This is a genomic window from Nonomuraea endophytica, assembly GCF_014203235.1.
Classification (GTDB): domain Bacteria; phylum Actinomycetota; class Actinomycetes; order Streptosporangiales; family Streptosporangiaceae; genus Nonomuraea; species Nonomuraea endophytica.
On record NZ_JACHIN010000015.1, the window covers coordinates 98,097 to 212,618 of the forward strand.

Here is a 114,522-nt window from a genome sequence, read left to right on the forward strand (position 1 = left end):
GCTCTGACGGCGCTGGCGGAAGCGTTGGTCGGCGCTGGCGAGTTCGACCACGCTCGCCGCATCGCGCACACCGCCGAGACCCTTGCCCGCTCCATCACCAGCCCGCACTACCAAGCGTGGGCCCTGACGGCGCTGGCGGAAGCGTTGGTCGGCGCTGGCGAGTTCGACCACGCTCGCCGCATCGCGCACACCGCCGAGACCCTTGCCCGCTCCATCACCGACCCGGACTCCCAAGCTCAGGCGCTGACGGCGCTGGCGGAAGCGTTGGTCGGCGCTGGCGAGTTCGACCATGCCGAGACCCTTGCCCGCTCCATCACCAGCCCGCACTCCCAAGCCTGGGCTCTGACGGCGCTGGCGGAAGCGTTGGTCGGCGCTGGCGAGTTCGACCACGCTCGCCGCATCGCGCACACCGCCGAGACCCTCGCCCGCTCCATCACCAACTCGCGCTCCCAAGCTCAGGCTCTGACGGCGCTGGTAAAAGCGTTGGTCGGCGCTGGCGAGTTCGACCATGCCGAGACCCTTGCCCGCTCCATCACCGACCCGCGCTCCCAAGCTCGGGCTCTGACGGCGCTGGTGAAAGTGTTGGTCGGCGCTGGCGAGTTCGACCATGCCGAGACCCTTGCCCGCTCCATCACCAGCCCGCACTCCCAAGCCTGGGCTCTGACGGCGCTGGCGGAAGCGTTGGTCGGCGCTGGCGAGTTCGACCACGCCGAGACCCTTGCCCGCTCCATCACCAGCCCGCACTCCCAAGCTCGGGCTCTGACGGCGCTGGTGAAAGTGTTGGTCGGCGCTGGCGAGTTCGACCACGCTCGCCGTATCGCGCACACCGCCGAGGCCGTCGCCCGCTCCATCACCGGCCCGGGCTCCCAAGTTGAGGCGCTGACGGCGCTGGCGGTAGCGTTGGTCGGCGCTGGCGAGTTCGACCACGCTCGCCGTATCGCGCACACCGCCGAGACCGTCGCCCGCTCCATCACCGGCCCGGGCTCCCAAGCTCGGGCTCTGACGGCGCTGGTGAAAGCGTTGGTCGGCGCTGGCGAGTTCGACCACGCTCGCCGTATCGCGCACACCGCCGAGACCCTTGCCCGCTCCATCACCGACCCGGACTCCCAAGTTGAGGCGCTGACGGCGCTGGCGGAAGCGTTGGTCGGCGCTGGCGAGTTCGACCATGCCGAGACCCTTGCCCGCTCCATCACCAGCCCGGACTCCCAAGCTCGGGGCCTGGCGGCGCTGGCGGAAGCGTTGGTCGGCGCTGGCGAGTTCGACCATGCCGAGACCCTTGCCCGCTCCATCACCAGCCCGCACTACCAAGCGTGGGCTCTGACGGCGCTGGCGGAAGCGTTGGTCGGCGCTGGCGAGTTCGACCATGCCGAGACCCTTGCCCGCTCCATCACCAGCCCGCAGTACCAAGCGTGGGCCCTGGCGGCGCTGGCGGAAGCGTTGGTCGGCGCTGGCGAGTTCGACCACGCTCGCCGCATCGCGCACACCGCCGAGACCCTCGCCCGCTCCATCACCAACTCGCACTTCCAAGCTCGGGCTCTGACGGCGCTGGTGAAAGTGTTGGTCGGCGCTGGCGAGTTCGACCATGCCGAGACCCTTGCCCGCTCCATCACCAGCCCGCAGTACCAAGCTCAATCCATAATCATGATCGTGAGCCACTGTGACGTATCACTAAGTCGTCGAGTGCTCACCTGGGGCCTAACCATGGCCCCGTCAATCCATTTGCTCGAAACAATCACGAAAGTCGAGCCGTCCGCCATCTGTAGCCTTGCCGGGGCGATTGACTGAGCCTGTGCAGGGTGCGCCGATGGTCACCGCTGATCGGGTGGCCGTTCCTCGCAGCCTCGGCCACCAACGGCACCCTGCTTAGGGGTGGGTCCATCTCCCGCTATGACTCGTCGCGGGAAACCTCGCCCTGATCGGCCACAAACGACCCCAATCCCGGTTCGGTGTAGATCAAGCCGTCTTCGCGCAGTTGGGCGACGGCCTTCTGCGTCGTCGCGACGGCTAGGCCGAACTCGTTCATCAACGCCGTGATCGACGGCATGCGCTCCCCGGGCGAGTACTCGCCGGTCTTGATGCGCTCAGCGAGGATCTCATAGAGCTGCTTCCACCTGGGGATACTTGGCTTCCATACGATCACCTCAGCACGATAGGTGTGCTAGGCATTCCAGCGCATCGTTCGTGCTCTAGGTGCACTAGGTATTTCAGGTCTACTATACGAGACATGGAAGTACCCGAGTTCGACGTATGGAGAGACCAGGTCGGGGAGCTACGTGCCAGACATCGGGCGTCAGGTGTCGAGGTTCATGCCGACCATCCGCGCCGCCTCCAGTTCCTCGCTGCACGCGTTCTCTATGCATGGTTGGCGGGAGGGCGAGTGTGATCCCACCGACAACCCAGGCCGGCGAAGCACCAGCCCTACTCGCGCCCTACACCGCTACGTGGTCAGGCGAAGCAGTATCGAATCCCCTCATTTACGCCCATACCCCTGGATCTCAACCACTGTGCGCAACGACCACTGGGGGTGGGGTATGGCGATAACTCTGGGTGCTCTACTCCAGGCATTTCCTGGATGGCTGATCGAGGATGGCGCAGGCGGCGGATGGTATGCGGTGCGAACCGTTTCTGTCCCTCAAGGGAGACGGCTCTCGAACGTGCGCTGTGGCGCGACTCTGGAAGAGCTAGCCAAGCACTTGCAGCAAGAGATGCGGCTTCAGGAACAGCTTTTCCCGACCTCGCGTGGACGAGGGGTTGCGTGACCCTCCCTGTGGGTCGCGTGATCCTGGACGAGTACAACATATTCGTTCAATTCGACGAATTTCGCCGATTGACATATGTGCTCACATAGCAACTTATTGCCTTGCTTAGATTGGCGGCATCGATGGACGCGCAACCTGTGGGCTACGCATCAATCGCTAACTACCTGCGTACTTACATAAATGACGGATCGTACGAGCCGGGCAGCATGCTTCCGTCAGAATGGACATTATGCCGAAAGTTCGGCGTTAAACGCACAGCCGTGAGGCGCGCATTTATCGTTCTTGAGTGCGAAGGGCTGATCATTACGGTCCCAGCGAAGGGTCGTATGGTTAGGAGTGACTTCAGTGTCACGCCACTTCTCTACAGACGAATCGCGCGCGACCTTCGCGAGAAAATCCGCCGTGGTGACTTTGTTCCTGAATGTCCAATGCCAAGCGAGGCGACTTTGTGTCGTCATTACTCTGTGTCTCGCAATACTGTGAGACGAGCAATGAGCGAACTAGAGCGCGAAGGTATAGTTGTTGTCAGGCATGGATTTGGAAGGTTTATCCGCAGTGACTGAGGCATGATTAGGAAGTTGATGGCCAACGCACGCTGACCACTATTGAGTCAGTTTCCGCCCGCCAGCGATGATCGATACCGGGGCCATAGACTACATAATCGCCTTGTCGCGTGAGGGCAGCGACGCCTACAGACATATCAACGTAGAACTTCCCCTCGACTAAAATTACGAGGCATGTGTGTTCGCTGCCTGTAGTCCATTCGCGCTGTTGGCCGGCGGGATGAATTCCCCATTTAACTTCCAGGTCTTCAGTACGGCGGACGCCGCCTGCTGCCGAGTCCATGAAGTGTCCGAGTATCCAGCCTCTGTTGGTTTCAGAATCGTCGTGAGCATTGCCGATGTACCAGTTGTCAGCCATTCTCGCCACCCATCCTCGGTTCTATATTCGGGACATTTACCCGATATCCGCCAATCTCAGATAGCCGCCGCAAACCCTGCGTGAGTGCAAAGAGCCCCTCATTGCTCCACGCTGGATCAGCGATTAGGCCGTTAAGGGCGGCCCGATCCAGCGTCGAATAACGTCGTAGACCGTGCGACTCCCAATTGGCCTTGATGTGTCCACCGAAGTTCGCCCACCAATCCTCGTTTTCGATGACGATTAGGCTTGCGAACTCGCAATTACCGCTCACTAGATTGAAACCGAACCCGGTGCCTTCCACGCGCCAGTCCCCACCGCTGGAACGCTCATGAAGCCAGCGCATCGGTTCCGAGAGGCGGCTTGGATGCATCGGGTCCGCATCCATGAATTCCCCTAGCGTCGAATCGACGTCGTCGCGCCCGAAGAGCTCCTCCTCCATTTCTCGTTCTATTGTCGCGAGAAGACAGGCATCGCTGCTGTAATCAACTAGCGGCTCATGGAAAGCCTTAGGGATGACCGCGAGACGACGCGCAGCATTTAATACGTGGCCTGATCGCTCCTGAATCAGCAGTAGGTAGTCCGGTGAATCGTGACGCAATCTACGTCCCGGCCTGGCCACAGCGAATACTGTCGGTGTCCCTCCCGCACAAAGCCTTGCTCCCACGTTCACAGCAGAACGGACGTCCGGGAGATACCGATCACGCAACGGCAGTTGGCCGGCAGTGATATCAATACCCGCTACCAATGCGTCAAGGAGCTCGGCCTCCATTAGATCCATGGTCAGCGCATAGTTTACGAAGCGCGTTATCCCTAAGGAGCCTTCGATCCTTCCCGACTCAACGTTCACCTGATGAAGTCGATAGAGTGGAGCGTTGATAAGTCGGGCATTGGTTTGTATCGCAACTGCCAGACGATTGACTGCGGATTCCGCACCAAGAGCGTCCAAGTCAAATACTGGTTCATCGGTAATGCCCGTGAACTGTAGATAGTCGTCAGTGGATAGCGTGACTCTGATATCAAGCCAAGATGTCTTCGTTAAAACACTGGTCTCGATCACATCGCCATCAATGCGCGCCTGATATAGGCGGTACTCGCCGACATCTCGATAATAGTGCGCGAGCCCACGGGCTATTTGACCCTGCGAGATCCTTGCCCTAGCAAGCCCCTTGTCGTGGATGTCAATGGCGTTCAGCGACGACAATCTCTCCGCAACCAGGCGACGCGCTACGCCATGCTCCCACCCTGCCCCCTGATCCAACCATTCGAGTGCGGCAGCGATGTTGGCATCATCTGCTAGGCGTATCGCAGCCTCGTTTGCTTCCTCGGAATTGGTAACGACGCCCGAGAGAAGTTCGAAGCGGCGCTGTGCGCCTTGCGAGGCCCTTTCCAAAGAGATATCGAGTACCTGTTGCATCTCCGGGCGGGGGCTGAGGCTCGGGTTTTCATGCCACGAGGCAACAGTTCGGACACCAACACCAAGATGTGCGGCGAAGGTTTCATTACTCATACGTAGTGCGGCCTGTAGTGCGCATGCACGCCGACCCGTCCAGACGTCTACAACGGACATGAACCCCCCTCTAGAGAGGGTCGCCGCCGCAAAGAAGCCTGGTTAATGCACTGCTCCTGCACTGCTCCTGCACTGCTCCCGCATCGAATCTCTCGCGAATCTTCCGTTGAATTAGAGATGCGAGGAGATGAGCAAGAAGAAGCCGAAGCAGAGAGGTTATAGCGCGGCCAATTCTTCCAAGTACCCAACGAGTTGAAGAGAAGAATTCGCGCCCATTCGCTCACCATCCGACCTAGCCCGGCTGAGTAGGTGTCAGGAACTTGCACAGCGTAGCCCGATCGCACTCAACATGTCCGGTCCTGTCGGGATCTGGCCACAGCCTCGGAAGGAAGTGATCCACATGAGCCCTGCACCCCGCATAGGTCGCCGCGAAGGGATCGATGGCTTGCGTGCTCTCGCTGACCTGCTGGATTACTGCCCCGACACGTGGATGCCCAGTGAGTTGGTCGCCACGGTGCTGCTGCTGACCGCTGTGACGCTCCACCTGGTTGCCGAAGTCCTCCAGAACTGCTCTGCCGAAGGGAAGTGATCTCCATGAGTCCAACTGATGCCACCCGCCGACAGCAATTCATCGGTGATCTGCGCAGCCTGGCGACCTACCTCGAAGATCATGGCCAGGTTCCGATCCCCCGCCACGTCGGCATGTACCTCCAGGTCAACCCGCTCCTCGATTCCGAGGTCACCGACGAGAGTGGGGCGATCGCCGAGGTAGGGCGCATCGCGGAGATTCTCGGGGTTCCGGTGACGGTCCGTTCTGGCCATCACGTGGCCAAGCTCCTGTTCGGTCGTGTCGCGTACAAGGTCGTGGCGATTGAGGCGAGCGAACGGCAGGTCAGGCGATGACCGTGGACATCCCCGTCTTAGTCGTCCTGGTAGCCCTGCTGCTGGCTGTCACCACGGTGATCGTGTTCGCGGTCGTGGCGGTCTCCATTCGGTCCGAGGACAACCGCCGACGTCTGGACGGCACCGCTCCGAGTCACGCCGAGTGGATGACGCGCCGGCTGGTCGGTGCCTACTCCCGCCGCCACGACGACACCGCCGCGACGCGAAAGAAGGGAGGTGAACGCCCTTGAAGAACATCACTGTCCCCCGGAGCGTGCTTGGCGCGTGTCTGTGCGGCGCGGCCGTACTGCCTGACTGCCGTAGGTGTGTGAAGTGCCGTGCCCGCCACCGCTGGCACCGCCGCAAGGCCCTGCACGACGGCATCTGACACCCCTACGCCGAGTCCCTGAGAGGAGGTGAGCATGACTGTCTCGATTCCCCTGGTCGCCCTGCTGGGCGTGGCTCTGGTCATCGCCCTGCGGTTTCTCGGGCTGCGCCTCTGGCAGGCCATCGTCTGCACCCTGTTCGGATTCCTGCTGGCCGCTACCGCGCTGGCACCGGACATCCGGCACGTACTGACCGGTCTCATGGACCTGATCACCGGTCGCTGAACCAACAGCAAGCCAGGCTCGCCGACAACCAACACCAAGATCATTTATAGGTTAGCCGCGGGATGGGCCAGAACGCCTTTGACCTGCGAAAACGTGCCCGCGAGCCTCTCGCGAGAACACCCCGTTATGCCAGCGCCGCAGCACGCTGGCACCCCCCTTCCACAGGAGCCGCCCTTGACCCCGTACCACCGACCAAAGGAGGCGATCGCCGTTGACCCATCGACACCCGTACCCGGACGCTGATCTACAGGAGGTTCTCTCCCGCAACCACACCGCCGCCCACCTGCTGACCGCCCTCGCGCGTGCCACCCCCGCGCACTCGCCCATCTGGGACCACCTACACGTTGCGCTCGTGGACACGCGCACCCTGCTGGACGAGGTCGCAGGTTTGCGCGCCGAGCGCGCCGCCGACCGCCGCCGCCGTGCCGACCTGATCGCGGCCATGCGCGCCACGCTGGCCGCGCACGCGGAGGGCGAACGTGATCCGCTGTTCTACGTCCGTGACGAGCTGCACGCCCAACAGCGCGCCGACGCACGCCGGACACCCGGGGGTGCCGGATGAGTCCCGACCGCGAGCCCCGCCCGTCCGTCACCGCCCCGATCGGGGGGTTCACCTGGACGGAGCAAGGCCCGGCATCTGACCAGCCGGATGCCGCCGATGTCGTCGCAGACATCCCGGATCGCGACGACGACCAGCACGGGCACGACGACGAGTTTTTCGACCGGGAATCGGTGCCCGCTGGCCAGCAGGCGATCGGACCGCCGGTTGACCGACGCGATGACGACGCGCCGCCCGACCAGGTGGCGACCGGTCGCCACCGTGCCCCGATCCTGCCCCCGTGGATGCGCACGACGGCCGGTAGGCGCGCGATGCTGGCCTGGTGGGTCAAGGACGCCGCCTACGTCATCGGGTATCACGCGGTCAGAGTGCCCAAGTACGCGGGCAAGACCCTGTTGTATGCGCCCGTGGGGTTCTTCTCCGGCATAGCCGGGGTGCTGCGCTGGGCCAGCGCGGAAGAGGGCAACTGGGCGTTGCGGCAAGCCGCCGCCGACCGCGACGACGCGGCCACCTGGCTTCGGCTGGACAAGCAACGCGAGCGGCAATCACGCTGGCGCTGGTCGGTGCTGCTGCTCGGCATCATCCTCGCGGGCGTTTCGGTGCCCATCGTGCTGGCGCTGGACGTGACCGTGCCCGAACGGGTGTGGCTGGTGCTGCTGGCCGTGCTGGTACCCGTGCTGGCGCACGCCGGACGTCCGGCCGACAAGCCGATCACCGACCGAGTCAGCCAGGGTCCGCGCTACCGCAAGCTGACAGCTGAGCTGGTACGGCGTGCCCTGCTCAGCGTCGGTATCGCGGCGATCAATCAAGCCGTGTCCAAGGACCAGCACGCGATCAGCTTCCCGACCGACATCCACCGCGACGGACCGGGGCACCTGGCCATCGTGGACTTGCCGCACGGGGTCGAAGCCGCCGATGTCGTCGCGCGGCGCGGCCGGCTCGCGTCGGCCATGCGGCTGCCACTCGACCAGGTATGGCCGGACGTCGGCACAGACCACCCTGGACGGCTGGCGCTGTGGGTCGGCTACCAACCGGCCAGTAAGACGGAAACGCCGCCCTGGCCGCTCCTGAAGGGCGGCACCGTGGATGTGTTCCAGTCCTTCCCTCTGTTCACCACTCCGCGCTTGGAGATCATCAAAGCCGTTCTGATCTTCCGGAACTGGCTGATCGGCGGGCAGCCGGGCTCTGGCAAGACGAACCTGCTCCGGCTGCTGGTGCTGGCCGCGACGCTGGACCCGCGCGCCGAGCTACGCGGGTATGAGTTCAAGGGCGTTGGCGACTTCACCGTGGTTGAGCCGGTCTGCGCCGAGTACGGCAACGGCCAGGATGACGAGACGATCGGGCGGGCCGCAGCGCTGATCAAGTGGCTCTACCACACCGAATGCCAGCAACGCGCGGCGAAGATCGCCCACTATCACGCGCTGGGCATGGCCCCCGAGAACAAGGTCACGCCCGAACTGGCCTCCCGAAAGGACTCGGGACTTCACCCGCTGGTGGTGTTCCTCAACGAGGCCCAAGAGCTGTTCCAGCACAAAGATCACGGTGCCGAAGCCGGGGAACTGGCCGAAAAGGTGATCAAGCTCGGGCGTGCGCTCGGCGTGATCCTGCTGCTGGACACCCAGATTCCGGACAAAGACAGCCTGCCCACGGGAATCACCCGCAACATCAACACCCGCGTGTGCATGTCGGTACGTGACCAGGTCGCCAACGACATGATCTTGGGCACCGGGATGTACAAGGCGGGGTACCGCGCGACCGTGTTTGAGCCTGGCGACGATGCCGGGTGGGGGTGGTCGTCGGGGTCGGCAGGCCGGGTACCCGCCGCAGTTTCGAGGTCAACGCCGATCAAGCCAAACAGGTCGTCCAACGGGCGATCAATGCGCGCGTCGCCATGGGCACCATGCCCGCACCCGCCACCCAGACCCGACCCGAACCCCCCGCCTACGATCTGCTATCCGATCTCGCGAACGTCTGGCCAGCGGGGGAGGAAGCCGCCTGGAACATGAACCTGTGCGAACGACTGGCCGGCCTTCGGCCGCACATCTACGGCGGCTGGCGCTCCGAACAGCTCACCAGCGCACTCAAGCCACTCGGGGTCAAGGTCGGAGCGATCGGCCGACGCATCGACGGCAAGAAGCACACCAGACGGGGAATCTACCGCTCCGATCTTGCCGAAGCCATCGCGGAACGTAGCCAGAACCGCCCTGGCAACTGATCAGAATGGGTGCTTCCGGAAGCACCTGACCCTGCTTCCGGAAGCACCCCCGCTAGCACCCGCAAACATGCTCTGACCAGGCTGGTAGCAGATAGCAGCCAATCCGTCGACCAGTCCCGCAACCCCCACAGGAGGTGGTTTCTTGACCCCAGACACGTTCCTCGCTTCCACCGTGATCATCCTTCTCAGTCTCGTCATGCTTCTCGCGCTGCGTTACGCCTACCTGTGCTACGCCCGCCCTTTCCGCGAGCACACCCGATGCAAGGGCGCCGGCCGCATCCCCTATCTGTTCGGTCGTGGCTGGCGCTTCTGCCCCCGCTGCAACGGCATTGGATACCGGCTCAGGATCGGACGCCGCCTCTGGAACCACGTCCGCAGGCTCCAACGGGAATCCGCCGCGAAAGATGCACCGACCACCGACACGCCCAAGGAGGTAGGCCGCGCAACGAACAACACCGCTGAAAGACCAGAACCGGGGGGAGTGACCCCGGCGACACGCAGCCCCCGTACCGATCAGACCGAAAGGAGGTGAGGCCCCATCACAACCCAACCCGCAGACAACCCGGAACCGGAAGAGGTGAACGCCGCTAGCACACACGACCAAGACGACGACGTGGTGATCCTGTCGCCCGAGGACTTCAGGCTTCCCGTAGTACTGCGTCACCTTGAAGCCGGAAAGCACGTCCGCATCCGGCCCGACCCCGAGCCCCCGGCATCGTCCCGCACCTGACAACAGTAATGCGCCGCCCTGGAGTCCCCCAGGGCGGCGCTTTCGTCTAACGCCGGAAACACAAGCCGTCGCCTAGATCGACAATCCTCGTGTCTTCTCCGCTCTCTGTGGTGACCGGTGCGAGGTCGATTTCCCATCGTCCCTCGTGATGGGCCAGAGTCAGCCCCCATGCCTGTTTCGCCGCTAGTACCATGCCCCGCTTGACGGTGTCGTCACCGTCACTCCACATCTGGGCTACCGTCTGCCCGGTGGGGGCGTAGTCGAAGGAGTCCGGCACGACGACGAACCCCCTGATACGCGCCTTGATCTCTTTGCGTTCGGCGATCATCGCGTCTAGCTCGTCGTCATCGTCGGTGACGCTCAGCCGTGCCTGGACTTTGCTGAGTGAGGCGTTGAGCGCGTCAAGCTCGTGCGCGTTACCGGCTACGCGCTGGAAAGCGAGAATCTCGGTCGTGTCGCTTGCGAACATGGCTTCAACGAGACTGGTGATCGGTTGAGCCTCGCACCCCTTGAATCTCCCGCACGCCAGACGTTGCTTCCTCTTGCCGTTGCAGCGCAGCTTGGGCGTGCGCCTGTTGCCCGAAGGCAACTTGCCCGCGTTGATGTAGAGCTTCCCGTCACACTCGGGGCAGTCGAGAACGCCAGAGATCCAGTCAGCGGGACGCGCCACCGGGCGACCGCCGACGTTGACGCGCGCTTGGGTCTTGTTCGCGTCGAGAACCTTGTTGGCCCGCCACCACAGGGCGGAATCCACCACCGGAGTCACCGTGTGCTGCCACGTCTCCGTAACCCCCCGGTGCCTGTAGGAGCACTCGATAACGCCCGTGTGGGCAGCGGCGAACCGGAGCACGGCCTTGATCGTTTCTGCCCAAATCCCATACGCCCGCCCAACAGAGGCGATGGATTCACCGTCCGCCACCCGCCGCAAGATGTCGTTGACGGCTTCCGGATCTTTGCAGTACGCCTGCCGGGAGTAGCGCTTTCCTTTGGTGGCCCAGAACATCGGCAACGGGCCATGATGGGCACGGTTGTCCCGCACCATCATGATCCCCCGGTAGGTCGTGTCCTTGACCTCGCGGGACTTCTCCGCATTCGCGTGCTGCGCGACCAAGGTCACGATGCGGCCAGCGAAATCCGTCCGCCCGAACTCCGGCTCTGCGATCGCAACCACATCGCCACCCGCCGCACGGATCGCCAGCAGGATCTCTGCCTGCACATCCAGATCTTCGCGCCGATCGAGCCTGGACGATTCCGTGACGATGAGAGTGGTGTACTCCCCGCGCTGGATATCCGCGATCGCGTCACGGAGGGCGGGCTCTTGAGTGCCCGCCGACGCGCTATAGCCCCGCAGCCGGAAGGTCTTGACGATGGTGATGCCGTGCTCTTGAGCGTGGGCCTCAATGGCCTGGATCTGCGACGCTTCATCCTGGCTGCCCGTGCTGACTCGGGTGAACGCGGCGGCGAGGGTCACGGCTGGGGTCCTTCCCGGTGGCTTGTCTCCCTACACCGTGCACACTACCCGGCAACCTATGGTCGCTTCTCACGTCGCACGTGGTCCCCGCCGTTACGGCCCCTGATTGGTGTACCGATGCACCAACAGAGACCTAACATCCACCCGTCCTCCCGGTGAACTCGCTGTTGACCACGGCAAGAGGCGTCCCTATGGTTGGTGCATCGATTCATCGGCGCCCTTCCCCCCAGAACTGAGAGGCATCCCATGGACCTGACGAGGCCATCGACAGCCCGTGGAGCAGCCAGCCGGCGTCCAGGTCGTGGTCGGGCAGGTGCGCCTTGCCCCAGTGCGGATAGGAGATCGCGGTCGAGATCCAGCGCCATGCCTCCTCCAGGTACGCGCGGTTGCCGGTCAGCCGGTAGGCCAGGGCCAGGTTGGCGGCGGCGGGGCCGAAGTAGGTGATGCTGGCGCGCGGGTGCTCGGCGGGCGGCTTCTGGCGGCGGTACCAGTCACACTGTTCGTGCAACCGGCGCCACTGCGCGGCGTGCGTCGTGGTGAGCAGGTCCCTCAGGCCGTCGACGGGAAACACACGACCTCCTTGTGCAACGTTTTACCAAGGCTTCACCCTAGACCATGGGCAGCAGGGACCTCCACCAGGGCGCTACAATGACCGCCATGAGCGGTGCAACGATCCACCAGGTAGCGAAGGCCGCGGGCGTCTCGCCCAGCACCGTGTCCAACTTCCTCAACGGCCGCCCCGGCCGCATGCTGCCGGAGACCAGGGCCAGGGTCGAGGAGGCCATCAGGCACCTCGGCTACCGGCCCAACCGCGCCGCGCGGCAGTTGCGCACCGGGCGGGTCCAGGTGGTCGGGCTGGTCGTGCCGTCGGTGGCGAACCCGTTCTGGGGCGCGTTCGCGCTCCACCTGGAAGGGGCCGCGCTGGCCGCCGGCTACCACGTGCTGCTCTGCAACAGCGCCCGTGACCCCGAGCGCGAGCGCGCGTACATCGACGAGCTGTGGGCCGACGGCATCCGCGGCGTCGTGCTCTGCTCCTCGCTGCCCTCGCTCGACCACGTGCTGCCCCTCGTCGAGCAGGGGCTCAACCTGGTGGCCTTCGACCGCACCGCCCAGGCTGGCGACCCGTCCCGCATGGTCAACATCAGCGTCGACAACGTCATCGGCGCCCAGCTCGCCACCCGCCACCTGCTGGAGCTCGGCCACCGCCGGATCGCGTTCGTCTCCGGCGCGCTGCGCAGCGTCAACCGGCGCGAGCGCTTCCGCGGCTTCCGCGACGCGCTGGAGAACGCCGGGCTCTCCCCCGACGACGCCATCGTGTGGTCGGGAGCCGCCGACGAGCCCTACGGCGACCTCGACGTGGCCGGGCTCGGCAGGCGCGCCGCCGCCGACCTCATGCGCGGGGACGACCCGCCCACCGCGATCGTCGCCATCAACGACATGTGCGCGCTGGGCGTCAGCGCGGGCGTGCGCGACGCGGGGCTGCGCGTCGGCCAGGACGTCTCCGTCGTCGGCTTCGACGACATCGTCCTCGCCGACCTGGCCGCGCCGCCCCTCACCACCGTCCGCCAGCCCATGGCCGACATGGCCGCCGCCGCGTTCACCCACCTGCGCGAGTGCGTCGAGTCCGACGAGCCGGCCACCGGCCGCTCGCTGCTGATGCGGCCCGAGCTGGTGGTCAGGGGCTCTACTGGCCCCGTGCCACCGCCGCGGTGAGCAGCACCAGCACGAACGTCGCCACCCCCGCCACCCCGTGCAGCAGCACCGCCAGCACGGGCAGCCGCCGTTCCGCGCCCCTGGCGTGCCGTCCCGCGCCGAGCCAGCGCGTGAACAGCGTGAACCCCAGCAGCGCCGCTCCCGCCAGCACCCCGAACGCCGCCCAGGCCAGCACCCGGTTCCCGGTGAGCAGGAACGCGACCCAGCAGGCCAGCGCGCAGATCGCGAGAGCCGGATGGGAGAAGATCAGCGCCACCGGGAAGCGGGTGACCTTCGTCGCCTGTTGTCGCAGGCCGCCGCCCGACAGCCAGAGGTAGAGCAGGTAGATGCCGACGATCGCAGTGAACAGCCATGTCACGACAGTGACCAGACCCACCGGGCCTCCTTGTAGTCCCCACGCCCTATCGCCACGTTAAGCACAAGTCATCACGTACGTCTTTCAGATCCACCAAAGCGCTATATCCCCCACCAACCACCTGCCCGCCCCGTCCTGCGCCCTTCCACCCCCCAAACCACCACATTCCCCACCACACCCTTTTCCCGCGCCCACCTCACCCGCCCGCCCACGCACACCCTTCCCGGCCCGAACGCACACCCTTCCCGCCCCCACACCCTTCCCGGCCCGCTCACGCACACCCATGCCCACGCACCTCGGCACACCACCACCTGGCACACCGGCTCTTCCAAGCGCACTGAGCACATCCCGGGCAAGCGCCCCATCCCGCACACGCCCTCCTCCCCACCGCTCTGGCGCACCCACCGCTCTGCGCACGCCCGGTCCCCAGACCCGCCTCGCCGCATGGGCCCCTGACCGGGCACGTGCCCTGCCTCCGGGAGCGCACCACCCCTCTCCCGCGCAATCCGGCACCCAGGACCAGGGGCCGTGTCCTCGGCGATCACACGGCCCCTGGTTCTGGGTGCCGGGCGCTCCGGGTTCCGGGTCGCCAGGCGTCTCGTCGGGGTGGGATGTGGGGTTGGTTGTCGGGGGCGTGTGCCAAGGTAGAGGGGTGCGTCGCATACACCCGGACACCCATGACAACCCCGACCTCGCCCAGGCCTATGCCTACCCCGAGGGCCGCCCGTGGCTGCGGGTCAACATGGTGGCCAGCGCCGACGGCGCCGCCTGGCTCAAGGGCCTGTCCGGGGGACTGTCGAGCAAGGGCGACCGGAGGTTGTTCGGGGTCCTGCGCGGCCTGGCCGACGTGATCCTGGCGGGCGCCGCGACCGTCCGCACCGAGGGCTACGGCCCCGCCAAACGCCGACCGGGCAGGCAGGTCCCCCCGCCGATCGCCGTCATCACCCGCCGCCTCGACCTCGACCTGGGCAGCCCGCTGTTCACCGAGGCCGAGTCGCCCACGATCGTCATCACCTGCGAGGCGGCCCCGGCCGACCGGCGGGCCGCGGCGGGCAGGCAGGCCGAGGTGATTCTGGCGGGAGCCGATCGGGTCGAGATGCCGCTGGCCGTACAGGCGCTGCGTGAGCGTGGCCTTGACCGGATCCTGTGCGAGGGCGGGCCGCGGCTCAACGCGCAGCTCGCGGCGGCCGACCTGATCGACGAGCTGTGCCTGTCGGTGAGCCCGCTGCTGGTGGGCGGCACGGCGGCGCGCATACTCAACGGCGAGAGCGCGAACGTCGGCCTGACGCTGGCCCAGGTGCTCGAGGAAGACGGCGTGCTGTTCAACCGCTACGTGAGGGAGTGAGCCCGATGGAGGAGCCCACCGAGATCCAGCTCGACCTGCCGGTGCTGCCGCCGGTGCCGCCGATGCTGGCCAAGGCGGTCAAGGCGATGCCGAAGCAGGACGGCGGCCTTTTCTACGAGCCGAAGTGGGACGGCTTCCGCTGCATCATCTTCCGCGACGGCGACGAGGTGTTCCTGGGCAGCCGCAACGAGCGGCCGTTCACCCGATACTTTCCCGAGCTGGTCGAGGCGGTGAAGCGCGAGCTTCCCGACAAGTGTGTGGTCGACGGCGAGATCGTGCTGATCCATGACACGCATCTCAACTTCGAGCAGCTCCAGCAGCGCATCCATCCGGCGGCCTCGCGGGTGAAGATGTTGTCGGAGACGACTCCGGCGTCGTTCATCGCCTTCGATCTGCTGGCGCTGGGCGAGGAGTCGCTGATGGAGACGCCGTTCGCGGAGCGCCGCGCCCGCCTTGAGGGGATATTTCCTGAAACGGGGGAGGAAAAGGGCTCCATCCGCCTCACCCCCGTCACCAGGAACGACGAGCAGGCCGCCGAGTGGTTCGAGATGTTCGAGGGCGCCGGACTCGACGGCATCATCGTCAAACCCGGCGACCAGCCGTACATCCCCGACAAGCGCACCATGTTCAAGGTCAAGCACGAACGCACCGCCGACGTCGTCGTGGCCGGATACCGCGAGCACAAGACGGGCCCGATCGTCGGCTCGATCCTGCTCGGCCTCTACGGCCCCGACGGCAAGCTGCACCACGTGGGCGTGGCGGCCTCCTTCCCGATGGCGCGCCGGGCGGAGCTGGTGGAGGAGCTCAAGCCGTACCTCGCCCAGCTCGGCGAGCACCCGTGGGGCGCGTGGGCCGACCAGGCGATCCTGCAGGCGCAGGAGGGCGGCCCGGCCGCGACGCCCGCGCGCGGCGGCCAGCGCATGCCCGGCGCGGTCTCGCGGTGGAACGCCAAGAAGGACCTGTCGTTCATCCCGCTGCGGCCGGATCTGGTGATGGAGGTGGCCTACGACGCGATGGAGGGCGACCGGTTCCGCCACACGGCTCAGTTCCGGCGCTGGCGACCCGATCGGACACCCGAATCCTGCAATTACGAGCAGCTTGAAAGGCCTGTTGCCTATAACCTCGACGACATCCTTGCCCGCTGACCCCCAAAGCCGTTATATCTCGACATATGAGCACCGGCGATGACGTACGCGCGGCGGTCTCGGCCCGTCGCGACCTCGGCCCCGAGTACGAGGACGCGGTGGTCGAGTCCTTCATCGACAAGATGAGCGCCGAGATCGACCGCAGGGTCGACGAGCGCGTGGCCAGGATGCCCAGCGCCAAGCAGGTGGCCCGCCAGAGCAGCGTGTCCGACGCCATGCGGCTGGCGCTGGCGATCGTCTCGCTGGTTCTGGGCACCGCCGCCACGATCGTCCTGCTGGCCCTGGACTCCAGCACCAGCGGCCTGGTGCCGATCTGGGGCGGCCTCGCGCTGGTCAACTGGGCCTTCGCCCGGTCAAACCGCGACAACAAGAGCTGACCGGGACTCACTCCAGCCAGACGAGCCCGGCGAACCGTCCGCCGACCTGCTCGCGGCGGTGAGAGTAGAGGTCGCCGGTCTCGATCGTGCAGCGCGCGTCGTGGCGCACCTCGCCCACGCCCGCCGCCAGCAGTTGCGCCTCGATGCCCGCGCGCAGGTCGAGCGCGGGTGTGCCCCAGGAGGTCGTGGAGTGGGTCTCGGGTACGCGGCCCGCCACCCGCGTGCGCAGGTCATCGGGCACCTCGTAGCAACGTCCGCACGCCCCCGGCCCGATCAGCGCCACCATCCGCTCGGCCAGCGCCCCCTTGCCGATCATGGCCCGCACCAGCGCGTCCGCGATCCCGGCCTCGGTGCCGGGCCGTCCGGAGTGGGCCGCGCCGACCATCCGCGCCACCGGATCGGCCACCAGCACGGCCGGGCAGTCGGCCCCGAGCGCGGCCAGCGCCAGGCCGGGCTCGCTGGTGAACACGGCGTCCACCGGCGGCGCATCGTCCCCGAAGGGCTCGCTGACGTGGACGACGTCGGCGCCGTGCACCTGCTTCATGAAGACGATCCCGCGCACGCCCAGCTCGGCCGCGACGGCCGCCCGGTTGGCCCGCACGGCCTCCGGGTCGTCGCCGACCAGCCCGCCGAGGTTGCAAGAGGTGTACGGCGGTGCGCTCACGCCGCCATGGCGGTCGGTGACGGCGGCACGGACGCCGGGAGCCAGCTGCATGGCGACCATCCTATGGTCACTGATCCCAACCAAGCATATGCTTGGTCCCGTGATTGACTACCGCAACCTCATTGGCGGAATGCTCGTCCCCGCGGCCGACGGCAGGACCCTCGACTCGGTCAATCCGGCCACCGGAGAGGTGTGGGCCCGCATCCCCGCCGGCGGGAAGGCCGACGCGGAAGCCGCCGTCGCCGCCGCCAGGAAGGCGCAGCCCAGATGGTCCGCCCTGCCCGCCCTGGGCCGCGCGCACTTCCTGCGGCAGGTGGCCGAGATCTTCATCCGGCACACCGAGGAACTGGCCACGCTGGAGACCACCGACAACGGCCGCATCCTGCGCGACACCCTGAAGCGAGACCTGCCCGGCATGGCCTACCTGTGGCAGATCGCCGCCGGCCAGTGCCTGGACGCGGTCAAGGGCGACACGGTCATCCTCGGTCCCGACGCGCTGGGCATGACGCGGCGCGAGCCGTACGGCGTGGCGGTCTGCATCATCCCCTGGAACAGCCCGATCTCGACGTTCTCCGCCAAGGCCGCCTTCGCCCTCGCCGCCGGCAACACCGTGATCGTGAAACCGGCCGAGCAGGCCAGCGTCTCGGTGCTGCGGCTGGGCGAGCTGCTGGCCGAGGTCTTCCCGCCCGGCGTGCTCAACATCGTCAGCGGCATGGGCGAGGACGTCGGCGACGCGCTGGTCCGCCACCCCGGCGTCAACAAGATCAGCCTCACCGGCTCTACCGAGACCGGCCTGGCGATCACCAGGGCGGCCGGGATCAAGCCGATGACGTTCGAGCTCGGCGGCAAGTCCCCGAACATCGTCTTCCCGGACGCCGACCTCGACAAGGCGGCCGAGGGCGTGACGGTCAACTCGATCTATACGGGCAACGCGGGACAGGTCTGCGTCGCCGGCTCGCGTATCCTCATCCACCGCTCGATCTGGGACGAGATGCTCGCCCGCATCACCGCGGCCGCCACGGGCATCATCCTCGGCGACCCGCTCGACCTGGCCACCACGATGGGCCCGATCGTCTCAGCCGGCCAGTACGAGCGCGTGGCCTCCTACCTGGAGATCGCCGAGAAGGAGGGCGCCGGACTGGTCTTCGGCGGGCTGACCGGCGCCGACGTGGTCCCCGGGCTGCCCGGCGGCTACTGGGTCTCCCCCACGCTCTACACCGCGGGCGACAACGCGCTGCGCGTCTGCCAGGAGGAGATCTTCGGGCCGGTGGCGGTGGCCATGCCGTTCGACACCGACGACGAGGCCCTGGCCATCGCCAACGACTCCGCGTACGGCCTGGCCGCCGGCGTCTGGACCCGGGACCTGGCCCGCGCCCACCGGTTCGTCCGCGACCTGCAGAGCGGCACCGTCTGGGTGAACACCTTCCGCCAGATGCCGCCCGGCCTGCCGTTCGGCGGGGTGAAGGACTCGGGCTACGGCCACGACGCCGTCCTGGAGTACACCCGCGAGAAGGCGGCCATCATCCAGACCTAGGAGTGACGCATTTCACTTCGGTCACACTACTTGACTCCAGGTCCAATAGTTCGCGAGGCTCGGCCCATGGCATTAGCGCGACGACTCGCAGCCGCCGGAGCCCTGGTGGCGTTCGTGATCGGCGGGGTGAGCCTCGCCGCCGGCATCGGCACGGCCGCCGCTGAGACCGGTGCCGAAGCCGCCACCGTGGTCTCCACCTGCCTGCCGCTCCCGCTGATCCCCTGCGACGAGCCTTCCAGCGAGGGCGAGCCCGAGGACCCTTGGTCGTCGGCCCCGAACCCGATGGACAGCTGGTCGGAGAACCCGAAGCCGGAAGATCCCTGGACCGAGGGCCCGCCCCCGCGCGAGGAGGAGCCGAAGGACCCGTGGAAGCCCGTCGACGAGGACGAGCGCAGGGTCCCCGACGGCCACCCCGAGACGGGCGCCGGCGGGCTGGCGCGCGAGGGCGCCGTCTGGCCGTTCGCCGTCGGCGGAGCAGCCCTGCTCACCGGCGCGGGTCTCACCGGTTTCGCGGTACGGCGGCGCAAGGGCGGCGCGTAGTTGGCCCAGAAGCTCATCCTGGCCGGGGCGGGCGCCGTCTCCCTGGCCGGGATCGCGCTGATCGCCCTGGGCCTGAACGGCCTGTTCACCCCGCCTCCGGCCCCGGCCGCCGCCACACCCGCCACGCCACGCGACATCAAGATCCCGAAGGGCGGCCGGATCGCCGCCCCGATGGAGCCGGCCCGCCCCACCGCCGTCTACATCCCCGCCATCGGCGTCTCAGCCCCGCTGATGGAGCTGGGCCTGGACACCAAGGGCGCCATCGAGAACCCGCCGCTCAACCCCCCGAACCTGGCCGGCTGGTACCGCTACGGCCCGGTCCCCGGCCAGCGCGGCGCCGCCGTCATCACCGGCCACCTCGACACCAGGACGGGGCCGGCCGTGTTCGCGTACCTGCGCAACGTCAAGAAGGGCGACCAGGTGCAGGTGCTGCGCGCCGACCGGTCGGTGGCGGTGTTCCTGGTGGACAAGGTCGAGCACACCCCCAAGACCCGCTTCCCCACCCGCAAGGTGTACGGCAAGCTCGCCTACCCCGGCCTGCGCCTGGTCACCTGCGGCGGCGCCTTCGACGCCGGGGCGGGCAGCTACAAGGAGAACACGATCGTCTACGCCCACCTGGCCGCCCCGTACTACCCCCGGTCTAGCCGGCCGGAAGGGTGAGGGTCGGGCCCGGCGGCAGGGACAGGGCCAGCTCGCGGGTGGTGCCGTGGTGGTCGAGGGTGAGGTTGACCTGGCCGCCGGCGCCGAAGGGGCAGGCCGCGGACAGGGCGGACGGGCCGCGTACCTGCACCAGGATCGGGCGGTCCGTGGTGATGGAGCCGCCGGGCAGCGCGAGGGTGCCGGGGCGGTGGAAGACGATCTGGGTGAGGTCGAGGGTGCTGTGCCGTACGGCCTGGATGTCGGGGGTGTTGGCGAGGACGGTCAGCGGGCGCGGGGCGGTCAGCGTGTCGGCGGGCGGGCCGGGCACGGCGATGTAGGCGTAGGAGGCGTCCGAGGGGGCGCGGCCGTGGTCGAGCCAGATCTCCAGGACGTCCGCCGACAGCTCGCGCGCCGACTGCGAGCGGTTGACCGTTGCCCAGCTGCCGGAACGCGCGCCGGAGCGGACCGTCAGCGGGGCCGGGTGCGGGAAGAAGTAGGTGACGCCGTTGTGGTGGAGTGTGCCATCGGACAGGCGTACCTCGCCGGTCAGCGTGGTCTGGTCGATGGTCGTGTGCACGGGGACGTCCGGGTCGGCGCAGGTGATGCCGGCGCCGAGCGCCACGTACTCGTCCAGGAAGAAGAACCACGACTTGCGCGCCCGGACGCCGTCGCGGTCGAGGTGCATGGCGGCCATCGCGTAGGGGCCGTCGGTGAGGCCGCCGGCGAAGTCGGAGCCGCCGGTGTCCTGGCCGAAGTCGGCGGCGGGCAGCGGCCCGCCGCGGTAGGCGACGGTGGTGCCCGGCAGGTGACGCCAGTCCTGCACGGGCCAGAGCGCGTGGTATTCCTCGCCGGTGCGCCACAGGTGGGTCACGCCGTCGCACAGGTGCCGCCCGCTCAGGCCCTCGCCGTTGCCCGCCTCGGACAGCACCGTGCGGGTCGAGGACGTCTTGACCGCCGCCGACCAGCTCGGACGGTAAACGGCCAGGTAGTCGGAGCGCCAGAAGTAGCGGGCGCCGGTGCCGGGGCCCTGCCCGAAGTGGAGCAGTTCCTCCGCGCGGGGCCCGCCGCCCGCGGCCAGGGATCTGGCGGCCGTCTCCAGGGCGGGGCCGCGGGCGGCGTTGCCCTCGCGGGTGCTCTCCCTGCCCATGCAGGCGATGTCGTAGCGGCCGGCGTGGATCATCCAACGCTGGCCGTCGAGAAGGTAGGCGGCCAGGACGTCCATCGCCTCCTCCGGCGGCGCCATCGGGGTGCCGGCGGCCAGCGCGGCCAGGGCGGCCATGTCCACGGCGAAGCTGTGGCCGTAGCCGCCGGAGTAGAGCTGCGGGCCGTGCTGGTGGAAGCTGTGGTCGGGCTGGATGCCCTCGCCGTCGCCCGGGACCAGCAGCGTCGCGGCCTGGCGGAACGCCTCGGCGAGCCCCTCGTCGTCGCCGTCGAGCAGGCAGCGGCGGATGACGACCTCGGCCGCCCACAGCAGGTTCTGGCCGGTCATCCCGGCCACGGCGGCGCGCCCGAGTATCCGGGTGAGCCGCGGGTCGTGCGAGATCCCGAGCAGCAGCGCGGCGTCACCGAGGACGCGCGGGGCGCCGAGCTGGTCGTACCACCAGTTGGGGCAGCGCAGGTCCATCCGCAGCCAGGCGTCCAGGGCGCGCCCGGCCGCTTCGGGCTCGGCCGGGGCCAGCGCCCTGAGCCTGACCAGGTGCTCGAACGGTCCCCAGACGGTCACGTCCAGGTCGGCGTAGTCGATGTCGGCCCAGAGCCCGTCGGAGCCCGGCGCGGCGGGCGGCGGCCCGGCCTCGCGGCGCAGCGCGGCCAGCAGCCGCGCCCGGATCGTGTCGGCTGCCTCACTCACGACGATCACTCTAAGGGTCGCGGGGCAGCCCGAGCGCGCGCTCGGCGATGATGTTGAGCTGCACCTCCGTGGTTCCGCCGCCGATCGTGAAGGCGCGGGTGGTGAGGATCATGCGGTTCCAGTAGCGGCTGGACGGGTCCACCGACCAGCAGAACTCCGAGATCGCCTGCGCGTGTCGCATGCCGAGCAGCTTGCGCACGCTCGCCGCGGTGCCGGCGCCGCCGCCCTCCAGCTGGGACAGCGTGACCCGCAGGCCGAGCGCGGAGATCGCCTGGCCTTCCGCCCACAACCGCCCGGCCTGCTCCCACTGCGCCGGGCGCAGGCCGTCGCGGGCGGTGACCAGCCGCATCATGTCGGTGTGCTGCGAGCCGGGCCCCCAGGAGTCGCCGAGGGCGACGCGCTCGTGCGAGAGGGTGTCGCGGGCCACCTTCCAGCCGTTGTCCACCTCGCCGACCACCAGGTCGTCGGGGACGAAGACGTCGTCGAGGAAGACCTCGTTGAAGATCTCCTCGCCGTTGATCTCCTTGAGCGGCCGTACGGTGACGCCCGGCGTGGCCATGTCGACCAGGAAGTACGTGATGCCCTTGTGCTTGTCCGGGGAGGTTCTGGCCAGGCAGATGCCCCAGTGCGCGTACTGGGCCAGCGACGTCCAGATCTTCTGCCCGCTCAGCGACCAGCCGCCCTCCACCCGGGTGGCCTTGGTCGACAGGCCCGCCAGGTCGGATCCGGCGCCGGGCTCGCTGAACAGCTGGCACCACACGATCTCGCCGGTGAACGTCCTGGGCAGGAAACGTTCCTGCTGCTCGCGGGTGCCGTGGGCGACGATGGAGGGCACCGCCCAGGCCGCGATGCCCAGGTTGGGGCGCTTCAGCTCGCGGAACTCCTGGTGGATGACGACCTGCTCCAGCGGGCCGGCGGCCCTTCCCCACGGCTTGGGCAGATAGGGCATGATCCAGCCCTCCCGCGCGAAACGGCCGAGCCGGGCGAGAGGCTCCTCCCCGGCCAGCTCCCGCGCCCGCGCCCGGATCTCCGCCCGCAGCGCCGCCGCCTCCTCGGGCAGGTCGGGCTCCATCGTGCGCCGCGTGCCCGCCGCGGCCAGGCGGGCCACGCGCTCGCTCCACTCGCCCGGGTCTCCGGCCAGCATCCGGCCGGACAGGGCGCGGCGGTAGTAGCGGTGCGCGTCGTGCTCGAAGGTGTAGCCGATGCCGCCGAGCACCTGGATCGCATCCGCGGCGCAGCGCACGGCCGCGTCGGGCGCGAGCACCGCCGCCACCCCCACCGCGAGCCACACCTCATCCTCGTCCGCGGGCCCTGCCGCTTCTGCGCGGTCTGATGCTGTACGGCCTGCCGCTTCTGCACGGTCTGATGCTGTACGGCCTGCCGCTTCTGCACGGTCTGATGCTGTACGGCCTGCTTCTTCTGCGCGGTCTGATGTTGTACGGCCTGCCGTGTCCAGGGCACGGGCGGCGTCCCAGACGGCGGCCCGAGCCTGCTCCAAGGCCACCAGCGCGGCGGCCACACGGTGCTTGACGCCCTGGAACTGCCCGATCGGCCGCCCGAACTGCTCGCGGACCTTGGCGTAGGAGGCGGCGGTGTCCACGGCCCAGGCGGCCAGCCCGCACGCCTCGGCCCCGATCAGCACGGCCGCCAGCTCCCTGACCGGCACCGGCCCCAGCTCGCGCCCCGCGGGCACCTCGGTCACGGTCACCGTGCAGAGCGGGCGGTCGAGGTCCACGCCCTCCAGGGGCTCGGCGGTGACGGACGATCCGTCGAGCAGTGCCCAGCCGCCGTCCACAGGCACGAGGAAGAGGTCGGCGTCGGCGGGGCCGAGGGCGGTAGCCGTACCGGAAAGGACGACCGCGGCGGTGAGGGTGCCGTCGGCGAGGCCTTCGAGCAGGGGGTTGTCGGCGGCGAGGGTGGCGGCGGCGAGGACGGTGGGCAGGAAGGCGCCACCGGCGCGGGCCCGGCCCAGCTCCTCCAGCACGACGCAGAGCTCCGGCAGCCCGTAGCCCTGGCCGCCGCGCGACTCCGGCACGTGGACGCCGAACAGGCCCTGCCGCGCCAGCACGGCCCGGTCGATCCCGCGTCCGGCCAGCCCGCGTACGGAGTCGGCCAGCGCCCGGTGTTCCTCGGTCAGTCCGATGCTCATGGGCCCGACTCTAGAACCTTGTTCGGTTCCGTTCAAGGCTGGATGAATCTGCCGGTAACCCTGGCCAACCACGCAGAAACACGCATACGATCTCGGCTTTCCGATGAAGCAAGGGGCGAGCATGGTGCTGGATGTCGGGTTCGGCGGATCGTTCACGACCAGGACCGGCTACACCCCGGCCACCGGCGAGGTAGCCGCCGGGCAGCTGACCAGGAGCACCGGCGACGAGGTACACGAGATCGGCGCCGGAATACGCCTGAGGGGCGGCCCGGAAGGCCTGACCTTCCACCCGACCCACCCGCTCGGCGCGGCCACCGTGGACCACCCGATCACCGTAGAAGCCGCATACACCCCAGAACCGGCCCAGAACCCGTCGGCCACCATCCTGTCCATCGGCGGCGGCATCTGGTTCCGCCACCGCACGCCCACCGAGCTGGAGTACGGCTTCGCCGAGTGCAAGGCCACCGTGCAGGCCCCCGAGCCAGGCACGCGACACACCGTGGCCCTCGCCTACCGGCCGACCCCGAGCGGCGCGACCTTGCACGCCTACCTGAACGGCGTCGAGCTCCCCCCGATCACCTCGACGAAGGGCAGGGCCCCGAAACACGCCGACACCATCGGCGTAGGCAACGACGTGCACCCCTCTGACAAGGGCATAAAAGCCCTGATCAGCCGTGCGGTAGCCACCCCGTTCACCGCCGCCTTCACTCCCCACCTCTCCCCCGAGCAGATCGGAACCCCATCCTCGGACGAAGGACCGCTCCCCATCGCCGGTCTGGAACCAAGCTGGCGGCTGCCCGTGAGCGCGACCGACGACCCCGCCTCACTGGTGGCCAAGGCCGCGATGCTCCGGCCCACCCAGCGCCAGTACGACTGGCAACGCCTGGAACAGACCGCCTTCCTGCACTTCGGCGTCAACACCTTCACCGGCCAGGAGTGGGGCCACGGCGACGAGGACCCCGACCTGTTCCAGCCGACCGGCCTGGACACCGACCAGTGGGCCCGCGAGCTGAAGGCGGCCGGGTTCGCGCTGGCCATCCTCACCGTCAAGCACCACGACGGCTTCGTCCTCTACCCCTCGCGCTACACCGGCCACACCGTGGCCGCGAGCAGCTGGCGCGGCGGCAAGGGCGACGTCCTGCGCGCCTTCACCGACTCCGCCCGCGAGCACGGCCTGAAGGTCGGCGTGTACATCTCCCCCGCCGACGAGAACTCCTACGCCCAGGGCGTCTACGCCAATGGCAGCCCCCGCTCCCCCCGCCAAATCCCCACCCCGGTGGAAGACGACCCCCGCCCCCCAACAAGTACAAAAACCTACGAGGCCACCGACTACGGCGCGTACATGCTCAACCAGCTCCACGAGGTCCTCACCGAATACGGCCAGGTGGACGAGGTCTGGTTCGACGGCTCACTGGGCCGCATCCCACCCGGCAAGACCGAGAACTACGACTTCGACAGCTGGTACGCCCTCATCCGCGACCTGGCCCCGAACGCCACCATCGCCGTGGCGGGACCCGACGTGCGCTGGGTCGGCAACGAGGGCGGCCTGGCCCGCGAGAACGAGTGGAGCCCCATCCCCATCCGCCTAACCGGCGAGGCCCACATCGACTACGCCGCACCCCCCAACACCCCCGACACCGGCAGCCGCACCGCCATAGCCAACGCCGCCGCCACCCACCTCCAGTGGTGGCCCGCCGAGGTGGACGTCAGCATCCGCCCAGGCTGGTTCTACCACCCCGACCAGCAGCCCAAGACGGTCGACCAGCTCATGGACATCTACCTCACGTCCGTAGGCCGCAACGCCGTACTGCTGCTCAACATCCCCCCGGACAAAGAGGGCAAGCTCCCCACCACAGACGTGGCCAGACTGCGCGAATGGCAAGCCAGACTGACCCGCGAATTCCCCGCAAACCTGGCCACCGACGCAAGCCCCACCAACCCCACCGCCCACCACGCCATAGACGGCAACCCAGACACCTCCTGGAAAGTCACCGGCCCCCTCCAGCTCACGCTCCCCACCCCACGCGAGATCGACAAGCTCGTCCTCGCGGAGGACATCCGCCACGGCCAGCAGGTCGAGTCAGCCGTGGTGGAGGTACGGCAGGCCGACGGCACCTGGCACCAGATCGCCACGACAGGCACGATCGGCTACAAACGCATCCTCACCCTCGCCAACCCGGTAACCGCCCAGGAGTTCCGGCTCCACATCACCGCCCACCGCGCCCAGCCATACCTGACCCACTTCGCCCTCTACAGAACAGCCCCCAGCCACAAGCCGACCTGATCAGCCAGGCAACGTGAGCATCTCTTCGACCGCGGCAAGGCCGGAGCGACTCACCGCATGGCCGGACTCGCGCTGCCAGGCAAGCGTGTCGCGAGCCATACCGGCGGCCGGGCGGACGCGCGGACCGGCGGCCAGCATGGCGAAGGTGTCGCGAGCCATGAACCCGGCGATGATCACGATCCGGCGGACGCGGGAGTCTCAGCGCGGCGAGCTAGTCCTTGTCCTTGTTGGCTCTGGCTTTGCTGGGCTGGACGCGCATGGGCTCGCCGGGCATTTTCGGGTAGTTGGGGGGGTAGGGCATGTCGCCGCGGTCGTCCTTGGCGTACCACTCCAGGAGCTGGTCCAGGGGGTAGGACTGGTCGTCTATGGTGGCGTGGACGTCGCCTTTGTCGGCGAAGCGGGCGGGCATCGTGCGCAGGTCGAAGTCGGCGGGTTCGGCGTCGGCCAGTTCGTCCCAGGTGACGGGGGCGGAGACGAGCGCCTCGGGGCGGGCGCGGACGGAGTAGGCGCTGACGACGGTACGGTCGCGGGCGTTCTGGTTGAAGTCGATGAACACCCGGTCGCCCCGCTCTTCCTTCCACCAGGCGGTGGTGACCAGGTCGGGGGCGCGATCGGCCACGGCTCTGGCCAGGGCGATCCCGGCGTGCCGCACCTCGATGAAGTCCCAGTTCGGCTGAATACGAACGGCGACGTGGACGCCCCGGTTGCCGGACGTCTTCGCGAAGCCGGTCATGCCCAGTTCGTCCAGCACTTCGCGGGTGAGGAAGGCTGCTTTCCTCACCGCGTCGAAGGGGAGGCCGGGCTGCGGGTCGAGGTCGATGCGGAGTTCGTCGGGGTGCTCGACGTCCTGGGCCCGCACCTGCCAGGGGTGGAAGTCGATGGTGCCGAGGTTGGCGCAGTAGGCGATGGCGGCGACCTCGGTCACCCGCAACGAGTCGGCCTTGCGCCCGCTCGGGAACGTGACCGTGGCCGTCTGCAGCCAGTCGGGATGCTTGGGCGGCATGCGCTTCTGGTAGATGGCGTCGGTCTGGATGCCGTCGGGATGACGCTTGAGGTTGGTGGGGCGATCCTTCATGGCCCGCAGGGCGCCTTCGCCCACGCTGATGTAGTACTCCACCAGCTCACGCTTGGTGATGCCAATGTCAGGAAAGTACACCTTGTCGGGGTTGGTGACCTTGACGATCCGCTCTCCGACTTCAAGCTCTATGTACGGCGATGCCATGCCCACGACCATACTCGCCACCCCCGTCAATAAACCCGCACCAACCACCCGGCACCGAAAGGCGGTTCCCGGTCGGGTGGTCAAGGAAGGGCCGTGACGGCGAGGTATCTGTCCGACGTGAGAAGCGACCCCCACGATCGGCGCCGGCCCGCGTCGGCGGGTGGCGGTGGGGCGGCTTGCCGTAACGGAAACGCGCTGTGAGAACAGCTCGCGGCGGCAAAGCGCCGCGACAACAGCTCGCCGCGACAAAAGAGACCATAGAGAAGCAGCAGAAGATGAAAATAGGGGCGCCGTCCGGAGCCCGGCCGGTGGCGGGACCGGGGGCTCGACGGACGGACAGAAGATCACTCGACACCGTTCCGGGCGCTGGCGCGTCGCCCGGCCGGCCTTACGGTCGTCGGCGGCGCCAGCACGGGCGTGGGCTGTGCCGCTCGTACGACCTGACGGGTGATCTCACCCCAGTACAGGAGGCGATGACGCCCCCCATACTGATAAAGACGCAGATTCGCCCCAGAAAGGATGCTTCCCCCTGCGGAGATCTCTTTTTTGCCGGATCTCGTACGCTGGACTCATGGACAAGGTGGTCAAGAGCGAGGCCGAGTGGCGAGTGAAGCTCTCGCCCGAGGAGTTCCACGTGCTGCGCGAGGCCGGCACCGAGCGGCCCTTCACCGGCGAGTACGTCGACACCAAGGCCGAAGGCGTCTACTCCTGCCGCGCGTGCGGGGCGGAGCTGTTCCGGTCGCAGGCCAAGTTCGAAACGCACTGCGGGTGGCCGAGCTTCTTCGAGCCGTCGGAGTCGGATGCCGTCACGCTGATCGAGGACCATACGCACGGCATGGTCCGCACCGAGGTGCGCTGCGCGCGCTGCGACTCCCACCTCGGGCACGTCTTCCACGGCGAGGGGTACGCCACGCCCACCGACGACCGGTACTGCATCAACTCCGTTTCGCTCAGACTCGAACCCACCGAGTGATCAGCTGGCGACAGCGCGTACCGACCGCCCGGCGCGGGTAGGGAAATCTATGTGAGCCTTGTCCATTTTCGTCATCGCTGGGTGACGATTGAGGCGATCGGCCGCGTCGTCACGCAGCGGTGCGAGGTTTGCCTCAAAACCCGCGTCCGTATCCGCTGAGCTCCAGGGCAGCACCCCCGGGTTCAGCGGTCAGTCGGTGTCGGGATGGGTGACACGGCAGGTCGTGTCGGCGGGGCCGAGGATGTTGGCGAGGATCGGGTTGCCGTTCTCCCCGAACTCCGCCTGGACGAAGACCACCGGGTCGGTGACGCCCTGCTCGCGAAGGTAGTCGAGGCCGCGTTCGCACAGGGTGAGGGCGTTCTTGGAATTGTCCGCCTCTTCCGGCAGGTCGGTGTAGATGCGCAGATATCCGCCGACGGTGCGGATGTCCTTGAGGTGCTTGACGGCCGGGTCGCCGGGTCCCCAGCGGGTCCGGAAGTGCTCGGCCGCCTTCTTGTCGGTGTGCGGCCCCTCGCCCTTGATCGCAGAGGGCTCCGGCGCGCTCGCCTGGCTCGCGGCGCCGGTCTCCGTCACGAGCGGCGGGCCCGTCACGGCTGGCGCGCCCGTCACGACCGGCGTATCCGTCACGGCGGGCATGTCCGTCACGACCGCGCCTGCCCCCGACCTGCTCATCGAGCGCTCAACAGCTTTCCGGTCGCCAGCCGCGGCCCACGGCAGTGAACCTCCGCCACCCGCGTCCGGGCGATCCAGCATGAACCACCCCGCCAGCACCCCGAGCACCAGCGCCACCCCACCGGCACCCGCCCGCCACGGCCACCGCGGCTTCGCCCGCCGCCGTCCGTGTCTTCCGGGAGTTCTGGAACGTGCCACCCGTACACCCCCGCTCCCAAGGGATTTCCCTCCCGATTGTGGCAAGAACCAGGAGATCAGATATGGGAGACGGAGGTTTTGCCCGGCCAGTCAGAAAACACCCGCCTACGGCAGCGCGTTGACCAGCTCGCCCACCGGCTTGCGGACGCCGGTGTAGAAGGGGATCTCGATCCGGGTGTGCTCACGCGCCTTCGCGCCCCGCAGGTGCCGCATCAGGTCGACGATCCGGTGCAGCTCGTCGGCCTCGAACGCCAGCATCCACTCGTAGTCGTTCAGAGCGAAGCAGGCAACGGTGTTGGCCCGCACGTCCGGGTAGTCGCGGGCCATCAGCCCGTGCTCGGCCAGCATCGTCCGCCGCTCGGCGTCGTCCAGGAGGTACCACTCCAGCGAGCGCACGAACGGATACACGCTCACGTAGGCACGCGGATCCTCCTCGGCCAGGAAAGCCGGGATGTGCGACTTGTTGAACTCCGCCGGCCGGTGCAGCGCCATCGCCGACCACACCGGCTCGCTGCCCCGGCCCAGGCCGGTACGGCGGAAGCGCGAGTACACGTCCTGCAGGTCCTCCGGCGAGGCGGCGTGCCACCAGAACATGTAGTCGGCGTCGGCCCTGAACCCGGCCACGTCGTAGAGGCCGCGGGTGACGACGCCCTTGCGCGCCTCCTGCTCCAGCAACTCGGTGACCTCGTCGGCCAGACCCTCGCGGTTGCCGGGACACGGCTCGGTGACCTTGAACACCGACCACATGGTGTAGCGGATCACCTGGTTAAGATCGCGGGCCTTCGGCCGCTGCGCACCCTCAGTCATGAGTCAATTCTCCCAGTATCCGGGCGGCCGCCGTGCGAGCCGTGGCGACGCACGCGGGGATCCCGAGCCCGTCGTAGGCCGCGCCGCAGACGGCGAGCCCCGGCTGCACGGCCACCGCCGCGCGAACCCTGGCCACCCGATCCAGGTGGCCCACGTTGTACTGCGGCAGCGCGCCGCCCCATCGGGTGACGCGGGTGTCCACGGGCAGCCCGCGCACCCCCATCACCTCGGCCATCTCCGCCGTGGCCAGCGAGACCAGTTCGGAGTCCGCGCGCTGCAGAAGGTGCTCCTCGCCGATCCGGCCCACCGAGCAGCGCACGATGAGCAGGTCGTCGGACAGGTGCGGCCACTTGACGGAGCTGAACGTGGCCGCCTTGACCGGCCGCCCCTCGACCGGGGGCACCAGGTAGCCGCTGCCTGTGGGCAGTTCGGGGAAGGCGTCGGGGGTGTAGGCGAGGGTGACGATGGCCATGCTGGCGTACTCGATCCTGGCCAGCTCGGCGGCGGCCTTCGGGACCTCATCGCGCAGCAGCCGCGCGGCGGGCGCGGCCGGGACGGCGAGGATCACCGCGTCGGCCTCGATCACCTCGGGCCGCGGCACCGGGCCGGTCACCAGCTGCCAGCCCGACTCGGTACGGCGCAGCTCCCTGACCGTCACCCCGGTCCTGATGTCGGCGCCGCAGGCCTTGGCCACGGCCTCGGGCAGGCTGCCCAGCCCGCCGCGCAGGGAGTTGAAGACCGGTCCCGCCGCCTTGGGCGCGTCCTCGACGATCTCGCGCGCCGCGCCGAGCAGGGAACGTTCGGTGCGGGCGGCGATCGCGATGCTCGGCATCGTGGCTTCCAGGGAGAGCATGTCGGAGCGCCCGGCGTAGACGCCGCCGAGCAGCGGCTCCACGAGCCGGTCGAGCACCTCCGCGCCCATGCGGGCCCGGATGTAGGCGGCGACGGAGACGTCGGTGCGCACGAGTGTGGCGGGGAGCACCTGGTCGAGCGGGACCCGCAGGAGCCCGGCCGGCGAGATGATGCCCGACTTGGCGAGTTCGGTGAGGTCGGCGGGGACGCCCATCACCTGGCCCTTGGGCATCGTGCGCAGCGCTCCACGCGAGTAGACGGCGGCCGAGGTGGTGCCGGGGGTGACCAGGTCGTCGCCGAGCCCCACGGCCTTGGCCAGGTCCTTGCCCTCGGGCCGCCTGGCCAGCATCGCCTCGGCGCCCTCGTCGACCCGGACCCCCGCGACCTCGGAGGCGTGCAGTTTGCCCCCGATGCGCGGGCTGCCTTCGAGCACGGTCACCTTGAGGCGTTCGCCGCCGTTGTGCCGCAGATACCACGCCGCGGCCAGCCCTGAGATCCCGCCTCCGACGATGACGACGTGCGCCCGGTTCCCTTCCACGCCTCCTGACGCTACCGCCTGGCGGCGCCGGTCGGACGCGTGACCCTATCGAGACGCCCCCGTTAGAACCGGCGCCGGGCACGACCCGTCCTTATGGTCATGAAGACAATGGCGTTGGCGGCGGCGCTGGCCGTCGTACTGCTGTCCGGTTGCGGCGGCAGCGGCAGCGGCGGTGTCGCCCAAATCGGCAACGCGTCCGCGCCCGAGAGCGCGGCGGTCGGGCCGGCCCGCGCGGATGCCGACTCCACGGCGAAGGACGCCACGGGCGGCAAGACGATCACCTCGGACGTCAAGGTGACCGCCGAGGAACGTCAGATCATCTACATCGCCAGCCTGACCGTGCGGGCCAAGGACGTCACGGCCGCCGCCGAGCGGGCCAAGACGATCGTCACCGGCGCCGGCGGGCACCTGTCGAAGGAGGAGTCCAGCGCCGCCGAGCAGCAGGAGGCGAGCGCGACCCTCGAGTTCAAGATCCCGCCCGCCCGCTACCAGGAGGTCCTGACCGTACTCGGCCGCGACCTCGGCAAGCGGCTGTCCATGACCCAGGGCACGCAGGACGTGACCATGGAGATCGCCGACGTCAACAGCCGGCTGAAGTCGGCCGAGGGCGCGCTCGCCTCGCTCCGCTCGCTGCTGGGCAAGGCCAAGACGATCGGCGAGGTGCTGCAGGTCGAGCGGGAGATCCAGAACCGCGAGGCCGAGCTGGAGTCTCTCCAGGCCCGCCAGAAGGAGCTCGCCGCCCAGGTCGGCATGGCCACGGTGACGCTGCGCCTCATGGGCCCGGCCGCCGAGGTGCTGCCGCCCGACGACGACCCGCCCGGCTTCCTGGGCGGCCTCGCCGCGGGGTGGCGGGCGCTCGTGGACTTCCTCAAGGTCGTGGTGACCGTCGTGGGCGTGGTGCTGCCCTGGCTGCTGATCGTCGCGCCCGTGGTGCTGCTCGTGATCTTCCTGGTACGGCGCGGCCGTACCGCCAGACCGGCTGCCCCCGCCGCGCCGGAGGAGACGCCCGCCGCCTAGCTCACACCACGCAGAGCTTGGAGGAGATGGTCCGGCGGCGGCCCATCGGGGAGGCCATGGCTCGGGCGACGGCCTGCTCGCCCAGGCGGGCGGGCACGTCGGCGGCGGCCCGCTCGGCCGCGAACAGCCGGACCAGGTGCCGCATCCGGTAGCGCTCCCAGCCCTGCTCGTCGGCGCGCTCGTGCTGCAGGAGCTGTTCGTCGGCGAGGCGGTCGAGCAGCCCGCCGGCCTCCTCGATGCCCGTGCCGAGCATGATGGTGGCCAGCCACGGGGTGCACTCGACGGCCGCGGGCAGCAGGCCGAGCAGGCAGAAGAGCAGGCGCTCGCGCTCGCCGACGGCGTGGTAGCCGGAGGCGATGGCGGCGCGGACGTCCAGGTCGCCGGCGCGCAGTTCGTCGAGGCGGCTGTGCTCGGCGCGCATCCGGCAGGCCAGGAGTTCGGCGGTCCAGCCGGGGCGGGTGGCGAGCCGGGCGGCGGCGATGCGCAGCGCCAGCGGCAGCCCGTCGCAGAGCTGGGCGAGCTGTGAGAGGCCCGCGTCCTCTCCTGCCATCTGGGTGGGGATGAGGCGGCGCAGGAGGTTCACCGCCTGGTCGCGGGGCAGCTCGTCCAGCCGGGTGGACGATGCGCCCTCCCCCACCAGGCCCTCGAACCGGCCGCGCCCGGTGACCAGCACCCGGCAGCCGGGCGCGCCGGGCAGCAGCGGGCGTACCTGGGCGGCGCAGGCGGCGTCGTCCAGGACCAGCAGCACGCGGCGGCGGCGCAGCAGCGTGCGGTAGAGGGCGGCGCGCTCGTCGAGGCCGTCGGGGACGCGGGTGACGCCGAGCGCGCGCAGGAACCTGGCCAATACTTCGGCGGGCGGCAGCGGGCCGGTCCTGGCGCGCAGGTCGGCGGCGAGCTGGCCGTCGGGGAAGCGGGCCGCGCGCGAGTGCGCCCAGCGCAGTGCCAGGCCGGTCTTGCCGATGCCGGCCGGACCGGTGATGACGGCGGTGGCGCCCGTTTCGAGCGAGCGGTCGAGGGCGGCGAGCTCCGGGCGGCGGCCGGTGAAGGCGGCGACGTCCTGGGGCAGCTGGGCGGGGTGCGGCGGCGGCTGGTCGCCATCGAGGGCTTGGGCGTGGGCGGCGCGCAGGTGTCCGCCGGGTTCGACGCCCAGCTCGGCCACCAGGCGTGAACGGCCCTCCCGGTAGGAGCTCAGGGCCTCGGCCCGGCGGCCGGAGCGGTGCAGGGCCAGGAGGTGGGCGGCGCGCAGGCGTTCGCGCAGCGGATGGGCGGCCACCAGCGGCGCCAGCTCGGCCGCGGCCTCCGCCGGACGGTCGAGGACGAGCAGTCGCTCCGCGCGTTCCTCGGCCGCCGCCAGGCGCAGCTCCTCCAGGCGAGCCGCCTCACAGCTCACCGCGTGCAGGCCGGCGTAGGCGTCGCCGCGCCACAGGGCGAGCGCCTCGCCGTACGCGGCGGCCGCCGAATCGGGGGAACATTCAGCACGGGCCTGCGTGAGCAGGTGCTCGAAGCGGGCGGCGTCGAGCTCGGCGGGGTCGAGGAGCAGCGTGTAGGCCTCGCCGCGCCGGGTGACGCGGTCGTCGCCGATCGCCTGCCGTACGTGGTGGACGTGCCAGCGGACCGTGGCGGGGGACGGCGGCGCCTGCCCCCACACCGCCTCGGCGAGCATGCCGTCGGTGGTGGCCCGGTTGGCCCTGCTCAGCAGCACGGCCAGGATGTTGCGTTGCTTGGCCGAGGTCAGCGCGACAGCGCCGCCCTCACGGACGATCGCCAATTCCCCCAGAACGCCGAACTCCACGCCGGTTCCCCCCGGTTGCCTCGCACCCGACGTCCCCGACCATACTAAGTCGCCCGAAGTATGTCAGGGGGTTACAGCCGGGAGGTATCGGGGTCAAAGGAATGGACCAAATCTGTCAACCGCTTGAGCTGGTCCGGATCGGTGCTGGGCAGGACGCCGTGGCCGAGGTTGAAGACGTGGCCCTCGGCCGCGCGGCCTCTGCGCAGGATGTCGAGCGCGCGCTCCTCGACGACCTCCCACGGGGCCAGCAGGATGGCCGGGTCGAGGTTGCCCTGCAGCGCCTTGCCGGGGCCGACGCGGCGGGCGGCCTCGTCGAGCGGCACCCGCCAGTCGACGCCCACCACGTCGGGACCCACCTCGCCGAGCACGCCGAGCAGCTCTCCGGTGCCGACGCCGAAGTGGATGCGCGGCACTTCGGCCACCCCGGCGAAGATGCGGCTGGTGTGGGGCGCGATGAACTCCCGGTAGTCGGCGGGCGCGATCGCGCCGACCCAGGAGTCGAACAGCTGGATGGCCGAGGCCCCGGCCCTGACCTGGATGCGCAGGTGCTCCAGCACGATGCCGGTCAGGCGGTCCATGAGCGCGTGCCAGAGGTGCGGCTCGCCGTACATCATGGCTTTGGTTCGGTCGTGGTTCTTGGAGGGGCCGCCCTCGATCAGGTACGACGCCAGCGTGAACGGCGCGCCCGCGAAGCCGATGAGCGGCGTGGACCCGAGCTCGCCCACCAGTGACCCGATGGCCTCGGTGACGTAGGGGACGTCGCCGGGCTCCAGGGGGCGCAGCGCCTCCAGGCCCTTGGCGTCGCGGATCGGATTGGCGATGACCGGGCCGACGCCCGGCTTGATGTCGAGGTCGACGCCGATGGCCTTGAGCGGGACCACGATGTCGCTGAAGAAGATGGCGGCGTCGACGCCGTAGCGGCGGATCGGCTGCAGGGTGATCTCGACGATCAGGTCGGGGTCGGCGCACGCGGCCAGCATCGCCGTGCCCTCGCGCACCTTCAGGTATTCGGGCAGCGAACGGCCGGCCTGCCGCATGTACCACACGGGGGTGTGCGGGACGGGCTGACGGCGGCAGGCGCGCAGAAAGGCGGAGTCGTCGAGATTCACGCTCCAAGCCTGCCACGGCACCCGTGTGGTCGGTGCATCGGAGCAAGGCGGGAAATTCTGGATCAAGAGTTCGCCAAGCCGCCGCGCGGCATCGATTCGGCAACCACTTTCGGGACACGCCGAGCGCGTTGCGGGGAATTGTCAGCGAGCCGTGTCACCGTCAGACCCACGATCACAAGAAAGGCCCCGTGCGATGACCGCGTTGTGGAGCTCCCTCCGCAGTGAACATTGCCCCGACTGCGCCGGCGAGCGGATGTTCGAGCAGCCGCTCTGCGTTGACGGGCACGAGCCTGACACGTGCCCCGACTGGGCGTGCACGGACTGCGGGCTGGCCGTGTTCCTCGGGGCGCCACAAGTGCCCGCGCGGACTCGGACGCTGGTGACGGCCGCGGCTTGAGCACATCGTATGAGCACCCCCGTGGTCCCCTTCCGTCCGTCAGCGACCTACGCTTCGACTATGACCGTCGGTGACCGGCCGCCGCCTCCCCCGGCGTTCCTGCGCGCCGCGGAGAGCCTGCGGCCGATCGACGTGCGGCCCGAGATCGAACTCGAGGACCTGCCGGCCCCCCAGCGGCTCGCGCCGTACTCGGCCGCCATCGGCGCGTCCGTCTACCGCGACGACGACGAGCTGGCGGTGGGGCGGCTGATCCTGCTGTTCGACCCCGACGGCCAGCGCGGCTGGGACGGCCCCTTCCGCCTCGTCGCCTACGTGCGGGCCGACATGGAGCCGGAGATCACCTCCGATCCGCTGCTCGGCCCGGTCGCGTGGAGCTGGCTGACCGAGGCGTTGGAGTCCCACCACGCCGCTTACTCCGCCGCTGGCGGTACTGTGACAAGGGCCGTGTCCGAGGGGTTCGGCAACAAAGCGGAAGACCCGGTCACCACCGAGCTGGAACTGAGGGCGTCCTGGTCCCCGACGGAGGAGGACCTCTCGGGTCACGTCGCCGCCTGGTGCGACCTCATGTGCCTGGCGGCGGGGATCCCACCCCTCCCGCCCGACGTGGCCACGCTGCCGCGCCATCGTGAAGATCCGGAGTCCTTTCGGCAGTGACAGAAGAACAGACCGTCGTCCCGCTGCTAGAGCCGCGCGAGGGCATCCCGCGGGTGATCGCCGACGCCGCGGGGCTGGCCCGCACGATCGAGGCGTTCGCCGCCGGCAGCGGGCCTGTCGCGGTCGACGCCGAGCGGGCCTCCGGCTACCGCTATGGCAACCGCGCCTATCTCGTCCAGCTGCGCCGTACCGGCGCGGGAAGCGCGCTCATCGACCCCATGGGCTGCCCCGACCTGAGCGCGCTCGACGCGGCCGTGTCCGACGCCGAGGTCGTCCTGCACGCCGCCTCGCAGGACCTTCCGTGTCTCGCCGAGATCGGCTTCCGGCCGCGCCGGATGTTCGACACCGAGCTGGCCGGGCGACTGCTCGGGTACGAGCGGGTGGGCCTGGGCACCATGGTCGAGACCGTCCTCGGCCTGCGGCTCGAGAAGGGCCATTCGGCGGCCGACTGGTCGACCAGGCCGCTGCCCGAAGACTGGCTGCGTTACGCGGCGCTCGACGTCGAGGTGCTGGTGGAGCTCCGTGACGCGCTCCACGCGCAGCTGGTGGAGAGCGGCAAGCTGGAGTGGGCCCAGGAGGAGTTCGCCGCCGTGCTGGCCACGCCGCCGCCGTCGCCGCGTTCCGACCCCTGGCGGCGCACTTCCGGCATCCACAAGGTCCGCAACGTACGTGCGCTGGCCATCGTGCGCGAGCTGTGGACGATGCGCGACACGATCGCGAGGGAGAAGGACCTGGCCCCCGGCCGCGTCCTGCCCGACGCCGCGATCGTGACCGCCGCGCTGGAGGTGCCGCGCACCAAGAAGGCGCTCACCGAGATCTCCGCGTTCACCGGCCGCAGCGCGCGGCGCTACATGTCCGACTGGCTGTCGGCGGTCAGCCGCGCGCGGGCGCTGCCCGACGGCCAGTTGCCCGCGCCGAGCTCGCCCGGTGACGGCCCGCCTCCGGCCAACCGCTGGGCCGATCGCGACCCGGCCGCCGCCAAGCGCCTGGCCGCGGCGCGCGCGGTGGTGGCGGCACTGGCCGACGAGCACCGGATGCCCACCGAGAACCTCCTGCAGCCCGACGCCGTCCGCCGCCTCACCTGGGAGCCGCCTGAGGTGCTCGACGACGAGACGGTGGCCGAGCGGCTGCGTTCGCTGGGGGCCCGCGAGTGGCAGGTCGGCCTCACGGCGCATCCGCTCACCAAGGCCCTGGACCGGCTGGAGACCAAGGGCGAGGTCTGACGCCGCCTCCGCGGAGGCGGCGCCGCGCTTCTATCCCTCGGTCCAGTGCATGTCCGGGCGTGTCGTCGTGATGTCCCCGTCGATCATGGCGACCTTTCTGCGGTTCTCCTTCAGCCAGTCGTCGAGCCACGCTAGGCCGCTCCCGTTGGACCGCCGTTGGCCCCTTGTTGGGTCGCGGCCTCAGGCCCGGCCGGTCAGGGCGATCCTGGTGATCCGGTCGAGGGTGGGGCCGGGGCGGAGGTAGTCGGTGTGGCGGCCGTCGCCGCCGTCGACGATCCGGGCGCCGAAGGCGGCGACGTTCGGGTCGGCGCCGAATCCGACGGGGCCGAGCGTGACCCCCGGGCGGAAGACGTCGTCGCGGCCGGACAGCGCCGTCCACACGCGGGCGGGCGTGCGGAGGGCGGCGGCGTCGGCGACGCCCATGCCGGGGCTGCCCAGGGCGACGATGTCGGTGACGGGCAGGGCGGGCGCGGCCTCGCCGCAGACGACCGTGCCGTAGCTGTGGCAGACCAGGGCCACCCTCTTGGGCAGAAGGGCGGTCACCAGGGTCCGCAGGGCCTTGGCGCCCTTCGCGGCGGGCAGCGTGGTGATGACGCCCGGGTCGGTCATCTCGGGCGCGTCGTAGCCGAGCCAGCCGATGACCGCGACGTTCGTGCCGGGGGCGAGGGCCTGGGCGCGGGCGTGCAGGGCACGGGCGGCGCCGCCCGGCGCGGCGGTGCTGTCGTTGAACTGCGCCAGGCCATAACCGGTGCCCGGCACGAAGATGATCACCGAGTCGGCGGCGGCCAGGTCGCCCACCACCTCGACGGCCCGCCCGTCGCCGGCCCGGTCGAGGGCCAGGAACTGCCGCCCGGAACCGTCTCCCGCGTTGGCGGCGTAGCGTGCGGCCAGGGCGGGCGCGGTGATCGCGGGCAGGTCGAGCGGTTGTGTGCCCGGCTGGGAGGAGGCACCCGCCACGGTCAGGGCGAGCAGGGCACCCAGCAGGAAACGACGCATGGTTCACGACCGTATGCGACGGCGCGCCCCGCTGGCGTCAGCCTCAGGTACCAGCCGTCCCCTGCCTCTTGGGTACGTGCTTTCCCGGAGCCCCTCTCAGGGTCGCGAGCGCCTCGTCGAGCCGTGCCCAGTCACGGCCGAGGACCGCGGCGAGCTCCGCTCCGGCCTCGCTCGTACGGTAGAACCGGCGCGGCCTCGACTCTTTCGTGCTCCATTCGCTGACCAGGAGCCCCTGCCGCTCCAGTCGCCGCAGCAGCGGGTAGAGCGTGTTGGCCTCGACCGCGAAGCCGCTGCTCGCGAGCTCGTCGAGCAGGGCGTAGCCGTAGTTGGGCCGCTCCAGCGCGAGCAGGCAGGCCAGCACGGCGGTGCCCCGCCGGAGCTCCTGAAGATGGGTGGCGATCGGCGCGTCGTCGGGCATGGCCGCACGTTATTGTGTGGCACACAGTATTGCAACGGCACCCGCGCCCGCCGTACGGTCCTGGAAAGCGCTTTCCGAAGAAGGGGTCTCGATGCGCAGAATCGGCGTGGTGATGAACGGCGTCACCGGCAGGATGGGCTACCGGCAGCATCTGGTCCGGTCCGTCCTGGCCATCAACGAGCAGGGCGGGCTGGCCCTCTCCGACGGCACCCGGGTCAGGCTCGATCCCATCCTCGTCGGCCGCAGCGAGGCCAAACTGGCCGAGATCGCCGCCAGGCACGGGCTCACCGACTACACCACCGACCTCGACGCCGCACTGGAGCGCGCCGAGATCTACTTCGACGCCCAGGTCACCCAGGCCAGGGTCAAGTCGGTGCTCAAGGCCATCGAGGCCGGAAAGCACATCTACGCCGAGAAGCCCACCGCGGAGTCCGTCGAGGAGGCCGTCGCGCTCGCCGAGGCCGCCGCCGCCCGCGGCGTCAAGAACGGCGTCGTCCAGGACAAGCTGTTCCTCCCCGGCCTGCTCAAGCTCAAGCGGCTGATCGACGGCGGCTTCTTCGGGCGGATCCTGTCGGTACGCGGGGAGTTCGGCTACTGGGTGTTCGAAGGCGACTGGCAGGAGGCGCAGCGTCCTTCCTGGAACTACCGGGCCGAGGACGGCGGCGGCATCATCCTCGACATGTTCCCGCACTGGCACTACGTGCTGGAGAACCTGTTCGGCCGCGTCCAGACCGTCTACGCCAAGGCCGTCACCCACATCCCGGCCCGGGTCGACGAGCAGGGGGTGACCTATGACGCTACGGCCGACGACGCCGCGTACGGGATCTTCGAGCTTGAAGGCGGCATCGTCGCGCAGATCAACTCCTCCTGGGCCGTGCGGGTGAACCGGGACGAACTGGTGGAGTTCCAGGTGGACGGCACGCACGGCAGCGCCGTCGCCGGGCTGCGCAACTGCCGGATCCAGCACCGCGCCGGAACCCCCAAGCCCGTCTGGAACCCGGACCTTCCGGTCACCGCCCGCTTCCGCGACGACTGGCAGGAGGTGCCGGACAACGCGGAGTTCGACAACGGGTTCAAGATCCAGTGGGAGCTGTTCCTGCGCCACGTGCTGGAGGACGCCCCGTTCCCCTACGACTTCGCGGCGGGCGCCCGTGGCGTGCAACTGGCCGAGCTGGGGCTGCGCTCGTCGGCCGAGGGCCGCAGGATCGAGGTGGCGGGCCTGTGAGGATCCGGCTGCCCGGCGGCGCGTACACGCTGCGCGACCCCGTCACCTGGCCCGAGCGCGGCGCCTCCCCTTCCGGCGCGCGGGTGGTCTACGCGGCCGCGCACGTGGTGGCCGACCCGCTCGGCGACAACACGCCCGGCGCGCCCGCCGCGGTCGACTGGGCGGCCACCCTGCGCTTCCGCCGCCACCTCTGGTCGTACGGCCTGCGCGTCGCCGACGCCATGGACACCGCCCAGCGCAACATGGGCCTGGACTGGGCGGCGACCCGCGAGCTGATCACCCGCAGCGCCGCGGCGGCGCGGGAGTTCGGCGACCCGGCCGAGCTGGTCGCCTGCGGCGCCGGGACCGACCACGCGCCCGGAGCTGACACCGTCCAGGCGATCACCGACGCCTACGCCGAGCAGATCGACACCGTCCAGGAAACCGGCGCCGGGGTGATCATCATGGCCTCGCGCCAGCTCGCCAGGACCGCCACCGGCCCCGAGGACTACCACCGCGTCTACGGCAAGCTGTTCGGCCTCGCCGACCGGCCGGTGATCCTGCACTGGCTGGGCGAGATGTTCGACCCCCAGCTCGCCGGATACTGGGGCTCCCGCGACGTCGACGCGGCCACCGAGTCGTTCCTGGAGCTGATCCACGCCAACGCCGCGATGGTCGACGGCGTGAAGGTCTCGCTCCTCGACGAGGATCACGAGGTACGGCTGCGCGCCGCCCTCCCCCAGGGTGTCAGGCTCTACACCGGCGACGACTTCAACTACCCGTCGCTCATCAAGTCCGGCAGCCACGCCCTCCTCGGCATCTTCGACGCGATCGCCCCCGCGGCTGCGGCCGCCCTGCAGGCGCTGGCCGCCGCGGAGTCGGCGCCCGACGAGCAAATCCGCGCCCGGAATCTCGCGCTTTACGATGAGATCTTCGAGCCTACGGTGGCGTTGTCCCGAAAGATCTTTGAGACGCCGACGTTCCACTACAAGACCGGCATCGTCTTCCTCGCGTGGCTCAACGGTCATCAGGAGGCGTTCAGCATGGTCAACGGGGCGCAGTCGTCCCGGTCGATCAGCCACCTGGCTGAGGTGTTCCGGCTGGCCGACCAGGCCGGACTGCTGTCTGACCAGGAGCTCGCGGTCCGCCGGATGACGGCGCTGCTGGCGGTGAACGGCCTGTGAACCCGCTGTCGCTCAACCAGCGCACCACCAAGAGCTGGACCGTCGCCCAGGCCGTGGACGGCTGTGTGCGGCACGGGCTTGAGTCCGTCGGGTTGTGGCGGGAGGAGGTGGCCGAGCAGGGGCTGGCGGCCAGTGCCAAGCTCGTTCGTACCGCGGGGCTGCGGGTGTCGTCGCTGTGCCGGGGCGGCTTCCTGACCGCGGCCGCCTCCCTGGACGCCTCCTTGGAGGACAACCGGCTGGCCATCGACGAGGCCGCCGAGCTGGGGGCCGCCTGTCTTGTGCTGGTTGTGGGTGGGTTGCCGGGGGTGGTGCCTGGGCGTCCCTTGGAGGGTGTGGTTTCTCGGGATCTGGCTGGGGCGCGGGAGCGGGTGGCCGAGGCGCTGGCGGAGCTGGCGCCCTATGCCGGGGAGCGGAACGTGCGGCTGGCCTTGGAACCCCTGCATCCGATCTACTGCCCGGATCGGGCTGTCGTGTCCACGCTGGGGCAGGCGCTGGATCTGGCCATGATGTACCCCAGTGAGCAGGTTGGGGTGGTGGTGGACACCTTCCACGTGTGGTGGGATCCGCAGGTGTTCGAGCAGATCGCGCGGGCGGGTGAGCGGATCGCTTCCTACCAGGTGTGCGACTATCTGCATCCGCTGCCCGCCGACGTGCTGCTGGGGCGGGGGATGATGGGCGACGGGGTGATCGACTTTCCGCCGATCACCCGTGCCGTGCTCGCCGCCGGATACACCGGTGACATCGAGGTGGAGATCTTCAACGCCGACATCTGGGCCGCCGATCCGGACGAGGTGGTGGCTTCGATGAAGCGGCGTTATGCCGAGGTGGTCGTTTAGGCGGGGCCCTGGGCAGGCGCCTGGTCGTGCTCCTGCGTGATCGTGCCTGCGGCTTCCTGGTTGACCGTGCCTGCGGCTTCCTGCGTGGTCGTGGCCGCGGGTTCTTGGGTGGTCGTTTGGGCGGGTTCTTGGGTGATCGTGCCTGCGGCGCCGTCCACGGTGACGGTTTCGCCGGTCGTGACGCGTTCGGTGGCGCGGGCGACGCCGACCACGGCGGGGATGCCGTACTCCCTGGCCACGACCGCGCCGTGTGACATGGCGCCGCCCATCTCCATCACCAGACCGCCGGCCGTCAGGAACAGCGGCGTCCAGCCCGGGTCCGTGGACGGGCAGACCAGGATCTCGCCCGGCTCCAGGTGCGCGCCGGCCGGGTCCATGACCACGCGGGCCGGGCCGGTCGCGATGCCCGCCGAGGCCGGGGTGCCGGTGATGGCGCCGTCGGCGGCGGCGATCGAGAGCGCCTCCGGTTCGGTGCCGTCCGACAGCAGCAGGCGCGGGACGTGCCTGCGCCGCGTCTCCTGCTCGTAGGCCGTCTTGCGCTCGGCCACCAGCCCGCCGAGCGGGGAGCCGTTCGTGAGGGCGGTTCTGGTCTCGCGGAAGGTGAGGAAGTAGACGTCGTCCGGGGTGCCGAGGACGCCCTGCGCCACCAGGTGCTCGCCGACGACGCGCATGCTCCGCCGTACCCCCGCGAAGATCAGCACCGCGTAGTACTTGGGCAGCTCGCGCAGCCCGCCGAGACGGCGGGTGCGGTCCAGGGCGCGGCGGACGATCGCGGCGCGCAACCGGCCCTTGCGCGCGGCGGCGGCCACGATGTGCTCGACGGCGGCCTGCGCGTCGGCGGCGCCGCGCTCGAACAGGGCGTCGGGCGCGAGGCGGTCGTCCATGCGCAGGTAGTTGGCCAGGACGCCGATGATGTGGGATGGATCGTCCGACCAGCGCTTGACACCGAGGTCGATCTCGGCGACGCCGCGGTGGCCGTAGGTGGCGAGGAAACCGGAGATGGCGTCCTGGGTCACCTTGGGGAGCTGTCCTGCCTGGTAGAGGCGGGTGATCTCGTCGACCGACCGGTCGCCGAACGGTTCGATGCGCGTGGCCAGCCGCCACAACTCCATGTCCATCTCGGTGGTCGGGTTGTTGGGCATGCTCCGTAGTACGTCCTGCATGTCGGAGATCGGCACACCCGACAGCTTCGACGCCAGCCCGAACATCCCGTAGCCCGCGACCACGATCGGCATGATCGAGAAGATCATCGGGAAGGTCGCGCCGAGCAGGCGTTCCGCGTGATCGATCCGGGCCTGCGGGGAAACGTCCGGCGGGAGTTCCAGGCGCCGCGTGAGGTCGTCGCCGATGCGCCGCGAGTAGGCCAGCGCGCGTTCCGGCCGCGTGAGCGCCCATCGCACCCGCCTCGGCGCGCCCGCCGCCCGCGCGATCCGCCGCGCCGCGCGCAGGAACGGCCGCCGCGACGGGTAGATCATCGACAGTCTCGGGTCGTCCATCAGCGCGTTGAACAGCACCGCCGTACGCGCCTCCGCGACAGAGAACATTCTCGGCAGTACGGCGCGGCCGACGCGGCTGCGTGCCGCCTTGGTCAGGTCGATCCAGAGGCGCTGCCCCGCCTCGACCACCGGACCGGCGCCGTCGTGGGGGTCGGCCGGCGGATACCCCGCGATCCTGGCCGCGCCCGCGCTCATCAGCTTGATGCCCGCGCTCCCCATCGGCGTGAACGGCCCCATCACCCCCTGCGCCACGTTGACCGAGAAGAACAGGCGCAGCCCGTCGTGTCCGGTCTCGGGCGTCTCGGGCAGCGGGTAGAGCGTGGTGATCGGCCGCGCCTGCGTCAGCCAGAGCCGCCCGCCGGCGTCGATCGCCCACTCGGTGTCCTGCGGCGCGCCGTAATGCCCCTCGACCTTGGCCCCGAGCTCGGCCAGCGCCCGCACCTGCGCGTCGGTGAGGCAGAAGCCGTCGACGTCGGTCTCCACCCGTTCGGTGCCGCCGCCGGGCAACGACCTGATGGCGATCTTCTTGTCACCGGCGTGGCGTTCGCGGATCTCGGCCGTGGCCACGTCGACCACGAACCGGTCGGGATTCACCGCCCCCGACACCACCGCCTCGCCGAGTCCCGGGCTGGCGTCGATCACCGCCTCCCGCCTGCGGCCGGTGACCGGGTTCGCGGTGAACATCACCCCCGCCACCTGCGCGTCCACCATCGTCTGGACCACCACCGCGATGCGAACCGCCGCGTGGTCGATCCCGTTCGCCTCGCGGTAGGCGACCGCCCGGTCCGTCCAGAGAGAAGCCCAGCACTTCCTTACCGCCAGCAGCACCTCCTCCGGCCCCACCACGTTGAGGAACGTGTCCTGCTGACCGGCGAAGCTCGCGAACGGCAGATCCTCCGCCGTGGCCGACGACCGCACCGCCACCGGGGCCGCCTCCCCCAGCCCCGCGTAGGCCTTCCTGACCTCCTCGGCCACTTCGGCCGGGATCTTGGTTTCCAGGAGGCGTTGTCGTGCCTTCGTCGCCAGGTCACCGCCTTGGGCGATGATCTCCTGGAGGCCGGCGGCTTCGGCTGCCTGGTGGTAGGCGTCCGTGGTCAGCACCCATCCTGGGGGGACCGGGAGGGCCGCCCGGGTCAGCTCGCCCAGGTTGGCCGCCTTACCGCCTACTTCGGCGAGCATGCCGGCGTGGATCTCGGAAAACTCCAGTGCGGTTTTCATGCGCCGTCCTCCTGAGAGACACCCTTCGTTCACAGTGTGGCGCGTGGGCGGCCAGAATTCAACAAGTGATGAAAAACTTTGACAGAAGGCACCGCCCCTCACAGCACGTGCCCCCACGCGGCGCACGTCCCCTCGCGGCGCGCATGCCCGCGCCCGTGCACTTCCCCACGCCATGCGACCTTCATGACCCGCGTCTTCCCGCATCACACGCACGCGTCGCGGCCCTCACGGCACGTGCCTCCTGGCGGCGCACGCGCCCTCTAACGCGCCGCGCCCCTAACGCGGCACGCCCTCTCGCGGCGCGCATGCACTTCCTCACGCCACGTGACCTTCATGGCTCGCGTCTCCTCGCGTCTCTTCGCGGCACGCGAACACCCTCGTGGTCCGAGGGCCCTCCTTGGCACGCGGTAACTCCGGCGGGCGCGACACCGGGACGGGTGAAGCTGGGGCTCTTGGGTCGAGGGGTTAGAGGGGGAGGGGGTGGCCGTCCAGGTTCCAGGCGGGGGTGGGGGTGATGCCCAGTTGGGTCAGGGCGGTGGGGGCGATGTCCACCAGGCGGGCCTCGGGGAGGCGGCGGCCGCCGAGGTTCTCGCCGAGGCGGGCGGCGATCACGAAGGTGGTGCGTTCCTCGGGAGAGACCCCTCCGTGGCCGCCTTCGTCCAGGTGGCCGTGGTCGGTGGTGACCAGGATGGTCCAGCGTTCGGCTGGGTAGGAGGGGCGGTTCTTGATCGAGGTGAGGACGCGGCCCAGGTAGTTGTCCTGGGTGTGGAGGGCGTCCGTGTACTCCGGGCAGTGGGGGCCCAGGCGGTGGGCCACCTCGTCGGTGTCGCCGAAGTAGACGAAGGACAGGTCGGGATCCTGCTCGGCGAAGTGGCGTTCGGCGGCGTCGGCTATCTGCCTGTCGCCCTCGGTGAAGGTGATGGCGAAGCCGTCCAGGACCACGCGGGTGTCGATCTTCGGCCCGAACGCCCCGTGCTCGGCCAGCGCGGCCCACGAGAACAGTGCTGAGGTGGTCAGGGAGGGGTCGGCCCGCTTGGCCCGCGTCAGGAAGTCCGGATATTTCGCGAAATCGGGAGCGGTGAAGCTGTTATCCACTACCCCGTGCTTGTCCGGCCAGACACCGGTGGCGATCGACGACCACCCCGGCCCCGAGTCGGTCCTGGACGCGATCGCCCGCTCCCCCAGCCGCACGACCTCCCCCTTGGTCCCCGTGGAGACAGCCTCGGCCTCCCCGTACGGCAACAGGCTCGTCCCATGCACACCGGTATCGAGCAGTTCCCCAAGCACCTTGGGACGCAGCGCCAGCAACCGGTCGAACCGCAGGCCGTCCATCCCGACGACAAGCACCTTGTCCTTCACGCGACTCCCATCTCCCACCATCCCAACGACACACCGCGGCCACCCTACGCGCGCCCCACCCACCCCCCAAGCCCACCCCACCGACCACCTCCCGGCCACAGATCACCGGACGCCCCACCCGGCCTCGGGCCGCCGCCCGCCATGCCACCCAACCCCGCCGTGCTGACATCCCCGACGGGAGGCGCGACCGAGCGGCTTCGCATCCCCAACCTGCCGCATGCCACCGGTGCCCACCGGCGGACGGAGAGCCTCAGGGACCCCGTGACGGCACGCCGCGGGCAGGCGGGCTTGTGGGCGCCGACTGGGCAGGTGGGCATGACCTGGGGGCTGGAGGGTCAGTCGACTGAGCAGGTAAGGGGAGGGATAGAGGGGCTGGGCAGGTAGGGGGAGCCGAAGGGATAGAGGGCCGGGCGGGCAGGTAGGCGGGTGCCGGGAGCGCTTGAGGCATCGAGGGGCGGGCAGGCGGCCCGGCCGTTGGTGGAGGCGCTTGGAGCGTGTCGGGTCAGGGCTGGTAGCGGCGGACCCATTCGGCGGCGCCGGGGAGGATGTCCTCTACCGGGGCGACCTGGGGATACCAGGTGCGTTCCCACTCCAGCGACACCCACCCGTCGAACCCGGCAGACCGGAGCAGTTCCCCGCACTCGTCCAGCGGCACGGAACCCGACCACATCGGCACCGGCGTACTGTCGTTGGCCGACACCGCATCCTTGACCTGCACATACGCCAGATGCGAGCCCAGGGCGGAGAGGGTGTCGGCTGGGGCTTCGCCGTGGCGCCACGGGTGGAGGAGGTCCCAGAGGGCGCCGGTGGTGTCCGGGGAGTCGGCGGCGTCCAGGAGTTCGGCGAGCTTGGCGCCGGTGGCCATCAGGTCGTGGGTTTCGACGAGGACACGCAGGCCCAGTTCGCGTGCCGTACCGGAGACTGCCTGGAGGCGGCGGGCGCCCACGGCCGGGTCGTCGCCGCGCGGGAACACCCGCACGCCCGGGGCCCCCAGGTCGGCGGCGAGCTTGAGGTCGGCGGTGAGGGCCTCGATGAGGGGTTCGTCGGGACCTGGCTCACATACGCGCACATAGCCAGCCAGGGCGGAGATTTCCAGACCTGCGCTCTCCACCGCCTTCCGCGCCGCCGCACGCTCGTCACGGCTCAGTCCCGCGTGTACGCCCGTGTCGGGGTGCAGCCGCAGCTCCAACCCCTGGCAGCCATGTCCCACGGCTATCTCGATCGCCCGGTCGAGCTTGTCGCCCGGCATTCCCAGCGTGCTGACGGACAGTTTCACAGTGTTCTCCCAAGGGGGTGGTGGCACGCGCGCCGCCGGTCAAGCGACACGCGGGAGTACGGCGGGGCCGCCGCCGTACCAGCACAAAGACACAGACGTCCCCGCCGCACACCCGGGGTGGGGACGCGGTGGGCACGGGTGGGGGTTGGGTGCAGACAACGGCAGGTGAGTGAACTTGAGCGCGGGCATCCAGCAGGTGCGGGGGCTGGATGCCCGCATCCCGGAGGCGCGAGGGCTGGATGCCCGCATCCCCGAGGCGCGAGGGCTGGATGCCCGCATCCCGGAGGTGCGGGGGGTGGGTGCGCGCATCCGGCAGGCAAGACGGCTGGGCGCGGGCGTGCGGCGGGGGTGGGGTGGGGCATCAGAGGGGGCGGACGCTTTCGCGCAGGACCACCTCGCCGCGGACCGGCTCCACCACGGGCTTGTCGGCCGAGGTGAGGGCCAGTTCCAGGGCCCGCGAACCCATGTCCGCCAGCGGCAACCGCACCGTCGTCAGCGCTGGCGCGTGGTCGCGCAGGGTCGCGATGTCGTCGAACCCCGCCACCGACACGTCCTCCGGCACCCGCACGCCCCGCTCCCTATACGCGGCCAGCGCGCCCACGGCCATGACGTCGTTCACCGCGAACACGCAGGTCGCGTCGCCCGTCTCCTGCGCCGCCTGGTAGCCGCCGTCGCGGTCGAACGGGCCGTGGATGACGCGGGGGCGCGGGAGTCCCAGTTGTTCCAGGGCGGTGACGAATCCGGCGCAACGGTCCGCGGCGGTCATGAGCCGCGGCGGGCCCGCGAGCACCGCGAACCGCCGGTGCCCCAGCTCCGCCAGCGAACGCGCCAGCGCCGCCGCCCCCTCCCCGTTGGCCGGGGCGACGGTGTCGACGCCGAGCAGGTCCTGGCCGACGCAGGCGACGCGGCCGCCGCTGGACAGGTAGCGGTCGAGTTCGGCGCGCAGCCGTCCGGTGACCTCGGGGTCGTCGAGCCGCGAACCCACCAGCAGCACCGCCCGCACGCGCTGCGCGTTGAGCGTGGCGACGTAGGCGATCTCCTGTTCGGGGTCGCGGTGGGTGGTGCCGACCATCACCAGCAGCCCTTCCCCCGCCGCGGCCCGCATGACCCCGTCGGCCAGCGCCGCGAAGTAGGGGTCGGTGAGATCGTGCACCACGATGCCGATCACGTTGCTGGCACCGCGGGCAAGGGTCTGGGCTGCGATGTTGGCCCGATAGCCGAGCTCGTCGGCGGCCTGCTCAACGCGGGCACGCAGGCCTGCGCCCACCTGGCGGGTACTGCCGTTCAGCACACGCGAGGCGGTCGCCAGCGAAACACCCGCCTGCCTCGCCACATCTTCGAGGGTGACCACGACACCTCCTGGAAAGCGATTTCCCAGTCTGCCAGACTCCCCCCTCCCCCCGCCTCACACATCTCGACGCCGAGGGCCAAAACCCACACCATCCACACCTCGGCGCTGCGGTCAAACCGTCCCCATCCACACCTCGGCGCTGAGAGGTCAAACCCTCCCATCCATGCCTCGGCACTGAGGGTCAAAACCCTCCCCATCCATGCCTCGGCACTGAGGGTCAAAACCCTCCCCATCCATGCCTCGGCACTGAGGGTCAAAACCCTCCCCATCCATTACGGCCAGCCACACCCCCACCACCCACCGACGCCCGCTGGCGCCGATCGGGGGGATCGCTTCTCACGTCGGACGTGGTACTCGCCGCAACGGCGATCCGTCAGCCAGCCAAGTGGCAACCCGCCACCCAGCCACGCCATGTCCGAGGGAAATCAGCCCCATGTCCGAGGGGAATCAACCCCGTAGGGCCAACAAGGCAACGTCGCCATCCGGGTCGCCAAGGTCACCGATCGCCCGGTCACCGCATCGCCGTTGCGGTGGGGACCCGTCCGACGTGAGAAGCGATCCCCACGACACGCAAGCTCACGTCGGCGGGTGGCGGTGGGGCGGCTGTGCCGTAGCGGATGGCGGGCTGAGCGAGCGCCGCGCAGAACAGCCGGGCTGAGCAAGCACCGCGCAGAACAGCCGGGCTGAGCGAGCACCGCGCAGAACAGCCGGGCTGAGCGAGCACCGCGCAGAACAGCCGGGCTGAGCAAGCACCGCGGAAGACAACCGGGCTGCGAGCGCCGCGCAGAACAGCCGGGCTGAGCAAGCACCGCGGAAAACAACCGGGCTGCGAGCGCCGCGTGGAACAGTCCGGGCTGCGCAAGAGCCGCGTAGGACAGCATGATGGCGCGGGCGGCTGGGCCGCCCGCGCTATCTCTCCGCGGCTCGTCCTGCCAAGCGAGCCCCGGGAGTACGTCAGCCGAACAGCCAGTCCAGGAGGCCGCCGGGCTTCTTGCTCTCCGTTGGCGCGGGGGCCGGGGCGGAGGTGGTGGGGGCCTCGGTGGGCGCCTGGGTGGTCTGCTTGGCCGAGGGGGCTTGGGTGGCGCGCGGCGGATTGGGGTCGTCGGCGTTGTCGGTGACCGGGTCGTTGGGCTCCGGGGCACGGGTGCCCTTGGAGGTTGCCTTGGGGGTGGGGTCGCTGTCGCGGGTCGGGGTCACGCGGGGAGCCGGGGTGCGGGTGGCTCGGGCGCGGCTCACCGTGGGCGTTGGGGTGACCGACTCGGACATGTCGGGTTCGGGGGTGGCCTCGATGGGCTGGTCGGCCGGGTCTTCCGTCTCTTCGGCGGGCGGGGCCACGGGGGTGCTCACCTGGCCGGCGCTTGAGCACTGGGCGCCGGTGCAGGCCTCGGAGCCGGAGCCGGTCAGCATCCAGCCCGCGCCCACGCCGATCACGACGATGGCGGCCGCCGCCACTACCAGCATCTTGGTGCGGCGGCGTACCTCACTCTGTCCGGAATCCGGCTCGTCGGTACCGCTCCAGCCCGAACCGAGGAAGCCCCGGCGCGGCTCGTCGTCATCGTCGCCGAACGGGCGTTCGTAGGACTTGTCCAGTGGCAGGTATCCGGGCTCGTTCTCGTCACGGTCTCCGTCGTGCCCTGCTACGGCGTCGTAACCGGCTCCCGCGGCTCCGGCGTCGTATCCAGGTCCCGTCGTGCCCGACTCATAGCCCGTTGTTCCGGGCTCATAGCCTGCTGTTCCCGCTTCATAGCCTGTGCCGGCCTCGTAGCCCGCTGTTCCGGCCTCGTAACTCGTGCCGGGGTCGTGTCCTGCCGTGGGGTCGTAGCCCGTGATGGACTCGTAGCCGGGCGTGCCGAGGTCGGCGCCGGAGTTCAGGTCCAGGGGGTCGGCCGGGTCGGTGTGGCTCTTGAGGGCGCTCTGGTCCAGGAGGATGTCCTGGTGGACCAGGGCGTCCGGCTCGGGCAGGTGGTAGGTCTCCGAACGCTCCCCAGGCGTGCCGGCGTCGCCCGGCAGGTGGTAGGTCTCGCTGAGCACGACGGCCGGCTGCTCGTCGGTGTCCGCGGCGTCCGTCTCCCACCGGTCGGAGAGCACGTCACCGGTCATGTCCGGGTTTAACGACCTGCCCTGCTCGTCCTCGAATGGTCTGTCCTTCTCGTCGCGCGACACGGTGTACCTCTCTAGCTACCGGGTGTGGATCGCGACCTTCCTAACAGACTCCACCACCTCTTGTCCGGAAATTTCACTCGATCACCACAAATAGTCGTCCGTAACAGGTTTGAACCAGCGCCCCAGTGCTTCACCCAGCGTGTCCGCCCCGGCCCGCGAGGTCCACGCCACGTAACCGTCGGGACGGATCAACAGGGCCTCCGCCTCGTCTTCCGCCCTGCCTCTGACCACCTCCACCGGCCATCCGGACACCGCCTCGACAAGATCGTCCCGCCCGGCCAGGTCCAGGAGAAACGGTCGCCCGCCGCGCAGCAACTCTGTCAGCCGTATGTCGCCGTCGTCGGTCTTGATCGCCAGATCGGGGGCCATCCGCCCGGCCCCTGGTACGCCGACGTCGTAGGCGGTGTCGACGCCGCTGATCATCCCACTCAGATAGGTGTTCACCTCGTCGAAGCCCATCAGCTCCGCGAACAGCTCCCGCAGCGGATCCACCGACGGATCCGGGTTGGCCAGCGCCGTCTGGGCCCTGACGTTCCAGAGCACCCGCGCCGCCACCGGGTGCCGCTCGGCGTGGTAGCTGTCGAGCAGTCCGTCCGGCGCCTGCCCCCGAACCTCCGCCGCCAGCTTCCAGCCCAGGTTGACCGCGTCCTCCAGCCCGGTGTTGAGGCCCTGCCCGCCCCACGGGAAGTGCACGTGCGCCGCGTCCCCGGCCAGCAGGACCCGGCCGGTCCGGTATCGCTCGGCCTGCAGGGCGGCGTCGCCGTACCGGGAAAGGGCGCGCGGATCGCGCATGGGCACGGGAACGCCCGCGATGTGCTCGGCCGCCTCCCGCAGCTCCTCCAGCGTGACCGGCGCCTCCCGGTCGGCGTGCGGCGCCCGGAAGTCATAGGTGGTGATGCGGCTGTGCCCGGCGGGATTCACCCATGCGATCAGCCAGCCACGGGGCGTGCGGTGGTAGCCGCCGGGAAGCCCGTAAGGATCCTCCAGCCGCACGTCTCCCATCAAAGCGGCCACCCGGGCCCCCGTCCCCGTGAACGGGATCCCGGCCGCCTTCCGCACCACACTCCGCGCCCCGTCGGTCCCCACCACGAACCGGGCCGCCACCTCCCGCCCGTTGGCCGTCACCACCACGCGGTCCTCATGCTGAACCAGCTCCGTCACCTCCTGCCCCCGCCGGATCTCCGCCCCCAGCCCCGCCGCCCGGCGCGCGAACACCTGCTCCGCCCACGCCTGCGGACTCCCCACCAGGCTCGGCCCGTCCCCGGCCACCGCCCCGAGATCGAGCTCGAACATCCCGGAGAAGTGAAACCGCAGACTCCCATAGCTCGCCCTGCCCTCCGCCTCCAGCAGTCCGCGCCGGTCGAGGCTCTGCGCCGTGCGCGCGTGCAGCGTCCCCGCCTTGGACTCCCCAGTCGGTACGGCCAGCCGTTCCAGCACCAGAGCCCGCACCCCCTGCAAGCCCAGCTCCCCCGCCAGCAACATCCCGACCGGCCCGCCGCCCACGATCACCACGTCATACATCCGACCCTCCAAAGCCGACTCCCCCACCCGAACACCACAACCCCCAGACCGGTTCCACCGCCCCGACCCCACCCGCACAGGGCCCGTTCGTTAGTTCGGAATCCTCGTACGGACGTACCGTGGCTGTCAAATCACTGTTCGGGAGATGCGTACAATGGGCCCTATGTTGCATCCGACCCGCGACCAGATCGACCTGGTGGATGTGATGGCCGCCATCGGGCACCCGGTCCGCGTCGCGATCGTGCGGAAACTGGCCGCCTCGGAAGAGGAAGAGTTCTGCGGCTCGATCCTGCCGGATGTGCCCAAATCCACCCTGACCGCCCACTGGCGGGTGCTGCGCGAGAGCGGCGTCATCTGTCAGCGCCCCGAGGGCCGCAAGCTGTTCATCAGGCTCCGCCGTGCGGACCTCGACGACCGCTTCCCCGGCCTCCTCGACCTGATCGTCTACGAAGGATCTAGGGCTCCATCCGAGTAGCCCATTCACCGGCACGAACACGCTCGGTGACGCCATCATGACGTCATGCTTTCGACCGAGATTTCCCCCCTCCCCGGCGCACGGGTGGTGACCGGGCTGCGCACGCACGCCCGGGCCGCGCGCCGGCTCGCGCTCATCGCGCTCTCCGGTTCGATCGCGCTGCCCGCCTCCGTCCAGATGCTCGCCGAACGGGCCGCGACCAGGGAGGAGACACTGCCGTACGCCATCGCGGCGCTCCTGCTCTCCCTGGCCTCCGTGCCCGCGCTCGCGGCGACACAGGCGGTGTGGGGCGTGCGCATGCGCCGGGTGCGGCGGCGCGAGCTGGAGCTCTACGCCGTCACCGCCGCCCCGCTCACCCGCGCGCTGAGCCGTCTCGGGGTGGCCGCGTGCTGGGTCGTGACGCTGCTGCTCGGCTACACGGTGCCGCGCCTGTTCCGCGATTCCGGCCTGTACGGCGCCGCCGACGCCCTGACCCGCGCCGTCGAACTCCTCACACTGGCGGGTTACGTGGCCGCCGTCTTCTTCGCCACCTGGTGGGCCCGAGGCGCCCTGTCCACCTTGAGCGGCATCGCCCGTTCCGGCCGCTCCCCAGGCGACCCCTGGGACCCGGCCCACACCCACACCAAACCAGATCAAACCAGCCAAAGCGCCGCCCCGGCCCACACGGCACATCACAGCGCCCACGCCGCCCCCGACACCCCAACCCTGCCCTTCACGACACAGACACCGGCACAGACACCGGCACAGACAGCGGCACAGACAGCGGCACCGGCAGCGACGCGGACAACGACAGAAACGGCGACAGCGACCGCCACAGAACCGGCCACAACAACGGTGGCAACGGCAACGGCAACGGCAACGGCAACGGCAACGACAGGGGCAGGGGCAGGGGCAGGGGCAGGGGCAGGGGCAGGGGCAGGGGCAGCGGCGAAGCCGTACCGGATCAAGAGGACCTACCGGATGAGAGCGGCGATCAGCGCCACAAGACGCCCGGCCGTCACCTGGACCGCAACCGCCCTGGCCGTGATCGCCCTGCTCGGCGGCCGGGCCCATCTATGGGAGCCGGCCACCCTGACAGTAGGCGCACTCCTGCTCACCGCCCTAGTCAGCGGAGTAGTTACTGGCGAGTAGCATAGGCACGGAAGCTGTCCAGCAACGAGGAGCGAATCCGTGCCTTCCTCTCGTGACGTCGTGTTCGTCGACGGCGTGCGCACGCCTTTCGGCAGGTCAGGGCCGAAGGGACTGTACGCGGAGACCCGCGCGGACGACATGGTCGTCCGCGTCATCCGCGAGCTGATCCGCCGTAACCCCAATCTTCCGCCCGAGCGAGTGGACGAGGTGGCGATCGCGGCCACCACCCAGATCGGCGACCAGGGCCTCACCATCGGGCGTTCCGCCGCCGTGCTGGCCGGGCTGCCCAAGAGCGTGCCGGGCTACGCCATCGACCGCATGTGCGCGGGCGCGATGACCGCGGTGACCTCGGTCGCGGGCGGCATCGCGTTCGGCGCCTACGACGTGGCCATCGCCGGCGGCGTCGAGCACATGGGCCGCCACCCGATGGGCGAGGGCGTGGATCCCAACCCGCGCTTCCTGTCGGAGAAGCTCGTCGACGGCAGCGCCCTGGTCATGGGCATGACCGCCGAGAACCTCCACGACCGCTACCCGGAGATCTCCAAGGAGCGGGCCGACGCCTACGCGGCGCTGTCGCAGGAGAAGGCGGCCAAGGCCTACGCCGACGGCAAGATCCAGCCGGACCTGGTGCCGACCGCGATCCGGACGGCGGAGAAGGGCTGGGGGCTGGCCGTACAGGATGAGGCTCCGCGGCCCGGCACGACGGTCGAGGCGCTCGCGGCGCTGAAGACGCCGTTCCGCTCGCACGGCCGGGTCACGGCGGGCAACTCCTCGGGCATCAACGACGGCGCGACCGGCTGCGTCGTGGCCGCCGCCGACGTCGCCGAGGAGCTCGGCCTCGACGCGAAGATGCGCCTGGTCTCCTACGCCTTCGCCGGCGTGGACCCCGAGGTGATGGGCGTGGGCCCGATCCCGTCGACCGAGCGCGCCCTGCGCCTGGCCGGTCTGAACATCTCCGACATCGGGCTGTTCGAGATCAACGAGGCCTTCGCCGTGCAGGTGCTGGCCTTCCTCGACCATTTCGGGATCGACGAGGACAAGGTCAACCCGTACGGCGGCGCCATCGCCTTCGGCCACCCGCTGGCCTCCTCGGGCGTTCGGCTGATGACGCAGCTCGCCCGCCAGTTCGCCGAGCGGCCCGACGTCCGCTACGGCATCACCACCATGTGCGTCGGCATGGGCATGGGCGGCACCGTGATCTGGGAGAACCTGGCATGAGCGACATCACCGGCCTGTTCGAGGACGAGGTCGTCACCAAGGCGCTGGTACGCGACGTCGAGCTGCCCGGCGGCGCAGGGACGATGGCGCTGATCACCCTGGACAACGGGTTCGACCACACCAAGCCGAACACGTTCGGGCCCGGCGGGCTGACGTCGCTCGGCGCGGCGCTGGACGGGATCGCGGCGCGTACCGATCTGGCCGCGGTGGGGGTGACCGGCAAGCCGTTCATCTTCGGGGTGGGCGCGGACCTCAAGGGCGCGGCGCTGGTCCGCGCGCGCGAGGAGGCCCTGGAGATCGGCCGGCTGGGGCACCAGGTGTTCCGGCGGCTGGGCGAGCTGCCCGTGCCGTCGTTCGCGTTCGTGAACGGCGCGGCCATGGGCGGCGGCCTGGAGATCGCGCTCCACTGTACGTACCGGACGATTTCCTCCGGGGTGCCCGCGCTGGCCCTGCCGGAGTGTTTCCTCGGCCTGGTGCCCGGCTGGGGCGGTACACAGTTGCTCCCCCGCCTGATCGGCCCGGCCGCGGCGCTGAAGCTCATCATCGAGAACCCGCTGTCGCAGAACCGCATGCTCAAGGGCCGCGACGCGTTCAAGCTCGGGGTGGGCGACGCGATGTTCGAGCCGGCCGACTTCCTGGAGGAGTCGCTCCGCTGGGCCGCGAAGGTCCTGACGGGCGACATTTCCATCGAACGCGCGACATATCCGGATGCCGACTGGGAGAAGGCCGTCAACGACGCCCGCTTCCTCCTCGACATGAAGCTGCGCGGCGCCTCCCCCGCCCCCTACCGGGCCCTCGACCTCGTCGCCCTGGCCCGCACCGCCACCCGCGACGAGGGCTTCGCCGCCGAGGACGAGGCCCTGGCCGACCTCCTCATGGGCGACGAGCTGCGGGCCGGGCTCTACGCCTTCGACCTCGTCCAGCGCCGCGCCAAGAAGCCCGCCGGCGCGCCGGACAAGTCGCTGGCCCGCAAGGTCACCAAGGTCGGCGTCGTCGGCGCCGGGCTGATGGCCTCGCAGATGGCGCTGCTGTTCGCCCGCCGCCTGGAGGTCCCGGTCGTGCTGACCGACCTCGACCAGGCCAGGCTCGACAAGGGCGTCGGCTACGTGCACGCCGAGGTCGGCAAGCTCCTGTCGAAGGGCCGGATCTCCGGCGACCAGGCCAACCGCCTCAAGGCCCTGGTCACCGGCTCCCTCACCAAGGACGCCTTCGCCGACGCCGACTTCGTCATCGAGGCCGTCTTCGAGGACATGGCGGTCAAGAAGAAGGTGTTCGCCGAGGTCGAGGCGCACGTCTCCGCCGAGTGCGTGCTGGCCACCAACACCTCCTCGCTGTCGCTGAGCGAGATGGGCGCCGATCTCGCGCACCCCGAGCGGCTGGTCGGCTTCCACTTCTTCAACCCGGTCGCGGTCATGCCGCTGCTGGAGATCATCCGCGGCGCCGCCACCTCGGACGCGACCCTGGCCACCGCCTTCGCGGTCGGCAAGTCGCTGCGCAAGTCGTCGGTGCTGGTCAAGGACGCGCCCGCGTTCGTGGTCAACCGGCTGCTGACCCGCTTCATGGGCGAGGTCATCGCCGCCGTGGACGAGGGGACGCCGCTGGAGGTCGCCGAGCACTCCCTGGACGACCTGGGCCTGCCGATGTCGCCGTTCGCGCTGCTGCAGCTCGTCGGTCCCGCCGTCGGCCACCACGTGTCGGAGACGCTGCACGCCGCCTTCCCCGGGCGGTTCGGCGTCAGCGACAACATGGCCAAGCTCGTCGCCTCGGGCAAGCCGGGCGTCTACGCGCCCGACTTCTCCCTCGACCCCGAGGCCGTGGCGCTGTTCGCGGGCGGCGCCCGTCCCTCCACCGCGCAGGAGGTACGGCAGCGCGTACTGTCGGCCCTGTCCGAGGAGATCCGGTTCATGCTGGACGAGGGCGTGGTGGCCGCGGCCCAGGACATCGACCTGTGCATGATCCTGGGCGCGGGCTGGCCGTTCCATCTGGGTGGCGTCACGCCGTACCTGGACAGGGCGGGCATCTCCCGGCCCCGCTTCCTGGAGCCTGGCGTCGCCTCCGTGCCGTAGGCGGCGGAAGGGCCTCGTGTCACGGGGCCCTTCCACGCCGGAAGAAAGTAGCGTGTGTGACCTCGCCGTCCGAGGAAGGGAACACATGTGAAGACGCTCGCGCTCGTCGTGCTGGCCGGTGCCGTGGTCTTGGGGAACGCCGCCCCGGCAGCCGCCTCGCAACGGCCCCGCGCGACGTTGAAGATCAGCGTCATTACGGGGGAAAACACCAAGACCGTCCGGCTGACCTGCGACCGGGACGGCGGCGACCATCCGTCGCCGCGGGCGGCCTGCCGGCTGCTGCGCTCGGTCAAGGGCGACCCGGCCAAGCTCAGGAACGAGCGGGCCATGTGCACCAAGGAATATCTGCCGCACCGGGTCCGGGTCACGGGCGTGTGGCGGGGCAAGAGGATCGCCTTCACCGGCAGGTTCAGCAACGGCTGCCTGATGAAGGCCGCGGGCCGCGCCGTCTACACGCTCTGAGCGTCGCGGGCCGTGCCGGGAAGGGCTTCCCGGCACGGCTCCGGGCGGTTAGTCGGGCTTGATTCCCGGTACGAGGCGCTGCGCGCGGCTGTGGCGGTAGCCGTACAGGAAATAGAGGGCGGCGCCGATCACCATCCAGATGAAAAAGCGCAGCCACGTCTCCACCGGCAGGTTGAGCATCAGGTAGAGGCAGGCCAGCACCGACAGGATCGGCAGCAGCGGGACCAGCGGCGTGCGGAAGGCGCGGTGCAGGTCCGGGCGGGTCCTGCGCAGGATGATCACGCCGATCGAGACGACGACGAACGCGAAGAGCGTGCCGATGTTCACCAGTTCGGCCAGCGCGCCGAGGGAGATGAACCCGGCCAGCAGGGCCGTCACCACGCCGATGATGATCGTGAGGCGGGCGGGCGTGCCGTACTTCGGATGGACCTTTGCCAGGCCGCGCGGCAGCAGGCCGTCACGGCACATCGCGAACAGCACCCGGCTCTGCCCCAGCATGAGGATCATCACCACGGTGGTGAGTCCGGCGATGGCGCCGATGCTGATCAGCGCGGCGGCCCAGTTCTGGCCCACGGCGGTGAACGCGTCGGCGAGCGGCGCCCGCGTGCTGAGCTCGCTGTACGGCTGCATGCCGACCACGACCAGCGAGACCACCACGTAAAGCACCGTGCAGACGACCAGCGAGCCGATGATGCCGCGCGGCAGGTCGCGCTGCGGCTCGATGGTCTCCTCCGCGGCCGTGGCCACGATGTCGAAGCCGATGAACGCGAAGAACACGATCGCTGCGGCGGAGAAGATGCCGATCACGCCGAAGGCCACCGGCGTGATGCCGAACAGCACCTGGATGAGCGGCGCCTTCAGTCCCTCGACGGCCGGTGTGGAGATCGGGTCGGGGATGAACGGCGTGTAGTTGGCCGCGTTCACGAAGAACAGCCCCGCCACGATGACCAGCAGGATCACCGCCACCTTGATGATCACGATGATCAGGTTGACCCGCGAGGACAGCTTGATGCCGGCCACCAGGATCGCGGTCAGGATCAGCACGATCACCATCGCCGGGATGTTGACCACCGGGTCGTCGCCCGCCATCCAGTCCGGCAGCGTGAGCCCGATCGACTGCAGCAGCGAGGCGAAGTACCCCGACCAGCCGACCGCCACCACGGCGGCGGCCAGCGCCATCTCCAGCATCAGGTCCCAGCCGATCACCCAGGCGGGGAACTCGCCCAGCGTGGCGAAGGAGAACGTGTACGCGGAACCCGCCACGGGCAGTGTGGAGGCGAACTCGGCGTAGCAGAGCGCGGCCAGCCCGCACACGACGGCGGCCACGATGAAGGACAGGGCCACCGCGGGTCCCGCGGTCTGCTTGGCCACCTGGCCCGTGAGCACGAAGATGCCGGTGCCGACGATCACGCCGATGCCGAAGACCGTGAGGTCCGTGGCGGTCAGGCGCTTTCTCAGCCGGTGCTCCGGCGCCTCCGTGTCCTGGACCGACTGCTCGACGCTCTTGGTGCGAAAGATATCCACGATCAGTCAGTGCCCGTTTACCCCGCTGTCATGCCTTCCCCGCCCATCACGAACAGCCCCCGATCCCCCGCCGACCAGGGACTTTCCGGACAACACACGCCGCCGTGCGGGGTGGGCACGGCGGCGCTTGGGGTTAGTTGCGGGCGCTCGGGCTTTCCATGGGGGCGCCGCGCTTGGCGATCGCCTCGGTGATCTCGCGGGCCAGGTCCTGCCCGGTCAGCCCGATCTGGCCGAGGATCTTGGCGCGCTTGGCGTGGTCGAGGAAGCGCTGCGGGATGCCGTAGGAGCGGACGGGCACGTCCACGTCGGCCTCGCGCAGCAGCCGCGACACCGCGTCGCCCACGCCGCCGACCTTACCGTTGTCCTCGACCACGGCCACCAGCTTGTGGGCCGCGGCCGCCACCACCAGGGCGTCGTCGAGCGGCTTGACCCAGCGCGGGTCGACGACGGTGGCGTTGATGCCCTGGGCGTCGAGCAGCTTGGCCGCGTCCATGCAGATGTGCGCCATCGGGCCCACGCCGACCAGCAGCACGTCGGGCTCGTCCGACTCGGCCACCCGCAGCAGGTCCATCTCGCCCAGCTTGCCGGCCGGTTCGATCGTCTCGGCCAGCGCGCCCTTCGGGTAGCGCAGCACGGTCGGGCCGTCCGTGGTGGCGACGGCCTCTCGCAGCAGTTCGACGATGCGCTCGCCGTCGCGCGGCACCGCGATTCGCAGGCCGGGCACGACCTGCAGGATGGACAGGTCCCACATGCCGTTGTGGCTGGCCCCGTCGTCGCCGGTGACGCCGGCGCGGTCGAGCACCATGGTGACCGGCAGCTTGTGCAGGGCGACGTCCATCAGCAACTGGTCGAAGCCGCGGTTGAGGAAGGTGGCGTACACGGCGAACACGGGGTGCATGCCGCCGAGCGCCAGTCCGGCGGCGCTGGTCAGGGCGTGCTGCTCGGCGATGCCGACGTCGTAGATGCGCTCGGGGTAGGCCTCGGCGAAGGCGGCCAGGCCGACCGGGTGGAGCATGGCGGCGGTGATGCCGACGATGTCGGAGCGCTCGCGGCCGAGCTTGACCATCTCCTCGCTGAACACGTCGGTCCAGATGCGGGGCTTCGGCTTCTCCAGCCCGGTCGACTTGTCGAAGGCGCCGGGGCCGTGCATCTGGTCCTCGTCGTGGTTCTCCGCCGGGGAGTAGCCGCGGCCCTTCTGGGTGAGGGCGTGGACGATGACCGGGCCGCCGAAGTCGCGGGCCTTGCGCAGCGCGGCCTCCATGGCCTGCTCGTCGTGGCCGTCGATGGGGCCGAGGTATTTCAGGCCGAGGTCCTCGAACATCACCTGCGGGGCGATGACGTCCTTGACGCCCTTCTTGATCCCGTGGAGGGCGTCGTAGAGGACGGGAACGTTCCCGATCTTGTCTTTGACGAACTCCAGCATGTCCTCGTAGCGGCGGTTGACGCGCAGCGAGGACAGATGGGAGGCCAGCCCGCCGATGGTCGGCGAGTAGGAGCGGCCGTTGTCGTTGACCACGATGACGACCGGGAGGTCCTTGATCGCGGCGATGTTGTTGAGCGCCTCCCAGGCCATGCCGCCGGTCAGGGCGCCGTCGCCGATGATCGCCACGACCCTGCGCTCGCGCTCGCCGCGCAGCTTGAACGCCTTGCCGAGGCCGTCGGCGTAGGACAGCGCGGTGGAGGCGTGGGAGTTCTCGACGAAGTCGTGCTCGGACTCGGCCTGGCTCGGGTAGCCGGACAGGCCGCCCTCCTGCTTGAGCGCGTCGAAGCCCGCGAGGCGGCCGGTGAGCAGTTTGTGGACATACGCCTGGTGGCCGGTGTCCCAGATGATCGGGTCGCGCGGGGAGTCGAAGACCCGGTGCAAAGCGATCGTGAGTTCCACGACACCGAGGTTGGGCCCCAGGTGTCCGCCGAAGCGCGCGCACGAGTCGACGAGCGTGTCGCGGATCTCCCCCGCGAGCCTCGGCAACTGCGCCGCTCCGAGCCTTCTGACGTCCTCCGGACCCTTGATTGAGCTCAGCAGCCCGCTCACGGAATCAGCCCCTCCTGCTCGTGCTCGCCACTGCGCACGAGTCTAGTTCGTGCCCCCGGCGCTGACTGCATCGAGTCAAATCAGCCCACATTTGTCCGATCTTGACCTAGTCTTTCCCTCACTATGAACACTCTCCCCATGAGGAAACTCTCGTCACTCGTGGCCGCTGGGCTGGTGCTTGCTCTGGCGGGCGTGGGTACGGCGACCGCCGAAGCGCAGCCCGCGAACCAGGGGGCGCAGCTGCAGCAGGCAGCGCCGCCCCGTGGCAAAGCAGCCGCGACGGCGAACCCGCTCTACCGCACCGGCCGGCTCGCCGACTCCAACTGTTCGCCCGGCAGCCTGCCCCGTGGCAGCACCGCCGCCTACAAGCGCTTCCTGCAGCGCGTCACCAACTGCCTGAACGCCTCCTGGAGCAGCCAGTTCCGCAAGGCGGGCCTGTCGTTCAGCAAGCCGCGCCTGCGGATCATCACCAAGAAGGTCCGGACCGCCTGCGGCCCGTGGAGCGCGGGGGCCGACGGCATCTACTGCTCGGGCGACCGCACGATGTACATGCTGATCACCAAGACGCAGCTGCGCAACCCGTACGCCCTGGGCATCACCCGCCTGATGGCGCACGAGTACGGTCACCACGTCCAGCAGATCTCCGGCATCTGGAACTACTACTGGGCGGCCCGCAACAGCTCGGGCAAGTCGATGCAGCTCCAGTTGTCGCGCCGCTCCGAGCTTCAGGCCGAGTGCTTCTCCTCGGTCTTCATGAACACCGTGGCCGACTCCCTGCCGGTCAACCAGGACGAGTGGGACCAGACGGTCGACTGGTTCCGCAAGAACGGTCACAAGGCCTGGGCCCAGAACGACCACGGCAAGGGCTCCTCGCAGGCCTTCTGGATGAACCGGGGCTTCAACTCCGGCCAGGTGGGCTCGTGCAACACGTGGAAGGTCTCCGCCCGCTACGTCGCATAGCCCCTTAGTCCTCCTACAGCCCGAAATATCATCACATTGCGGTCCGTGCCCCCCGCGGCACGGGCCGCAATGTGCTTTACCTACGGCATATGCGCCAAATAAGGTGCCTTCTCATGCGTACCCCCTTTTTGGCGCTGATTTCCGGCGCCCTGGCGAGCGTGCTGTTCACCGGTGTCGCCTACGCCGCTCCGCCCTCCTACTCACCGGTGCTGACCAAGAACCCGGTCTACAAGACAGGTGCGCTGGAGCTCAAGGAATGTGACGAGCAGCCGGTCCAGAGCGGGGACCTGGACGACGCCCGTGTCTACCTCGAGTTCCTCATGGACTGCCTGAACGAGTCCTGGAGCAGGCAGCTGGCCAAGAAGAACATCCCCTTCAGCAAGCCGGGCTTCGAGGTCATCGCCAAGCCGGGCGCGCGGACCTCGTGTGGCAGGTTCCCGGCGGGCGCGCAGGCCATCTACTGCCCGAAGAACAAGAAGATCACCTTCCTGCTCGACGAGGCGATCCTGGCCGAGCCGTTCGAGCTGTTCCTGATGGAGGTCCTGGCCCACGAGTACGGTCACCACATCCAGCAGCTCACCGGCATGCTGAGGATCGTCGACAACGTCAAGGGCAAGAGCAAGGCCCGCCTGTTCGACGAGAGCCGCCGGGTCGAGCTGCAGGCCGAGTGCATGTCGGGCGCGTTCATCGGCTCGGTCTGGCACTCGCTGGGCCGGCGTGAGTTCGACTTCCGCTACATCGTGAAGGTCGCCGAGAACGGCTACGACTTCCGTTCGCACGGCAAGGCCAAGAACATCGCCTGGTGGCTCAAGCGCGGCTTCGACGCCGAGTCCCCCAGCGCGTGCAACACCTGGGCGGCGCCGAAATCCCGGGTCTCCTAACCGGAGCACCCCGAACTGGTCTAGGATCCGCGATCGTGCGACTTCCCCTTATTGCGGCATCTATGTGCATGATCGCGGGTCTGACCATTTCCGGTACGGCCAGCGCCTCGACAGAACCGGCGGCCGCCGTGCCGCCCGCCGTACTGACCCAGAACAAGATCTACCGCTCCGGCACCACGTCGGCGCTCTCGTGCGCCATTCCGGAGATCCGCCGGGGAAGCGCCGCCTCGCTCAGAGCCTTCCACATCGGGATGGCCCGGTGCGCCAACCGCTTCTGGACGGCCAGGTTCAAGGCCGCGGGGCTGCGGTACACGCCGCCGAAGGTGCAGGTGACGACGGGCAGCCGGTCGGTCTGCGGGAAGATCACCAGCAACGGCGCGCAGTACTGCCCGCAGCAGCGCACGGTCGCCATCCGGATCATGAAGCGGGATCTGACCGACCCGTTCAAGATGAACATCGCGCACTCGGTCGCCCACGAGTGGGGACACCACGTCCAGCACCTCACCGGCATCCTGACCGCGCAGAACGCCATGTACTGGCGCTCGTCGAGCAGCGCGCGCACGATCCTCAGCCACCGCCTGGAGATGCAGGCCGAGTGCTTCGCGGGCGCCTTCTACAGCTCCACCCTCGAATCCATCAATCCCGGCATCACCTGGGACCAGTGGATGGAGTCGGTCAGCAGGGCCGGGGAGAGCAAGACCCACGGACGGCCGGCCAATCTCGCCTATTGGCAGAACCGCGGTTACGGCGGCCGTTCGGCGCAGTACTGCAACACGTGGAAGGCGGGAAAGTCACGCGTTCTCTGAATGGCAATTGATTGTCAAGCTGGACGTATCACACTTTCTCTATGAGGTTCCCCCTTTATGCCGTGGTGTCGGTCCTCCTGGCCGGGGTAGTCCTGGCCGGTGCGACGGGCGCCGCGGCCGCGTCCGCGTACCCGATCAAGAGTGCGGTCCTGACCAAGAACACGCTGTACAGGACCGGCGCGCTGGCGCCGGGGGCCTGTGTGGAGAAGCCGGTCGCGGCGGGGAGCGTGGCGCGGGCCAAGGCCTACGTCCGCACCGTCTACACGTGCCTCAACAAGGCCTGGCGCGCGCACTTCACCGGCGCGGGGCTGGAGTTCGGGCAGCCGTCGCTGACGTTCGTCACCAAGAAGAGCGCCCGCTTCTGCGGCGAGAAGTGGGCCGACCAGGCGGGCAGCTACTGCGTCGAGTCGCGGCGCTTCGCCATCAGCCTTGACCGCAAGATGCTGGAGGACCCCTCCGACCTGTTCCTCATGGACGTGGTCGCGCACGAGTACGGGCACCACCTCCAGAACATCGCCGGCATGCACCGCGCCTACGTCTACGAGCCATACCGGAGCAAGAAGGAGGAACTGGAGCAGACACGCCGGTTCGAGCTCCAGGCCGAGTGCCTGGCCGGGGTCTTCATGGGCAGCGTGTGGGAGTCGCTGGACCGTACCGAGGACGACTGGGACTACCTGCTGGACATCGTCAAGAGCTCCGGCGACGAGACCACGAAGATCAAGGACCACGGCAAGGGCAGGAACCAGCGCTACTGGCTCGACCGGGGCTTCACCGCCGCCGCCCCGTCGGCCTGCAACACCTGGACCGCCCCTGCCTCGCGGGTCGCCTAGGACGCGCAGAGCGCGCGGTCGATCAGGTCGCCGGCCGCCTTCTCCTGCTTCAGCGACCGCTCGTCACCGATCTGCGTGGACATGAAGACCACGACGCTGCGCCGGCCGTCGGCGCTGACGCCGGTGCGCGTCTTGTAGCCGTAGTCGTCGCCGCCGTGGTGCCAGTAGAGGCCGCCGCACGACAGCGGGCGGGAGCTGAGGCCGAGCCCGTAGCGCGCGCCCGGCCAGACGGCCTCGTGGGCGGGCGCGCGCACGGTCTTCTTCATCTGCGCGAGCTGCGCGGCCGGCAGCAGCTTGCCGCCCAGCAGCGCGCGGAGGAACCGGCCGGTGTCGGCTGTCGTCGAGATCAGCCCGCCGGCCGCGTCGCCGTCGAACTTCGAGGTGAGGTCCACGGGCTTGGCCGGCGGCATGACGAGGTAGCCCCTGGCGTGCGGCTTGGGCACCTCGTTCGACCTGCCCGACCACAAGGTACGGCTCAGCCCCAGCGGCTTGCTCACCCGGGCCGCCACCTCCTTGTGCCACGGCCTGCCGGTCGCCTTCTCGATGATCAGGCTGATGAGGAGGTAGCCCGTGTTGTTGTAGCGCCACTCGGCGCCCGGCCGGAACTCCGGCTTGTGCCTGACCGCCTTCGCCACGATCTCCGCCTCGGTGAAGCGGTCGTAGCGGTGCTCCAGGATCTCCTCGATCGAGCCGTAGCCCGGGTAGGCGTCGTAGAGGCCGCTGGTGTGCTGGAGCAGCATGCGTAGCGTGATCTTGTCGCCGTCGTTGCCGTTGCCCCGGACGACGCCGGGCAGGAGCTTCTCCACGGTGTCGTCGAGCGACATCCTGCCCTCGGCGACCAGTTGCAGCGCCACGGTGGCCACGAACGTCTTGGTGGTGCTGGCGATCCTGCTGTAGCCGTTGGCGGGGACCGGGCGACGGGTGCCGTGGACGGCCGTGCCGGCGGTGGCCACCAGATCCTCGCCCCGGTCGGTGACCCTCGCCTGGACGCCGATCGTGCCCACCTCCTTGATGGCGTCGACGTCACGTTGCAGGTCGGCCCTGCCGTAGCCGGGGCGGGCGGTCGCGCCGGCCCCGGCGGGCAGCGCGACGGACAGGACGGCCGCGGTGACCGCGGTGAACAAGGCTGCTCGATAGGTGGGGCGCATGAACTCTTCTCCGTGTCGGAATGCCGCTGTATCCGACACTAGGAACACGATCATGCTTGGGGATCGGCCGTACGCCCGGTCTCGCCCTCGGTCAGCCGGACGATCCACCCCGGGTCCGGGCAACTTTGGATGCGCTCAGCCGCCCGCGCGGGCCAGGACCTCGAGCGGGTCGGCCAGCACGTGGGCGAAGGCCAGTTCGGCGGCGCCCACGAGGGTCGCGTCGTCGGCCAGCGCGGAGGTGCGCAGGCGCAGCTTCTCCCGCTGGGGCGCCAGGGCGCTGACCGCCATCCGACTGCGCACCTGCGCGGCCGAGCCGAGATAGACCTCGCGCAGCATGCCGCCGAAGATCACCATCTCCGGGTTGAACAGGTTGACCAGGTTCGCCACGCCCAGCCCCAGCCAGTCGCCGACCTGGCGCAGCGCCTCCTGGGCGACGATGTCCCCCCGGTCGGCGGCGTCGACCACGTTGCGTACCGCGTCGCGGCCCTGGTGGCCCTCCTCCGGGCTCCGGCCCGCCGCCTCCAGCAGGGCCCGCTCGCCCACCTCGGCCTCCAGGCAGCCGCGCGAGCCGCAGGCGCACTGCCCGCCGCCCGGGTTGATCACCATGTGGCCGATCTCACCGCCGTAGCCGTCGTGGCCGCCGAGCAGGTGGCCGCCGGCGATGATCCCGCCGCCCACGCCGACGTCCCCGTGCAGGTAGACCAGGTCGCGCACGCCCACGCCCACGCCTCGGCTGTGCTCGGCGAGCGCGGCCAGGTTCGCGTCGTTGCCCACGCTCACCGGCAGCCCGAAGGCCAGCCTCCTGCCCAGGGCCTCGCCGAAGGGCGCCTCGTCGGCGTGCAGGTTCGGGCCGAACCTGATCACGCCGTCGCTTCTGCGCACGCCGCCTGACACGGCGGCGCCCGCCCCGACGCAGACGGCGTCGTGGCGGGCCTTGCGCCGCATCTGCCGGGCCGCGGCGGCCAGTTCCCCGGTCAGCTCCGTCAGGTCGAACGGGCCGCGCCGCCGTACCGACTCCCTGCGGTCGAGGATCACTCCGCCCAGCCCGACGCGCGCGACGGCCAGGCGGTCGGGACCCACGTCGAAGGCGAAGACGTAGACGCGCGCCGACTCCGGGCGCACCACCAGCGACGGGCGGCCGGCGCGGCCGGTCTCGCGCGGCAGTTCCTCGCGCACCAGGCCCGCCGCGGTCAGGTCGGAGGTGAGCGCCATGATGGTGCTGCGGTTCAGGCCCATCCGCGAGGTCAGCTCGGCACGTGAGATCGGCCCGCCCAGATGGACATGGCGCAGCAGCGTGCCGAGGTTGTGCCGCCTGATGTCCTCCTGGGATGGCCCCGCCCGCATCACCTCAGACCCGCTGCGGCCGCCCGCCTGCGCGCCAGCGCGTCGACGCCCGCGGCCAGCAAGAGGACAGATCCGGTGACCAGGTATTTCACGCTGGAACCGTACTGCATCAGGCCCATGCCGTTTTCGATGACCGCCACCACGGCCCCGCCCAGCACGGCGTCGAGGACCCTCCCCTTGCCGCCGAACAGGCTCGTCCCGCCGATCACCGCAGCTCCGACGGCATACAGCAGGACCGTGCTGCCTCCGGTGTTCGGGTCGACGGAGTTGGCGCGGGAGGCGGCGATGATCCCGCCGATCGCGGCCATCGACGAGCAGATCACGAACGCGCCGATCTTGATGCGGTCGACGTCGATGCCGGCCCTGCGGGCCGCCTCCGCGTTCCCGCCGACCGCGTAGATGTGCCGTCCGAAGGGCATACGGCGCAGCACGAACGTCCACAGGACCAGCAGCGCCAGGATGACCGGCACCACGATGGGCACGCCGGTGAGCGAGATCGTCAGCGGGTTGCGGCTGCGCTCCAGGTTCAGGACGTAGACGGCGAGCCCGGCGATGACCGCCAGGCTGCCCACCCGCGCGGCGATCAGCGAGAACGGGTCGGCCACCAGCCCGCGGGCGGCCCGGCGGCGGGCCCGGGTGAGCTGGACCGCCGCGTAGATCACCACGCTGACGGCGTAGAGCGCCCAGCCGAGCGCGGGCGTCATGTTCTTGGTCGCGATGGCGACGACGACCGGGTCGACGATGGAGATGTTGGTGCCCTCGTCCAGCATGATCAGCACCACGCCCTGGAAGGCGAGGAAGGCGGCCAGCGTGACGACGAAGGACGGGATGCCGACCTTGGCCACCAGTGAGCCCAGGACCACCCCGATCACCGAGCCGGTGAGGATGGCCGCGACCACGGCCACGTACCAGGGTTGGCCGAGGTCGGTGAGGGTCACGGCGAGCACCGCCGCGCAGACGCCGCTGGCGAAGCCGGCCGACAGGTCGATCTCGCCCAGCAGCAGGACGAAGACCAGGCCCATCGCGATGACGGTCACCGCGGCGCCCTGGGTGAACAGGTTGGCGAAGTTGATGGCGGTCAGGAACGAGGGCCGGGCGATCGCGAAGACCGTGCAGAGCACGACCAGGCCGATGACGGCGGGCAGCGCGCCCATGTCGCCGCCGCGGACCCGCTCCCCGTAGGCGCGGGCGCTGTGCCCGATCGACGGCGCCTGCACCGCCGCGATGATGGCCTCTTTGTCCTGCACGAGCTTGCTCATGGCGCGATCCCCAGTTCTCCGCTGCGACCGGAGGTGATCAGTTCGACGACCTGCGCGTGCGTCACGTCGGCGGTGCGGACCTGGGCCGCCATCCTGCCGAGGTAGAGCGCCGCGATCCGGTCGGAGACGGCGAACACGTCGTTCATGTTGTGCGAGATGAGCACCACGGCCAGGCCCTGGTCGGCCAGCCTGCGCACCAGTTCGAGCACCTGGGCGGTCTGGGCGACGCCGAGCGCCGCGGTGGGCTCGTCGAGGATGACCACCCGGGAGTTCCAGAGCACCGCCTTGGCGATGGCCACAGTCTGGCGCTGGCCGCCGGACAGGCTGGCGACCTGCTGCCGGATGGATTTGACCGAGCGTACCGAGAGGCCGGACAGCGTGCGTTCGGCCATCTCCTCCATCGTCGCCTCGTCCAGGACCAGGCCGCTGCGGCGCTCGCGGCCGAGGAACATGTTCTGGACGATGTCGAGGTTGTCGCAGAGCGCGAGGTCCTGGTAGACGATCTCGATGCCGAGCGCTCCGGCGTCGCGCGGGGTGCTCACCTGGACGTCGTCGCCGTCGAAGAGGATCCGGCCGGCGTCGACGGGGTGGATGCCGCCCACGCACTTCACGAGCGTCGACTTGCCGGCGCCGTTGTCGCCCACCAGGGCGGTGACCTCGCCGGCGTAGGCGGAGAAGGCGACGTCGTGGAGCACTTGGACGGGGCCGAAGCTCTTGTCGAGGCCGCGTACTTCGAGAAGTGGGGTCGTCATGGGGCTCCCTCGGAGGAGGGTACGGCAGGCCGCCTTGTGGGCCGCTTGCCGTACCTTAAGCCGAAATTTCGGGATCTAGAGGGGGTTGGATTAGCTGATTCCGGCTTCTGTGCACTTGGCGGCGAAGTCGCCGGTGCACAGTTCGTCCTTGGTCACGTAGCCGTCGGCCACGACGTCCTTGACGGTGTCGAAGGTGATGGGCTGGGGGTCGAGGAGTTCGGCGGGGACGTCGGCGCCGGTCTGGGAGTCCTTGACGGTGCCGCTCGCCGTCGGCTTCTCACCCTTGGCCAGCGCGACCGCGAGCTTGGCCGCGGCGTCGGCCTCCTTCTTGACGGCTTTGTAGACGGTCATGCACTGGTCGCCCGCCAGGATGTTCTGCAGGCCCTGGACGGTCGCGTCCTGGCCGGTGACCGGGACCTTCCCGTTGAGGTTGTTCTTCTTCAGCACGGTGATGGCGGCGTTGCCGAGCCCGTCGTTGGCCGCCAGCACGCCGGCGATCTTCGGCTGACTGGTGAGCATCTGCTCGAACAGCGTGCCCGCCTTGGTGTTGTCCCACTCGGGCACCGACTCCTCGGGGCCCTTCACGAACTCTCCGGCGTCGAACTTGGGCTTCAGGACGCCGTCGTAGCCTTCCTTGAACAGCGTCGCGTTGTTGTCGGTGGGCGAGCCGTTCAGGTAGGCGACGATGGGCTTGTCGGCCTTCTTCTCGGCCAGGCACTTGCTCAGGCCCTCGCCCTGCAGGGTGCCGACCTTGGTGTTGTCGAAGCTGACGTAGTAGGCGGCGTTGCCGCCGAGCGTGAGCCGGTCGTAGTCGATGGTGGGCACGCCCTGCGCCTTGGCCTTGTCGATGACGGTCTTGCCGGTGCCGCTGTCGAGGTTGACGATCATCAGCACGGTCGCGCCGTTGGTGATCATCTGGTCGGCGATGGTCTGGAACGCGGACTTGTCGTTCTGGGCGTTCTGGATGTCGAAGGCGACCCCGGCGGCCGTGAAGGCCTCTCCCAGGAACTTGCGGTCCGCCGTTTCCCAGCGGGCCGAGGACTTGCTGTCGGGCAGGATGACGCCGACCTTGCCGGGCTTGGCGGCAGCGGTTCCCGTCGTGGCGGTGGCACCGGTGGTGCCGGTGGTCGTGCCGCTCTCGCCCCCGCAGGCGGCCAGACCCAGGATGAGCGCGGCGGCGCCCAGGATCCCCTTGCGCATGGCAGACCTCCCTGAATGTTGTTTGCGGCAACGTATTCCGCCTGGGACCTCTTGGGAAGGGGCTCCGAGGGCGGAGTTTGTTGTTGCGCATAACAATCGTGAAACGTGGGTCTTGCTCGGGTACGCGCTGTCGCGTTGTCTGGGCCCATGAACGATCACCTGGCCATCACCGACCGCCTGGCCACCTACGCCTACGCGCTGGACAGCGGCGCCTGGGACCTGCTCGACGAGGTGTTCACCCCCGACGCCGTGCTCGACTACACCTCGGCCGGAGGGATCAAGGGGCCGTTTCCCGAGGTCAAGGCCTGGCTCGCGGACGTGCTGCCGAACTGGCCGGGACGGCTCCATCTGATCGGCGCCACCCGGGTCGCGGTGCGGGGTGACGCCGCGGAGGTCTCGGCCTCGTTCACCGACACGCTGGCGCCGAGCAGGGAGCTGGCCAAGCCGTCCGGGATCCTGCAGGGCGGCGGCTGGTATCACCACCGGATGGCCAGGACTCCTGATGGTTGGCGGAGCCGGGAACTGGTGGAGGAACAGACCTGGCGCACCATGTACTGAGCTCTCGATGCCCTCTCCCCTGTCCTAGGTCACTGGTGCTACGGTGAGCTCCGCCGTACCTGGATAAGGGGTCATATGTTCGGGATTGTCCGGCCATGTCGGCACGGCATGTGCGGGGGGATGTTCAAGGACTGGCTGGGGCATCTGTGCGGTCTGTGCCTGGCCCTGCGGGACGAGCACGGGCAGGCCGCGCGGCTGGCGACCAACTACGACGCGCTGCTCGTGTCGGTGCTGGCCGAGGCGCAGACGGACGCGCCCACGCGGCGGCGTACCGCCGGGCCGTGCGCTCTGCGGGGGTTCAGGACGGCGGGGGTGGTGGAGTCGGAGGGGGCGCGGCTGGCCGCGTCCGTCTCGCTCATCCTGGCCGGGGCCAAGCTGCGCGACCACATCGCCGACGGCGACGGCCCCTACCGGCGCCGGCTCGTCGCCGCGACCGCCGGGCGGCTGGCCGGACGCTGGTCCGGCGCGGGCGCCTCGACGGCGGCCGCCCTGTCCTTCGACCCCGCCCCGCTGACCGGCGCGGCCCAGGCCCAGGTGGAGCTGGAGCGGTCCGGCGGCGGTGCGCTCGCCACGCTGACCGCGCCCACCGAGGAGGCGGTGGCCGCCGCCTTCGCGCACACGGCCGTGCTGACGGGTCGGCCCGGCAACCGCGAGCCGCTCGAACGGGCCGGGCGGGCCTTCGGGCGGCTGGCACACCTGCTGGACGCCGTGGAGGACCTGGCCGAGGATCGCGAGCGGGGAGCCTACAACCCGCTCCTGGCCAGCGGCACGGCGCTCGCGGACGCGCGTACGCACTGCGAGCGCGCGCAGGGCGAACTGCGGGAGGCCGTGCACGGGCTGGAACTGCCCCGGCCCCGGCTGGCCACGTCGCTCCTGGTCCACGAGACGTCCCGGGCGATCAGCCGCACGTTCGCGGAGACGCCGCCGTCCCCCTCACCCGAGTCGCCGCCCGACGACCATCCCCGTAAGGCGAATCCGGGCGGGCTGATCTCGCTGGCCTGCGCCGCCTTCTCCTGCTGCACCTGCGGGCTCTACCAGCCTCCGTGGGAGGAGGAGGACTCCCGGTGCACCACTTGCGCCAACTGCGGGGACGTCTGCTGCCATCTGCCCGAGTGCTGCTCGAACTGCGACTGTTGCTCGGACTGCGACTGCTGTTCGGGCTGCGACTGCTGCTCGGCCTGAGCCGTCACCGCAGCACGCTGTGCCCGATGAGCACGAGCGCGGAGACGGCCGCCACGATCAGGATCGCCGCGCGCACCTTCCCGCCGTCGAGGTAGCGCCGCAGCGGCCCCGACACGAGAAATCCGGCGATCATGGGTACGAGCAGCGCCGCCCCCGTGGCCAGCGCCTCGCCGGGCAACCGGTTCACGAAGGCCAGGACGGCCAGCGACTGGGCGGCGCTGAGGGCGAAGAACATGGCCAGGGTCGCCCGGATCTGCGGCCCCTTGGCGCTCTGGTAGACCAGGCCGATGGGCGGGCCGCCGATGCCCGTGGCCGTGCCGGTGACGCCGGAGACGAACCCGGCGGTGGCGAGCGTCGCGCCGTTGCGCGGCACGCTCAGCGCCCGCGCCGTCAGCCCCACCGCGATGAGCACCATCACGCCGACGAGCACGCCGAGGGTGTGGACCGACACGTAGACGACGACGAATCCTCCGATGACCGTGCCGGGCAACCGGCCGAGCAGCGCGAACCCCAGCCCCCGCCAGTCCACCTTGCGCCACTCGACGGCCAGCGTGAACAGCGGCAACGTGAAGTTGACCACCTGGATCGCGCCCGGCATGACGCCGGGGTTCAGCATCGTGAGCACCGGAGCGGCGATCAGCCCCAGCCCGAACCCGACACCGCCCTGGACAATTGCCCCGATGAAAACCGCCAAACCACCAAATGTCAGGACAAGCGCAAGCTCACTCATGCCGGAGAGTCAACCACCCTCCCCGAAAGCCGCGACCCGCCGGGAGTGAGCCCTATGATCCGTGTCTGTGCCCCTCATGCAGACCATTGCCGTGCTCTCCGCGCTGAGCCTCACCACCGCCCCGGCCGCCGACCCGTGGGCGGGCACCGGCAGGCTCGCCGTCCAGTCGTGCAAGGAGCCCGAGCTGATCTCCGGCGGGGTGGCCCGGCCGAGGGAGTATCTCATCAAGATGGTGAAATGTCTGGACAAGGCGTGGGGTGGGCATTTTGGGCGGGCGGGCATGCCGTTCAGCAAGCCCAAGGTCCGCTACTTCGACGTGCCGCAGGATCGAATCTGCGGGTTCGACTGGCCGGAGGGGACCGCCGCCTTCTACTGCCCGGGGCCGCGCACGCTGGTGTTCCCGCTGGAAGGCGACTGGATCGAGGGACGGACCGATCTGCTGCCGCTCAAGGTCGCCGCCCACGAGTACGGGCATCACCTGCAGAGCCTGACCGGCATCCGGGCCGCCTACGAGCGCGGCAAGGCCACCGCCGAACGTGGCCGCCGCTACGAGTTGCAGGCCGACTGTCTGGCCGGGGTGTTCCTGGCCGGGGTGTGGCGGTCGCTGCCCCGGGCCACGAAGGATTGGACGGCCCTGGTCGAGGCGGTACGGGCCAGCGGCGACGACCTCTACCGCACCCACGGCAGCGGCGCCAACCGCGTCTACTGGCTCAAGCGCGGCTTCACCGGCGCCGGACCCGCCTCCTGCGACACCTGGTCGGCGGCGCGATCCAGGGTGTCGTGACGGCCCCATGAGAAGGCCCCGCCGCGATGGGACAGCGGCGGGGCCTCTCGTGCGGCTACTTGGTCAGCAGCGAGCGGAGCACGTACTGCATGATGCCGCCGTGCCGGTAGTAGTCGGCCTCGCCGGGGGTGTCGATGCGGACGACCGCGTCGAACTCGACGTCGCCGGCCTTAACGTGCACCGTCTCCGGGATGCCGCCGTCGTTGAGCGCCACGACGCCGGTGATCTCGAAGGTCTCCTCACCGGTCAGCCCCAGGGAGACGGCCGAGGCGCCCTCCGGGTACTGCAGCGGCAGGACGCCCATGCCGATCAGGTTCGAGCGGTGGATGCGCTCGTAGGACTCGGCGATGACGGCGCGGACGCCGAGCAGCGCGGTACCCTTGGCGGCCCAGTCACGCGAGGAGCCGGAGCCGTACTCCTTGCCCGCGAGCACGACCAGCGGCGTGCCGCCGGCGGCGTAGTTGACGGAGGCGTCGTAGATGAACGACACCGGCGCGCCGGCCTGGGTGAAGTCGCGGGTGTAGCCGCCCTCGGTGCCGGGGGCGATCTGGTTGCGCAGGCGGATGTTGGCGAACGTGCCGCGGATCATGACCTCGTGGTTGCCGCGGCGCGAGCCGTAGGAGTTGAAGTCCTTGACCGCGACGCCGTGCTCGTCGAGGTACTGCGCCGCCGGGGTGCCGACCTTGATCGCGCCGGCGGGCGAGATGTGGTCGGTGGTGACCGAGTCGCCCACCTTGACCAGCACGCGCGCGCCGGAGATGTCGGTGACCGGCTCCGGCTTGACCGGCATGCCCTCGAAGTAGGGGGCCTTGCGGACGTAGGTGGAGTCCGGGTCCCATTCGAAGGTGTTGCCGGTCGGGATCGGCAGCGAGCGCCACGTGTCGTCGCCCTTGAAGACGTCGGCGTAGTCGCGCTCGAACATCTCGCGGCCGATCGAGGAATGGACGACCTGCGCGATCTCCTCGGGCGCGGGCCAGATGTCCTTGAGGAAGACCGGCTGACCGTCGTCGCCGACGCCGAGCGGCTCGTTGTTGAGGTCGATGTCCATCGTGCCCGCGAGCGCGTAGGCGACCACCAGCGGCGGCGAAGCCAGGTAGTTCATCTTCACGTCGGGGTTGATGCGGCCCTCGAAGTTGCGGTTGCCGGACAGCACCGCGGTGACGGCCAGGTCGTTGTCCTGGACCGCCTGGGAGATCTCGGGGATCAGCGGGCCCGAGTTGCCGATGCAGGTGGTGCAGCCGTAGCCGACCAGGTTGAAACCGATCTTGTCGAGGTACGGCTGCAGCCCCGACCGCTCGAAGTACCCGGTGACGACCTGCGAGCCGGGAGCCAGCGAGGTCTTGACCCACGGCTTGCGGGTCAGGCCCTTGTCGACCGCGTTGCGGGCCAGCAGCGCGGCGCCCAGCATCACGTACGGGTTGGAGGTGTTGGTGCAACTCGTGATCGCGGCGATGGTGACGATGCCGTGGTCGATCTCGAACGTGGTGCCGTCGGCCAGCGTCACCGGGCACGGCTTGTGCGGCCGGCCGTTCGCGCTCTGCGCGGGCGGGTCGGAGGCCGGGAAGCTCTCCTTGCCCGCCTCGTCGTCGGAGACGAAGTTGGCGACGTCGTGGCGCCAGGTGTCCTTGGCGGCCGACAGGGCGATGCGGTCCTGCGGGCGCTTCGGCCCGGCGATCGACGGGACGACCGTGGCCAGGTCGAGCTCGATGTACTCGGAGAACTTGGGCTCGGCGCCGTTCGGGTCGAGCCAGAGGCCCTGGGCCTTGGCGTAGGCCTCGACGAGCGCGATCTGCTCCTCGGAGCGGCCGGTGAGGCGCAGGTAGTCGGTGGTCTGGCCGTCGATCGGGAAGATGGCGCAGGTGGAGCCGAACTCGGGGCTCATGTTGCCGATCGTGGCCCGGTCGGCCAGCGGCACGGAGGAGACGCCTTCGCCGTAGAACTCGACGAACTTGCCGACCACGCCGTGCTTGCGCAGGATCTCGGTGATCGTCAGCACCAGGTCGGTCGCTGTGGCGCCGGCCGGGAGCTTGCCGCTGAGCTTGAAGCCCACGACGCGCGGGATCAGCATGGAGATCGGCTGGCCGAGCATCGCGGCCTCGGCCTCGATGCCGCCGACGCCCCAGCCGAGGACGCCGATGCCGTTCTCCATCGTGGTGTGGGAGTCGGTGCCCACGCAGGTGTCCGGGTACGCCTTGCCGTCGCGCGTCATGACCACGCGGGCCAGGTGCTCGATGTTGACCTGGTGCACGATGCCGGTGCCGGGCGGGACGACCTTGAACTCGTCGAAGGCCGTCTGGCCCCAGCGCAGGAACTGGTAGCGCTCGCGGTTGCGCTCGTACTCGCGCTCGACGTTGCGCTGGAAGGCGTCGGGGTGGCCGAAGAAGTCGACGATGACGGAGTGGTCGATGACCATCTCGGCCGGGGCCAGCGGGTTGATCTTCGTCGCGTCGCCGCCGAGCTCGCGTACGGCCTCGCGCATCGTGGCCAGGTCGACCACACACGGAACGCCGGTGAAGTCCTGCATGATCACGCGGGCCGGCGTGAACTGGATCTCGACGCTGGGCGCGGCCTTCGGGTCCCATCCGCCCAGGGCGCGGATGTGGTCGGCGGTGATGTTGGCGCCGTCCTCGGTGCGGAGGAGGTTCTCCAGCAGGATCTTCAGGCTGTACGGCAGGCGCGCCGAGCCCTCGACGGCGTCCAGCCGGAAAATCTCATACGACGCGTCGCCGACGCGTAGCGTGTCACGGCTGCCGAAGCTGTTCGCGGACACGGTGAATCGCCTCCTCGGTGGACCAAATACTCAGCTCAAATCCTGCCGCACCCGGGGACCGGACAAGACGTTAGGTAACCCTAACCCGCAGGCTGCAGCGGATATCTCGACATCAAGATATCCCTAAAGTATCTCGACATCAAGTTAAACCGCCCGGACCGTGGCTCAGAGCGGCGCGAGCCGCCAGAACAACAGCCCGACGATCGCCACCGACAGCACCGGGGCCAGGATCTTCTGCTCGAACTTCTTGCCGGTCTTGATCCCGATCTTCCACGGCAGCACCCACCGCGCCGCCAGCGGCCACAGCACCGGGCACCCCCTCTCGGTCATGCAGTCACCCACGACGTGGATGAAGCACCCGATCCCCACCGCCAGCCCCAGCCACGCGTAACCCACCCCGAGCGACATGAACACGACGAACAACCCCGCCGTAAGGCCGACGTTCACCATCGCCGAGCCGGTCTTGTTGCCGGGGATGCCGATGCCGATGGCGCGCAGGGCCAGGCCGATCAGCAGGACGACCATGATGTCGCGCCCGATCGGATACGTGTTCGCCAGCCAGTGCGCCCCGAACCCCACCGCCACCGCGAACGCCAGCGAGTGCGTCATCCCCCGGTGTCCGCCGCTGACCCACGCGACCACCTTCGACAACGCCCACGTCACCGGCCCGAACGTCTGCGCGATGGTCGCGCTCGGGTGGTCCAGGTCGGGCAGCATCGCCGCCCCCGCGCACACCAGCGCCCCCGCGATGAGCTCGGACGGCGTCAGCGCGCCGGCCATGATCCCGGTCTCGATGAACCGGCTCGACTCGTTCAGCAACGGCAGCGCCGCGAATGCCGGCGCCAGTCCAAGCCACGCGATCGCTCCGGTCATCGCGTGCGAATGCCCCATCATGCGAAGATCACAAAGAGTTACTGTAATGCAAAATCCCGGCCTGGCGGAGGTATCCCAACGGCCACTGACACTCCAGAAAGTCCGCCAGAACCTGCGAAACCGCCTCGCTCCAGCCCCGCGCGCCGGCCGTACACCCCGCTGCCCGCTCCACCGCGCACGGCCGCCGCTCGCCGAGCGCGACCGAGAGCCCGTCGCCCGCCACCCACTCGGGCTCGACCCTCTTGGCGCAGTACCAGCGCCCTTCCAGCCGCGCCCGCAGCCCCGCCACCACGTGCCCGGCCAGCGCGCCCGGACTGACCGAGCCGGACATGGCCGCCGAGCGGGCGGCGACGGCGTCGTCCACGGCGTGGGCGAGCGCGCAGTCCAGCAGCCTTCGGTCCATGGTGCGCACGCTCTGCAGCAGGTCGATGCGCGGCACGACGGGGATCTCGCCGAGCAGGTGGGAGATGACCGACAGTTCCGCCCAGGCCGCCAGCCAGGGCCGCGTCTCGCCCAGCCGCTGGGCGCGGCGCATCTGCCGCAGCGTGCACGGCCCGGCCCCGCACTCCGGTCGTTCACCCGGACGTGGTCGTCGGCGGTGGCGTTCACGGAGGGCACGAACTGGTCGGACGCGCAGGCGCGCCAGCGGGTCCACGAGTACGTGGTGGAGCCGCCGACGCTGCAGAGCCTGCCGGAGTACGCGCTGTTGCTGGCCGAGCCGACCCCGGACCACGGTGTACGGCTGACGCCCACCGAGTGCAATCCGCGATCATCACGCTGCCCAGAGTGAGCATCAGCCAATTCACATGAGCCCTGTTCACATTTCCCGAATCTTGGGGTTACTTGTGAGTATCACTCATGACTGCCGGAGGTACCCCCCGATGCGCTTACCCCTGGCCCTGCTGGCGGCACTGACCGTGCTCGTCACACCGGCCCAAGCCCAGGCAAGCACCGCGAACCCCCTCCCGCCCCACCTGGAGACCATCCGCAAGGCCGAGGCGATCAAGCTCTACGGCGACGACGCCATCCGCCCGCTCGCCCAGCGCAAGACCTCCCTCACCACGCTCGGCGACAGCGAGATCTCCGGCGAGGGCGCCGTCGACCGCTCCCTCTACGAGCCCGGCACCGACGGCCCCGACAACTGGTGCCACCGCTCCACCAAGGCGGCGGTGCACGTCACGCGGATCCCCGCCGACGTCACCTACAACCTGTCCTGCTCCGGCGGCGCCACCAACGACATCACCATCGGCGGCACCCACCAGTACGAGGAGCTCAACCAGGGCGAGAACCTGTCGATCAAGGCCCGCAACACCCGGATCAAGATGGTCACCGTGGTGGCCGGCGCCAACGACGACGGCGGGCCCGAGTTCGGCCCCACGATGACCGACTGCGTCACCCGGCGGGTCCTCTTCCAGGGCAACTGCTGGCCGAACCAGGACCCGACCTGGCAGCAGCGCGTCGACTTCATCGTCCCGCGCGTGGCCAAGGCGCTGACCGACATCAAGCAGATCATGGCCGAGGCCGGGTACGCCCCCGCCGACTACCAGCTCGTCGCCATGTCCTACCCGGGCCCGGCCAGCCCCGACGTCGAGGACAACCCGAACTTCCCCGGCTGGTACAACGGCGGCTGCCTCGGCTACCTGTCCGACCTGGCCTTCGCCCGCAACAAGGCGGTCCCGATCTTCGAGCAGGGCATCCGCGCCGCCGCCCAGCAGGCCGGCGCGCGTTACCTGGACGCCAGCCGCCTCTTCCACGGCGCCGAGCCGTGCCAGGACACCACGTGGGTAACCGGCCTGCACGCGGTCAACGGCGACTTCTTCAACCCCAACGCGGTCCGGCAGTCGTTCCACCCGAACTCCTCCGGGCACGCGGCGTTCGGCGCCTGCCTGACCCAGTTCTTCAACGCCAACACCAGTGCGGCCACCTGCATGAACCCGGCCGGCTCGCTGAGCCCGCGGCTGTATGCGGGGCTGCCGGAGTTCAAGCAGCTCAGGCATGCGGCGACCGGCACCTGCGTGGACGTTGAGGGCAATTCCTCGCGCAACGGCCGCAAGCTTCTCAACTGGCCGTGCGAGGCCACCAGGAACCAGGCGTTCTGGTACGACCCGTCCACCCAGGCCGTCCACACCCAGCTGTCGCAGGACCGGTGCGCCGACATCAACGGCGGCAACCTGGCGGCCGGCACCGCCGTACAGGTGTGGAACTGCAACGCCAGCCAGGCGCAGCGCTGGACCTTCGACGGCGCGCGCCTGCACGCCGCGGGAGCGCCGTCGCTGTGCGCCACCTTCCCGGGTACGGCCCGCGCCCTCGGCGACGGCATGGTCCTGGCCCCGTGCGACGGCGGCGACCAGCGCCAGGTGTTCACCTGGGAGGCCAAGACCGCGGTCGTCTACCAGCAGCTGAAACTGTCGGGCAAGTGCCTGGACGTGCCGGGGACCAAACCGGCCAGCGGCACGAACCTGCTGCTCTACTCCTGCGACGGCAAGGCCGACCAGTTCTGGGGCTTCAACACGGTCTCCGGGCAGCTGCACAACCTGGCCGACCCCGGCATGTGCGCCGACGTCGAGGGCGGCACGATGGCCCAGGGCCAGCCGGTGCAGGTGGCGAACTGCTCGGCGGCGATCGGTCAGTTCTCGGCGTCGATGCGCTGGAACCTGTCCGGCGGCGGCTATGCCTCCCGCAAGGACCCGTCATGGCTGATCGGCGCGGCGGGCTCGGCCGACAACACGCCGGTGACCTTGCAAAGGACGGGAACATGGGCCCCGGGTGAGAGCCGCCGGCCGGACCCGTGGAAGTTCATGACCGTCGACATCTACTGAAACTTGCGGAAAACGCAGACGAGGTCGTTTCCAGCGGCGACAGCACCCCCCAGCCCTGCCGACGCGGAACGACCTCGTCTGCTCTAGATAACGGCCGTCTTTCCCGTGCTGTTCCCGGATTCCGCAACTTTTTCGTGATCTGTCTCACTCTCGGCCAATGCGGCCGGGGTGACCGCCCGGAAGAACGGCACCACGATCACCAGAGCGAACGCGGCGAACACCGCGAAGGCCACCCGGACCCCGGCGAACTGGGCGATGAGCCCGGCCACGAGGGAGGCGACCGGCATCGCCCCGTAGCCGAGCATGCGCCCGGCGGAGGTGTAGCGGCCGAGCAGCCGGTCCGGCACGATGCGCTGCGCGATCGTGCGGGAGTTGACCGTCCACAGCGTGCCGCCCATGCCGCCGACGAAGGCGGTGGCGCCGACCGCCCAGGCCATGGGCAGCACGGCCGGGACGAGCACCATGAGGAACGTCCCGACCAGGTCGGCGAACAACGCCCAGCGCACGCCCAGCAGCCGGTTGATCAGCGCGACCGTCAGCGCCCCGGCCAGGCCGCCGAGCCCGATGGCGCTGATGAGCAGGCCGTATCCGGCCGCGTCCAGCCGGAGCTCCTGGATCGCGTAGATCGGCAGCAGCGCCAGCCAGGCCGCCCAGCTCGCGCCGAGCACGGTGACGGCCAGGTTGAGCGTGCGCAGGAGCCGGTGGTTCCAGAGGAAGGCGAGCCCTTCGCGGATCTCGCCGCCGACCGAGCTCTGGCCTCTTTCCGGGGAGGCCGCCGCGCGGAAGCGGCCGACGAGCAGCGCCAGCAGGACCGCGCCCAGCGCGAAACCGACGCCCGCCGAGCCGAGCGCCACCGAGAGCCCGATCCCGACCAGCAGGCCGCCGACCGCGGGACCGGCGAACTCGTTCATCAGCGTCTCGGCCCCGGCGATCCAGGCGTTGGCCCGGGTCAGCCGCTTGGCAGGCACGGCCGCTGGCACCAGGGCGCCGATCGCCGCGCTGGCGACCACCTCGGCGACGCCCAGCGTGAGACCGGTGGCGTACAGGAGGGGAATGGACAGCCAGCCGGCCATCGCCGCGACGAGCAGGACGCCGATGGCGCCGAGCCGGACCAGGTTGGCGATGACGGCCAGCCGCCGCCGGTCACCGCGGTCGGCGAGGACGCCCGCGTGCAGTGAGACGAGCAGCCAAGGCAACGTCAGCGTCACACCCACACCGGTGATCAGCGCCGGTGAGGAGGTCAGTCCCACCGCGGCCATCGGCAGGGCGATCCGGCCGATGCCGTCGGCCAGGTTCGTGACAGCGGTGAACCCGACCAGGGCGCCTTCGTTTCTCATCAATACCACCTATCCCATTAGTTGGTTAGATCTTAACCGCCTAAGTGATTAGATGGAAACCATGATGGAACCGTCTCCCGCGACCCTCCTCGTCGAGGCGTTCGCGAACACGATCGACGTCGAAGAGGGCACCGATCTGCTGTCCGAGCCCGGTGGGCTGCGGAGCTGGCTGGCCTCCCACGGCCTGGCCGGCAGCGTGGACGAACGCGCGTTCCAGCAGGCCAGGCTGCTGCGGGCGGGACTCAGGGAACGCCTGCTCGCCAACAACGGCGAGGAGCCCGACGAGCGGGCCATCGCGAAGGCCGAGGAGGTGCTCGACTACCTGCCGGTGACGGTGAGCCTCAGCACCGAGGCGCCGCTGCGGACGGAAGGCCCGCTGGCGGCCATCGCCGCGGCCTGGGCGAACACTGTCGCGACCGGCGAGTGGCAGCGGCTGAAGCGGTGCCCGAACCACGCCTGCGCCTGGGTTTTCTGGGACGGCACGCGCAGCCGTACCAGGAGATGGTGCTCGATGCGCGTGTGCGGAAACCGGGCGAAGGTGCGCGCGCACGCGGAACGGCAGCGGACGACGTAGGCTTGTCATCGACCGGTTGTCGATATATCTTTGAAGCATCGACAGCATTCGACGATAGGAGCAAGACATGTCTTCCGCACAAGCGTCAGGTGGCCCTTGGCCCCACGCACACGAGTTCAAGCGCGCCGCCCGTGAGGCGATCAGAAACCTCTCCGAGGCCTTCGAGCAGAGCGCCGAGCACCACCACCGCCACAGGGGTGGCGGCGGTCCGCACGAGCACCGAGGCCGCGGCAGGCGCGGCGGTCCCGGCGGTCCGTTCGGCTTCGGTCCCGGTGGCCCCTGGGGCCAAAGCGGCCCCTTCGGCGGGGGTCGCGGCGGCTGGGGAAGCTGGGGCGGCCGGCCCCGCAAGGCCAAGCGGGGCGACGTCCGTTCCGCCATCCTCGCCCTTCTGGCCGAGGAGCCCCGCAACGGCTACCAGATCATCCAGGAGATCGCCGAGCGCAGCGAGGGCGGCTGGAAGCCCAGCCCCGGCGCCGTCTACCCGGCGCTCCAGCAGCTCACCGACGAGGGCCTGGTCGTCGCCGACGAGAGCGAGGGCCGCAAGACCTTCCGCCTCACCGACGCGGGCCGCGCCTACATCGAGGAACACGCCGACGAGGTACGCGCCCCGTGGGACGAGATGCGACCGGACATTGACGACAACACCGCAGATTTGTGGGATATTGCTCGCCAATCCGCCTTCGCCATGATGCAGGTATTGCAGACTGGCAGTGAGGCGCAGATCCGCGAGGCCCGGAAGGTCCTCACGGAGACGCGCCGCAAGCTCTACCAGATCCTGGCAGACGGCGACCCTGGCGAGGAGTGACCTGAGTGGACGCGCACGACCTCCGGATCGGCGATGCCGAGCGTGAGCGGACGATGGCCTCCCTGCGCGAGCACTTCGCGCAGGGCCGCCTGAACCATGAGGAGCTCGACGAGCGACTCGACCGCACGCTGGCCGCCCGCACCGCACGCGACCTGACCGCGATCACTGCGGACCTGCCCTCCTCGGAGTACGGCTACGCGCCGCCCGCTCCGGCCAAGGAGGGCGCCTGGGACGACCGGCACGCCTACCAAGAAATGATGCGCGCCCACCGTCACCAGATGCGCGAAGCGCGTCACCAGATGCACGACGCGCACCGGCAGTGGCACGACATGCGCCACAAGATGCGGCACCAGGGCCGCCCTCGCCACCACCATCACGGACCGGGGCCGATCGTGCCGTTCCTGGTGGTGTTCGGAATCGTCGCCATGATCGTGGGCGGCTTCGGGGCACTGAAGTTCGTGCTGCTCTTCGCGATCGGCGCGATGATCTTCAGCTCCATCCGCCGCGCGGCCATCCGCCGGTCCCTACGCTGACGCGCCGGGCTCCCCGCCCGGCGTCAGCGACTCCCTCAGCCTGCGCAGCTCGGCCGCGATGGCGTCGAGGGTCCAGTGCGCGTTCAGCCCGCTCGGGTTGGGCAGCACCCACACGGGCGTGTCAGCGATCTTCCGCTCCTGCGCCCCTATCGTCGCCTTGGGTACGGCGAAGGCCGTGCGAAAGGCCGACACCCCGAGCACGGCCAGCGTTCTGGGCCGGTGCTCGCTCAGCAGCGCGGCCAGCCGTACACCCCCCTCCGCGAGCTCGGCCCGCGACAGCTCGGCGGCCTTCGCGCTCGGCCTGGGCACGAGGTTGGTGATCCCCAGCCCGTACGACGGCAGCAGGTGCTGCTCGGCCGGCGCCAGCAGGCGCGGCGTGAACCCCGACAGGTGCAGTGCGGGCCAGAACCGGTTGCCCGGCCGGGCGAAGTGATGCCCGGTGGCCTCCGACATGAGCCCGGGGTTGATGCCGCAGAAGAGCACATTGAGGTGGGGGCCGAGCACGTCGTCGATCACAGCGGCGAGATTAGCCCATGTCTTCGAGCTTGCGGCCCTTGGTCTCCTTGACCCACTTGGTGACGAAGAGGAAGGACAGGAGGGCGAAAGCGGCGTACATCGCATAGGTGAACGGCAGGTTCCACTCGGACAGTGCCGGGAACGAGACCGTGATCAGCCAGTTCGCGAGCCACTGGGCCGCGGCGGCGACGCCGAGGGCGGCGGCGCGGATCCGGTTGGGGAACATCTCCCCCAGCAGCACCCAGACCACTACGCCCCACGACAGGGCGAAGAACAGCACGAACACGTTGGCGGCGACCAGCGCGATCGTGCCCTGCGGGTTCGGCAGCATGACCGCGCCGTTGACCGTCTGGGCCGCGCTGAACGCCCATGCCGCCGTGCCCAGCGAGATCGCCATGCCCGCCGAGCCGATCAGCAGCAGCGGCTTGCGGCCGATCCGGTCGACCAGCGAGATGGCGATGAACGTGCCGATGATGTTGATGACCGAGCTGGAGAAGCTGATCAGCAGCGAGTTGCTCTGGTCGATGCCGACCGACTGCCACAGCACCGACGAGTAGTAGAAGATCACGTTGATGCCGACGAACTGCTGGAACACCGACAGGATGATGCCGATCCAGACGATCGGCAGCAGTCCGAGCGCCTTGCCGCGCAGGTCCTTCATCGTCGGGCGGGCCTCGGTCTTCAGCGAGTGCTGGATCTCGGCCACCCGGGCGTCCAGGTCGATGTCCGGGCCCTCGACCTCGGCCAGCACCTTCCGCGCCAGCGTCGAGCGCCCGGCGGCGATCAGGTAGCGCGGCGACTCGGGGATGGTGGAGGCGAACAACAGGTAAAGCAGCGCCGGCACCACGCACGCGCCCAGCATCCACTGCCACGCCTGCAGGCCCCACAGCGGGTTGTTCACGTCGCCGCCGGCCACCCGCGCGAGCAGGTAGTTGACCAGCTGCGACACCGCGATGCCGAGCACGATCGCCAGCTGCTGGAACGACCCGAGCCGCCCCCGGTAGGCGGGCGGCGCCACCTCGGCGATGTACGTCGGCCCGAGCACCGAGGCCATGCCGATCGCCACGCCGGCCAGCACCCGCCAGAGCGCGAGGTCCCAGATCGCGAACGGCAGCATCTGGCCGATCGAGCTGATCGCGAACAGCACGGCGGCGACCTGCATGGTGCGGGTCCTGCCCCACCGGTCGGCCAGCCCGCCGCCGACCCACGCGCCGATGGCGGAGCCGAGCAGCGCGATCGCCACCACGAAGCCGGTCTCCACCGAGCCGACCTGGAAGTGTTTCTGGATGCCGGTGACGGCGCCGTTGATGACGGAGCTGTCATAGCCGAACAGGAAGCCGCCGATGGCGGCCGCGGCCGTGATGAAGATGACGTGCCCGAGGTTCTCCTGCTGCGACTGCGGTGTGGCCATGTTTCCGGACGTACCCGGAGATTGATCAATAAACGGCTCTACTTAGGCAAAGAGAGGGAGCTGCAGGACTTTTGTGGTGCGGGTCCAGGGGTGGGGCCGGCCGAAGTAGTGGGTCAGGGCATCGGCCGCCTGAGCCGCGTGTGCGGCGGCCTCCCGTGCGCCGGTCGCCTTCAGGTAGACGGCCAGGTTGTGGCGGGCCACGGCGACGACCGGATGGATGCCGAGCCAGTCCGTGAGGTCCTGGTGGAGGACCCGGGCCGGCCTGACCGCTTCCTCCGCCTGGCCGGTCGCATGCAGGCAGGCGGCGTGTTCCGCGATGGCGTTCCATCCGGTGTGGCGGAAGGCCCCGATCAGTTCCAGTGCTTCGACCGCCCTGTCCTCGGCGCGCAGCGAGGCGGACAGGCTCACCGCGGCCGTCAGTGTGCCGGGATGAGTGGAACCGAACCTTGCCCGGTAGTCCCGGAACACTGGCAGCAGGGTGTCGGCGCAGGCTTCTCCCAGGTCGCGGCGGTCGTCGCAGAGCTGGATCATGGAGCGCAGCGTGTGCGGGTGGCCGGGGCCCAGCAGCTTCCTGCGCCGTTCCAGGGTCCGCGCGTCCACGTCTCGGGCGGCGGCGTAGACGCCCATGAGGCGCAGGTTGGCGGCGTACTGCTCGGCGGCGGTCAGGGTGTGGGGGTGGTTCTCACCGAACGTCTCCGCCCACTGCCGGTGCAGGTCGCTGCTCTGCTCCACCAGTTCGTCGTACCGGCCGCGGGCGCGATGGTCGGCGATCAGTCCGCCCGCCGCTGTCAGCGTGCACACGTGGGTGCCGCCGGCGATGTCGCGCAGCCTGTCGAGGACCGATCGGCGCTCGTCCAATTCGTCGTAGCGGCCCAGCGCGCGCCGCGCCGTGATCAGGTCATCCCTCAGGCGCAGCCGCTGGACGTCCTCGGGCTCTTCGTGCGCCAGCCATGCCTCCCCGTAACGCAACGCGTCCACGTAGCGGCCGCGGGTGTGCAGGTAGTCCACGCGTTCGAGCAAGAGCTCGCGCATCGCCCAATCGTCGTGGAAGTCCGGCAGGTGCCGCCGGAACAGCTCGTATCGTGGCCAGGCGTCCGGGTTCTCCAGATCGTCGCCATCGTCACGTGCCCGTATCAGGCGGGCGTCGATCTCGTGCCGGAGGTCGTCGACCGACTGGTCGCGGACCACCGCCTGGAGCAGGCGGTGCACCTGGATCGTGTCGTTCTCCCGATCCACCTTGGCCAGGGAGACGCGTTCGATCTCCGCGACCGCCACGGAATCGGCGCTGCCGAGGAGCGAGATGGGGATGGGCTCGGGGGCGCAGAAGGCGGCCAGTCGCAGGATCCGCAGCGCCGCGGGAGAGCGCTCACGCAGCCGCTCCAGTGACAGGTCCCACGCCTTCGCGACGGTGGTGGGGTAGTCGGGCGGCACGATCAGGCCCAGCGCTTCAGCCGTCCTCGTCCTGAGATGCTCCAGGAAGTTCTCCACCGGTAGGGCGGTCTGCGCGATCCACGCGCCCGCCGACTCAAGGGCCAGCGGCAGGTGGCCGAGCTCGTCGGCCAGCTCCGACGCTTCTTCCTCCGGTATGCGGAGGCGGTTGGTGAGCAGGTAGCCGACGCTCTCCTCAGGTGTGAAGACGTCCAGTGTGAGCGTGTGGTGTTGCCTGCCCCACGCCGTGTCGCGGGAGGTGACGATGACATGCCCGGGTCCGCCGACCAGGTCCAGGGACGCGGGGTCGTCGGCGCCGTCGTAGATGACGAGCCAGCGGCCGTACGGCGTCCACCTCCGCAGGGCGTCGGCCGCGTCCCTGACGCGCAGGAGCTCGGCCAGCTCCCGCAAGGACTGCCCGACCAGCTCCGGCCGCTCGGCCCGAATCCACCACACCACTTCGTAGTCGCCCGCGTGGCGGTAGGCGTACTCGATCGCCACCTGGGTCTTGCCCACGCCGGCCATCCCGAGCAGCCCCACCACCGGTTCACGGGCAAGCGCCTCCCGCAACCTCGCCAGTACCTCGTCACGACCGGTGAACGCGGCGTTCCTGAGCGGCATGTTCCAAGCCGCGGGCGGGTTGCCCGGGTAACGGGCGACCGTGCGCGGCAGGAGCTCGTCCGTCCCGGCCGTGTGGCCGAGGCGGCCGAGCAGGGCCTCCGTCGCCTCTGTTTCCGACATCCGGGTCACGTCGATGGCCGACGGCCGGCGAACGTGGGCGGTGTCGACCGCGAGCAGGATGTCGTCCTTCTCCGTGCGCTCCGGCTGATGGTGCCGGGACAGCAGCACGACCGTCCTGGGCGTCGCGGGCGCCGGGCCCTCCTCCCTCATCGCCACCCGGTAGCCGAACGCCTCCAGCATCGTGGCCACCCACTCCGCCCAGCTCCGGTCCGGGGCGGCGTAGCTGATCCCGACGTCAGCGCCGCCGATCGCCACCGGCAGCTCGATCACCCGGGAGACCAGTCCCCTCGGCGAGACGATGGTCAGCCAGAGTCCCGCCGCCGCCGGTGAAGGCACGACGGTGAACTCGGCCGGGCCGTACGAGCCGCCGAAGCGATGCACCACCACGGAGGCGTCGCTGTCCGCGGTGACCTCGAACGCGCCGCCGCCGTCCAGCACGCAGGTGAACGCGTATTCCTCCGCCTCGCCGGGCCAGTCGCCGAGCGGCCCGGCCACCCGCAGGTCCACCGACACACGGTACGGCCGGCCGGCGTCCATGATCCGCGGCCAGCTGACGACGGGCTCCAGGAGCAGATCGGTCACGGCTCCCCCACGCGGAGTTCCGGGGAGATCAGGGTCGCCGGCGAACCATAGTAGACATACATAAACCTATACAAAAGCGGCAGGATCTCCCGGTTCACCGCGGCCCCGGCGGCGTCCGGCAGGTCGATCGGCGCCAGCCCCGCCGCCTTGGCTCGCATCGCGCGCAGCGCCTCGGCCACCGACAGCCCGGGGTGCTCGCCCAGGTGGCGCAGCAGTTCGCCGGCCAGTTGGTGGGCCAGCTTGTCGCCCACCGCGCCCTGGGTGGCCAGCACCCCGGCCGCACCGGAGCGCAGGAACACCTCGGAGAACCCGCGCAGCACCCGGTCGTTGAACATGTCCGTGTCGTACCCCAGCGCACCGGAGTGGCAGGCGTTCAGGAAGACGAACGTGGCCGAGCCAGACAGCCGGGCCAGGTTCACGTTGTCGATGTGCACCAGCGGCATCGTGCCGAGCGTGCACTCGCGCGGGCTGGCGCCGTACTCGCCGTGGCACGCGACGTACACCAGCGACAGCCCCGCCTCCCCGCTGCGCAGCGCCCTGGCCAGGTCGCGCATGCTGGCCGACGGCTCCACCCGGTAGGGCTCGAACAGCCCGTGGTCGACGTCCATCGCCTCGTCGATGAAGGTGGCGACGGGGCCGGTACAGACGTGGGCGTCGGAGTACGCGCGGATCTTCTCCGGCCACGCCGTCTTGATCGACAACCAGCGGGTCACGGTGACCAGGCCGCCCAGCCAGCCCTCCCCCTCGCCGTGCCGGTTGCTCAGCCAGAACAGCTCCCACGGGATCTGGTAGCCGGAGTCGTCCCAGATGACCAGCTTCAGGTCGCCGCCGTGGCGGTGCAGGCGTTCGTTGAGCCACAGGGTGAGCTCTGTCATCGGGCGCGACCAGGTCTGCATGAACTCCAGCACGTTCACCGGCAGCACCCCGCCGGGGGCGACCAGGGCGGCCAGGCTCAGGGCCGGCTTGCCGTACACCTCGCCGAGCCGTTCCGTCTGGGCGCAGCAGCAGGCGCCGCGCAGGATGAACCCCTCGCTGACCGGAGTGACCACGAGCAGGGCCGTGCCGGACGGCAGCCCGCCGGAGACGTCAGCCCGCGCCGCCTCGAACGTCCGCGCCGCCCCGCCGCCCTGCTCCGCTGCCGTGGTGGTCCGTTCCGGCGGTACCGCTCCACGCACGGGGGCGGCCAGTGGCGGGGCCCGGCCGCCACCGAGGATGGTCCGCAGCAGACCACGGCGATCAGCCATCGCGACCCGCCCCCGGAAGCAGGGTGGCGCGGAGCGCGTCGGCCAGGTCGGCGGTGAGGTGGGCGGCGGTGCGTGGTCCCGGGTCGAGCACGAGGCTGCGCACCCGGTTCAGGCGGCCGATCTTGCGGGCGACCTCCAGCGCGTCCTCCACGCCCTCACGCCCGACCCGCTCCGGCCGCCGCCGGGACCTGCTCGCCGCCAGCGGCACGTTGCCCCGGCCGTCGGTGACCACGATGAGCAGCGCGTCGGTGACCGCGGCATTGCCCTGCTGGGTCTCACGCTGCAGCGTCTCGGCGACCAGGCTGAGCCCGTGCGCCAGCGGGGTGGCCCGCCCGGGACGGCGTTCGAACGCGGCCGCCACCCGAGGGTCCAGCAGGCTGCGCGCGGTGAACGCGGCCGCGCACAACTCGTCCGCCGCGTCCGCGTCGCCGACCTCCACGACGCTCACAGTGGCCCTGGCCGCATACGCCCAGCGCAGATAGGGCCCGATCGCGTCATACCACTCCCCTTGCCGCCCAGAGGTGTGGTCGAGCACCAGCGCGAGCAGCCGACGAGGCTGCGGGGCCCGCCGATGACTGCGCAGGTCGGAAGCGGTCAGATGCAGCGGATGCGCGGAGCGGACATGACCGGGCCCGCAGCGCCGCGCCTGCTGCGTGGCGGCCTTCAGCAACGTCGGCACGACCGCGATGTCCCGCACCTCGTGAGCCTGCCGGTCACCGATCACATGCCCGTGCCCCCACGTGCCCGGCAGCGCCCGCTGCCAGACGAGCGTGAGCGTGCTCGGCGCGCGCCCGTCCCCAACCTCGTCTTCCGGGTACGGCGAGCCCGGCCCGCCGACGGCGTCAGGAACGTCCGGCGCCGCCACGACCACCGGCGCCAGCCGCTCCGGCTCATCACGCACCCGCCCGGCGGCATCCCCCGCCCGCTCAGCCGGAAGGGCCCGCGGCACGGCAAGCTCCTGCCCAGCCCGCCGAACCACCCGCTCTCCAGGCACCGGCGCAGCGACCACCTCCGGCGCGGCGAGCAACCCCATGACCCGAGCCGCGACGTCCACGTGCTCGGCCAGCACGGTGTCCGCCCCGGCCAGCGCCGCCATCCCCCGCGCCAGCCGAGCCAGCCCCAGATCCCGCCGAGCCCCCCGCGCATGCCCCGCCAGCACCTCAACCACCCGCCCCGCGGCCCCCGCCGACAGATCAGGCAACGCTCGCCCCGCGAGTGGAAGAGCCTCCAAGGCGTCGAAGCGGGCTGTGCTCAGGTTCGCGGCGTCGACGCGGATGGCGAAGCGGTCCAGCACGTGGGGGGAGACGCGCCCGACGTCCTCCCGCCGACAGGCGGCGAGCCACCGGTCCTCGGGCCGCCACGACACCTGCTGACCGGTCCGTTCGAGGTGGGCGACCTCCGCGCCCACCAGCATCACGGCGGCCCTGGCCGCGGCGGTGCTCATCGTGGCCAGGTCCGGCACCGCGACCACCCCGGCCGGCCGCCCGTACCCGGCCACCAGCCCGTCCACCACCCACGACCGCCCACCGGGCGCCGGCCGCAGCCGTGCCCACAGGTCCTCCTCGGTGGCGGCCGAGCCGAGCACCCGCACCTGCCGCCCCTCACCGAGCAGCCCCGCCAGCCGGCCGGCCACCTCCACCAGCCGATGCGGCGCCAGGTCCAGCAGCAGGATCCCGCCGAGCCGACGGTCCAGCGCGGCACAGGCCAGCACGGCGTCGATCCGCTCCCGGTCGTTCACGGCCCCGACAGGACCTTCCGAAGGCGTCGCGCGTCCTCGCCGGTCCACGCGATGCCCTCGCCGTAGGCCACTTCCCGCCGCCGATGCATGATCGCGTACGGCGCCACGCCCGCGACGTCCTCCTCGCCCACCCCTTCGCGCCCCTCCAGCGCGGCCAGGGCGCGGGCCGCCTGCGCCATCACGATCTCCCCCCGGTGCCCGGCCAGCTCGAACTCGGCCGCGATCCTGGCGCACAGGATCGTCAGCTCCTCGCGCACCGGCATCCCCCTGGCCGCCTCCCTGGCGGCGGCGATCCGCTCGCGGTGCGCCCGGTCCAGCGCGGCGCCGTCCTCCAGCCAGCCGGAACGCTCCTTGGCGCGCTCCACGTCGAAGCGCAGAACGGTCTTCAGCACCTCGTTCCTGGTCTCCGCGCTGGTCTCGGCCGAGATCGGCACCAGCAGGCCGAAGCGGTCGAGGAGCTGGGGCCGGAGTGTTCCCTCCTCCGGGTTCATGGTCCCGACCAGCGTGAACGTCACCGGTATCGCCGGCTTGTCCAGCCCCTCGCGCTGGACGACGAGCAGGCCGGTGGAGACGACGTCGAGGATCAGGTTGACGATGTGGTCGTCGAGCAGGTTCACCTCGTCCACGTACAGGACGCCCTGCTCGCCCGCCTGCTCCAGCAGCCCCGGCTGCTCCTCGGTGTCGCCGCGCATGAGGGCGTCGATGCGCAGGCCGCCCATGACCCGGTCGTCGGTGGCGTTGATCGGCAGGGTCACGGGCAGCTCGCCGTACATCATGCGGGCGAAGGAGCGCACGGCGGTCGACTTGGCGGTGCCGCGCTCGCCGCTGATGAGGATGCCGCCGACGGACGGCATCACGTAGGCGATCTCCAGGCCGCGGCGCAGGGCCTCCTGGCCGACGAGGTAGCTGTAGGGCAGCAGCGGGTGGCGCTCAGGCATCGCGGTTCCAGCGCAGGGTGATCTGGAGCTGGGCGCCCTGGGTGAATTCGGCGATCATCGCGCCGACCTTCGCGTCGAGTTTCACCTGGAACTGCACCTCGACCTCGTCGGGGCGCACGCCGTCCGGCATCGCGTCCATCTTGGCCTTGATCTCGCCGGCACACGACTGGACGAGGTCCATCGCCTCGGCGAACAGCGGCCTGGCCAGCTTGACCACGCGTTCTCTGGCGCCGCGTACCTGCTCCTCGTCGTAGAAGTCGCCGGCGTCCGTGCCGTCCGAGGGCAGCTCGATCTGGATGGCGCCCGCGTCCGCCGTGCCTTCTACCGAGACCACGACCACGGCTGCTCCTTGGGGGGCGGAGAAACACGATGATCACATTCTACGGCTGCCGCCCCGGTTTATCCGCGAAACAGATTTGGCCCAATGAGAAAGAGGGAAAATGGCGCTTATATCAGGCTAAGTCTGGCCATTAGTGTGCCTGCATGTCACGGATCGTCCCACCTCCCGGGCCTGCCCGCACCCTCGCGCTGGCACAGCTCACCAACTCCCTGGGCGACGGCGCCTTCTACGCCTCCTCCGCCCTGTTCTTCACCCGGGTCGTCGGCCTCTCGGCCGCACAGGTAGGCGTGGCGCTCACCGTGGCATGGGCATGCGGCATGCTGGCCGGAGTGCCGCTGGGACACGTGGCCGACCGCTGGGGCCCACGCCGCACCGCAGTAGTACTGGCGGTGGCGACCGCGCTGGCCCTCAGCGCCTTCCTGGTGGTGCGCGCCTACCCGCTGTTCATCCTCGTAGCCTGCCTCTACGCCTGCTGCCAGGGCGGACTCACCTCCGCCAGGCAGGCGCTGCTGGCCGGGCTGGTGCCCCCGGAGGAGCGCACCGCCGTCCGCGCCCACCTGCAGTCGACGCTGAACGCCGGCCTGGCGGTGGGCGCCGGAATCGGCGGGCTGGCACTCTCCTTCGACACCGCCCCCGCCTACCTGACCGTCTTCGCCCTGGACGCCATGGCCTTCCTGCTCGCCGCACTCATGCTGCGCCGCCTACCAGAGATACAGCCGACCCCCGCCACCCCGGCCGGGAGTCGCGAACCAAGCCTGGCCGTACTGCGCGACCGCCCATACGCACTGATCACCTTCCTCAACGCGATCATGTACCTGAACATGCCACTGCTGAGCCTCGGCCTGCCGTTGTGGATCGTAGAACGCACCGAAGCCCCCAAACCCGTGGCCGCCGCGCTACTCATGGTGAACATGCTCTCAGTAGTGATCTTCCAGGTACGGGTGGCCCGCCAGGTAACCGACCTCCCCAGCGCCGCGAAGGTGGCCGCCCGCTCAGGCTGGATCTTCCTGGCCGCCTGCCTGGTGTACGCGGTATCCGGAGCCCACATCGCCCCGTGGGTGGCAGTGGCTGTGCTGGTGGCCGCAGCCCTGATCCAGGTATTCGGCGAGATGATGCAGGGAGCCGCAGCCTGGGAACTCGGCTTCACCCTGGCCCCAGCCGACAAGCAAGGCCAGTACCAGGGCTTCTTCGGCATGGGCCCGCAGATAGCCCGCATGCTGGGCCCAGTGCTCATGACCACACTCCTGATCGGCTGGGGCACAGCAGGCTGGCTAGTCCTGGGCGCCCTCTTCCTGACAGCCGGCCTAGCCATGGGCCCCGCAGTCCGCCACGCCCAACGCACCCGCGAAACCCTCACCCCCCACCCCTGAAGCACGGTCTTCCACGTCGGCGCGCTTCGATCGTGCCCGCCTTCGGCGCGGCCTGCGCGCATCATGAGCCGCGAAGGTCGGGGGCATCCTGGGTCAGTCGAGGATGAGCATGAAGTGTTCCTTGCCGTCGTGCACGACCGTGCCCGCGTGCCGGAAGCCGACCTTCTCCAGCAGCCGCACCGACCCTGTGTTGCCCTTGTACGGGTCGGCGTGCAGCGGGCGGGCCTTTTCCTCCTGCAGGTAGAGGGTCAGCGCCCGGGTGCCGACGCCCTTGCCCCAGTGCTCGCGCCCCAGCCAGTAGCCGACGAAGCGGCGGCCCTCGTCGGTCCAGGACACGATGTTGCCCGCCGTGACCCCGTCCACGGTGACGGTCCTGACCATGGAGTCGGGGTCGCCGAGGATGTTGGTCTGCCAGTGGTTCATGAACCGCTCGCGCGGACGGGCGGGGAAGTTGGCCAGCGCGTTGGCCTCCGCGTCGTACTCCTGCTCGAAGAACACCTCGAGGTCGGCCTGCTCCACGGCGCGAAGCCGTACGTCTACGCTCATGACGAGGGAGTCTGGCACCCGCGACCGACAATTCAGGGACGCTGGTCGGTGGGGATCGTGGCGCTGACCACGAACCCTCCCTGCCCGTCGTCCTCGGCCGCGAACACCCCGCCCAGCAGCGTCACCCTGCGGCGCAGCCCGATCAGCCCCATCCCTGAACCCGTCGCCGCCAGTGAAGGCGAGAGCGAGGGGTGGGGCGGCTGGTTGTGGACCTCGACCTCCACCCGGTCACCCCGGTAGGAGAGCGTGACCGTCACCGGCGCGCCGGGCGCGTGCTTGCGGGCGTTGGTCAGCGACTCCTGAACCACCCGGTACGCCGCCCGCGCCACCACGGCGGGCACCTCGGCAGCATCCCCGGAGACCGAAAGCGTCACCCCCTCCCCTGAGACCAGCTCGGCCAGATCACCCCCGGTGTCCCGGTCCGGCGGCCGTCCGCCGACGCTCTTGCCGGGCAGTTCGTCACCGGCGACCACCTGCATCAGCTCGCGCAGTTCGTTGAGCGTGCGCGCCCCGGCCCGGCGGATCTGGTCGGCCGCGGTGCGGACCGGCTCGTCGCGGGCGGTCACGCGCAGCGCCTCGGCGTTCAGGACGATCTCGGTGACGTGGTGGGTGACGATGTCGTGCATCTCGGCGGCCAGCCGCCGCCGTTCGGCGACCTCGGCGCGTTCGGCCAGCAGGTGGCGTTCGGCGTCGGCCAGTTCGGCCCGCCGCCGCAGCGATCTGACCAGTTCGTAGCGGGTCTTGAGCCAGAGCGCGACGACGGCGGGCAGCGCGGTGGCCGACAGGGAGAAGTACAGCGCGGTCCACGTCGGCGCCCAGATCGGGATGGCCAGCAGGGCCAGCGCGGCGGCGAAGGCGAACGCCTGACGCCACGGCAGCAGGTACACCAGGAACGACACCACCAGCGGCGCCGCCACCGGGGCGAACACCTGCGTGGCGCCGGTGCTCATGGCCAGCGCCGCCGTGGCGGCCAGGGTGAGCGTGCCGACGGTACGCGGGAGCCGTACCACGCCGAGAAGACAGACGTCGACCAGGAGGTTCACGACCAGCTCGGCCACCTGACCGCTGCCCGCGAACAGGAGGACCTGCGCGATCGCGCACAGAACGGCCGCGCCGCAGGAGGCCAGCACCAAGGTACGGCGATCGCTCCCGGTGAGGTCGGGCCTGGTCACGGCGGGTCACCGTCACCCGGCAGCAGCCCCGCCCGGTGGGCCAGCAGCGCGGCCTGGGTGCGATGGGTGAGGCCGAGCTTGGTCAGCAGCCGCGAGACGTAGCTCTTCACGGTCGTCTCCGACAGGAACAGCCGTTGCGCGATCTCCGGGTTCGTGAGCCCTTCGCCGAGGCAGACGAGGACCTCGCGTTCGCGTTCGGCCAGTTCCTCGATCCTGGCGCGGGCGCTCTCGCCGCGCTCCGACTGGGTGACCAGCCGTCGCGCGGCGATCGGCGACATGACCACGTGCCCGTCGGCCGCGACTCTGATGAGGTTGAGCAGGTCCTCGGCGGGCGTGGTCTTGACCAGGTATCCGCTCGCCCCGGCGGCCAGCGCGGCGCGCACGTGGGTGTCGGAGTCGAAGGTGGTCAGCGCGATCACGGTGGGCGGGTCGGCCAGGGCGGCGATCTCCCTGGTGGCCGTGACGCCGTCGACGCCGGGCATCCGCAGGTCCATGAGCACCACGTCGGGCCGCCCTCGCAGGACTTCCTCGACCGCCTCGGCCCCGTCGCGCGCCTCCCCCACGACCTCGATCTCCCGGCTGGAGCCGAGGATGGTCCGCAGGTGGCCGCGTACCATCGGGTCGTCGTCGACGAGCAGCACCCTGATCACGCCTGCCGAGTCTGTCATCACCCCAGTGTCTCTCTCCAGAACAATGTCCCGCTCCAGAAGCCGCACCGGTGCGCCCGGTCCAGGTCGACGGGGCCGAGGCCGCCCTGGTCGGCCGGTTTGAGGCTGACGGCGCGCTCGCCGGTGAAGGCGGGCCAGCCGGTCGGCCGGCCGGTGCGGGCGAAGGAGGTCCAGGCGGCGATCATCTGGTCGGCCAGGCGCCACTGCCCGCCGGTGAAGTCGTCCCAGGGGTGCCCGCCCAGGTCGAACAGGTACGGCAGCTCGCTGGCATGCTGGGCCCCCGGCGGGAAGCCGGCCGGCACCCGCCCGATGTTGGGCGCCTTCTCGTCGGCGAACTCGTAGGCGTAGACCCGGGTGTGCTCGGCCATCTCCCGGTCCGCCCACAGCGTCGGGCAGGCCCAGGCCCGGTCGCTGGCCACGGTGGCCCAGGCCAGGGCGGGGCTCCGGTAAGCCGACAGCGGGTACTTCTTCATCGCGGCCTCGGCGTGCTTGCCGAAGGCGCCCTTCATGAGCTGCGGGTAGTTCTCCGCCGTCACCGGGAACCCGGCCTGGGCGGCGCCGGAGACGAAGCCGTTGCCCTCGTCCCTGGTGCCGCCTGACAGCACCGGGATCTTCAGGAACCTGCCCCGGCGCAGCGCCTCGGCCGGTTCGCCGGGCAGCAGCGGCGTGCCGTACGCGAGACTGCTGGAGAAGCTCTCGTTGACCGGCATGAGCGCAGCGGCGGGCTTGTCCCGCAGGCACTGAAGTTCCCGGCCCGCCGGGCAGCCCAGTTTCCTGGCCGCCTCCAGGCCGGTGGCGTGGTTGGCCTTCAGCGGGACATACGGCGTGAAGGTGGGCATGCCGGGGATCGGCAGGTAGGTGCCGCTGACCCACTCCAGCATGCAGGAGCCGGACTGGATGATCGCCCGGTCGGCCAGCCCGCGCGCGGCCGGGGAGGTGAGCAGGGCGCAGGTGCTCATCCCGCCGGCCGACTCCCCGAACAACGTCACGTTGCCCGCGTCCCCGCCGAAGGCCGCGGCGTTGCGCTTGGTCCAGCGCAGCGCCTCAAGCTGGTCGGCCAGGCCGAAGGTGCCGGATCCGGCCAGGCCCGGCAGGCCGAGGTAGCCGAACGCGCCGAGCCGGTAGTTGACCGTCACCACCATGACGCCGCCCTTGGCGGCCAGGCGGCGGGCGTCGTAGGCCGCGCCGGAACCGGTGGTGAAGCCGCCCCCGTGAAGCCACACCATCACCGGCAGCCGCTTGCCCGAACGCTTGGCCGGGACGGTGACGTTGACGAACAGGCAGTCCTCCGCGCCGACCTGCTTGCCCGCCTCCGTCTGCGTGCACTGCTCGCCCGGCTTGGTGGCGTCGGCCACGCCCGCCCACGGCTCGGCCCTGACGGGTTCCTTCCAGCGCAGCGGGCCGACGGGCGGGCGCGCGTACCTGATGCCGCTGAAGGTGGTGACCGCGGCCTCGGTCTGGCCGCGGATCCGGCCGGAGTCCAGCTCGACCACGGTGGGCTCGGGGGCCGCGGCGTGCGCGGCCCCCGAGACGAGGAGCAGACAGAGCCCCGCGAGCAGGGACGATCTCATGACGACTTCCTTCCGAACGCCGTTGGGACCGCCACCGTACGATCGGCGCCACGGCCCCCGGCACCTGCGGAAGTTGCGACCAGGCGACCGGAAGTTGTCAGAGGCGCGGGTCCACCGGCTCGGTCTCCATCGCCAGCACGGCGAAGACCGGCTCGTGCACGCGCCACATCGCCTCACCGTCGGCCAGCCGCGACAGCGCCTCCAGCCCCAGCGCGTGCTCACGCAGGGCCAGCGACCGCTTCTTGCCGAGGAAGCGCCGGCGCAGCACCTCCAGCGTCTCGGTGTAGTCCGGGCCGTAGATGATGCGCAGGTACTCCCGCCCGCGCACCTTGACGCCGGGCTGCACCCGGCCGGGCGTGTACACGGCGGGCTTGACCACCATGCCCTCGCCACCGGCCGCCGTCAGCGACTCCCACCACGCCGTCGCCGTCGCGCGCGAGTCGTCCGAGTCCAGCGACACGAACACGTGCCTGGTCGGCGTGATCAGCTCGGAGTCCAACCGGCCCAGCGCGGACAGGTGCCACGCGTGCGGCTCCAGCGCGGTGTTGCGGCCGCTCTGCCCGTCCCCGCAGGCCAGGATCTGGAACGGCGCCAGCCGTACCCCCTCCAGACCGTCCACGGGCCAGCAGTAGCGCGCATAAGCCTCGCGGAACCGGGCAGCGTTGTCCTCACGGCGCCGGGTGCGGTCCAGCAGGCCGCTCACATCCAGGCCGCGCCCGGCCGCCGTCTCCAGGACCGAGGTGGCCATGGGCAGCGCCGTGCGCGCCGCCGCGCCGACCGAGGCGTACTGCGACTTGATCAGCTCGCCCGCCTTCGCCGACCACGGCAGCAGCTCGCAGTCGAGCACCACCCAGTCGGCGCCGAGCTCGTCCCACAGCGGCGCCACGGCCGCGCGCAGCCGCTCCACCAGGGGCGCGGTGTCGTCAAAGAAGCGCCGCCCGGTGCGCGTGAAGATCTCGCCCGCGCTGCCGTCCGTCACGCCGAAGCGCGCCGCCGCCGCCTCGGGAGTCCTCGCCAGTACGGCTACCGCCCGCGAGCCCATGTGCTTCTCCTCGCACACCACCTCGGTGACCCCGGCGGCGGCGAACTCCTCGAACGCCTGCGCCGGGTGCTCCAGGTAGCCGTCGAGCTTGGAGGTCTCCGGCGGCGCCATGGTCGGCGGCAGGTAGACCAGCCAGCGCGGGTCCACCGCGAAGCGGCTCATGACCTCCAGCGCCGCGGCGGCGTTGGTGTCGAACACCTTGACCCGCGGGCCGAAGCGGGTCTCGACGTAGCGGGTGCCCTGGACGTCGTTGATGTCGAGCTGGCCGGGATCGCGGGTGTGGCCGCCGCCGAGCGGCTTGACCGAGGCGTACCAGACCTGCTCGGCGGGCACCGAGACGAGCTCGCGCGACGGGTAGCGCATCGCGGTCAGCTCGCCGCCGAACACCACGCCGGTGTCGAGGCAGATCGTGTTGTTGACCCACTCCGGCTTCACGGTCGGGGTGTGGCCGTAGACGACCATGGCCCGGCCCCGGTACTCCTCGGCCCACGGGTAGCGGACGGGCAGGCCGTACTCGTCGGTCTCGCCCGTGGTGTCGCCGTAGAGCGCGAACGCGCGCACGCGGCCGGAGGCGCGCATGTGGTAGGCCTCCTTGAGACCGGCGTGCGCCACGACCAGCTTGCCGTCGTCGAGGACGTAGTGGCTGAGCAGGCCGTCCATGAACGTCCGCGCCCGCTCGACGAACTCCGGGTCGCTCGCGGCGAGCTGGTCCAGCGACTCCTGCAGGCCGTGCGCGACGCGCACCTTGCGGCCGTTCATCGCGCGCACGAGCTTCTGCTCGTGGTTGCCCGCGACGCAGATGGCGGTGCCCGCCTCGACCATGTCCATGACGATCCGCAGCACGCCGGGCGTGTCGGGGCCGCGGTCGACCAGGTCGCCCACGAAGACCGCGGTGCGGCCCTCCGGGTGGTGCGTGCCCTGCCAGCCCAGCTCGGCCAGCAGGCTCTCCAGCTCCGCGCGGCAGCCGTGCACGTCGCCGATGATGTCGAACGGCCCGTGCAGGTGCCGCAGGTCGCTCCACGCCTTCTCGTAGGTGACCTGCGCGTTCTCGATCTCGTCGAGGCCGCGCAGCACGTGGACCTTCCTGAAGCCGTCCCGGTTGATCTTGCCGAGGGAGCGGCGCAGGTCCTTGCGCTGCCGGATGACGACGCCGGCGCCGAAGTCGCGGTCGGGCCGCGACTCGTTGCGCGCGATCGCCACCTCCTCGGGTACGTCGAGGACGACGGCGTCGGCCAGCACGTCATGCTGCCTGGCCAGCTCGATGAGGCTCTTGCGGGCCTGGTACTGCACGTTGGTGGCGTCGACCACGGTGAACAGGCCGCGGCTGAGCCGTACGCCCACGATGTGGTGGAGCAGGTCGAAGGCGGCGGGGGTGGAGCTCTGGTCGTTCTCGTCGTCGGAGACGAGGCCGCGGCAGAAGTCGGAGGAGATGATCTGCGTCCGCTTGAAGTGCTTGGCGGCGAACGTCGACTTCCCGCTGCCCGAGACCCCCACCAGCACCACGAGGGACAGTTCGGGAACGCTAACCACGAGTGAATACCCCCATCTGAGTCGAGGGCCCCAGCTCGGGATCCTCCTCGCCGACCGGCCTGATGCCGACGGTGTAGCCGAACCGCTCGCACACGCTCGCGCACCAGGCGGCGAACTCCGCGCGCGTCCACTCGAAGCGGTGGTCTCGGTGGCGCAGGCCGTCCAGGAACTCGTAGCGCACGTTGTACTCGACGTTCGGCGTGGTCACGAGCACGTGCTGCGGCTTGGCCGCGCCGAACACCACCCGCTCAAGCGCGGCCAGCCTGGGCGGGTCGACGTGCTCGACGACCTCCATGAGCACCGCGGCGTCGTAGCCCGCGAAGCGCTTGTCGGTGTAGGTCAGCGCGCCCTGGAACAGGGTGAGCCTGGCCCGCTTGCTATCGGACATGCGCTCCAGGCGCAGCTTGCGGGCGGCGATGGTCAGCGCCAGCGGCGAGACGTCCGCGCCCGCGACCCGGGTGAACCGCGGCCTGGCCAGCAGCGCGCCGACCAGCTCGCCCTGGCCGCAGCCGAGGTCGATCACGCTGGTGGCGCCCAGCTCCTCCAGGGTCGCCAGGACCGCCTCGCGGCGCAGCACGTTGAGCGGCCGCTGCTTCACCCTCTCCGGCTCTCCCGCGTGAGACTCCGGCGTCTCCGTCGTCTCGTGCGCCTCCGGTGTCTCGTGCGTCTCCGGCGTTTCTGCCAGGGCCTCCTCGGTCTCGGCAGCCACCGCCTCGTCGGCGGCGGTCTCGTCCGGCGCCGCCTCCTCCGACACCGCGGGCTCCAACTGCTCCTCGGTCTCGTCGCCGAGCTCGGCCAGCCGGGCCAGCGCCGAGCGGGCCAGCGTCCAGCGCCGCCCCAGGTACCGGCGGGCGATCACGCCGCGCAACGGGTGCTCGCGCAGCCATCCCTCACCGGCCCGCAGCAGCTTGTCCACCTCGTCGGGCGCGACCCAGTAGTGCTTGGCGTCGTCGAGCACCGGCAGCAGCACGTACAGCTGGTTGAGCGCGTCGGCCAGCCGCAGCGTCCCGCGCAGCGTCAGCCGCACGTACCGCGAGTCGCCCCACTCGGGAAAACCCTCGTCCAGCGGTACGGCCCGCGCCTCCACCGCCCACCCGAGCGGCTCGAACACTCCGCGGGCCAGATCGGCCCCGCCCCTGCAGACCAGCGCGACCTCCAGCGGCAGCGGCGTACCCGGCAGCTCGGGCCGGGCCTTGCACCGGCCGGCCCGCGCCGTCCTGAACACGTCGGCCAGCGCCACCGCCATCAGCGACGACGCGGCGTACGGCCGGTCGTTGACGTACTGCGACAGGCTGAAGTCGGGCGAACTCTTGCCGGTCGACCTGACCAGCGCCACCGGGTCCACTTCCAGGAGCAGGGCCACGGTGCACCGTCGCTCGTTCGCCTCTGGATAGAAGACCGTCGCCGTTCCCGTCGATTGACGGAACTCCTGCACCCGATCGGGATGCTTGTGCAGCAGGAAGCCCAGGTCAGTGGCCGGCTCGGCGGTGGTCGAGATCGTCAGTAGCACTCCGGAAGTCTGACTTATCCGGTACGGGCGGCGCCAATCAAAATCGCCGCCCGGTGCCGGCGGCCCTACACGTGGGGCAGGATCTCGGCGGCGATCAGGTCCAGATGGTCGAGGTCGTTCAGGTCCATGACCTGCAGATACACGGTCTCGGCGCCCACCTTGGAGAACTGCTCCAGCTTGCCCAGCACCTCCGGCGGCGTCCCGGCCAGGCCGTTGGTGCGCAGCTGGGCCAGGTCGGTGCCGATCGCCCGGGCCCGGCGCTCCAGCCCGGCCTGGTCGGCGGCCACGCAGACGGTCTGGGCCACCGACATGCGCACGGTGCGACCGGCCGCGTCGGCGGCCTGCCGTACCGTGTCGAAGTAGGTGCCGGTCTCGTCCACGGTGCGGAAGGGCACGTTGAACTCGTCGGCGTACGTCGCGGCGAGGCGGGGCGTGCGCTTGGCGCCGAAGCCGCCGATGATGATCGGCGGGCGCGGGCGCTGCGCCGGCTTGGGCAGCGCGGGCGAGTCCTTGAGCTGGTAGTGGGCGCCGTCGAAGGAGTACGGGCCCTCGGCCTCCCACAGGCCGGTGACGATCCGCAGCTGCTCCTCGAACCGGTCGAAACGCTCCCCGACCGGCGGGAACGGGATGCCGTAAGAGGTGTGCTCGTTCTCGTACCAGCCGGTGCCGAAGCCGAGCTCGACCCGGCCGCCGCTCATCTGGTCGACCTGGGCGACGCTGATCGCCAGCGGGCCGGGCAGGCGGAAGGTCGCGGGCGAGACCAGGGTGCCGAGACGGATGCGGGAAGTCTCCCTGGCCAGGCCCGCCAGGGTGATCCAGGCATCGGTGGAGCCGCTGCCCGGATCGCCCTGGCCGATGCGCTGATAGTGGTCGGAACGGAAGAACGCGTCGAACCCCAGCCGCTCGGTGGCCTGCGCGACGGCCAGCAGCTCGTCGTAGGAGGCGCCTTCCTGCGGTTCGGTGAAGATCCTCAACTTCATAGGCCCATTAAATCCGGAGAACGGCCTCGCGCCCGCGTGTAGCCTTGCTAGTTTCACTTTCGGTAGCCGCCCCGCCACGAAGGGTTGCTTATGCCGAACAGCCGGCACAAAAGAGAGCCGGGCACTCCCCCGCGCTCCATCGTGATGGCGGCCGCCCTGGCCCTGGCCGCAGCCACCGGCGTGGCCGTATGGCTGCTCCCGGCCCGCGCCACCCCCGAGACCCCGGTGGCCGCCCCCGCCGCCAAGCCCCCGCCGCCCACGGTCACCGCCACCCCGCGCCCCTTAGCCGCCGAGGGACCCAGCGCGTTCCTGGCGTTCGTCGACACCGCCCGCACTCCCGAGTTCAACCTGCCCGACCACAGCCGCCGCACCGGCGTGCGCTGGTACGCGCTCGGCCACGTGGTCTCCGGCGGCGAAGGCTGCGTGCCCAAGTGGGGCGGCAAGCTCGACCCCGGCAGCAACCCGGTCGCCAACCGCATCGGCCGGCTGCGCGCCGGCGGCGCCGACGCCGGCCTGTCCTTCGGCGGCCCCGCGGGCAGGGAACTGGCCGACGCCTGCGACGGCACCACCTCGCTCACCGCCGCCTACCGCCGGGTCGTGAGCGCGTTCGGCGCCCGCTTCGCCGACTTCGAGATCCGCGACAGCGCCAACGCCGACGTGGTGCTGCGCCGGGCCAGGGCGCTGCGCGCGCTGCAGCAGGAGCGGCCGCTGCACCTCACCTTCACCTTCCCGCTGGGGCCCGGCGGGCTGTCGGAACGCGACACGGCCCTGCTCAAGCTCACCCACGACGCCGGCGCCCGGATCTCCACGGTCAACCTGCTGGCCGCCATCGAGCCCCGCGACGCGCCCGAGGGCCGGATGCGGCGGGTGGCGGAAGCCGTACGGGCGGCTCATGGGCAGATCGCGCGGACGCTGGGCATCGCCGACCCCGCCCAGGCGTGGCGGAGCGTCGCGCTCACCTCGGTGCTGGTCAGCGCCGACGACCTCGGCGAGATCGACGCGCGCAAGCTGACGACGTTCGCCGCCCGCTACGAGCTGGCCTGGCTGTCGCTGCGCGGGGCGGCTCCGTCCCAGTCCGTGTCCCGTATCCTCTGGCGCACCCGTGCGTGAACTATAGGATTCAGCGCGTCAGGGGGTATTTGTCGGAGGAGGAGCGTTTGATGGCGGCCCGGCCGGAGCTGGCCAGAAAAGTGCTGCTCTACTGGATGGACGGCATGATCGCGTTCATCGCGGTCGCCTTCACCTTCATGCTGATCGGCCTCACCGCCATGGGCACGCTCTCGCGGGAGCGCGCGATCCTCGTCGGGGTGCTGCTGCTGACGCAGTTCGCCGTCTTTCCCTTCATCCTGCGCGCCGCCTACGACGACAAGCCCAGACCCACCGTCCTGCTGGCCGTCTCCGGCATGGTCATGCTGGTCTCGATCACGCTCATCCCGCCCGGCCTCGGCACCAGCACCTGGGAGATCGTCGCCGGTCTGTGGCTGGCCGGCCTGGCGATCAGCGTCCCCTGGCGGGTGAGCGTCGCCTTCGGTGTGGCACTCGCCGCCATCACCGTCCCCCTCGCCGTCTACGTCTCCAAGATAGCCCCGGTCTGGGCCCTGCTGGGGGAAGCCGTCACCCTGGTGATCACCCCGCTGGCCATGTGGTTGTGGGTGTGGCTCTGGCGCACGATCAAGGAGGCGCACGAGAGCCAGGAGGCCAAGTCCCGCCTGGCCGTCGCCGAGGAACGGCTGCGCTTCGCCCGCGACCTGCACGACCTGCTCGGCCACAGCCTGTCGGTGATCAGCATCAAGAGCGAGCTGGCGGCGAAGCTGTCGGCCAAGGACGCCGGCCGCGCCGCGGGCGAGATGTCCCAGGTCCGCGAACTGGCCGGCGGCGCGCTCGCCGAGGTCCAGGCCGCCGTCGAGGGCTACCGCTCGCTCGACCTGACGCTGGAGCTGGCCACCGTACGCGCCACGCTCGAAGCCGCCGGCGCCCGCTGCACAGTCGAGGCCAGCACCGACGACCTGTCCCCCGCCGCCCGCGCGCTGCTCGCGTGGGCGGTGCGCGAGGGCGCCACCAACATCCTCAAGCACAGTACGGCGACGCGCTGTGCCATCACCATCGACCGGGGCGTGCTGGAGATGCGCAACAACGGTGTGAAGGGCCCCCAGCGCACCACCGGCAGCGGCCTGCGCGGCCTGTCGGAACGGCTCACCGCCGCCGGCGGCACCTTCTCCGCCTCGGCCACGGACTCGGGCGAGTTCCTCCTGCGCGCGGCGGTCCCGGCATGATGCGGGCCAGCAAGCTCGACAGGATCCGGTGGCTGTTCCTGTACTCCAACGACTTCATCAACCTGACCGTCTTCTTCAGCCTGTTCCAGCTCATCTACGCCTGGCAGGAGAACTGGGCGCCCAAGCCCGTGCTCGTCGCCGCCATCGCGCTACTCGTGGCCTTCTACGCGCTGTCTACCCGGCCCCTGCGCATCGCCACCCGCGGCGGGCGGCGGCCCACCCTCCTGCTGGCCGTCGCCGGCGTCATCACGCTCGCCTTCGGCGCCTTCACCATGGTCTGGCTGGTGCCGGTGTGGCTCGGGATCGTCTCGCCGTTCCTGAGCAGGCGCGCCTTCTGGATCACGGCCCCCGTCGTCACCGGGGTGACCCTCGTGTACTCGGCCATCATCGGCGACCTGCCGTTCGTCATCATCATGGTGGTCCTGACGCTGATCGTCACCGGCGGCACCCTGGCCAACGTACGGATCTGGCGGATCGCCCAGGAAGCCCACGAAGGCCAGGAGGCCAAGGCGGCGCTGGCCGTGTCGGAGGAACGGCTGCGCTTCGCCCGCGACCTCAACGACCTGCTCGGGCAGAGCCTCGTCGACATCGGCGCCGGGGCCGGGCGGGCCGAGACCACGCTGGGCGTCGATCCGGCGCGGGCGGCGGCCGAGATGTTCGAGGTGCGGGACCTGGCCAGGAGGTCGTTGCGGGAGGTTCGCACCGCCGTACAGAACTATCGGGCGCTCGACCTCGGCGAGGTGCTCGCGAGCGTGCGCGCCGTGCTGGAGGCCGCGGACGTGCACTGCGCCATCGACGCCGACGACATCGACGACCTGCCCGCCGAGGCCCGCACGCTACTGGCCGCGGTCATCCGCGAGGGTGCCACCAACATCCTCAAGCACAGCACCGCCCAGCGGTGCACGATCACGATCAGGAATGGGGTGCTGGAGATGTCCAACGACGGGATCTCGCCCGACGCCGGCGAGCCCGGCGGGCTGCGCGGTCTGTCCCAGCGGCTGAGCGCGGCGGGCGGCACGCTGAGCGCCGGCGCCACCGACGGCGTCTACGTGCTGCGGGCCGCGGTATGACCACGCGTGTACTGCTCGCCGACGACGAACACCTGATCCGCGGCGCCCTGGCCGCCCTCCTCGACCTCGAGGACGGCATCGAGGTCGTCGCCCAGGTAGGCCGCGGCGACGAGGTCGTCCCAGCGGTACGTGCCCACAACCCCGACGTCGCCGTCCTCGACATCGAGATGCCCGGAATGGACGGCCTGACCGCGGCCGAGCAGATCAGCGACCAGTGCAAGATCGTCATCCTGACCAGCCTGGGCCGCCCCGGCTATCTGCGCCGCGCGATGGCCGCCGGAGTCAGCGGCTTCCTGGGCAAGGACGCCTCCGCCGAAGAGCTGGCCATGGCCATCCGCAAGGTGATGGCCGGCGGCCGCTACCTGGACGCCGAACTGGCCGCCGCCGCGATGGCCGCCGGCGACAGCCCCCTGACCGAACGCGAACGCGACGCCCTCCGCCTGGCCGGCGACGGCGCCCCCATCTCCCGCATCGCCACCGAACTCCACCTGACAGAAGGCACCGTCCGCAACTACCTGTCCAGCGCCATGACCAAACTCAACGCCCAGAACCGCCTGGAGGCCATCCGCACCGCCCAACGCATGGGCTGGCTGTAGCCCCGGTCCAAGGGTTGATGGCGCAGAATCCATGGCATGACGGTGATCGAGAAGTGCCTTGTGGCGGTCGCCACGAAGAATGGCCCGTGCCCTGGGCCATGGCCGGCGGCCTGGCCGCGGGCATCGCCGCCGCGGCCGGGCTGCGGGCGCTGATCATCCGATGGCGCCGGGCGCCGATCGAGCCGCCCGCCTAGGTCACCGCTTGACCAGGAGGGCCACGCACTCCACGTGGTGGGTCATGGGGAAGGCGTCGAAGGCGCGGAGGTCGGTGAGGGGGTAGCCGCGTTCGTCCAGCCAGGCCAGGTCTCGGGCCAGGGTGGCCGGGTCGCAGGAGACGTAGACGATCCGGCTGGCTTCCAGGGAGGCTATGCGGTCCACCACCTCGCGGCCCAGGCCTGAGCGGGGTGGGTCGACGACGACCAGGTCGGCGCGTTCGATCTGGAAGCGGTCCAACGCCTCCTCCACCCGGCCTCGTTCCACTCTGGCCTGGGGGAGGTCGCGGAGGTTGCTGCGGGCGTCGCGGACGGCGGCGGCCTCCGACTCGAGGCCGAAGACGGCGCCCTCGTCGCCCACCCGCTCGGCCAGCGCGGCGGCGAACAGGCCCACGCCGCAATACAGGTCCAGGGCCCATTCGCCGGGTTCGGGCTGGCCGTAGGTGAGGACGGCGTCCAGGAGGGTTTCGGCGGCCCCGGGGTGCACCTGCCAGAAGCCGCTGCCCGTCACCCGGAACTCACGGTCGTCGGCCCGCTCGTGCAGGTTGCCCGAGCCGTGGCGGGCGTCGCTGCGGCCTCTGCCCTGGTTGACGAGGATGGAGGCGTGGGCCTCCAGGTCGGGGACGGCCACCGTGCGGCGCGGGCGGGGGGCGATGACGACGTTGCGTTCGCCGCTCGACGACGCGATGACCTCCACGCCGGAGGCGCCCTTCCAGTTGTGCGCCTCGGCGCCCACCGCCTCCACCTCGGGGTGGGCGATGAGGCAGGCGTCGACGACCTCGATGTCGTGCGAGCGGTGGTGGCGGAAGCCGAGCTCGCCGTCGGGCGTGGCGGCGAACTGGACGCGGGTACGCCACCCGAGCCCGTCCCGCGCCCCGGGAACCTCCTCCACCACGATCTTGCGGTCGATCCCGGCCAGGCGGCGCAGCTGCTCGGCGACCACGTCGGCCTTCATGGCCCTCTGCGCCTCCAGCGTCGCGTGCTGCCAGTCGCACCCGCCGCACCGGCCGGGACCGGCGTACGGGCAGGGCGGCACGACCCGGTCGGGCGAGGCCTGGAGGATCTCGACGGCGTCGGCGCGCAGGAACCGGGTCGTCTCCTCGGTGACCCGGGCACGGACTCGCTCTCCGGGCAGTGCGTGGCGTACGAACACCACCCGCCCGTCATGGCGTGCCACGCACCAGCCGCCATGCGCGACCGGGCCTACCGTCAGCTCGAGAGTTGCCTGTTCCACAGCAATACAGCCTAGGCCCTCACCCGGCCGACTCCACCGAGCACCGCCTTAACTACGCTATGTAACCATGCATGCGGGGCGGGTGGTGCGGCGGCGGCTCGGGTTCGGGGGCACGCTGGCCGCCACGCTGTTCTTCTGCGCCTCGCTCACCCCGACGCTGCTGCCCAGGCCGTGGCTCATGCAGGGCGCGATGGGCGGGGTCACCGGCATCATCGGCTACGCCGTGGGCGCGAGCCTGGGTGCGATGGGACGGGCGCTGATCGGCTACCGGCCACCGGAGCGGTGGCGGGTGCTGGCCTGGCGGGTGCTGATCGTAGTCTGCGCGCTGCTGGCGGGCGTGACGCTGTGGTACAGCCTCGACTGGCAGGACGACCTGCGCGCGCTCATGGGGATGACCACGCGGATCACCTGGTTCCCGCCGGCGATCCTGGCGCTGAGCGTGGCGCTGTTCGTGCTCTTCCTGCTCCTGGCCCGGTCGGTACGGCTCGGCGGCCGCAAACTGATCACCTGGCTGGACCGCTTCGTCCCGGTGCCCATCGCCCAGGCCACCGGAATCGTCATCGTGGCCGCGGTCGTCGGCATCCTGGCCAACGACGTGCTGTTCTCGGGGTTCGTCAACACGGTCAACGACGCCTCGTCGGTCGCCAACGGCACCACCGATCCCGGGATTCGGCGGCCGGGTTCGGCGAAGGTGTCCGGCGGCGAGGGTTCGCTGGTGGGCTGGGAATCCCTGGGCCGCGAGGGCCGCAACTTCACCGGGACCGCGATCGCGACGCCACGGCTGCGCGCCTTCTCCGGCAAGCGGCCGGCCGAGCCGATCCGGGTCTACGTGGGCCTGCAGGCGGCGCCCACACCGGCGGCCCAGGCGGCGCTGGCCGTACGGGAGCTGGAAAGGACGGGCGCGTTCGCGCGCCCGGTACTCGCGGTGCTCGGGACGACGGGCACCGGCTGGGTGGACGAGCAGATCGCCGACAGCCTGGAGTACATGTACAACGGCGACAGCGCGATGGTCGCCCTGCAGTACTCCTACCTGCCGAGCTGGGTGTCGTTCCTGGTGGACCGCGGCAAGGCGGCGCGGGCGGGCAAGGAGCTGTTCGACGCGGTGCGAGCCCGGTGGGAACGGCTGCCGCCGGGCGAGCGGCCGCTGCTGGTCCTGTCAGGGGAGAGCCTGGGCAGCTTCGAGCTCGAAGGCGCCTTCCGCGACCTCGAGGATCTGGCGGCCAGGGCCGACGGGGCGTTGTTCGTGGGGCCGCCGGACGCCAACCCGATCTGGCGGGCGGTGACCGCGGGGCGCGAGCCGGACAGCCCGGTGTGGCGGCCGGTGTACGAGCAGGGCAGGACGGTGCGCTTCGGGCAGTACCCGGACGACCTGTCCTGGCCGCCGGGGCCGTGGGCGCGGCCGCGCGTGGTGTACCTGCAGAACGCCTCCGACCCGGTCGTGTGGTGGTCGACCGACCTCATCTACGCCAAGCCGGAGTGGCTGACCCCGCCGCGCGGGCCGGACGTCAACCCGCAGATGAACTGGTTCCCGCTGGTGACGTTCTGGCAGGTGCTGGGCGACATGTCGGTCGCGCTGAACGTGCCCGCCGGGCACGGCCACGTCTACGGCGCGAACGTGGTGGAAGGCTGGGCGGCCATCGCCGCGCCGGACGGCTGGAGCGCCGCCGACACCGCCCGCCTGCACGCGCTGATCAGCGCTCCTTCTTCCCCGTGAGCCGCTCGTCCTCGACGCCGTGGTGCCAGGGACGGCGCACGGAACCCGGCGCGAACGGCTCGGGACGGCCCGTGAGCCGGTCGGAGGAGTGCAGCTGCCACGGGACGCTGGTCACCATCACGCCCGGCTTGAACAGCAGGCGCGCCTTGAGCCGCAGCGCGCTCTGGTTGTGGAGCAGGTGCTCCCACCAGTGGCCGACGACGTACTCGGGGATGAAGACGGTGATGACGTCGCGGGGCGAACGGCGGCGCAGCGTCTTGACGTAGTCGAGAACGGGCTGGGTGATCTCCCGGTAGGGAGAGTCGAGCATCTTCAGCGGGACCGGGATGCCCCGCCGTTCCCAATCCTCCTGCAGGCGGCGGGCCTCGTCGCCCTCGACTCCGACGGTGATGGCCTCCAGCGTGGACGGGCGGGTGGCGCGGGCGTAGGCGAGGGCGCGCATGGTCGGCTTGTGCACCTTGGAGACGAGCACGATCGCGTGGTTGCGGGCCGGGAGCATCGACGGGTCGTACTCCTCGGTGATCTCCAGCTCGGCGGCGACGTTGTCGTAGTGGCGGCGGATCGCCTTCATCATCAGGAACAGGATCGGCATCGCGATGCACACGATCCACGCGCCGACCAGGAACTTCGTCAGCAGCACCACGATCAGCACCAGGCCGGTCATAATGCCGCCGAAGAAGTTGATCGTCCGCGAGCGGTGCATCTGGTGGCGTACCCGCGGATCGGTCTCGGTCTTCAGGTGGCGCGTCCAGTGGATGACCATGCCGGTCTGGCTGAGCGTGAAGGAGACGAAGACGCCCACGATGTACAAGTTGAGCAGGCGGCTCACGTCCGCCTGGAACCCCCACAGCAGCAGGCAGGCGCCCAGCGCCAGGATGACGATGCCGTTGGAGAAGGCCAGCCGGTCGCCGCGGGTGTGCAGCTGGCGCGGCAGGTAGCGGTCCTGGGCCAGGATCGAGCCCAGCACCGGGAAGCCGTTGAAGGCGGTGTTGGCCGCCAGGAACAGGATCAGCGCGGTCACCGCCGAGATCACCACGAACAGCACCGAGCCGCTGCCGAAGACCGCGTCGGCCACCTGGGAGATGATCGGCTGCTGGTAGTAGCCCTCGCCGGCCGGCTTGCCGTCGATGAGGATGTCCAGCGCCGGATGCTCCGACACCTTCACGCCGGAGACCAGGCCGAGCGCGATGATGCCGCCGAACATCGTGATCGCGACCAGGCCCATCATGAGCAGCGTGGTGGCGGCGTTCTTGCTCTTGGGCTTGCGGAAGGCGGGCACGCCGTTGCTGATGGCCTCGACGCCGGTGAGGGCGGCGCAGCCGGAGGAGAAGGCCCGCAGGATCAGGAAGGCGGCGGCGAAGGAGGTCAGGTTCGTCTGCTCGGCCACGATCCCGTAGTCGGCGGTGGGGGCCTTGATGTCGTCGCCGAGGACCAGCAGCCGGATGCCGCCCCAGACGATCATGCCGATGACCGCGGCCATGAACGCGTAGGTCGGGATGGCGAAGGCGGCGCCCGACTCCCTGATGCCGCGCAGGTTGACGACGGTGAGCAGAATGACGATGACGATGGCGACCATGGGCTTGTGCTCGGCCACGAACGGCACCGTCGCGCCCACGTAGTCGACGCCGTTGGCGACCGAGACGGCCACCGTCAGCACGTAGTCGACCATGAGCGCGCTGGCCACGGTCAGGCCGGCGTTCTTGCCGAGGTTCGTGGTGGCGACCTCGTAGTCGCCGCCGCCGCTGGGGTAGGCGTGGACGTTCTGCCGGTAGGAGGCGACGACCGTGAGCATCACGATGACGACCGCGATGGCCACCCAGGGACTGAAGTGGTAGAACGACACACCTGCCAGCGAAAGGATGACCAGAATCTCCTGTGGCGCGTAGGCCACCGAGGACAGGGCGTCACTCGCGAACACGGGGAGTGCGATGCGCTTGGGAAGCAACTGTTCATGCAGCTGACCGCTGCGCAGCGCCCTGCCGACCAGGACGCGTTTGAGGAGATCCGTTACCTTCGCCACGTAAACCGATGCTAGCCCTCTCCTCGCGCCCGACAGTTACGGCGCTCCCTTATCAGGCCATACTGATACACGAGACCTGCCAAACCGCGGACGGCGGAGAGTATGCATATAGTGATCATGGGCTGTGGCCGGGTGGGGTCGACCATCGCCCACATCCTTGAGGACAACGGCCACTCGGTCGCGATCATCGACCGGGACCCGCAGGCGTTCCGCCGACTGCGCGCCGGATTCCGCGGCCGCCGCGTCACCGGCGTCGGCTTCGACCGCGACGTCCTCATCGAGGCCGGCATCGAGTCGGCCGCCGCCTACGTGGCGGTCTCCAGCGGAGACAACTCCAACATCATCTCCGCCCGCGTCGCCCGCGAGACGTTCGGCGTCGACAACGTCGTCGCCCGCATCTACGACTCCCGCCGGGCCGAGATCTACCAGCGGCTCGGCATCCCCACGGTCGCCACCGTGCGCTGGACCGCCGACCAGATCCTGCGCCGCGTCCTGCCCGAGGGCGCCGAACCCCTCTGGCGCGACCCCACCGGCACCGTCATCCTCGCCGAGGTCACGGTGAACGCCGCCTGGGTCGGCACCCGAGTCGTCCACCTCGAAGAGCAGGCCGGGGCCCGGATCGCGTTCGTCAACCGCATGGGCGAGGCGCTGGTCGTCAAGCGCGAGACCATGGTCCAGGAAGGCGACATCCTGCACGTCATCGCCGCAGAAAACGACATGGACCGGATCAACAAGGTGCTCGCCGCGGCGCCGGAACAGGACCACTGATGCGCGTCGCCATCGCCGGCGCCGGAGCCGTCGGCCGCTCCATCGCCGCCGAGCTCCTGGAGAACGGCCACGAGGTCCTGCTCATCGACATCGACCCCAAGGCCATCAAGATCGACACGGTGCCTCGCGCCGAATGGCTGCTCGCCGACGCCTGCGAGATCTCCTCCCTCGACGAGGCCGGCCTCAACAACTGCCACGTCGTCGTCGCCTCCTCCGGAGACGACAAGGTCAACCTCGTGGTCTCACTGCTGGCCAAGACCGAGTACGGCGTGCCGCGCGTCGTGGCCCGCATCAACCACCCGTCGAACGAGTGGCTGTTCAACGAGTCCTGGGGCGTGGACGTCGCCGTCTCCACCCCGCGCCTGCTGTCCGCGCTGGTGGAAGAGGCGGTGAGCGTGGGCGATCTGGTGAGGTTGATGACGTTCCGCCAGGGGCAGGCGAACCTGGTCGAGCTCACCCTGGCCGACGACGCCCCCGTGGTGGGCCAGCGCGCCGGCTCGGTCCCCTGGCCCACGGATTCCGCCCTGGTCGCCATCCTCCGCGAGGGCCGCGTCCTGGTCCCCACCGCCGACGACCCGCTTGAGGCGGGCGACGAGCTCCTCTTCGTCGCCAGCCAGGAGGTCGAGCAGGATCTCGCACATCTGCTGTCCTCCCACTGACTTTCCGTTCAAGCCGCACCATCCGCTCAAGCGCCACGATCCGCTCAAGCGCCACCATCCGTTACGGCAAGCCCCAGCCACCCCCACCCACCGCACGTGGCCGGCCTCTGTCCAGGGAAACGGCCGTCCAGCGTGCGTGGCGGGCCAACATAACGCCCGCCACGAACCCGGCTACCGCTGAAAAGCACACGTACCGGGGCAACCCCAGCCCGGGGTTCCCGGAGGCAGCGTCAGGTGGCCGGCGGGGCGGTCGTAGCGGCGGCCGGCCATGCACGCTGGACGACCGTTCCCCTGGACGGGGCCCGGCCCTGTGCGGCGGGTGGGGGTGGCTGGGGCTTGCCGTAACAGAAAACAGCCAGAAAGAACCGCAACCCACCCCGAGCCGCGCACACCGATCAGAAAAAGAAGATCACGCCACAGATGGCTTAATGGGCGTGCGGCCGCGGCCGAGGAGCCAGAGCATGGCGCCGAGGGCGGCGACCTGGAGGGGCCAGCCCATCAGGATCTTGGTGATGCCCAGCGCGGCCACCGCCTCGTCCCCCCCATACACGTAGACGGGCAGCTGCACCGCCACCCGCACCACGCACGGCAGCATCAGCAGCCACGTCAGCCGCGTGCACAGCCGCACGATCCCCGGGTCCTTGTGCCAGGCCGTCGGGTCGCCCGTGACCGAGCCGATGAGGAAGCCGACGACCGGCCAGCGGGTGACGATCGAGATGAGCATCGCCACCGAGTAGCCGGCGTTCCACAGGATTCCGGGGAGAAAGTACGCCTTCGCGTCGCCCGAGCGACTGGCGAAGAAGGCGCCGATGGCGATGCCGATGAGGCTGTTGATCACGAACTGTGGCGTGGAGCGCTGCACGAGGCGCGC

General features: G+C 70.1%; 102 protein-coding genes (1 of these 102 cut by a window edge). 49 read left to right on the forward strand and 53 right to left on the reverse strand.

The window, feature by feature from the left end:
- Positions 1-1,785: tetratricopeptide repeat protein (locus tag HNR40_RS41900; RefSeq protein ID WP_184971665.1), on the forward strand; the 1,785-nt coding region annotated here is incomplete at its 5' end.
- A 100-nt stretch (positions 1,786-1,885) separates the two neighbouring features.
- Here HNR40_RS41900 and HNR40_RS55525 read toward each other — a convergent pair.
- Positions 1,886-2,140, reverse strand: coding sequence for a GntR family transcriptional regulator (locus HNR40_RS55525; RefSeq protein ID WP_221341487.1), 255 nt, complete (start codon positions 2,138-2,140; stop codon positions 1,886-1,888).
- A 741-nt stretch (positions 2,141-2,881) separates the two neighbouring features.
- Between HNR40_RS55525 and HNR40_RS41910 the strand changes: the two genes are divergently transcribed.
- Entirely contained in the window at positions 2,882-3,322 is a 441-nt protein-coding gene (locus HNR40_RS41910) for a winged helix-turn-helix domain-containing protein (RefSeq protein ID WP_184971667.1), read from the forward strand.
- Between the two features lie 7 nt (positions 3,323-3,329).
- Here the strand turns inward: HNR40_RS41910 and HNR40_RS41915 are convergent, their stop codons facing one another.
- Both HNR40_RS41915 and HNR40_RS41920 read right to left on the reverse strand, forming a co-directional pair.
- On the reverse strand, positions 3,330-3,680 hold the full coding sequence (locus HNR40_RS41915; protein ID WP_184971669.1) for a signal peptidase I: 351 nt from the start codon (positions 3,678-3,680) through the stop codon (positions 3,330-3,332).
- Entirely contained in the window at positions 3,673-5,247 is a 1,575-nt protein-coding gene (locus HNR40_RS41920) for a transcriptional regulator (protein ID WP_184971671.1), read from the reverse strand. Before HNR40_RS41920 ends, HNR40_RS41915 begins: the two co-directional genes overlap by 8 nt.
- A gap of 340 nt (positions 5,248-5,587) precedes the next feature.
- On the opposite strand from HNR40_RS41920, the gene HNR40_RS41925 reads away from it, so the two are divergent.
- The 7 genes from HNR40_RS41925 to HNR40_RS53950 all read left to right on the forward strand — a co-directional run bounded on the left by HNR40_RS41925 (position 5,588) and on the right by HNR40_RS53950 (position 9,454).
- Positions 5,588-5,776 (forward strand): hypothetical protein, encoded by a 189-nt coding sequence (locus HNR40_RS41925; RefSeq protein WP_184971673.1) that lies wholly within the window; start codon positions 5,588-5,590, stop codon positions 5,774-5,776.
- Positions 5,773-6,090, forward strand: a complete 318-nt coding sequence (locus HNR40_RS41930; protein ID WP_221341488.1) for a hypothetical protein — start codon at positions 5,773-5,775, stop codon at positions 6,088-6,090. Before HNR40_RS41925 ends, HNR40_RS41930 begins: the two co-directional genes overlap by 4 nt.
- The gene (locus HNR40_RS41935; RefSeq protein ID WP_184971677.1) at positions 6,087-6,320 is read left to right on the forward strand and encodes a hypothetical protein; all 234 of its coding nucleotides are present in this window, start codon (positions 6,087-6,089) and stop codon (positions 6,318-6,320) included. Before HNR40_RS41930 ends, HNR40_RS41935 begins: the two co-directional genes overlap by 4 nt.
- 171 nt (positions 6,321-6,491) lie before the next feature.
- Positions 6,492-6,680, forward strand: coding sequence for a hypothetical protein (locus tag HNR40_RS41940; protein WP_184971679.1), 189 nt, complete (start codon positions 6,492-6,494; stop codon positions 6,678-6,680).
- A 211-nt stretch (positions 6,681-6,891) separates the two neighbouring features.
- Entirely contained in the window at positions 6,892-7,242 is a 351-nt protein-coding gene (locus tag HNR40_RS41945; RefSeq protein ID WP_184971680.1) for a hypothetical protein, read from the forward strand.
- On the forward strand, positions 7,239-9,245 hold the full coding sequence (locus HNR40_RS41950) for a P-loop NTPase family protein (protein WP_221341489.1): 2,007 nt from the start codon (positions 7,239-7,241) through the stop codon (positions 9,243-9,245). The genes HNR40_RS41945 and HNR40_RS41950 overlap by 4 nt, the downstream gene beginning before the upstream one ends.
- Entirely contained in the window at positions 9,242-9,454 is a 213-nt protein-coding gene (locus tag HNR40_RS53950; protein ID WP_221341490.1) for a hypothetical protein, read from the forward strand. Before HNR40_RS41950 ends, HNR40_RS53950 begins: the two co-directional genes overlap by 4 nt.
- A 776-nt stretch (positions 9,455-10,230) precedes the next feature.
- Here the strand turns inward: HNR40_RS53950 and HNR40_RS41955 are convergent.
- Complete coding sequence (locus tag HNR40_RS41955; RefSeq protein ID WP_184971682.1) at positions 10,231-11,655, reverse strand: recombinase family protein; 1,425 nt, start codon at positions 11,653-11,655, stop codon at positions 10,231-10,233.
- Between the two features lie 208 nt (positions 11,656-11,863).
- Positions 11,864-12,226, reverse strand: coding sequence for a hypothetical protein (locus tag HNR40_RS41960; protein WP_221341491.1), 363 nt, complete (start codon positions 12,224-12,226; stop codon positions 11,864-11,866).
- 86 nt (positions 12,227-12,312) lie between these two features.
- Between HNR40_RS41960 and HNR40_RS41965 the strand changes: the two genes are divergently transcribed.
- Entirely contained in the window at positions 12,313-13,368 is a 1,056-nt protein-coding gene (locus HNR40_RS41965) for a LacI family DNA-binding transcriptional regulator (protein WP_184971684.1), read from the forward strand.
- Here the strand turns inward: HNR40_RS41965 and HNR40_RS41970 are convergent.
- Positions 13,340-13,744 (reverse strand): hypothetical protein, encoded by a 405-nt coding sequence (locus tag HNR40_RS41970; RefSeq protein WP_184971686.1) that lies wholly within the window; start codon positions 13,742-13,744, stop codon positions 13,340-13,342. The genes HNR40_RS41965 and HNR40_RS41970 overlap by 29 nt on opposite strands.
- A 631-nt stretch (positions 13,745-14,375) precedes the next feature.
- Between HNR40_RS41970 and HNR40_RS41975 the strand changes: the two genes are divergently transcribed.
- The 3 genes from HNR40_RS41975 to HNR40_RS41985 are packed head-to-tail and all read left to right on the forward strand — an operon-like array spanning position 14,376 to position 16,590.
- On the forward strand, positions 14,376-15,068 hold the full coding sequence (locus HNR40_RS41975) for a pyrimidine reductase family protein (RefSeq protein WP_184971688.1): 693 nt from the start codon (positions 14,376-14,378) through the stop codon (positions 15,066-15,068).
- Positions 15,069-15,073: 5 nt separating this feature from the next.
- Positions 15,074-16,213: an ATP-dependent DNA ligase gene (locus HNR40_RS41980; RefSeq protein WP_184971690.1), complete on the forward strand. Its 1,140-nt coding sequence runs from the start codon at positions 15,074-15,076 to the stop codon at positions 16,211-16,213.
- 26 nt (positions 16,214-16,239) lie between these two features.
- A complete protein-coding gene (locus HNR40_RS41985; protein WP_184971692.1) occupies positions 16,240-16,590 on the forward strand; it encodes a hypothetical protein in 351 nt (116 codons plus the stop codon).
- 7 nt (positions 16,591-16,597) lie between these two features.
- Here the strand turns inward: HNR40_RS41985 and HNR40_RS41990 are convergent, their stop codons facing one another.
- Positions 16,598-17,305 (reverse strand): purine nucleoside phosphorylase YfiH/LACC1 family protein, encoded by a 708-nt coding sequence (locus HNR40_RS41990; protein WP_376773582.1) that lies wholly within the window; start codon positions 17,303-17,305, stop codon positions 16,598-16,600.
- A gap of 49 nt (positions 17,306-17,354) precedes the next feature.
- On the opposite strand from HNR40_RS41990, the gene HNR40_RS41995 reads away from it, so the two are divergent.
- From HNR40_RS41995 to HNR40_RS42005, 3 genes are all read left to right on the forward strand, one after another.
- On the forward strand, positions 17,355-18,788 hold the full coding sequence (locus tag HNR40_RS41995; protein ID WP_312896725.1) for an aldehyde dehydrogenase family protein: 1,434 nt from the start codon (positions 17,355-17,357) through the stop codon (positions 18,786-18,788).
- A gap of 66 nt (positions 18,789-18,854) precedes the next feature.
- Positions 18,855-19,328: a hypothetical protein gene (locus HNR40_RS42000; protein WP_184971698.1), complete on the forward strand. Its 474-nt coding sequence runs from the start codon at positions 18,855-18,857 to the stop codon at positions 19,326-19,328.
- Complete coding sequence (locus HNR40_RS42005) at positions 19,329-19,988, forward strand: class F sortase (RefSeq protein WP_221341493.1); 660 nt, start codon at positions 19,329-19,331, stop codon at positions 19,986-19,988.
- Here HNR40_RS42005 and HNR40_RS42010 read toward each other — a convergent pair.
- Together HNR40_RS42010 and HNR40_RS42015 are read right to left on the reverse strand one after the other, a co-directional pair.
- Positions 19,969-21,816 carry a polysaccharide lyase family 8 super-sandwich domain-containing protein gene (locus HNR40_RS42010; protein ID WP_184971700.1) on the reverse strand — a complete coding sequence of 616 codons (1,848 nt, stop codon included), beginning with the start codon at positions 21,814-21,816 and terminating at the stop codon, positions 19,969-19,971. The two genes, HNR40_RS42005 and HNR40_RS42010, sit on opposite strands and share 20 nt — an antisense overlap.
- A gap of 10 nt (positions 21,817-21,826) precedes the next feature.
- Positions 21,827-23,965, reverse strand: coding sequence for an acyl-CoA dehydrogenase family protein (locus HNR40_RS42015; protein WP_184971702.1), 2,139 nt, complete (start codon positions 23,963-23,965; stop codon positions 21,827-21,829).
- A gap of 121 nt (positions 23,966-24,086) precedes the next feature.
- Here HNR40_RS42015 and HNR40_RS42020 point away from each other — a divergent pair, with 121 nt between their 5' ends.
- Positions 24,087-26,249 carry an alpha-L-fucosidase gene (locus HNR40_RS42020; RefSeq protein ID WP_184971704.1) on the forward strand — a complete coding sequence of 721 codons (2,163 nt, stop codon included), beginning with the start codon at positions 24,087-24,089 and terminating at the stop codon, positions 26,247-26,249.
- On the opposite strand, the gene HNR40_RS42025 is transcribed toward HNR40_RS42020, so the two are convergent.
- Together HNR40_RS42025 and ligD are read right to left on the reverse strand one after the other, a co-directional pair.
- A complete protein-coding gene (locus tag HNR40_RS42025) occupies positions 26,250-26,426 on the reverse strand; it encodes a hypothetical protein (RefSeq protein WP_184971706.1) in 177 nt (58 codons plus the stop codon).
- Positions 26,427-26,460: 34 nt separating this feature from the next.
- On the reverse strand, positions 26,461-27,471 hold the full coding sequence (gene ligD / locus HNR40_RS42030; protein WP_184971707.1) for a non-homologous end-joining DNA ligase: 1,011 nt from the start codon (positions 27,469-27,471) through the stop codon (positions 26,461-26,463).
- A gap of 571 nt (positions 27,472-28,042) precedes the next feature.
- Here ligD and msrB point away from each other — a divergent pair.
- Complete coding sequence (msrB, locus tag HNR40_RS42035) at positions 28,043-28,444, forward strand: peptide-methionine (R)-S-oxide reductase MsrB (RefSeq protein ID WP_184971709.1); 402 nt, start codon at positions 28,043-28,045, stop codon at positions 28,442-28,444.
- A gap of 189 nt (positions 28,445-28,633) precedes the next feature.
- Here msrB and HNR40_RS42040 read toward each other — a convergent pair whose 3' ends face one another.
- From HNR40_RS42040 to hemG, 3 genes are all read right to left on the reverse strand, one after another.
- Complete coding sequence (locus HNR40_RS42040; RefSeq protein ID WP_184971711.1) at positions 28,634-29,233, reverse strand: hypothetical protein; 600 nt, start codon at positions 29,231-29,233, stop codon at positions 28,634-28,636.
- Positions 29,234-29,419: 186 nt separating this feature from the next.
- The gene (hemQ, locus tag HNR40_RS42045; RefSeq protein ID WP_184971713.1) at positions 29,420-30,121 is read right to left on the reverse strand and encodes a hydrogen peroxide-dependent heme synthase; all 702 of its coding nucleotides are present in this window, start codon (positions 30,119-30,121) and stop codon (positions 29,420-29,422) included.
- Entirely contained in the window at positions 30,114-31,511 is a 1,398-nt protein-coding gene (hemG, locus tag HNR40_RS42050) for a protoporphyrinogen oxidase (protein WP_312896726.1), read from the reverse strand. Before hemG ends, hemQ begins: the two co-directional genes overlap by 8 nt.
- A 99-nt stretch (positions 31,512-31,610) precedes the next feature.
- Here hemG and HNR40_RS42055 point away from each other — a divergent pair, with 99 nt between their 5' ends.
- Entirely contained in the window at positions 31,611-32,528 is a 918-nt protein-coding gene (locus HNR40_RS42055) for a DUF4349 domain-containing protein (RefSeq protein ID WP_184971715.1), read from the forward strand.
- A 1-nt stretch (position 32,529) separates the two neighbouring features.
- Here the strand turns inward: HNR40_RS42055 and HNR40_RS42060 are convergent, their stop codons facing one another.
- A complete protein-coding gene (locus tag HNR40_RS42060; protein WP_184971717.1) occupies positions 32,530-34,320 on the reverse strand; it encodes an AfsR/SARP family transcriptional regulator in 1,791 nt (596 codons plus the stop codon).
- 71 nt (positions 34,321-34,391) lie between these two features.
- Positions 34,392-35,405 carry a uroporphyrinogen decarboxylase gene (gene hemE, locus HNR40_RS42065; RefSeq protein WP_221341508.1) on the reverse strand — a complete coding sequence of 338 codons (1,014 nt, stop codon included), beginning with the start codon at positions 35,403-35,405 and terminating at the stop codon, positions 34,392-34,394.
- Positions 35,406-35,886: 481 nt separating this feature from the next.
- Here hemE and HNR40_RS42070 point away from each other — a divergent pair, with 481 nt between their 5' ends.
- Positions 35,887-36,480: a DUF3000 domain-containing protein gene (locus HNR40_RS42070; protein WP_184971719.1), complete on the forward strand. Its 594-nt coding sequence runs from the start codon at positions 35,887-35,889 to the stop codon at positions 36,478-36,480.
- On the forward strand, positions 36,477-37,703 hold the full coding sequence (locus HNR40_RS42075) for an HRDC domain-containing protein (RefSeq protein ID WP_184971721.1): 1,227 nt from the start codon (positions 36,477-36,479) through the stop codon (positions 37,701-37,703). Before HNR40_RS42070 ends, HNR40_RS42075 begins: the two co-directional genes overlap by 4 nt.
- A 180-nt stretch (positions 37,704-37,883) precedes the next feature.
- Here the strand turns inward: HNR40_RS42075 and HNR40_RS42080 are convergent, their stop codons facing one another.
- Positions 37,884-38,699, reverse strand: coding sequence for an alpha/beta hydrolase (locus HNR40_RS42080; protein ID WP_184971723.1), 816 nt, complete (start codon positions 38,697-38,699; stop codon positions 37,884-37,886).
- Positions 38,700-38,742: 43 nt separating this feature from the next.
- Positions 38,743-39,117, reverse strand: a complete 375-nt coding sequence (locus HNR40_RS42085) for a PadR family transcriptional regulator (RefSeq protein WP_184971725.1) — start codon at positions 39,115-39,117, stop codon at positions 38,743-38,745.
- Between the two features lie 91 nt (positions 39,118-39,208).
- On the opposite strand from HNR40_RS42085, the gene HNR40_RS42090 reads away from it, so the two are divergent.
- From HNR40_RS42090 to HNR40_RS42100, 3 genes are read left to right on the forward strand one after another with little or no spacing between them, the layout of a single operon-like run.
- A complete protein-coding gene (locus HNR40_RS42090) occupies positions 39,209-40,342 on the forward strand; it encodes a Gfo/Idh/MocA family protein (protein WP_184971727.1) in 1,134 nt (377 codons plus the stop codon).
- Positions 40,339-41,505 carry a dihydrodipicolinate synthase family protein gene (locus HNR40_RS42095; protein WP_184971729.1) on the forward strand — a complete coding sequence of 389 codons (1,167 nt, stop codon included), beginning with the start codon at positions 40,339-40,341 and terminating at the stop codon, positions 41,503-41,505. The genes HNR40_RS42090 and HNR40_RS42095 overlap by 4 nt, the downstream gene beginning before the upstream one ends.
- The gene (locus HNR40_RS42100; RefSeq protein WP_184971731.1) at positions 41,502-42,341 is read left to right on the forward strand and encodes a sugar phosphate isomerase/epimerase family protein; all 840 of its coding nucleotides are present in this window, start codon (positions 41,502-41,504) and stop codon (positions 42,339-42,341) included. The genes HNR40_RS42095 and HNR40_RS42100 overlap by 4 nt, the downstream gene beginning before the upstream one ends.
- Here HNR40_RS42100 and HNR40_RS42105 read toward each other — a convergent pair.
- The 6 genes from HNR40_RS42105 to HNR40_RS42130 all read right to left on the reverse strand — a co-directional run bounded on the left by HNR40_RS42105 (position 42,338) and on the right by HNR40_RS42130 (position 52,725).
- Positions 42,338-45,055 carry a PEP/pyruvate-binding domain-containing protein gene (locus HNR40_RS42105; RefSeq protein ID WP_184971733.1) on the reverse strand — a complete coding sequence of 906 codons (2,718 nt, stop codon included), beginning with the start codon at positions 45,053-45,055 and terminating at the stop codon, positions 42,338-42,340. The genes HNR40_RS42100 and HNR40_RS42105 overlap by 4 nt on opposite strands.
- A gap of 465 nt (positions 45,056-45,520) precedes the next feature.
- Complete coding sequence (locus HNR40_RS42110) at positions 45,521-46,414, reverse strand: alkaline phosphatase family protein (RefSeq protein WP_221341494.1); 894 nt, start codon at positions 46,412-46,414, stop codon at positions 45,521-45,523.
- Positions 46,415-46,916: 502 nt separating this feature from the next.
- Positions 46,917-47,690, reverse strand: coding sequence for a sugar phosphate isomerase/epimerase family protein (locus HNR40_RS42115; RefSeq protein ID WP_184971737.1), 774 nt, complete (start codon positions 47,688-47,690; stop codon positions 46,917-46,919).
- Positions 47,691-48,051: 361 nt separating this feature from the next.
- Positions 48,052-49,041 carry a LacI family DNA-binding transcriptional regulator gene (locus tag HNR40_RS42120; protein ID WP_184971739.1) on the reverse strand — a complete coding sequence of 330 codons (990 nt, stop codon included), beginning with the start codon at positions 49,039-49,041 and terminating at the stop codon, positions 48,052-48,054.
- A 954-nt stretch (positions 49,042-49,995) separates the two neighbouring features.
- The gene (locus tag HNR40_RS42125; RefSeq protein WP_184971741.1) at positions 49,996-51,204 is read right to left on the reverse strand and encodes a hypothetical protein; all 1,209 of its coding nucleotides are present in this window, start codon (positions 51,202-51,204) and stop codon (positions 49,996-49,998) included.
- An 81-nt stretch (positions 51,205-51,285) separates the two neighbouring features.
- Positions 51,286-52,725 carry an FAD-dependent monooxygenase gene (locus tag HNR40_RS42130; RefSeq protein WP_184971743.1) on the reverse strand — a complete coding sequence of 480 codons (1,440 nt, stop codon included), beginning with the start codon at positions 52,723-52,725 and terminating at the stop codon, positions 51,286-51,288.
- A 163-nt stretch (positions 52,726-52,888) separates the two neighbouring features.
- On the opposite strand from HNR40_RS42130, the gene HNR40_RS42135 reads away from it, so the two are divergent.
- The 5 genes from HNR40_RS42135 (at position 52,889) to HNR40_RS42155 (ending at position 58,077) form a co-directional block, all read left to right on the forward strand.
- Positions 52,889-53,200 (forward strand): ArsR/SmtB family transcription factor, encoded by a 312-nt coding sequence (locus HNR40_RS42135; RefSeq protein ID WP_246510216.1) that lies wholly within the window; start codon positions 52,889-52,891, stop codon positions 53,198-53,200.
- A gap of 45 nt (positions 53,201-53,245) precedes the next feature.
- The gene (locus HNR40_RS42140; RefSeq protein WP_184971746.1) at positions 53,246-54,331 is read left to right on the forward strand and encodes a hypothetical protein; all 1,086 of its coding nucleotides are present in this window, start codon (positions 53,246-53,248) and stop codon (positions 54,329-54,331) included.
- A gap of 60 nt (positions 54,332-54,391) precedes the next feature.
- Positions 54,392-55,549 (forward strand): thiolase family protein, encoded by a 1,158-nt coding sequence (locus tag HNR40_RS42145; RefSeq protein ID WP_376773584.1) that lies wholly within the window; start codon positions 54,392-54,394, stop codon positions 55,547-55,549.
- On the forward strand, positions 55,546-57,615 hold the full coding sequence (locus HNR40_RS42150; RefSeq protein ID WP_184971750.1) for a 3-hydroxyacyl-CoA dehydrogenase NAD-binding domain-containing protein: 2,070 nt from the start codon (positions 55,546-55,548) through the stop codon (positions 57,613-57,615). Before HNR40_RS42145 ends, HNR40_RS42150 begins: the two co-directional genes overlap by 4 nt.
- A gap of 87 nt (positions 57,616-57,702) precedes the next feature.
- A complete protein-coding gene (locus tag HNR40_RS42155; protein ID WP_184971752.1) occupies positions 57,703-58,077 on the forward strand; it encodes an SSI family serine proteinase inhibitor in 375 nt (124 codons plus the stop codon).
- Between the two features lie 48 nt (positions 58,078-58,125).
- On the opposite strand, the gene HNR40_RS42160 is transcribed toward HNR40_RS42155, so the two are convergent.
- Both HNR40_RS42160 and dxs read right to left on the reverse strand, forming a co-directional pair.
- Positions 58,126-59,601 carry an amino acid permease gene (locus HNR40_RS42160; protein WP_312896727.1) on the reverse strand — a complete coding sequence of 492 codons (1,476 nt, stop codon included), beginning with the start codon at positions 59,599-59,601 and terminating at the stop codon, positions 58,126-58,128.
- A 133-nt stretch (positions 59,602-59,734) separates the two neighbouring features.
- Entirely contained in the window at positions 59,735-61,624 is a 1,890-nt protein-coding gene (dxs, locus tag HNR40_RS42165; RefSeq protein ID WP_184971943.1) for a 1-deoxy-D-xylulose-5-phosphate synthase, read from the reverse strand.
- Between the two features lie 147 nt (positions 61,625-61,771).
- On the opposite strand from dxs, the gene HNR40_RS42170 reads away from it, so the two are divergent.
- The 4 genes from HNR40_RS42170 to HNR40_RS42185 all read left to right on the forward strand — a co-directional run bounded on the left by HNR40_RS42170 (position 61,772) and on the right by HNR40_RS42185 (position 65,110).
- Positions 61,772-62,593 carry a neutral zinc metallopeptidase gene (locus tag HNR40_RS42170; protein WP_184971754.1) on the forward strand — a complete coding sequence of 274 codons (822 nt, stop codon included), beginning with the start codon at positions 61,772-61,774 and terminating at the stop codon, positions 62,591-62,593.
- A 113-nt stretch (positions 62,594-62,706) separates the two neighbouring features.
- Positions 62,707-63,474 (forward strand): neutral zinc metallopeptidase, encoded by a 768-nt coding sequence (locus tag HNR40_RS42175; RefSeq protein WP_184971756.1) that lies wholly within the window; start codon positions 62,707-62,709, stop codon positions 63,472-63,474.
- A 68-nt stretch (positions 63,475-63,542) separates the two neighbouring features.
- Positions 63,543-64,280, forward strand: a complete 738-nt coding sequence (locus HNR40_RS42180) for a neutral zinc metallopeptidase (protein WP_184971758.1) — start codon at positions 63,543-63,545, stop codon at positions 64,278-64,280.
- A 41-nt stretch (positions 64,281-64,321) separates the two neighbouring features.
- Positions 64,322-65,110, forward strand: a complete 789-nt coding sequence (locus tag HNR40_RS42185) for a neutral zinc metallopeptidase (RefSeq protein ID WP_184971760.1) — start codon at positions 64,322-64,324, stop codon at positions 65,108-65,110.
- On the opposite strand, the gene HNR40_RS42190 is transcribed toward HNR40_RS42185, so the two are convergent.
- The 5 genes from HNR40_RS42190 to HNR40_RS42210 form a co-directional block, all read right to left on the reverse strand.
- Entirely contained in the window at positions 65,107-66,258 is a 1,152-nt protein-coding gene (locus HNR40_RS42190) for a serine hydrolase domain-containing protein (RefSeq protein WP_184971762.1), read from the reverse strand. The two genes, HNR40_RS42185 and HNR40_RS42190, sit on opposite strands and share 4 nt — an antisense overlap.
- 135 nt (positions 66,259-66,393) lie before the next feature.
- Positions 66,394-67,602, reverse strand: coding sequence for an ROK family transcriptional regulator (locus HNR40_RS42195; protein ID WP_184971764.1), 1,209 nt, complete (start codon positions 67,600-67,602; stop codon positions 66,394-66,396).
- Entirely contained in the window at positions 67,602-68,861 is a 1,260-nt protein-coding gene (locus HNR40_RS42200) for a sugar ABC transporter permease (RefSeq protein WP_184971766.1), read from the reverse strand. The genes HNR40_RS42195 and HNR40_RS42200 overlap by 1 nt, the downstream gene beginning before the upstream one ends.
- Positions 68,858-69,613, reverse strand: coding sequence for an ATP-binding cassette domain-containing protein (locus HNR40_RS42205; protein ID WP_184971768.1), 756 nt, complete (start codon positions 69,611-69,613; stop codon positions 68,858-68,860). Before HNR40_RS42205 ends, HNR40_RS42200 begins: the two co-directional genes overlap by 4 nt.
- Positions 69,614-69,703: 90 nt before the next feature.
- Positions 69,704-70,813, reverse strand: coding sequence for a sugar ABC transporter substrate-binding protein (locus HNR40_RS42210; protein ID WP_184971769.1), 1,110 nt, complete (start codon positions 70,811-70,813; stop codon positions 69,704-69,706).
- A gap of 147 nt (positions 70,814-70,960) precedes the next feature.
- Between HNR40_RS42210 and HNR40_RS42215 the strand changes: the two genes are divergently transcribed.
- Positions 70,961-71,371, forward strand: a complete 411-nt coding sequence (locus HNR40_RS42215; RefSeq protein WP_184971771.1) for a nuclear transport factor 2 family protein — start codon at positions 70,961-70,963, stop codon at positions 71,369-71,371.
- Between the two features lie 75 nt (positions 71,372-71,446).
- Positions 71,447-72,553 carry a DUF5685 family protein gene (locus HNR40_RS42220; RefSeq protein ID WP_184971773.1) on the forward strand — a complete coding sequence of 369 codons (1,107 nt, stop codon included), beginning with the start codon at positions 71,447-71,449 and terminating at the stop codon, positions 72,551-72,553.
- 4 nt (positions 72,554-72,557) lie between these two features.
- Here the strand turns inward: HNR40_RS42220 and HNR40_RS42225 are convergent, their stop codons facing one another.
- On the reverse strand, positions 72,558-73,247 hold the full coding sequence (locus HNR40_RS42225) for a sulfite exporter TauE/SafE family protein (protein WP_246510220.1): 690 nt from the start codon (positions 73,245-73,247) through the stop codon (positions 72,558-72,560).
- A gap of 112 nt (positions 73,248-73,359) precedes the next feature.
- Between HNR40_RS42225 and HNR40_RS42230 the strand changes: the two genes are divergently transcribed.
- A complete protein-coding gene (locus tag HNR40_RS42230) occupies positions 73,360-74,067 on the forward strand; it encodes a neutral zinc metallopeptidase (protein ID WP_184971945.1) in 708 nt (235 codons plus the stop codon).
- A 55-nt stretch (positions 74,068-74,122) separates the two neighbouring features.
- On the opposite strand, the gene acnA is transcribed toward HNR40_RS42230, so the two are convergent.
- The 3 genes from acnA to HNR40_RS42245 all read right to left on the reverse strand — a co-directional run bounded on the left by acnA (position 74,123) and on the right by HNR40_RS42245 (position 78,245).
- Positions 74,123-76,837, reverse strand: coding sequence for an aconitate hydratase AcnA (gene acnA / locus HNR40_RS42235; RefSeq protein ID WP_184971777.1), 2,715 nt, complete (start codon positions 76,835-76,837; stop codon positions 74,123-74,125).
- Between the two features lie 165 nt (positions 76,838-77,002).
- Positions 77,003-77,731 carry a metal-dependent hydrolase gene (locus HNR40_RS42240; protein WP_184971779.1) on the reverse strand — a complete coding sequence of 243 codons (729 nt, stop codon included), beginning with the start codon at positions 77,729-77,731 and terminating at the stop codon, positions 77,003-77,005.
- A gap of 7 nt (positions 77,732-77,738) precedes the next feature.
- Positions 77,739-78,245 carry a hypothetical protein gene (locus HNR40_RS42245; protein ID WP_184971781.1) on the reverse strand — a complete coding sequence of 169 codons (507 nt, stop codon included), beginning with the start codon at positions 78,243-78,245 and terminating at the stop codon, positions 77,739-77,741.
- Positions 78,246-78,308: 63 nt separating this feature from the next.
- On the opposite strand from HNR40_RS42245, the gene HNR40_RS42250 reads away from it, so the two are divergent.
- The gene (locus HNR40_RS42250) at positions 78,309-78,500 is read left to right on the forward strand and encodes a hypothetical protein (RefSeq protein WP_184971783.1); all 192 of its coding nucleotides are present in this window, start codon (positions 78,309-78,311) and stop codon (positions 78,498-78,500) included.
- 91 nt (positions 78,501-78,591) lie between these two features.
- Positions 78,592-80,529 (forward strand): ricin-type beta-trefoil lectin domain protein, encoded by a 1,938-nt coding sequence (locus tag HNR40_RS42255; RefSeq protein WP_184971785.1) that lies wholly within the window; start codon positions 78,592-78,594, stop codon positions 80,527-80,529.
- Positions 80,530-80,612: 83 nt separating this feature from the next.
- Here the strand turns inward: HNR40_RS42255 and HNR40_RS42260 are convergent, their stop codons facing one another.
- Positions 80,613-81,866: an MFS transporter gene (locus HNR40_RS42260; RefSeq protein ID WP_184971787.1), complete on the reverse strand. Its 1,254-nt coding sequence runs from the start codon at positions 81,864-81,866 to the stop codon at positions 80,613-80,615.
- Positions 81,867-81,927: 61 nt separating this feature from the next.
- Here HNR40_RS42260 and HNR40_RS42265 point away from each other — a divergent pair, with 61 nt between their 5' ends.
- The 3 genes from HNR40_RS42265 (at position 81,928) to HNR40_RS42275 (ending at position 83,778) form a co-directional block, all read left to right on the forward strand.
- The gene (locus tag HNR40_RS42265) at positions 81,928-82,440 is read left to right on the forward strand and encodes a CGNR zinc finger domain-containing protein (protein ID WP_184971789.1); all 513 of its coding nucleotides are present in this window, start codon (positions 81,928-81,930) and stop codon (positions 82,438-82,440) included.
- 67 nt (positions 82,441-82,507) lie between these two features.
- On the forward strand, positions 82,508-83,245 hold the full coding sequence (locus tag HNR40_RS42270; RefSeq protein ID WP_184971791.1) for a PadR family transcriptional regulator: 738 nt from the start codon (positions 82,508-82,510) through the stop codon (positions 83,243-83,245).
- A 5-nt stretch (positions 83,246-83,250) separates the two neighbouring features.
- On the forward strand, positions 83,251-83,778 hold the full coding sequence (locus HNR40_RS42275; RefSeq protein ID WP_184971793.1) for a DUF1707 SHOCT-like domain-containing protein: 528 nt from the start codon (positions 83,251-83,253) through the stop codon (positions 83,776-83,778).
- Here HNR40_RS42275 and mug read toward each other — a convergent pair.
- The 7 genes from mug to HNR40_RS42310 are packed head-to-tail and all read right to left on the reverse strand — an operon-like array spanning position 83,770 to position 92,716.
- Complete coding sequence (mug, locus tag HNR40_RS42280) at positions 83,770-84,399, reverse strand: G/U mismatch-specific DNA glycosylase (protein ID WP_184971795.1); 630 nt, start codon at positions 84,397-84,399, stop codon at positions 83,770-83,772. The two genes, HNR40_RS42275 and mug, sit on opposite strands and share 9 nt — an antisense overlap.
- Positions 84,305-85,705, reverse strand: coding sequence for a sugar porter family MFS transporter (locus HNR40_RS42285; RefSeq protein ID WP_184971797.1), 1,401 nt, complete (start codon positions 85,703-85,705; stop codon positions 84,305-84,307). The genes mug and HNR40_RS42285 overlap by 95 nt, the downstream gene beginning before the upstream one ends.
- Before the next feature lie 42 nt (positions 85,706-85,747).
- Complete coding sequence (gene fxsT / locus HNR40_RS42290; RefSeq protein WP_184971799.1) at positions 85,748-88,456, reverse strand: FxSxx-COOH system tetratricopeptide repeat protein; 2,709 nt, start codon at positions 88,454-88,456, stop codon at positions 85,748-85,750.
- Entirely contained in the window at positions 88,453-89,700 is a 1,248-nt protein-coding gene (locus HNR40_RS42295; RefSeq protein WP_184971801.1) for a CHAT domain-containing protein, read from the reverse strand. The genes fxsT and HNR40_RS42295 overlap by 4 nt, the downstream gene beginning before the upstream one ends.
- Positions 89,693-91,438: a hypothetical protein gene (locus HNR40_RS42300; RefSeq protein ID WP_184971803.1), complete on the reverse strand. Its 1,746-nt coding sequence runs from the start codon at positions 91,436-91,438 to the stop codon at positions 89,693-89,695. The genes HNR40_RS42295 and HNR40_RS42300 overlap by 8 nt, the downstream gene beginning before the upstream one ends.
- Complete coding sequence (locus HNR40_RS42305; protein ID WP_184971805.1) at positions 91,435-92,376, reverse strand: AAA family ATPase; 942 nt, start codon at positions 92,374-92,376, stop codon at positions 91,435-91,437. Before HNR40_RS42305 ends, HNR40_RS42300 begins: the two co-directional genes overlap by 4 nt.
- The gene (locus HNR40_RS42310; RefSeq protein WP_184971807.1) at positions 92,369-92,716 is read right to left on the reverse strand and encodes a CU044_2847 family protein; all 348 of its coding nucleotides are present in this window, start codon (positions 92,714-92,716) and stop codon (positions 92,369-92,371) included. The genes HNR40_RS42305 and HNR40_RS42310 overlap by 8 nt, the downstream gene beginning before the upstream one ends.
- Positions 92,717-92,859: 143 nt before the next feature.
- On the opposite strand from HNR40_RS42310, the gene HNR40_RS42315 reads away from it, so the two are divergent.
- Positions 92,860-94,086 carry an MFS transporter gene (locus HNR40_RS42315; RefSeq protein WP_184971809.1) on the forward strand — a complete coding sequence of 409 codons (1,227 nt, stop codon included), beginning with the start codon at positions 92,860-92,862 and terminating at the stop codon, positions 94,084-94,086.
- A gap of 93 nt (positions 94,087-94,179) precedes the next feature.
- Here the strand turns inward: HNR40_RS42315 and HNR40_RS42320 are convergent, their stop codons facing one another.
- The 7 genes from HNR40_RS42320 to HNR40_RS42350 form a co-directional block, all read right to left on the reverse strand.
- Positions 94,180-94,632, reverse strand: a complete 453-nt coding sequence (locus HNR40_RS42320) for a GNAT family N-acetyltransferase (protein ID WP_184971810.1) — start codon at positions 94,630-94,632, stop codon at positions 94,180-94,182.
- A 32-nt stretch (positions 94,633-94,664) separates the two neighbouring features.
- Positions 94,665-95,804 carry a sensor histidine kinase gene (locus tag HNR40_RS56805; RefSeq protein ID WP_184971812.1) on the reverse strand — a complete coding sequence of 380 codons (1,140 nt, stop codon included), beginning with the start codon at positions 95,802-95,804 and terminating at the stop codon, positions 94,665-94,667.
- Positions 95,801-96,472: a response regulator gene (locus HNR40_RS42330; protein ID WP_221341495.1), complete on the reverse strand. Its 672-nt coding sequence runs from the start codon at positions 96,470-96,472 to the stop codon at positions 95,801-95,803. The genes HNR40_RS56805 and HNR40_RS42330 overlap by 4 nt, the downstream gene beginning before the upstream one ends.
- On the reverse strand, positions 96,472-98,043 hold the full coding sequence (locus tag HNR40_RS42335; protein ID WP_184971814.1) for a carboxylesterase/lipase family protein: 1,572 nt from the start codon (positions 98,041-98,043) through the stop codon (positions 96,472-96,474). Before HNR40_RS42335 ends, HNR40_RS42330 begins: the two co-directional genes overlap by 1 nt.
- Positions 98,044-98,140: 97 nt before the next feature.
- Entirely contained in the window at positions 98,141-100,615 is a 2,475-nt protein-coding gene (locus HNR40_RS42340) for a polynucleotide kinase-phosphatase (RefSeq protein WP_312896730.1), read from the reverse strand.
- Positions 100,608-102,125: a 3' terminal RNA ribose 2'-O-methyltransferase Hen1 gene (locus HNR40_RS42345; protein ID WP_184971815.1), complete on the reverse strand. Its 1,518-nt coding sequence runs from the start codon at positions 102,123-102,125 to the stop codon at positions 100,608-100,610. Before HNR40_RS42345 ends, HNR40_RS42340 begins: the two co-directional genes overlap by 8 nt.
- A 65-nt stretch (positions 102,126-102,190) precedes the next feature.
- The gene (locus HNR40_RS42350) at positions 102,191-103,105 is read right to left on the reverse strand and encodes an LLM class F420-dependent oxidoreductase (RefSeq protein ID WP_184971817.1); all 915 of its coding nucleotides are present in this window, start codon (positions 103,103-103,105) and stop codon (positions 102,191-102,193) included.
- Between the two features lie 90 nt (positions 103,106-103,195).
- On the opposite strand from HNR40_RS42350, the gene HNR40_RS42355 reads away from it, so the two are divergent.
- The 4 genes from HNR40_RS42355 to HNR40_RS42370 are packed head-to-tail and all read left to right on the forward strand — an operon-like array spanning position 103,196 to position 107,044.
- The gene (locus HNR40_RS42355; RefSeq protein ID WP_184971818.1) at positions 103,196-104,215 is read left to right on the forward strand and encodes a glycoside hydrolase family 18 protein; all 1,020 of its coding nucleotides are present in this window, start codon (positions 103,196-103,198) and stop codon (positions 104,213-104,215) included.
- 50 nt (positions 104,216-104,265) lie between these two features.
- On the forward strand, positions 104,266-105,378 hold the full coding sequence (locus tag HNR40_RS42360) for a sensor histidine kinase (protein WP_184971820.1): 1,113 nt from the start codon (positions 104,266-104,268) through the stop codon (positions 105,376-105,378).
- Positions 105,375-106,448, forward strand: a complete 1,074-nt coding sequence (locus tag HNR40_RS42365; RefSeq protein ID WP_184971822.1) for a sensor histidine kinase — start codon at positions 105,375-105,377, stop codon at positions 106,446-106,448. Before HNR40_RS42360 ends, HNR40_RS42365 begins: the two co-directional genes overlap by 4 nt.
- Complete coding sequence (locus HNR40_RS42370) at positions 106,445-107,044, forward strand: response regulator transcription factor (protein ID WP_184971824.1); 600 nt, start codon at positions 106,445-106,447, stop codon at positions 107,042-107,044. Before HNR40_RS42365 ends, HNR40_RS42370 begins: the two co-directional genes overlap by 4 nt.
- 195 nt (positions 107,045-107,239) lie before the next feature.
- Here HNR40_RS42370 and HNR40_RS42375 read toward each other — a convergent pair whose 3' ends face one another.
- Positions 107,240-108,490: a class I SAM-dependent RNA methyltransferase gene (locus HNR40_RS42375; RefSeq protein WP_312896731.1), complete on the reverse strand. Its 1,251-nt coding sequence runs from the start codon at positions 108,488-108,490 to the stop codon at positions 107,240-107,242.
- A 67-nt stretch (positions 108,491-108,557) separates the two neighbouring features.
- Here HNR40_RS42375 and HNR40_RS42380 point away from each other — a divergent pair, with 67 nt between their 5' ends.
- The gene (locus HNR40_RS42380) at positions 108,558-110,204 is read left to right on the forward strand and encodes an alpha/beta hydrolase (RefSeq protein WP_184971826.1); all 1,647 of its coding nucleotides are present in this window, start codon (positions 108,558-108,560) and stop codon (positions 110,202-110,204) included.
- On the opposite strand, the gene HNR40_RS42385 is transcribed toward HNR40_RS42380, so the two are convergent.
- Entirely contained in the window at positions 110,182-112,224 is a 2,043-nt protein-coding gene (locus HNR40_RS42385; protein ID WP_184971828.1) for an APC family permease, read from the reverse strand. The genes HNR40_RS42380 and HNR40_RS42385 overlap by 23 nt on opposite strands.
- 102 nt (positions 112,225-112,326) lie before the next feature.
- Here HNR40_RS42385 and HNR40_RS42390 point away from each other — a divergent pair, with 102 nt between their 5' ends.
- Together HNR40_RS42390 and HNR40_RS42395 are read left to right on the forward strand one after the other, a co-directional pair.
- A complete protein-coding gene (locus HNR40_RS42390; protein ID WP_184971830.1) occupies positions 112,327-112,992 on the forward strand; it encodes a potassium channel family protein in 666 nt (221 codons plus the stop codon).
- The gene (locus HNR40_RS42395) at positions 112,992-113,651 is read left to right on the forward strand and encodes a potassium channel family protein (protein WP_184971832.1); all 660 of its coding nucleotides are present in this window, start codon (positions 112,992-112,994) and stop codon (positions 113,649-113,651) included. Before HNR40_RS42390 ends, HNR40_RS42395 begins: the two co-directional genes overlap by 1 nt.
- Before the next feature lie 409 nt (positions 113,652-114,060).
- On the opposite strand, the gene HNR40_RS42400 is transcribed toward HNR40_RS42395, so the two are convergent.
- Positions 114,061-114,522, reverse strand: partial view of a DUF3159 domain-containing protein gene (locus HNR40_RS42400; protein WP_184971834.1) — the 3' portion only. 201 nt of this gene lie beyond the right edge of the window; the window shows 462 of its 663 coding nt (coding positions 202-663); its start codon lies off the right edge, out of view; the stop codon is at positions 114,061-114,063.

Bases quoted from the DNA above. Each gene is read 5' to 3' on its own strand.
- HNR40_RS42295 (WP_184971801.1), bottom strand. From the start codon at position 89,700: ATGGCTGATCGCCGTGGTCTGCTGCGGACCATCCTCGGTGGCGGCCGG.
- HNR40_RS42135 (WP_246510216.1), top strand. From the start codon at position 52,889: ATGTTGCATCCGACCCGCGACCAGATCGACCTGGTGGATGTGATGGCC.
- HNR40_RS42370 (WP_184971824.1), top strand. From the start codon at position 106,445: ATGACCACGCGTGTACTGCTCGCCGACGACGAACACCTGATCCGCGGC.
- mug (WP_184971795.1), bottom strand. From the start codon at position 84,399: ATGCGATGTACGCCGCTTTCGCCCTCCTGTCCTTCCTCTTCGTCACCA.
- HNR40_RS41925 (WP_184971673.1), top strand. From the start codon at position 5,588: ATGAGCCCTGCACCCCGCATAGGTCGCCGCGAAGGGATCGATGGCTTG.
- msrB (WP_184971709.1), top strand. From the start codon at position 28,043: ATGGACAAGGTGGTCAAGAGCGAGGCCGAGTGGCGAGTGAAGCTCTCG.
- HNR40_RS42130 (WP_184971743.1), bottom strand. From the start codon at position 52,725: ATGTATGACGTGGTGATCGTGGGCGGCGGGCCGGTCGGGATGTTGCTG.
- HNR40_RS42320 (WP_184971810.1), bottom strand. From the start codon at position 94,632: ATGAGCGTAGACGTACGGCTTCGCGCCGTGGAGCAGGCCGACCTCGAG.
- HNR40_RS42000 (WP_184971698.1), top strand. From the start codon at position 18,855: ATGGCATTAGCGCGACGACTCGCAGCCGCCGGAGCCCTGGTGGCGTTC.
- HNR40_RS42200 (WP_184971766.1), bottom strand. From the start codon at position 68,861: ATGAGCAAGCTCGTGCAGGACAAAGAGGCCATCATCGCGGCGGTGCAG.
- HNR40_RS42395 (WP_184971832.1), top strand. From the start codon at position 112,992: ATGCGCGTCGCCATCGCCGGCGCCGGAGCCGTCGGCCGCTCCATCGCC.
- HNR40_RS42015 (WP_184971702.1), bottom strand. From the start codon at position 23,965: ATGAGCATCGGACTGACCGAGGAACACCGGGCGCTGGCCGACTCCGTA.
- HNR40_RS42285 (WP_184971797.1), bottom strand. From the start codon at position 85,705: ATGGCCACACCGCAGTCGCAGCAGGAGAACCTCGGGCACGTCATCTTC.
- HNR40_RS41910 (WP_184971667.1), top strand. From the start codon at position 2,882: ATGGACGCGCAACCTGTGGGCTACGCATCAATCGCTAACTACCTGCGT.
- HNR40_RS42230 (WP_184971945.1), top strand. From the start codon at position 73,360: ATGCAGACCATTGCCGTGCTCTCCGCGCTGAGCCTCACCACCGCCCCG.
- HNR40_RS41920 (WP_184971671.1), bottom strand. From the start codon at position 5,247: ATGTCCGTTGTAGACGTCTGGACGGGTCGGCGTGCATGCGCACTACAG.
- HNR40_RS42090 (WP_184971727.1), top strand. From the start codon at position 39,209: ATGCGCAGAATCGGCGTGGTGATGAACGGCGTCACCGGCAGGATGGGC.
- HNR40_RS42255 (WP_184971785.1), top strand. From the start codon at position 78,592: ATGCGCTTACCCCTGGCCCTGCTGGCGGCACTGACCGTGCTCGTCACA.
- HNR40_RS42390 (WP_184971830.1), top strand. From the start codon at position 112,327: ATGCATATAGTGATCATGGGCTGTGGCCGGGTGGGGTCGACCATCGCC.
- HNR40_RS42245 (WP_184971781.1), bottom strand. From the start codon at position 78,245: ATGCGCCGCGCCCAGCGGCTGGGCGAGACGCGGCCCTGGCTGGCGGCC.
- HNR40_RS42265 (WP_184971789.1), top strand. From the start codon at position 81,928: ATGATGGAACCGTCTCCCGCGACCCTCCTCGTCGAGGCGTTCGCGAAC.
- HNR40_RS41985 (WP_184971692.1), top strand. From the start codon at position 16,240: ATGAGCACCGGCGATGACGTACGCGCGGCGGTCTCGGCCCGTCGCGAC.
- HNR40_RS41940 (WP_184971679.1), top strand. From the start codon at position 6,492: ATGACTGTCTCGATTCCCCTGGTCGCCCTGCTGGGCGTGGCTCTGGTC.
- HNR40_RS42330 (WP_221341495.1), bottom strand. From the start codon at position 96,472: ATGACAGACTCGGCAGGCGTGATCAGGGTGCTGCTCGTCGACGACGAC.
- HNR40_RS41950 (WP_221341489.1), top strand. From the start codon at position 7,239: ATGAGTCCCGACCGCGAGCCCCGCCCGTCCGTCACCGCCCCGATCGGG.
- HNR40_RS42305 (WP_184971805.1), bottom strand. From the start codon at position 92,376: ATGCCTGAGCGCCACCCGCTGCTGCCCTACAGCTACCTCGTCGGCCAG.
- HNR40_RS42055 (WP_184971715.1), top strand. From the start codon at position 31,611: ATGAAGACAATGGCGTTGGCGGCGGCGCTGGCCGTCGTACTGCTGTCC.
- HNR40_RS42360 (WP_184971820.1), top strand. From the start codon at position 104,266: ATGGCGGCCCGGCCGGAGCTGGCCAGAAAAGTGCTGCTCTACTGGATG.
- HNR40_RS53950 (WP_221341490.1), top strand. From the start codon at position 9,242: ATGAACCTGTGCGAACGACTGGCCGGCCTTCGGCCGCACATCTACGGC.
- HNR40_RS42180 (WP_184971758.1), top strand. From the start codon at position 63,543: ATGATCGCGGGTCTGACCATTTCCGGTACGGCCAGCGCCTCGACAGAA.
- HNR40_RS42240 (WP_184971779.1), bottom strand. From the start codon at position 77,731: ATGATGGGGCATTCGCACGCGATGACCGGAGCGATCGCGTGGCTTGGA.
- HNR40_RS42270 (WP_184971791.1), top strand. From the start codon at position 82,508: ATGTCTTCCGCACAAGCGTCAGGTGGCCCTTGGCCCCACGCACACGAG.
- HNR40_RS42085 (WP_184971725.1), bottom strand. From the start codon at position 39,117: ATGCCCGACGACGCGCCGATCGCCACCCATCTTCAGGAGCTCCGGCGG.
- HNR40_RS42195 (WP_184971764.1), bottom strand. From the start codon at position 67,602: ATGCGGGCGGGGCCATCCCAGGAGGACATCAGGCGGCACAACCTCGGC.
- HNR40_RS41935 (WP_184971677.1), top strand. From the start codon at position 6,087: ATGACCGTGGACATCCCCGTCTTAGTCGTCCTGGTAGCCCTGCTGCTG.
- HNR40_RS42080 (WP_184971723.1), bottom strand. From the start codon at position 38,699: ATGCGTCGTTTCCTGCTGGGTGCCCTGCTCGCCCTGACCGTGGCGGGT.
- hemQ (WP_184971713.1), bottom strand. From the start codon at position 30,121: ATGACTGAGGGTGCGCAGCGGCCGAAGGCCCGCGATCTTAACCAGGTG.
- HNR40_RS42190 (WP_184971762.1), bottom strand. From the start codon at position 66,258: ATGCGCCCCACCTATCGAGCAGCCTTGTTCACCGCGGTCACCGCGGCC.
- HNR40_RS42220 (WP_184971773.1), top strand. From the start codon at position 71,447: ATGTTCGGGATTGTCCGGCCATGTCGGCACGGCATGTGCGGGGGGATG.
- HNR40_RS42260 (WP_184971787.1), bottom strand. From the start codon at position 81,866: ATGAGAAACGAAGGCGCCCTGGTCGGGTTCACCGCTGTCACGAACCTG.
- HNR40_RS41990 (WP_376773582.1), bottom strand. From the start codon at position 17,305: ATGCAGCTGGCTCCCGGCGTCCGTGCCGCCGTCACCGACCGCCATGGC.
- HNR40_RS42170 (WP_184971754.1), top strand. From the start codon at position 61,772: ATGAGGAAACTCTCGTCACTCGTGGCCGCTGGGCTGGTGCTTGCTCTG.
- HNR40_RS42185 (WP_184971760.1), top strand. From the start codon at position 64,322: ATGAGGTTCCCCCTTTATGCCGTGGTGTCGGTCCTCCTGGCCGGGGTA.
- HNR40_RS42150 (WP_184971750.1), top strand. From the start codon at position 55,546: ATGAGCGACATCACCGGCCTGTTCGAGGACGAGGTCGTCACCAAGGCG.
- HNR40_RS42315 (WP_184971809.1), top strand. From the start codon at position 92,860: ATGTCACGGATCGTCCCACCTCCCGGGCCTGCCCGCACCCTCGCGCTG.
- HNR40_RS42365 (WP_184971822.1), top strand. From the start codon at position 105,375: ATGATGCGGGCCAGCAAGCTCGACAGGATCCGGTGGCTGTTCCTGTAC.
- HNR40_RS42070 (WP_184971719.1), top strand. From the start codon at position 35,887: ATGACCGTCGGTGACCGGCCGCCGCCTCCCCCGGCGTTCCTGCGCGCC.
- HNR40_RS42140 (WP_184971746.1), top strand. From the start codon at position 53,246: ATGCTTTCGACCGAGATTTCCCCCCTCCCCGGCGCACGGGTGGTGACC.
- HNR40_RS42020 (WP_184971704.1), top strand. From the start codon at position 24,087: ATGGTGCTGGATGTCGGGTTCGGCGGATCGTTCACGACCAGGACCGGC.
- HNR40_RS41965 (WP_184971684.1), top strand. From the start codon at position 12,313: ATGAGCGGTGCAACGATCCACCAGGTAGCGAAGGCCGCGGGCGTCTCG.
- HNR40_RS42380 (WP_184971826.1), top strand. From the start codon at position 108,558: ATGCATGCGGGGCGGGTGGTGCGGCGGCGGCTCGGGTTCGGGGGCACG.
- HNR40_RS42350 (WP_184971817.1), bottom strand. From the start codon at position 103,105: ATGAAGTTGAGGATCTTCACCGAACCGCAGGAAGGCGCCTCCTACGAC.
- HNR40_RS42215 (WP_184971771.1), top strand. From the start codon at position 70,961: ATGAACGATCACCTGGCCATCACCGACCGCCTGGCCACCTACGCCTAC.
- HNR40_RS42210 (WP_184971769.1), bottom strand. From the start codon at position 70,813: ATGCGCAAGGGGATCCTGGGCGCCGCCGCGCTCATCCTGGGTCTGGCC.
- ligD (WP_184971707.1), bottom strand. From the start codon at position 27,471: ATGGCATCGCCGTACATAGAGCTTGAAGTCGGAGAGCGGATCGTCAAG.
- HNR40_RS42175 (WP_184971756.1), top strand. From the start codon at position 62,707: ATGCGTACCCCCTTTTTGGCGCTGATTTCCGGCGCCCTGGCGAGCGTG.
- HNR40_RS42355 (WP_184971818.1), top strand. From the start codon at position 103,196: ATGCCGAACAGCCGGCACAAAAGAGAGCCGGGCACTCCCCCGCGCTCC.
- HNR40_RS42205 (WP_184971768.1), bottom strand. From the start codon at position 69,613: ATGACGACCCCACTTCTCGAAGTACGCGGCCTCGACAAGAGCTTCGGC.
- HNR40_RS42105 (WP_184971733.1), bottom strand. From the start codon at position 45,055: ATGAAAACCGCACTGGAGTTTTCCGAGATCCACGCCGGCATGCTCGCC.
- HNR40_RS41915 (WP_184971669.1), bottom strand. From the start codon at position 3,680: ATGGCTGACAACTGGTACATCGGCAATGCTCACGACGATTCTGAAACC.
- HNR40_RS42335 (WP_184971814.1), bottom strand. From the start codon at position 98,043: ATGAGATCGTCCCTGCTCGCGGGGCTCTGTCTGCTCCTCGTCTCGGGG.
- HNR40_RS41980 (WP_184971690.1), top strand. From the start codon at position 15,074: ATGGAGGAGCCCACCGAGATCCAGCTCGACCTGCCGGTGCTGCCGCCG.